Annotated in this window: 80 protein-coding genes, 1 tRNA gene and 1 riboswitch; of the genes, 23 read left to right on the plus strand and 58 right to left on the minus strand. The window is 68.3% G+C overall.

The window, feature by feature from the left end; genetic code table 11:
* The first annotated feature begins 305 nt into the window (after positions 1 to 305).
* On the plus strand, positions 306 to 569 hold the full coding sequence (locus tag ACL03I_RS23470) for an SHOCT domain-containing protein (RefSeq protein ID WP_412806967.1): 264 nt from the start codon (positions 306 to 308) through the stop codon (positions 567 to 569).
* Positions 570 to 602: 33 nt separating this feature from the next.
* Positions 603 to 1,409 (plus strand): LLM class flavin-dependent oxidoreductase, encoded by an 807-nt coding sequence (locus ACL03I_RS23475; RefSeq protein ID WP_412806968.1) that lies wholly within the window; start codon positions 603 to 605, stop codon positions 1,407 to 1,409.
* Positions 1,410 to 1,481: 72 nt separating this feature from the next.
* Here ACL03I_RS23475 and ACL03I_RS23480 read toward each other — a convergent pair whose 3' ends face one another.
* The 19 genes from ACL03I_RS23480 to ftsH all read right to left on the minus strand — a co-directional run bounded on the left by ACL03I_RS23480 (position 1,482) and on the right by ftsH (position 20,267).
* The gene (locus ACL03I_RS23480; RefSeq protein ID WP_355079133.1) at positions 1,482 to 4,037 is read right to left on the minus strand and encodes an ATP-dependent Clp protease ATP-binding subunit; all 2,556 of its coding nucleotides are present in this window, start codon (positions 4,035 to 4,037) and stop codon (positions 1,482 to 1,484) included.
* Positions 4,038 to 4,327: 290 nt separating this feature from the next.
* A complete protein-coding gene (locus ACL03I_RS23485; RefSeq protein WP_412806969.1) occupies positions 4,328 to 5,269 on the minus strand; it encodes an esterase/lipase family protein in 942 nt (313 codons plus the stop codon).
* A gap of 87 nt (positions 5,270 to 5,356) precedes the next feature.
* Entirely contained in the window at positions 5,357 to 5,947 is a 591-nt protein-coding gene (locus ACL03I_RS23490) for an anthrone oxygenase family protein (protein WP_355079135.1), read from the minus strand.
* Between the two features lie 131 nt (positions 5,948 to 6,078).
* Complete coding sequence (locus tag ACL03I_RS23495) at positions 6,079 to 6,678, minus strand: FHA domain-containing protein (RefSeq protein ID WP_412806970.1); 600 nt, start codon at positions 6,676 to 6,678, stop codon at positions 6,079 to 6,081.
* Between the two features lie 229 nt (positions 6,679 to 6,907).
* Positions 6,908 to 7,267 (minus strand): histone-like nucleoid-structuring protein Lsr2, encoded by a 360-nt coding sequence (locus ACL03I_RS23500; RefSeq protein ID WP_039794672.1) that lies wholly within the window; start codon positions 7,265 to 7,267, stop codon positions 6,908 to 6,910.
* 115 nt (positions 7,268 to 7,382) lie between these two features.
* Positions 7,383 to 8,882 carry a lysine--tRNA ligase gene (lysS, locus tag ACL03I_RS23505; RefSeq protein ID WP_412806992.1) on the minus strand — a complete coding sequence of 500 codons (1,500 nt, stop codon included), beginning with the start codon at positions 8,880 to 8,882 and terminating at the stop codon, positions 7,383 to 7,385.
* A gap of 262 nt (positions 8,883 to 9,144) precedes the next feature.
* Positions 9,145 to 9,567 carry a rhodanese-like domain-containing protein gene (locus ACL03I_RS23510; protein WP_355079260.1) on the minus strand — a complete coding sequence of 141 codons (423 nt, stop codon included), beginning with the start codon at positions 9,565 to 9,567 and terminating at the stop codon, positions 9,145 to 9,147.
* Positions 9,568 to 9,575: 8 nt separating this feature from the next.
* Positions 9,576 to 10,184: a cysteine dioxygenase gene (locus ACL03I_RS23515; RefSeq protein WP_356963552.1), complete on the minus strand. Its 609-nt coding sequence runs from the start codon at positions 10,182 to 10,184 to the stop codon at positions 9,576 to 9,578.
* A gap of 181 nt (positions 10,185 to 10,365) precedes the next feature.
* The gene (locus ACL03I_RS23520; protein ID WP_355079142.1) at positions 10,366 to 11,163 is read right to left on the minus strand and encodes a type III pantothenate kinase; all 798 of its coding nucleotides are present in this window, start codon (positions 11,161 to 11,163) and stop codon (positions 10,366 to 10,368) included.
* A gap of 16 nt (positions 11,164 to 11,179) precedes the next feature.
* Positions 11,180 to 11,599, minus strand: a complete 420-nt coding sequence (gene panD, locus ACL03I_RS23525; RefSeq protein ID WP_355079144.1) for an aspartate 1-decarboxylase — start codon at positions 11,597 to 11,599, stop codon at positions 11,180 to 11,182.
* Positions 11,600 to 11,612: 13 nt separating this feature from the next.
* On the minus strand, positions 11,613 to 12,590 hold the full coding sequence (gene panC, locus ACL03I_RS23530) for a pantoate--beta-alanine ligase (protein ID WP_412806971.1): 978 nt from the start codon (positions 12,588 to 12,590) through the stop codon (positions 11,613 to 11,615).
* The gene (locus ACL03I_RS23535) at positions 12,590 to 13,519 is read right to left on the minus strand and encodes a Rossmann-like and DUF2520 domain-containing protein (protein ID WP_355079148.1); all 930 of its coding nucleotides are present in this window, start codon (positions 13,517 to 13,519) and stop codon (positions 12,590 to 12,592) included. Before ACL03I_RS23535 ends, panC begins: the two co-directional genes overlap by 1 nt.
* Before the next feature lie 155 nt (positions 13,520 to 13,674).
* The gene (locus tag ACL03I_RS23540; protein WP_364436043.1) at positions 13,675 to 14,622 is read right to left on the minus strand and encodes a DUF6779 domain-containing protein; all 948 of its coding nucleotides are present in this window, start codon (positions 14,620 to 14,622) and stop codon (positions 13,675 to 13,677) included.
* Between the two features lie 70 nt (positions 14,623 to 14,692).
* Complete coding sequence (locus ACL03I_RS23545) at positions 14,693 to 15,163, minus strand: DUF3180 domain-containing protein (RefSeq protein WP_355079262.1); 471 nt, start codon at positions 15,161 to 15,163, stop codon at positions 14,693 to 14,695.
* Positions 15,164 to 15,165: 2 nt separating this feature from the next.
* Positions 15,166 to 15,702, minus strand: coding sequence for a 2-amino-4-hydroxy-6-hydroxymethyldihydropteridine diphosphokinase (gene folK / locus ACL03I_RS23550; RefSeq protein WP_355079152.1), 537 nt, complete (start codon positions 15,700 to 15,702; stop codon positions 15,166 to 15,168).
* A gap of 58 nt (positions 15,703 to 15,760) precedes the next feature.
* On the minus strand, positions 15,761 to 16,198 hold the full coding sequence (gene folB / locus ACL03I_RS23555) for a dihydroneopterin aldolase (protein WP_355079154.1): 438 nt from the start codon (positions 16,196 to 16,198) through the stop codon (positions 15,761 to 15,763).
* Entirely contained in the window at positions 16,195 to 17,052 is an 858-nt protein-coding gene (gene folP / locus ACL03I_RS23560; protein WP_355079264.1) for a dihydropteroate synthase, read from the minus strand. Before folP ends, folB begins: the two co-directional genes overlap by 4 nt.
* A 71-nt stretch (positions 17,053 to 17,123) precedes the next feature.
* Positions 17,124 to 17,765 carry a GTP cyclohydrolase I FolE gene (gene folE / locus ACL03I_RS23565; RefSeq protein ID WP_379250824.1) on the minus strand — a complete coding sequence of 214 codons (642 nt, stop codon included), beginning with the start codon at positions 17,763 to 17,765 and terminating at the stop codon, positions 17,124 to 17,126.
* Positions 17,766 to 17,882: 117 nt separating this feature from the next.
* The gene (gene ftsH, locus ACL03I_RS23570; protein WP_355079156.1) at positions 17,883 to 20,267 is read right to left on the minus strand and encodes an ATP-dependent zinc metalloprotease FtsH; all 2,385 of its coding nucleotides are present in this window, start codon (positions 20,265 to 20,267) and stop codon (positions 17,883 to 17,885) included.
* 360 nt (positions 20,268 to 20,627) lie between these two features.
* Between ftsH and ACL03I_RS23575 the strand changes: the two genes are divergently transcribed.
* Positions 20,628 to 21,572 carry a hypothetical protein gene (locus ACL03I_RS23575; RefSeq protein WP_397275271.1) on the plus strand — a complete coding sequence of 315 codons (945 nt, stop codon included), beginning with the start codon at positions 20,628 to 20,630 and terminating at the stop codon, positions 21,570 to 21,572.
* On the opposite strand, the gene ACL03I_RS23580 is transcribed toward ACL03I_RS23575, so the two are convergent.
* Positions 21,552 to 22,385, minus strand: a complete 834-nt coding sequence (locus tag ACL03I_RS23580; protein WP_355079160.1) for a DUF1266 domain-containing protein — start codon at positions 22,383 to 22,385, stop codon at positions 21,552 to 21,554. The genes ACL03I_RS23575 and ACL03I_RS23580 overlap by 21 nt on opposite strands.
* Positions 22,386 to 22,550: 165 nt before the next feature.
* On the opposite strand from ACL03I_RS23580, the gene ACL03I_RS23585 reads away from it, so the two are divergent.
* Positions 22,551 to 22,817 carry a DUF2277 domain-containing protein gene (locus ACL03I_RS23585; protein WP_067794607.1) on the plus strand — a complete coding sequence of 89 codons (267 nt, stop codon included), beginning with the start codon at positions 22,551 to 22,553 and terminating at the stop codon, positions 22,815 to 22,817.
* Between the two features lie 13 nt (positions 22,818 to 22,830).
* Here ACL03I_RS23585 and ACL03I_RS23590 read toward each other — a convergent pair whose 3' ends face one another.
* Complete coding sequence (locus ACL03I_RS23590) at positions 22,831 to 24,144, minus strand: PucR family transcriptional regulator (protein WP_412806972.1); 1,314 nt, start codon at positions 24,142 to 24,144, stop codon at positions 22,831 to 22,833.
* Between the two features lie 185 nt (positions 24,145 to 24,329).
* Here ACL03I_RS23590 and ACL03I_RS23595 point away from each other — a divergent pair, with 185 nt between their 5' ends.
* The 3 genes from ACL03I_RS23595 (at position 24,330) to ACL03I_RS23605 (ending at position 28,079) form a co-directional block, all read left to right on the plus strand.
* Positions 24,330 to 25,934, plus strand: coding sequence for an aldehyde dehydrogenase family protein (locus tag ACL03I_RS23595; RefSeq protein ID WP_355079165.1), 1,605 nt, complete (start codon positions 24,330 to 24,332; stop codon positions 25,932 to 25,934).
* Positions 25,931 to 26,764 carry an SDR family oxidoreductase gene (locus ACL03I_RS23600; protein ID WP_355079167.1) on the plus strand — a complete coding sequence of 278 codons (834 nt, stop codon included), beginning with the start codon at positions 25,931 to 25,933 and terminating at the stop codon, positions 26,762 to 26,764. Before ACL03I_RS23595 ends, ACL03I_RS23600 begins: the two co-directional genes overlap by 4 nt.
* 427 nt (positions 26,765 to 27,191) lie before the next feature.
* Positions 27,192 to 28,079, plus strand: coding sequence for a LysR family transcriptional regulator (locus ACL03I_RS23605; RefSeq protein WP_355079169.1), 888 nt, complete (start codon positions 27,192 to 27,194; stop codon positions 28,077 to 28,079).
* Here ACL03I_RS23605 and ACL03I_RS23610 read toward each other — a convergent pair.
* Positions 28,069 to 29,562: an amidase gene (locus ACL03I_RS23610; RefSeq protein WP_412806973.1), complete on the minus strand. Its 1,494-nt coding sequence runs from the start codon at positions 29,560 to 29,562 to the stop codon at positions 28,069 to 28,071. The genes ACL03I_RS23605 and ACL03I_RS23610 overlap by 11 nt on opposite strands.
* Positions 29,563 to 29,740: 178 nt before the next feature.
* Between ACL03I_RS23610 and ACL03I_RS23615 the strand changes: the two genes are divergently transcribed.
* The 3 genes from ACL03I_RS23615 to ACL03I_RS23625 are packed head-to-tail and all read left to right on the plus strand — an operon-like array spanning position 29,741 to position 35,714.
* On the plus strand, positions 29,741 to 32,290 hold the full coding sequence (locus tag ACL03I_RS23615) for a serine/threonine-protein kinase (protein WP_397275280.1): 2,550 nt from the start codon (positions 29,741 to 29,743) through the stop codon (positions 32,288 to 32,290).
* On the plus strand, positions 32,287 to 35,001 hold the full coding sequence (locus ACL03I_RS23620) for a protein kinase domain-containing protein (protein ID WP_412806974.1): 2,715 nt from the start codon (positions 32,287 to 32,289) through the stop codon (positions 34,999 to 35,001). The genes ACL03I_RS23615 and ACL03I_RS23620 overlap by 4 nt, the downstream gene beginning before the upstream one ends.
* Entirely contained in the window at positions 34,998 to 35,714 is a 717-nt protein-coding gene (locus ACL03I_RS23625; RefSeq protein WP_355079177.1) for a cyclase family protein, read from the plus strand. Before ACL03I_RS23620 ends, ACL03I_RS23625 begins: the two co-directional genes overlap by 4 nt.
* A gap of 4 nt (positions 35,715 to 35,718) precedes the next feature.
* Here the strand turns inward: ACL03I_RS23625 and hpt are convergent, their stop codons facing one another.
* The 4 genes from hpt to ACL03I_RS23645 are packed head-to-tail and all read right to left on the minus strand — an operon-like array spanning position 35,719 to position 40,024.
* Positions 35,719 to 36,273 carry a hypoxanthine phosphoribosyltransferase gene (hpt, locus tag ACL03I_RS23630; RefSeq protein WP_039794624.1) on the minus strand — a complete coding sequence of 185 codons (555 nt, stop codon included), beginning with the start codon at positions 36,271 to 36,273 and terminating at the stop codon, positions 35,719 to 35,721.
* A 1-nt stretch (position 36,274) separates the two neighbouring features.
* On the minus strand, positions 36,275 to 37,402 hold the full coding sequence (tilS, locus tag ACL03I_RS23635; RefSeq protein WP_355079180.1) for a tRNA lysidine(34) synthetase TilS: 1,128 nt from the start codon (positions 37,400 to 37,402) through the stop codon (positions 36,275 to 36,277).
* A gap of 59 nt (positions 37,403 to 37,461) precedes the next feature.
* A complete protein-coding gene (locus ACL03I_RS23640; protein ID WP_412806975.1) occupies positions 37,462 to 38,571 on the minus strand; it encodes a zinc-dependent metalloprotease in 1,110 nt (369 codons plus the stop codon).
* 13 nt (positions 38,572 to 38,584) lie between these two features.
* Positions 38,585 to 40,024, minus strand: coding sequence for a D-alanyl-D-alanine carboxypeptidase/D-alanyl-D-alanine-endopeptidase (locus tag ACL03I_RS23645; RefSeq protein ID WP_355079268.1), 1,440 nt, complete (start codon positions 40,022 to 40,024; stop codon positions 38,585 to 38,587).
* Positions 40,025 to 40,241: 217 nt separating this feature from the next.
* Here ACL03I_RS23645 and ACL03I_RS23650 point away from each other — a divergent pair, with 217 nt between their 5' ends.
* The gene (locus tag ACL03I_RS23650; protein WP_355079184.1) at positions 40,242 to 40,733 is read left to right on the plus strand and encodes an inorganic diphosphatase; all 492 of its coding nucleotides are present in this window, start codon (positions 40,242 to 40,244) and stop codon (positions 40,731 to 40,733) included.
* Between the two features lie 125 nt (positions 40,734 to 40,858).
* Here the strand turns inward: ACL03I_RS23650 and ACL03I_RS23655 are convergent, their stop codons facing one another.
* Positions 40,859 to 41,101 carry a hypothetical protein gene (locus tag ACL03I_RS23655; RefSeq protein WP_412806976.1) on the minus strand — a complete coding sequence of 81 codons (243 nt, stop codon included), beginning with the start codon at positions 41,099 to 41,101 and terminating at the stop codon, positions 40,859 to 40,861.
* Between the two features lie 187 nt (positions 41,102 to 41,288).
* Entirely contained in the window at positions 41,289 to 42,110 is an 822-nt protein-coding gene (locus ACL03I_RS23660; protein ID WP_412806977.1) for a crotonase/enoyl-CoA hydratase family protein, read from the minus strand.
* 182 nt (positions 42,111 to 42,292) lie between these two features.
* On the opposite strand from ACL03I_RS23660, the gene ACL03I_RS23665 reads away from it, so the two are divergent.
* The 3 genes from ACL03I_RS23665 (at position 42,293) to ACL03I_RS23675 (ending at position 43,832) form a co-directional block, all read left to right on the plus strand.
* Complete coding sequence (locus tag ACL03I_RS23665; protein ID WP_355079187.1) at positions 42,293 to 42,613, plus strand: 2-oxo-4-hydroxy-4-carboxy-5-ureidoimidazoline decarboxylase; 321 nt, start codon at positions 42,293 to 42,295, stop codon at positions 42,611 to 42,613.
* Positions 42,614 to 42,667: 54 nt separating this feature from the next.
* The gene (locus ACL03I_RS23670; RefSeq protein WP_355079189.1) at positions 42,668 to 43,144 is read left to right on the plus strand and encodes a YbaK/EbsC family protein; all 477 of its coding nucleotides are present in this window, start codon (positions 42,668 to 42,670) and stop codon (positions 43,142 to 43,144) included.
* 136 nt (positions 43,145 to 43,280) lie between these two features.
* The gene (locus ACL03I_RS23675) at positions 43,281 to 43,832 is read left to right on the plus strand and encodes a flavin reductase family protein (RefSeq protein ID WP_412806978.1); all 552 of its coding nucleotides are present in this window, start codon (positions 43,281 to 43,283) and stop codon (positions 43,830 to 43,832) included.
* 10 nt (positions 43,833 to 43,842) lie between these two features.
* Here the strand turns inward: ACL03I_RS23675 and ACL03I_RS23680 are convergent, their stop codons facing one another.
* The 3 genes from ACL03I_RS23680 to ACL03I_RS23690 form a co-directional block, all read right to left on the minus strand.
* Positions 43,843 to 44,094: a helix-turn-helix domain-containing protein gene (locus ACL03I_RS23680; RefSeq protein WP_356963535.1), complete on the minus strand. Its 252-nt coding sequence runs from the start codon at positions 44,092 to 44,094 to the stop codon at positions 43,843 to 43,845.
* Positions 44,095 to 44,128: 34 nt separating this feature from the next.
* Positions 44,129 to 44,485, minus strand: a complete 357-nt coding sequence (locus tag ACL03I_RS23685; RefSeq protein ID WP_355079195.1) for a type II toxin-antitoxin system RelE/ParE family toxin — start codon at positions 44,483 to 44,485, stop codon at positions 44,129 to 44,131.
* 68 nt (positions 44,486 to 44,553) lie between these two features.
* The gene (locus ACL03I_RS23690; RefSeq protein ID WP_356963534.1) at positions 44,554 to 45,873 is read right to left on the minus strand and encodes an aminotransferase class V-fold PLP-dependent enzyme; all 1,320 of its coding nucleotides are present in this window, start codon (positions 45,871 to 45,873) and stop codon (positions 44,554 to 44,556) included.
* Positions 45,874 to 45,920: 47 nt separating this feature from the next.
* Positions 45,921 to 46,034, minus strand: a riboswitch (SAM riboswitch).
* A gap of 534 nt (positions 46,035 to 46,568) precedes the next feature.
* Between ACL03I_RS23690 and ACL03I_RS23695 the strand changes: the two genes are divergently transcribed.
* Positions 46,569 to 50,480 carry a Pls/PosA family non-ribosomal peptide synthetase gene (locus tag ACL03I_RS23695; RefSeq protein WP_412806993.1) on the plus strand — a complete coding sequence of 1,304 codons (3,912 nt, stop codon included), beginning with the start codon at positions 46,569 to 46,571 and terminating at the stop codon, positions 50,478 to 50,480.
* On the plus strand, positions 50,480 to 51,823 hold the full coding sequence (locus tag ACL03I_RS23700; protein WP_397275291.1) for a M1 family metallopeptidase: 1,344 nt from the start codon (positions 50,480 to 50,482) through the stop codon (positions 51,821 to 51,823). The genes ACL03I_RS23695 and ACL03I_RS23700 overlap by 1 nt, the downstream gene beginning before the upstream one ends.
* Here ACL03I_RS23700 and ACL03I_RS23705 read toward each other — a convergent pair whose 3' ends face one another.
* Positions 51,824 to 52,009 (minus strand): hypothetical protein, encoded by a 186-nt coding sequence (locus tag ACL03I_RS23705; protein WP_355079203.1) that lies wholly within the window; start codon positions 52,007 to 52,009, stop codon positions 51,824 to 51,826.
* A gap of 28 nt (positions 52,010 to 52,037) precedes the next feature.
* Entirely contained in the window at positions 52,038 to 52,496 is a 459-nt protein-coding gene (locus ACL03I_RS23710) for a DUF2752 domain-containing protein (protein ID WP_397275293.1), read from the minus strand.
* A 235-nt stretch (positions 52,497 to 52,731) separates the two neighbouring features.
* Between ACL03I_RS23710 and ACL03I_RS23715 the strand changes: the two genes are divergently transcribed.
* Both ACL03I_RS23715 and ACL03I_RS23720 read left to right on the plus strand, forming a co-directional pair.
* Positions 52,732 to 53,784: an alpha/beta fold hydrolase gene (locus ACL03I_RS23715; protein ID WP_355079209.1), complete on the plus strand. Its 1,053-nt coding sequence runs from the start codon at positions 52,732 to 52,734 to the stop codon at positions 53,782 to 53,784.
* 290 nt (positions 53,785 to 54,074) lie between these two features.
* Entirely contained in the window at positions 54,075 to 54,530 is a 456-nt protein-coding gene (locus ACL03I_RS23720) for a hypothetical protein (RefSeq protein WP_355079211.1), read from the plus strand.
* 8 nt (positions 54,531 to 54,538) lie between these two features.
* Here ACL03I_RS23720 and ACL03I_RS23725 read toward each other — a convergent pair whose 3' ends face one another.
* From ACL03I_RS23725 to ACL03I_RS23745, 5 genes are all read right to left on the minus strand, one after another.
* A complete protein-coding gene (locus tag ACL03I_RS23725; protein WP_412806979.1) occupies positions 54,539 to 55,147 on the minus strand; it encodes a hypothetical protein in 609 nt (202 codons plus the stop codon).
* A 199-nt stretch (positions 55,148 to 55,346) separates the two neighbouring features.
* Positions 55,347 to 56,927 carry an MFS transporter gene (locus ACL03I_RS23730; protein ID WP_355079215.1) on the minus strand — a complete coding sequence of 527 codons (1,581 nt, stop codon included), beginning with the start codon at positions 56,925 to 56,927 and terminating at the stop codon, positions 55,347 to 55,349.
* A 378-nt stretch (positions 56,928 to 57,305) separates the two neighbouring features.
* Positions 57,306 to 58,298, minus strand: a complete 993-nt coding sequence (locus ACL03I_RS23735) for a small ribosomal subunit Rsm22 family protein (RefSeq protein WP_412806980.1) — start codon at positions 58,296 to 58,298, stop codon at positions 57,306 to 57,308.
* Between the two features lie 98 nt (positions 58,299 to 58,396).
* Positions 58,397 to 59,650 carry a SpoIIE family protein phosphatase gene (locus tag ACL03I_RS23740; protein ID WP_412806981.1) on the minus strand — a complete coding sequence of 418 codons (1,254 nt, stop codon included), beginning with the start codon at positions 59,648 to 59,650 and terminating at the stop codon, positions 58,397 to 58,399.
* A complete protein-coding gene (locus tag ACL03I_RS23745) occupies positions 59,647 to 60,456 on the minus strand; it encodes an alpha/beta fold hydrolase (protein ID WP_355079221.1) in 810 nt (269 codons plus the stop codon). Before ACL03I_RS23745 ends, ACL03I_RS23740 begins: the two co-directional genes overlap by 4 nt.
* Before the next feature lie 207 nt (positions 60,457 to 60,663).
* On the opposite strand from ACL03I_RS23745, the gene ACL03I_RS23750 reads away from it, so the two are divergent.
* The gene (locus ACL03I_RS23750) at positions 60,664 to 60,999 is read left to right on the plus strand and encodes a DUF4333 domain-containing protein (RefSeq protein ID WP_355079223.1); all 336 of its coding nucleotides are present in this window, start codon (positions 60,664 to 60,666) and stop codon (positions 60,997 to 60,999) included.
* A 35-nt stretch (positions 61,000 to 61,034) separates the two neighbouring features.
* Here ACL03I_RS23750 and ACL03I_RS23755 read toward each other — a convergent pair whose 3' ends face one another.
* Both ACL03I_RS23755 and ACL03I_RS23760 read right to left on the minus strand, forming a co-directional pair.
* On the minus strand, positions 61,035 to 61,904 hold the full coding sequence (locus ACL03I_RS23755) for an SDR family NAD(P)-dependent oxidoreductase (protein ID WP_355079225.1): 870 nt from the start codon (positions 61,902 to 61,904) through the stop codon (positions 61,035 to 61,037).
* An 85-nt stretch (positions 61,905 to 61,989) separates the two neighbouring features.
* Positions 61,990 to 63,624, minus strand: coding sequence for a GMC oxidoreductase (locus tag ACL03I_RS23760; RefSeq protein ID WP_412806982.1), 1,635 nt, complete (start codon positions 63,622 to 63,624; stop codon positions 61,990 to 61,992).
* A 188-nt stretch (positions 63,625 to 63,812) separates the two neighbouring features.
* On the opposite strand from ACL03I_RS23760, the gene ACL03I_RS23765 reads away from it, so the two are divergent.
* Positions 63,813 to 65,096, plus strand: a complete 1,284-nt coding sequence (locus ACL03I_RS23765; protein ID WP_412806983.1) for a cytochrome P450 — start codon at positions 63,813 to 63,815, stop codon at positions 65,094 to 65,096.
* Between the two features lie 106 nt (positions 65,097 to 65,202).
* Here ACL03I_RS23765 and ACL03I_RS23770 read toward each other — a convergent pair whose 3' ends face one another.
* The 6 genes from ACL03I_RS23770 to ACL03I_RS23795 form a co-directional block, all read right to left on the minus strand.
* Positions 65,203 to 67,008: a serine/threonine-protein kinase PknD gene (locus ACL03I_RS23770; RefSeq protein WP_412806984.1), complete on the minus strand. Its 1,806-nt coding sequence runs from the start codon at positions 67,006 to 67,008 to the stop codon at positions 65,203 to 65,205.
* A 339-nt stretch (positions 67,009 to 67,347) separates the two neighbouring features.
* Positions 67,348 to 67,423, minus strand: a tRNA-Thr gene (locus tag ACL03I_RS23775).
* 63 nt (positions 67,424 to 67,486) lie between these two features.
* The gene (locus ACL03I_RS23780; protein WP_364438381.1) at positions 67,487 to 68,692 is read right to left on the minus strand and encodes a DNA polymerase III subunit delta'; all 1,206 of its coding nucleotides are present in this window, start codon (positions 68,690 to 68,692) and stop codon (positions 67,487 to 67,489) included.
* Between the two features lie 273 nt (positions 68,693 to 68,965).
* A complete protein-coding gene (locus tag ACL03I_RS23785; RefSeq protein ID WP_355079233.1) occupies positions 68,966 to 69,472 on the minus strand; it encodes a mycothiol transferase in 507 nt (168 codons plus the stop codon).
* Between the two features lie 37 nt (positions 69,473 to 69,509).
* Positions 69,510 to 72,410 carry a type I DNA topoisomerase gene (topA, locus tag ACL03I_RS23790; protein ID WP_459561387.1) on the minus strand — a complete coding sequence of 967 codons (2,901 nt, stop codon included), beginning with the start codon at positions 72,408 to 72,410 and terminating at the stop codon, positions 69,510 to 69,512.
* Between the two features lie 321 nt (positions 72,411 to 72,731).
* Positions 72,732 to 72,938, minus strand: a complete 207-nt coding sequence (locus ACL03I_RS23795; protein ID WP_011206895.1) for a cold-shock protein — start codon at positions 72,936 to 72,938, stop codon at positions 72,732 to 72,734.
* 499 nt (positions 72,939 to 73,437) lie between these two features.
* On the opposite strand from ACL03I_RS23795, the gene ACL03I_RS23800 reads away from it, so the two are divergent.
* Complete coding sequence (locus ACL03I_RS23800) at positions 73,438 to 75,759, plus strand: DEAD/DEAH box helicase (RefSeq protein ID WP_412806994.1); 2,322 nt, start codon at positions 73,438 to 73,440, stop codon at positions 75,757 to 75,759.
* A gap of 291 nt (positions 75,760 to 76,050) precedes the next feature.
* On the opposite strand, the gene ACL03I_RS23805 is transcribed toward ACL03I_RS23800, so the two are convergent.
* The 7 genes from ACL03I_RS23805 to ssd form a co-directional block, all read right to left on the minus strand.
* Positions 76,051 to 76,398: an Rv3654c family TadE-like protein gene (locus ACL03I_RS23805; RefSeq protein WP_364438321.1), complete on the minus strand. Its 348-nt coding sequence runs from the start codon at positions 76,396 to 76,398 to the stop codon at positions 76,051 to 76,053.
* 163 nt (positions 76,399 to 76,561) lie between these two features.
* A complete protein-coding gene (locus ACL03I_RS23810) occupies positions 76,562 to 76,876 on the minus strand; it encodes a TadE family type IV pilus minor pilin (RefSeq protein ID WP_355079237.1) in 315 nt (104 codons plus the stop codon).
* A 38-nt stretch (positions 76,877 to 76,914) separates the two neighbouring features.
* Positions 76,915 to 77,100, minus strand: a complete 186-nt coding sequence (locus tag ACL03I_RS23815; RefSeq protein ID WP_355079276.1) for a DUF4244 domain-containing protein — start codon at positions 77,098 to 77,100, stop codon at positions 76,915 to 76,917.
* A gap of 549 nt (positions 77,101 to 77,649) precedes the next feature.
* Positions 77,650 to 78,273, minus strand: a complete 624-nt coding sequence (locus ACL03I_RS23820) for a type II secretion system F family protein (protein ID WP_412806985.1) — start codon at positions 78,271 to 78,273, stop codon at positions 77,650 to 77,652.
* 396 nt (positions 78,274 to 78,669) lie between these two features.
* Positions 78,670 to 79,464 (minus strand): type II secretion system F family protein, encoded by a 795-nt coding sequence (locus ACL03I_RS23825; RefSeq protein WP_412806986.1) that lies wholly within the window; start codon positions 79,462 to 79,464, stop codon positions 78,670 to 78,672.
* Entirely contained in the window at positions 79,461 to 80,645 is a 1,185-nt protein-coding gene (locus ACL03I_RS23830) for a TadA family conjugal transfer-associated ATPase (protein ID WP_355079243.1), read from the minus strand. Before ACL03I_RS23830 ends, ACL03I_RS23825 begins: the two co-directional genes overlap by 4 nt.
* A gap of 10 nt (positions 80,646 to 80,655) precedes the next feature.
* Complete coding sequence (gene ssd, locus ACL03I_RS23835; RefSeq protein ID WP_412806987.1) at positions 80,656 to 81,765, minus strand: septum site-determining protein Ssd; 1,110 nt, start codon at positions 81,763 to 81,765, stop codon at positions 80,656 to 80,658.
* A 543-nt stretch (positions 81,766 to 82,308) separates the two neighbouring features.
* Here ssd and ACL03I_RS23840 point away from each other — a divergent pair.
* Positions 82,309 to 83,118 carry an HAD family hydrolase gene (locus ACL03I_RS23840; RefSeq protein WP_412806988.1) on the plus strand — a complete coding sequence of 270 codons (810 nt, stop codon included), beginning with the start codon at positions 82,309 to 82,311 and terminating at the stop codon, positions 83,116 to 83,118.
* Positions 83,119 to 83,607: 489 nt separating this feature from the next.
* Here ACL03I_RS23840 and ACL03I_RS23845 read toward each other — a convergent pair whose 3' ends face one another.
* From ACL03I_RS23845 to ACL03I_RS23865, 5 genes are read right to left on the minus strand one after another with little or no spacing between them, the layout of a single operon-like run.
* The gene (locus ACL03I_RS23845) at positions 83,608 to 84,354 is read right to left on the minus strand and encodes a Fic family protein (protein ID WP_364438310.1); all 747 of its coding nucleotides are present in this window, start codon (positions 84,352 to 84,354) and stop codon (positions 83,608 to 83,610) included.
* A 51-nt stretch (positions 84,355 to 84,405) separates the two neighbouring features.
* The gene (locus tag ACL03I_RS23850) at positions 84,406 to 86,082 is read right to left on the minus strand and encodes an ABC transporter ATP-binding protein (RefSeq protein WP_355079249.1); all 1,677 of its coding nucleotides are present in this window, start codon (positions 86,080 to 86,082) and stop codon (positions 84,406 to 84,408) included.
* The gene (locus ACL03I_RS23855) at positions 86,079 to 87,035 is read right to left on the minus strand and encodes an ABC transporter permease (RefSeq protein WP_355079251.1); all 957 of its coding nucleotides are present in this window, start codon (positions 87,033 to 87,035) and stop codon (positions 86,079 to 86,081) included. Before ACL03I_RS23855 ends, ACL03I_RS23850 begins: the two co-directional genes overlap by 4 nt.
* Positions 87,028 to 87,954 (minus strand): ABC transporter permease, encoded by a 927-nt coding sequence (locus ACL03I_RS23860; protein ID WP_355079253.1) that lies wholly within the window; start codon positions 87,952 to 87,954, stop codon positions 87,028 to 87,030. The genes ACL03I_RS23855 and ACL03I_RS23860 overlap by 8 nt, the downstream gene beginning before the upstream one ends.
* A gap of 54 nt (positions 87,955 to 88,008) precedes the next feature.
* Positions 88,009 to 89,598 (minus strand): peptide ABC transporter substrate-binding protein, encoded by a 1,590-nt coding sequence (locus tag ACL03I_RS23865; protein ID WP_356963877.1) that lies wholly within the window; start codon positions 89,596 to 89,598, stop codon positions 88,009 to 88,011.
* A 379-nt stretch (positions 89,599 to 89,977) separates the two neighbouring features.
* On the opposite strand from ACL03I_RS23865, the gene ACL03I_RS23870 reads away from it, so the two are divergent.
* Positions 89,978 to 90,190: acetyl-coenzyme A synthetase N-terminal domain-containing protein (locus tag ACL03I_RS23870; protein ID WP_412806989.1), on the plus strand; the 213-nt coding region annotated here is incomplete at its 3' end.

Consider the following 90,190-nt stretch of genomic DNA (forward strand, 5'->3'; position numbering starts at 1 on the left):
GCCCCTTCATGCGCGTTCTTCGGCGCGCGACTATGGCCAGGACCAGGCACAGCCGCAGACCCGCCCGAGATTCTTCCTCCTCGCGCGGCGCGCCAGCGCAGTGCGACACGGTCCGACTTCTCCCGATATCAGCCAATAGCAATTTCTCAGCGAACACTAATTGTCCGGCCTGCTGCCGATTAGCAAATAACTGGTAAATCACCGCGGGCAGAGCCTTCGGGCTCTGGGCGTACGTATCCAGGCGTATTCCGAGTGCCGACGCGCGACCGATGCCCCCGGCATGCCCTTCGGCGCAGTCTTTCGTCATGAATATTTTCACTCGACCCGAGGCCGTAAGTTTTCTGGCCGACCACTACGACGGCGGATGGCACCCCTGGCCGTTCTTCTGGATTTTCCCGCTGTTGTTCTGGCTGACCGTCGTCACAGTGCTGGTCTTCGTCCGGAGGCGGTTCATCGGACGTGTGAGCGGTATCGGCGCGCTGCGCACCGCGTTCGCCCGGGGCGAGATCACCGAGGAGCAGTACCGCAGCAGGCTCGCCGTCCTGAGCGAACCGCGACACAAGCCCTGACCGGCCCCGCCTGCACGATCGGGAGATCCCACCATGAGCATGACCTTCGGCATCGTTCTCACTCCGCGTTCGGGAGCGGACTGGGCGCGCGAGGCAGCCGCCGTCGAACAGCAGGGCTACCGGACCATCCTGTTGCCGGACACCCGGTTCACCCCCTCGCCGTTTCCGGCCCTCGCCGCGGCGGCCGCCGTCACAACCACCATTCGGCTGCGCCCGAACGTACTCGCCGCACCGCTGCGCACACCGGCCGCCACGGTCAGGGAGACCGCGGCATTGCAGCTGCTGTCGGACGGACGTTTCGAACTCGGAATCGGCTCGGGACGCCCGGACGCCGCCGCCGAAGCACAGTGGCTCGGCACGTCCTGGGGTTCGCCCGCGCAACGGCGCGCGCAGCTGGTCGCCACCATCGCCGCCGTGCGGGCTGGAGTGAACCCCACCCCACCGGTCGTGGTCGCCGCCAACGGACCCAGAATGCTGGCGACGGCGGCGGAATTCGCCGACCGCATCCTGCTGGCCGCGGCACCCGGGGCCACCGAGTCGGAGCTGGCCGAGCTGGTCCGCACCGCACGGGACGGTACCGACCGCACCCTGCGCTTCACCCATCAGGTGGTCGGCATCGGGCAGCGGCTACCGATCTGGACCGCGACGAAGCTCGGCCTGACCGCCGCCGCCCTCGCGGACGCGGGCGCAGCGGGCATGATTCCCGCGGAACCGTCCGCCGCCGCCGAAATCCTCGAGCGACGCCGGGAAAAGTACGGCATCGACGAGGTGATCGTGCCCGCTGAACTCGCCGCTGACTTCGCACCGGTCCTCGCCTACTTCGCCGACCACGATTCCTGACCGGCGCAGCGGGCGACGCCGAATACGAAAAAGCCCGTGCCCACAGGTGGGCACGGGCTTTTCGGTTGCGGCTTACTCGCCCGAGGCGGCCTCGGTGGAGCCTTCCGTCGCGCCCGTCAGCACGACTTCGGGCTTCTCCTCGCTCGCGGCCTTGGTCAGCTTCGCCTTACCGGTGAAGGTGAACTTCGCGTCTTCGCCGGAGCCCTCGCCGTCCCAGCCCTCGACGTCGACCTCGATGGTCTGGCCCGGACCGATCTCGCCGAAGAGGATCTTCTCCGACAGCTGGTCCTCGATCTCGCGCTGGATGGTGCGGCGCAGCGGCCGGGCACCGAGCACGGGATCGAAGCCACGCTTGGCCAGCAGGTTCTTGGCGTTCGGGGTGAGCTCGATCGCCATGTCCTTGTTCTTCAGCTGCGTGGCGACGCGGCCGATCATCAGGTCCACCATCTCGACGATCTGCTCGTTGGTGAGCTGGTGGAAGACGATCACGTCGTCGATGCGGTTGAGGAACTCCGGCCGGAAGTGCTTCTTCAGCTCGTCGTTGACCTTGAGCTTCATCCGCTCGTAGTTCGAGCCCTCGTTGTTCGACTGGGTGAAGCCGAGACCGACGGCCTTCGAGATGTCCGAGGTGCCGAGGTTCGAGGTGAAGATCAGCACCGTGTTCTTGAAGTCCACGGTACGGCCCTGGCCATCGGTCAGGCGGCCGTCCTCCAGGACCTGCAACAGGGTGTTGTAGATCTCCTGGTGGGCCTTCTCGATCTCGTCGAACAGCACGACCGAGAACGGCTTGCGGCGCACCTTCTCGGTGAGCTGGCCGCCCTCTTCGTAGCCGACGTAGCCCGGAGGGGCACCGAACAGCCGCGAAGCGGTGAAGCGGTCGTGGAACTCGCCCATGTCAATCTGGATGAGCGCGTCGTCGTCGCCGAACAGGAAGTTCGCCAGCGCCTTGGACAGCTCGGTCTTACCGACGCCGGACGGGCCGGCGAAGATGAACGAGCCGGACGGACGCTTCGGATCCTTCAGGCCGGCACGAGTGCGGCGGATGGCCTTGGAGACGGCCTTGACCGCGTCCTCCTGGCCGATGATCCGCTTGTGCAGCTCGTCCTCCATACGGAGCAGACGGGTGGTCTCCTCCTCGGTGAGCTTGAACACCGGAATACCGGTCCAGTTCGCCAACACCTCGGCGATCTGCTCGTCGTCGACCTCGGCCACGACGTCCAGATCACCCGAACGCCACTGCTTCTCCCGCTCTGCCCGCTTGGCGACGAGCTGCTTCTCCTTGTCGCGCAGCCGCGCGGCCTTCTCGAAGTCCTGCGCGTCGATCGCGGACTCCTTCTCCCGGCGCGCCTCGGCGATCTTGTCGTCGAACTCGCGCAGGTCCGGCGGAGCGGTCATGCGACGGATGCGCATCCGCGCGCCCGCCTCGTCGATCAGGTCGATCGCCTTGTCCGGCAGGAACCGGTCGTTGATGTAGCGGTCGGCCAGGGTGGCGGCGGCCACCAACGCGCCGTCGGTGATGGAGACCCGGTGGTGCGCCTCGTAGCGGTCACGCAGACCCTTGAGGATGTTGATGGTGTGCTCGACGGTCGGCTCGCCCACCTGCACCGGCTGGAACCGGCGCTCCAGGGCGGCGTCCTTCTCGATGTACTTGCGGTACTCGTCGAGGGTGGTCGCGCCGATGGTCTGCAGCTCGCCGCGGGCCAGCTTCGGCTTCAGGATCGAGGCCGCGTCGATGGCGCCCTCGGCGGCGCCCGCACCGACCAGCGTGTGCAGCTCGTCGATGAACAGGATGATGTCGCCGCGGGTGTTGATCTCCTTGAGCACCTTCTTCAGGCGCTCTTCGAAGTCACCGCGGTAGCGGCTGCCCGCGACCAGGGAGCCCAGGTCGAGGGTGTAGAGCTGCTTGTCCTTCAGCGTCTCGGGGACCTCGCCGTTGACGATGGCCTGCGCGAGCCCTTCGACGACGGCGGTCTTGCCGACGCCGGGCTCGCCGATCAGCACCGGGTTGTTCTTGGTACGGCGGCTGAGCACCTGCATGACCCGCTCGATCTCTTTCGAGCGGCCGATGACCGGATCGAGCTTGCCCTCGAGCGCGGCCTGGGTCAGGTTGCGACCGAACTGGTCGAGCACGAGCGAGGTCGACGGTGTGCCCGCCTCGCCGCGCGAACCGGACTCGACCGGCTCCTTGCCCTGATATCCCGACAGCAACTGGATGACCTGCTGGCGCACACGGTTGAGATCGGCGCCCAGCTTCACCAGCACCTGCGCCGCCACGCCCTCGCCCTCACGGATGAGGCCGAGCAGGATGTGCTCGGTGCCGATGTAGTTGTGGCCGAGCTGCAGCGCTTCGCGAAGGCTCAGCTCCAGCACCTTCTTGGCGCGCGGGGTGAACGGGATATGACCGGACGGGGCCTGCTGGCCCTGGCCGATGATCTCCTCCACCTGGCTACGCACGCCTTCCAGCGAAATGCCGAGCGACTCGAGCGACTTGGCCGCGACGCCCTCACCCTCGTGAATCAGCCCCAGCAGGATGTGCTCGGTGCCGATGTAGTTGTGGTTGAGCATCCGGGCCTCTTCCTGGGCCAGGACAACGACACGCCTCGCGCGGTCGGTGAACCTCTCGAACATCGCTCCCTCACTCTCCTGCTCCGACATTCTGGCAACAGACGCCGCAGTGTGCTGTGTACAACAACCGTGGGCGTCAGCCTGCCATGAAGCCCGGGGGTTGCGGCCCCCGCCTCCACTCTAGTTGGCGGGGGATGCCACCGCCGCCGGTCCACCCTATTGCCGACCGGCGACAGCACGGTCATTCACTCATAACGTGGGCGTCGCGGGATTCGTTTCCGGTCGGGTTTTGCCCTCAGCGAACAAACCGTCCGCCGACCGGATCTGCGCCGCACACGTACGACCTCGGCCGCCTACCCCGTGTACGGGTCGACGAAACCGCAGGGCACCGGGCGTTGATGAGCGGGATCGAGCGCGTTGAGCACGTAGGTCGCGGCCCTCTTGCTGCCCGCTATGCCCGTATGCCCAGAGTAGTCCGTCGCGCAGCCGTCCTGAACCACGATGTTGGTCACATGGGGGCCCGTGACCAGGCCGGAGGTATACGGCACCACCAGTTCGTCCAGCTGGGTCGCGATATTGGTGTAGGTCACGTCGGGGTGGTAGACGCCGTCCGCGTTGAGTTCGCGCACGAACTCCGACCCTTGCAACACCTGCCTGCAGGCATTGCACGGCGATCCGGCCACGGCGTCGAACAGCGGACCGAGGCCGAGGCGTGTGCCGAACGCGTTCAGGTCCGCCATGCCGTACGCGTTCGAGCCTTGCCACGGCGGGGCCAGACCGACCATCTTGTCCACCTTGCCCGCGCCCGCGAGCCGTTTGACGAAGTAGTTGCCGATGAAGTTGCCCTGGGAATGGCCGATGAGGTCGACCTTGTGCGCACCGGTCGCGGAGCGCACCCGGTCTACGAAGGCGGCGAGCTGGGCCGCGCTCTGCTCGATCGGGAGCATGCCTCCGATGGCCGACGCGGGCCACGGCAGGTCGTAGGCGCCGAACGTGGCCGAGTACACGCAGTAGCCCTCGTTGGCCAGCAGCGGCGCGTACACGCCCCAATTCGTCTGTGCGCCACCGCCCGTGCCGTGCACGAGGACCACGGGGTTCGGATGCTCGGAGTTCGGCCGGCACGACCAGTCGTTGGTGCCGGGCAGCGAACCACCCGGATTGGACAGTTCGGCGGGAATGCCCGCGAAGAAGTTGAACTCGACCGGATATCGCTCCTGCGCGTGCGCAGCGCCCGCGGTGGCGCACACCGCGGCGAGCAGAACGATGAACAACGAAAAGCCTGGGACACGCCGCACGATAGCCTCCCGGTCCGGATCGTCTCCGGGGAAGCTACCGCACGGAGTGGCCCAGACGGCGCAGATTCCGGCGGGTCGTTGCGGAAACTAGCTCTGACCGAAGGCCGACGCGCCGGACCGGTACGGCGCCGCGTACTCGCCTGCGGCGATCCGGCCCGGCGCCGCCGCGGCGGATGCCTTCCCCTGCTGGATTCCCGCGACGAACAGCGCACCGCAGAGCACCAGGAAGGCCAGCGTGTGGAAGACGCCACGCACGATGTTCCAACGCACCCAGGCGGATTCGAAATCGGCGCGCACCGCCGCCGGGTCGGCGATCGACGCCGGGTCGCCCGCGGCGGCCAGTTGGTCGTTGAGCGGAACATTCAGCCCGGAGGTCACCGCGAAGGCGATCACGTTGAGCACCAGAGCCAGACCGATCCAGATCAGCGTGCTCCGGTGCTCACGTCCCAGATGCAGCGCCGCGGCCAGGATGGTGAACCCCACCGTGCCGAGGAAGCCGATCATGAACCAGGGATTGATGATCACCACGTTGATCTTCTGCATCGCGTCGATCATCGCGCGATCGTCGGTGCGGGCCAGCGCGGGCATCACCGAATTGGCGTACGCGTAGAAAAGGCCCGCGACCAGGCCCGTAGCCAGTGTGGCGAGCACCAGTGCGGCGAGACGTGTGGCGGTCATGACTTCCTCCTGCTTCGGAAACCGGCCGGAGCCATCGCCCCGGTCGCTCGTCTCCGAGTCAAGCCGTCGCCGCCGTGACTCTCCATGGTCGAGAAGCTCGATCGGATGAGCGAGCGTCTACGGTGGACGTCTCACAGGTCCCGATCGGAAATGAGCCCACTCTGCATGGCCAGTCCAGCCAGCCGCACCCGCTTCTGGTTTTGCGGCAGATCCTCCACCCCGAACTTGGCGAACAACGCGCGTAGATGGGTCTTGATCGCGTCGACGCTGAGGAACAACTCCTCGGCGATCTGCTGATTCGAGGCGGGAGTGGCGAAACCCGCGCCGTGCTTATACGGGCGGCACAGCGCGACCAGGACCGAGCGCTGCGTTTCGGTGAGCGACCGCGCGGTGGGTATCGAGCCGGTGGAGGTGCGGGTGATGTCGTCGGACACGCCGCCGAAGTCGTGAAAGGACACCCGAGACGTACCGACCCGGATGACGTCGCCCGCCATCAGTCTGCGGCGGCCGACCAGCCGGTCCCCGTTGACGAAAGTGCCGTTGCGGGAAAGGCCGTCGTCCACGATGGTCCAGTGCGCACCCAGGTATTCGACCGCCGCGTGCAGCCGGGACACCTCCGCGTCCCAGCTCAGGGCGAGATCGGCATGCGGGGAGCGACCGATGGTGACGCGGCTGCGGTCGGGCGTGAGCGTGAGCTCCTGCTGCCGACCGGCGTCATCGGTGAACCGCAAGAATGATCCGACGAATCCTGTCACTGCGCCGATACCTCACCTCTCCATACCGCCAGTGACCTTCGCACGCTTCCATGGTGCCGCTTCCCGGTACCACGAGCAAGATCGATTCATCCGCAGTGACGGGCCACCGTGCGAACCGGTCTCGCTGCTATATCGAAGCCCTATCACAAACAAGACCGCCGTCCCGACGTCGCACGATTCGCCGGGACGGCGGCCGGAAAAAGAACTATCCCTTCGCGGCCTTGTTGTACGCGTCGGTGATGTCGGCGGAGATGCGGCCCCGCGCGGACACCTTGTGTCCATTACGGCGTGCCCACTCACGAATTGCGGCGCTTTGTTCCCGATCGATCGAGACCCGGCTCTTCGGAGTGCCCGTTGCGGCCGCGGCGGCCTTGACCCGGCGCCGGCCGCTGACCCGGCGCGCATTCGAAACCCACTCCTCCAAACCGTCGCGCAGCTTCGCCGCATTTGCCGACGACAGGTCGATCTCGTACGACACACCGTCGATCGCAAACTCGATGGTCTCGTCTGCGATGGACTCACCGTCGACATCGTCGATCAGGCTAACGGTGACCTTCTTTGCCATGAGATGAACGTCCTCTCGAAATCGTGCGACCCGCATACTAGGCCGATTACCCGAGGCAAGAATACCTCGAATTCCGGAAATTCCAAGACGGAGCCGCTGCTTTGCAATCCAGTGGTCACCTGGTGACCGGACGCACAATTGGGAACAGTATCGTTTCTCGGATTCCCAAACCCGTCAACGCCATCAACAACCGATCGATTCCCATACCCGTTCCGGTCGTCGGCGGCATGCCGTGCTCCATCGCGGCGAGGAAGTCCTCGTCCAGCACCATCGCCTCGTCGTCGCCCTGCGCGGCCAACCTGGCCTGGTCGACGAACCGCTCCCGCTGGATCACCGGGTCGACCAACTCCGAATAGCCCGTGGCCAACTCGAAGCCGCGCACATAGAGGTCCCACTTCTCCGTGACGCCGGCGGTGCTGCGATGCTGCCTGGTCAACGGGGATGTCTCCACCGGGAAGTCGCGCACGAAAGTCGGTGCGTACAGCTTGTCACCATACTGGTGTTCCCAAAGTTCCTCGACGAGTTTCCCGTGACCGTAGCCCTTGCCCTCCGGAATTTCCAGACCGACCCGATCCGCGAGTGCGCGCAATTCGGCGACCGATGTTTCCGGAGTGACCTGCACACCCAGCGCATCGGACAGCGACGGGTACATCTCGACGGTGGCCCACTCGCCACGGAGATCGTATTCGGTGCCGTCGGCCAGGGTCACCACCTGCGTGCCGAACGCCTCCTGCGCCACTTCCTGCACCAATTCCCGGGTCATCACCGCCGAGTCGTCATAGGTGCCGTAAGCCTGGTACGTCTCCAGCATCGCGAACTCGGGGGAATGCGTGGAGTCCGCCCCCTCGTTGCGGAAGTTCCGGTTGATCTCGAAGACCCGCTCCAAGCCGCCGACCACGCAGCGCTTCAGGAACAACTCGGGCGCGATGCGCAGGAAGAGGTCCATGTCGAGGGCATTGGAATGGGTGACGAACGGCCGGGCCGCGGCGCCGCCGTGCAGCGTCTGCAGCATCGGCGTCTCCACCTCGAGAAAGCCCCTGCGCTCGAGCGCGTTGCGCAGCGCGCGCACCACGGCGATGCGGGTACGGGCCATCTCCCTGGCCTCAGGGCGCACGATCAAGTCGACATAACGCTGCCGGACCCGCGACTCCTCGTTCATCTCCTTGTGCGCCACCGGCAGCGGCCGCAGGGCCTTCGCCGCCATGAACCAGGAATCGGCCATGACGCTCAGTTCCCCGGTTCGCGAAGAGATGACCTCACCGTGCACGAAAACGAAGTCACCGAGGTCGACGTCCGCCTTCCAGGCGGCAAGCGCGTCCGCGCCGACCCCGTTCAGACTGATCATCGCCTGCAGCTTGGTGCCGTCGCCTTCCTGCAGTGTCGCGAAACACAACTTGCCGGTATTACGCAGGAATATGACGCGCCCGGCGACGCCCACCTCTTGTCCGGTGGAGGTGTCGGCGGCCACGTCCGGATATGCGGCCCGAATTTCCGCCAGGGTATGCGTACGCGGCACGACGACGGGATACGCCTCGCCACCGGCCGCGAGCAGCCGCTCCCGCTTCTCCCGGCGAATCCGTATCTGCTCCGGGGCATCGTCGGCGGCGGGCGCCACAGCGGGCCGCGAATCCGATGTCGATGCGGTCGAAGAGGCAGAGTTCGGGGTGCTCACATCGAACAACCCTAGCGTGCACCGGAAATCGTTTTGCGCGCCGCCCGGACTCCGACCCGGAGTAACGAAACGGTATCGCTGCGGCGCACCGCCCGGGACGTCCCGGTCCACGTCCCGGAGACGCGAAATAGCCGGTGCGCATCATAGTGTGTGCGAAAACACCTGCGCGCCCGGCTATTTCGAGATGGAAGTGTTGGCGGAGAAATTACAGCGAGGCGAGCGCCTCGGCCTCACGCACGAAGTGCGACGCCCCGACGGCGACGTTCAACAGCCCGGCCGCCTTCAACGCCTGGTAACCGCCCACCAGATCGGTCGCCCGGTGCAGCCCGAGTTGCTGCAGGGCGGCGGCGGCCAAGCTGGAGGTATAGCCCTCGGAGCAGACCACGATCCATTCCACGTCGTGATCAGCGGCCAGCGCCAAGCGGGCCGAACTGGTGGGGTCCAGCCGCCATTCCAGGACATTGCGCTCGATCACCAAGGCGCCGGGCAAGGTGCCCTCGCGTCCGCGTTGCGCCTGCGGCCGGATATCCACCAGAATGGCGCCCCGCTCGATGGCTTCCGGCAATTCGAAGGCATAGATCCGGTCGAGTTGCGCCCGTGCGTTCTCGAGCATCTGATCGATGGTCAAACGGGTCATCACATGTCACCTTCGGGCTGGTCGGTGAGGACGGTTCGGGTGCGCCGCAGGGTGCCGTGGCCGGTCACCTCGTAATACGACATGGCGGTGAGCGGCGGGGAGTAGGCGTGCACGCTGAGCGTCGGATCGAGCGGGCCCGCGGATTCGACGGCGCCGGGCACGTCGGCGGGCGCCCGCATGACGTCGTGCACCCAGCCGATCGGGAACGAGGCCTGGTCACCCGCCGCGAGCGTGCGGCAACGCAATTCCGTCCCGTTCCAACGGTATTCGGATAACGCGCCGCTGAGCACGGTGAGCGCGCCGAGCGACCCGGCATGGTCGTGCAGCTCGGTCGACTTGCCCGGCGTCCAGCTGATCAACCAGACGTCGACCTCGTCGTCGGAGAGCAGCCTGGTCGCCCAGCGCTCGTCGTGCGGCCATGTCCCGTCAGCTGGAAGCAGGTGGTCATAGCGACCGGCGAGCACGTCCTCGGCGCCCTCGTCGGTCAGCCGCAGCAGATCGGCCGGGCGCAGCCGAGTGGGCAGAGCGGGTGCCACCGAGCGTTCCACCGGCGGAGTAGCCGACAGCGCCGTACGCGCGGAAGAAAGGGAAAGAACAGAAGAACGCATGAGCGAATCTCCAGGAGGAAGGTAACGGTCGAGGGCAGGAACTCAGCCTCGATCGGTCGAGGCACGTCAGCCTCGACAACACTCCTGGGTGCTCACGAAGAAAGTCACGAGAGGGAGTTTAACAGCATGCGACGCGGTGTCGACAAGTCCCTGGCCTGCGACGAATCCAACACCGCGCATATCAGACATTTCCCTTGCGCCGCTGGTTGCGTTCGTATACGAGCCGCAGGCCGGTCAACGTGAGATGCGGATCGTGGTCGTCGATCGTTTCCGATTCCGGGACGATCAGCGGCGCGGTCGCGCCGGTCGCCACCACCGCCACATCGTCGCCGGCAAAGGCGTCGAACTCGTCGCGAATCCGATCGATCAGGCCGTCGACCAGTCCGGCGAAACCGAACACCGCGCCGGACTGCATGCATTCCATGCTGTTCTTCCCCAGCACCGACCGCGGCCTGGTCAACTCCGCCCGCCGCAGCGCACTGCGTTCTACCAGGGCTTCCGTGGCGATCTCCACACCGGGTGCGATGATCCCGCCGAGAAACTCGCCCTTCTTCGACACCAGATCGACGCAGATCGCCGTTCCGAAATCGACGACGATCGCGGGCCCGGAATACCGCTGGTAGGCGGCCAGGCAATTGACGATGCGGTCGGCGCCGACTTCTTTCGGATTGTCCACCAGCAGCGGAATCCCGGTGCGCACACCGGGTTCCACCAACACGTGCGGAACATGAGCCCAGTATTGGCCGAGCATGCCGCGCAGTTCGCGCAGCACGGGCGGCACCGTCGAAAGCGCCGAGACGCCGATCACCTCGTCCAGTTGCGCACCGACCAACCCGCGCACCTGCATGGCGAATTCGTCGGCGGTCAGCAACGGATTGGTGTGGATACGCCAGTGGCGCACCAGTTTCGAATGCTCTCCGGAACCGGAGAACAAGCCGAGTTCGATACTCGTATTGCGGACATCGATGGTCAGCAACATGTCCGGTCGCCGCTGTTCAGACGAACGACAGCGAGCGCGGCGAGGTCAGGCCCGAGCCCTCCGGTGCGTGCGCCGGGTCCGAACCGAGCTCGACCGGGCGGTTGCGCTCGTCGACGAATACGACCTTGGGGTCGTATTCCTTCAGCTCCTGCTCGTTCAGCTGGCCGTAGGCGATCAGGATGACGAGGTCGCCGGGATGCACCAGGTGGGCCGCGGCGCCGTTGATCCCGATCACCCCCGAACCCCGCTCACCGGCGATCACGTAGGTCTCCAGGCGGGCGCCGTTGTCGATGTCGACGATGCAGACCTGCTCGCCTTCCAGCAGATCGGCGGCGTCGAGCAGGTCCTGGTCCACGGTGACCGAACCGACGTAGTGCAGGTCGGCGTGCGTCACGGTGGCACGGTGGATCTTCGACTTCATCATGGTGCGCAGCATTGCGTCGACCTTTCTAGTTCGCGGGACGAAGCGGGGCGGGATTCGACACCGCCGGAACGGACCGGGGGTCCACGGCGGGCCGCGAACCGGAGACGTTGGGATGGCCGTCGATCGGAGCGCCGAGCGTGACGGCGATGTTGTCGATGAGCCGGGTAGTGCCCACCCTGGCCGCGATCAGCAACCTGGCGTTGCCCGCGGCCGGGGCGGGACCCAGGGTGGCCGAGCGCAATTCCAGGTAGTCGACGTCCACGCCGGGCACGGCGTCGAGCACCTGACGGGCGGCCGCGAGCACCGCGTCGCCGCCGAGCCCGCCCGCGTGCTTGCCCGCCGACAGGGCGGCCGACAAGGCGAGCGCCGATTCGCGCTGCACGGGGTCGAGATAACGGTTCCGTGAGGACATGGCCAGGCCGTCGGCCTCACGGATGGTGACCACCGGCGTGATCTTCACGTCGAAGTTCAGATCGCGGACCATCTGCCGGATCAACGTGAGCTGCTGGTAGTCCTTCTCGCCGAAGAACGCCTCGGTCGGCCGCGCGATCTGCAGGAGCTTGGCGACCACGGTGAGCATGCCCGCGAAATGGGTCGGGCGGCTCGCCCCTTCCAGCTCCAAGCCGAGCGGGCCTGGCTGCACCGTGGTCCGCGGGCCGTCCGGATACATGTCGGACGCGCTGGGCGCGAACACCAGCTCGACACCCTCCGCGCGCAACAATTCGACGTCGGCGTCCAGCGTGCGTGGGTACTTGTCCAGGTCTTCGTTCGCCCCGAACTGCAACGGGTTGACGAAGATCGAGACGATGACCACCTGGTTGGTCCGCTTGGCCAGCCGCACGATCTCCAGGTGGCCCTCGTGCAGCGCACCCATGGTCGGCACCAGCGCGACGGTACGGCCGACGCCGCGCAGCGCGGCGGACACCGCGCCGAGCACGGCGGGATCGTGGTGGACGGTCAGCGCACCGGGCCGGTAGGCGCCGCGCAGTTTCGGGTCCAACATCAGCGTCCTTCCAGCAGTTCGATGACGGCGGGGGCGGTGCCCGCGCGTTCCGCCGTGCGCAGCGACAGCGCGCGATACGCCTCGGCCAGCCTGGCGTCGACCGACGCCAGCGCGGTCAGATGCGCGGCCACCGCGTCCGCGTCACCACGGGCGACCGGGCCGGTCAGCGCGGACTGGCCGCGCCGCAAGGCGTTGTCCAGCGCCGCCGATGCCAGGGGCGCGAGCAGACGCTCGGCCAGGCCGTTGGGCTGCTCGTCCACCAGCTGCTGGCCCATCAGGCCGGGGCCGGCCAGGGCGGCGCGCAACGCGGCCACCGCGTCGACGATCACCGTGACCAGGTGATTGCTGCCGTGCGCGAGCGCGGCGTGGTACAGCGGCCGGTTCTCCTCCGGCACCCGCACCGGCTCGCCGCCCATCTCGATCACCAGCGACTGCGCGATGGCGTAGCCGACCTCATCGGCGGCGGTGATGCCGAAGCACGCGTTGCCGAGGCGGTTCACGTCCTCGTCGTGTCCGGTGAAGGTCATGGCCGGGTGGATGGCCAGCGGAAGCGCGCCGATCTCGGCCAGGGGCGCGAGTACGCCGACGCCGTTCGCGCCGGACGTGTGCGCGACGATGGTGCCGGGACGGACGACTTCCGCACCGGCCAGACCGCGAACCAGGCCGGGAAGCTCGGCGTCGGGCACGGCCAGCAACAGCAGCTCGCTGCGGGCGGCCACCTGTTCGATCGGCAGGATCTCCGAATCGGGCAGCCGGGTCCTGGCACGCCGCACCGACGCGTCGGAGATCGCGCAGACGCCGAACACGACGTGTCCGGCGCGCTCGAGTGCGACGCCCAATGCCGAGCCCACGCGTCCCGCCGAGACGATTCCCACCGTCAGGCGTGCGGGCGCGGGGTCGTAGCCCGAATCAGCGTTGTCGGAATTCACGCTTCTCGAGGTCAACGTTGTCCTCTCGATGTCGTTCCAGTCCCGCCATGCGGGTACCGGACGGTACGCCAAGAGGATATCTACAGGTGCTTCGCCGCCGCCACGGGGTGCCCGCGTGATCTAGGCCGCAGTGCCGGGCCGGGCCCCGGCTCCACTCACCGGCGGTCCCGCTCCTCCGATTGCAGGTTGGCCATGATCTCCGCGACCGAGAGACGACGCGACGGCGTCTCGTCGTCGCTTTCCGCCCGGCGGCGCCTGCGCGCGCTCGGCGTGCCCATGGCGGGTGCTGAGGCCGACCGAGAGGCCGGTTCCGGCGTCGGCTGGGGTCGTGCGGCGGGCTGGGTGGGTGGCTCGTCCAGCGGCTCCTCGTCCACCGTCTCGGTGAAGGCGTCGGCCCAGCCGCGCGGCTCGGCGTAGCGCGCCCGCTCCGCGTCGGCCTGGTCGGTGTCGTCGAGGGAGACGACGGCGGTCTCCGCGGTGACCGGATCATCGAAGGGGCTGGCGAAGACCGGTGGCTCGGGATGGTCGGGCTCGAAGATCGGCGTCATACTGCTACGCGGTTGCTGGTCGGCGAACATCGACCACATCCCGGCATTCGCGGAGCTATTGTTCCCCGATTCCGTGCCGGAGCTGGTCAGCTCCTGGATCCTGGTCGCGTCGGCGCGCAACGCGGGACGATCCATCGGCAGATCGCCGTCGAACAGCCGCTGCAGGCTCTGCCGCAGCACGGTGAGCTCCGCGCGCAAGGCCGCGAGTTCGGTCGCGTCGGCGCCCACCTCCTCGCGGACCCGCGCCTCCACACCGAGCTCGTACTCGCGGCGCGCGGTGACCTCACGCTCCAGCTGCAACGCGTAGACGGTTTGCAGATCGCGGACCTTCGCCTTGTCGATCGTCGCCTCTTTGCGGTACTTCGTCGCAGCAAGAGCCCCGATCGCCGCGGCCCACAGGGCCGCGACCAGACCTACCCGTACGAACTCGACACTGTTGCTGAAGATCAGGAAAACACTGGCAACCAGACCGAGCACGATCAGGACGCCGACGAATAATTTTCCCGCCTCGTCCCGCCGTCCACGGGAAGTGCTGCTACGGGAGGGTGAAACCATGCCAGCCAGGGTAGCCAATTGCTTCGGCCACGCCCAGATTCCGGTTTTGTGATTAAGTTCGTGAAACTAGCTATGTAGTTGCCGCATCGTCGGTGGGATCCTCCGGCGCCCGGCAGCAGTACTCCAGCCAGAGGGCCGCAGCAACCAAAGCGAAGCCCGCCAGCATCCCGACGATCGCGCCGGGGCTGTCGGCCGCGGCCGCGCGCAAGGTGCCGCGCTGCGGGAGGACCCAGCACAGGAATCCGAGCCAGATACCCGCGGCGATCGAACCGACCTGCGCCGACGCCTTGGCCAACGCGACGGCGCGGGCCGCCGTGATCGGATGCAACTGGTGACGTCCATCGCCGATCTGGTGGTCGTTGACCCGCGCCCGGATGACGAAAGCAAGCACCGCTTCGATCGCGGCCACCGGATACAGCGAGGCGCCCGCGAAGATCGAGATCGGCGGGAAGCTGTCATAGGCCACCCGGGTGGCGATCCACGCGACGATCGCGGCGATCAGCACGTTCGCCACGAGGTCGAGTATGCGAGTCGGCTTCAGTTTCACGACGGCGCGCCCGTCAGCGAGAACTCGGTGCGACGCACCCCGGCGCGTTCGTCCGGATCGAGCCCGGCCAGCAGATCCGCGACAGCGTGCGGCACGCCGTCGACCTCGAGCACCGCGTCCGGCATCACGTCCAGCCACGGCGCCAGCACGAAGGCGCGCCGATGCGCCTGCGGGTGCGGCAGGATGAGATCCGGGTCGGCGCTACGGCACGCGACCGGCTCGCCGCCGCGCAGTTCGGCGCACCACACCACGTCCACGTCGAGTGTGCGTGCGCCCCAGCGCACTTCACGCACCCGTCCCGAGGCCTGCTCCAGCTCCTGCCCGCGACGCAGCCAGTCGGCGCAGCCGAAGGCCGGATCCTCTACCAGCACAGCGGCATTGAGATAGTCGCCCTGCGGGACACCACCCCAGGGCGCGGTCGAATACACGGCGGAGACCGCCAGCACGCGATGGCCGAACCCGTCCAGGACGCTGCGCAGATGCGCGAGCCGATCACCCAGATTCGAACCGATGGACAGCACGGCACGGGTCATCGGCGCACCTCCGCGGCGCCCGGCACGGTGAAAAACACCGCGCCGCAGTTCCGCTCGCTCATCCGACGGGCTCCCCCCGGTGACGCGAGGTGATCACCCGCACATCGGCGAACGTGTGCGGGATCGGCGCGGACGGCTTGTGCAACACCACCTCGACCGACCGTATCCGCGGATCGGTCATGACATCGTCGGCGATCTCCGCGACCACCGTCTCGATGAGATTGCGCGGCGGACCCTGGACGATGCGCACCGCGCGTTCGGCCAACGCGCCGTAGTCCACGGTGGCTGCCAGGTCGTCGGACGCCGCGGCCACGTCGAAGTCCACCCATACCGTCAGGTCGACCAGGAACTCCTGGCCGTCGCGGCGCTCGTGCTCGAACACGCCGTGGTGCCCGTAGGCGCGCAGGCCGCGCAACTCGATGCGGTCGGCGCCGCGCCGGATCGCCGAATCACCCGGCGGTGCTTCGTCTTCGGCGTGGATCGGGGACCGGCTCATCGTCGAGCTCCTTGCGCACTGGATCGGGCGGTGTCGTGCTGTTCGGCGCGCTGCCGTGCGGCATTCTGCCACGCGTCGGTGACCGTGATGGCGTCCAGCGAGGCGCGCACGTCGTGCACCCGCACACCCCACGCGCCGTGCACCGCGGCCAGTGCCGAGATGGTCGCGGTGGCCGTCTCCCTGCCGTCCGGTGGACGCGGCCCCGCCTCGTCGGCGAGCAGGGAGCCGAGAAAACGCTTGCGAGACGCCCCGATCAGGACCGGGAGCCCCTGCGCGACCAATTCCGGCAGCGCGCCGAGCAGAGCCCAGTTGTGTTCGGCGTTCTTCGCGAAGCCCAAGCCGGGGTCGAGAATCAGCCGGGACGACTCCACGCCCGCGGCGACGGCCGAGTCCACCTGCGCGGTCAACTCGGCGAGCACCTCCGCGACCACGTCGTCGTAGTGGTCCGCCGGTCCGGTGTGCCGGTAGTCGGCGCCCGCCCGCCAGTGCATGAGAATCCACGGGACCCGCGCGGAGGCGACCACGCGCACCATGTCGGCATCGGCGCGGCCGCCGGAGACGTCGTTCACCACCGACACCCCGGCTTCGATCGCGGCTTCGGCGACGGCGGCGCGCATGGTGTCCACGCTGGTCGGCACACCCGCCGCGACCAGTCCGCGGATGACCGGTGTCACCCGTGCGGTCTCGGTCGCCGCGTCGACGCGGACCGCGCCCGGCCTGGTCGACTCGCCGCCGACGTCGATGACGTCCGCGCCCGCGGCGTGCAGCCGAACGCCGTGCGCGATGGCCAGCTCGGGATCGAGGTATCGCCCGCCGTCGGAGAACGAATCGCTGGTGACGTTCACCACACCCATCACCACACAGGAGCGCCCGTCGCGGGCGGCGAGGCTCTCGAAGCGCCTCGGTTCGGACACCGCGGGCCCGCTCACTTCCGCAGGATCAGATCGAGCGCCTCGGCGCGCGAGGCGGCGTTGGACTGCAGCAGTCCACGCACCGCGGAGGTGGTCGTGCTCGCGCCCGGCTTGCGGATGCCGCGCATCGCCATGCAGAGGTGCTCGGCCTCGACCACGACGATCGCTCCCCTCGGGTCCAGCTTGCGCATCACCGCGTCGGCGATCTGGCTGGTCAGCCGCTCCTGCACCTGCGGGCGCTTGGCGTACAGGTCGACCAGGCGGGCGAGTTTGGACAGGCCGGTGACCCGGCCGTGCGGACCGGGGATGTACCCGACATGGGCGACACCGTGGAAGGACACCAAGTGGTGCTCACAGGTGGAGTACATCGGAATGTCCCTGACCAGTACGAGTTCCTGATGGCCCTCGTCGAACGTGGTGTTGAGCACCGAATCCGGTTCCACATAGAGCCCGGCGAACGTCTCCCGGTAGGCCCGCGCGACCCGGGCGGGCGTGTCGAGCAGGCCGGGCCGGTCCGGGTCCTCACCGACGGCGATCAGCAACTCCCGTACCGCCGCTTCGGCTCGCGCCTGATCGAACGACCTGCCCGTTTCCAGTGCCACGAGGCCCGGCTCCGACAGGCCGATGTCGATGCCGTTGTGCTCCGCACTGTCCAGTTCGGCGACGGTGTGACCACCGCCATACTCGTTGGCCGACAATCGAGGACACCTCCAAACTCCCCGGGCGCCGGCAATCTCTCGGCACCCCAGATGGTCGAGCCTAATCGTCACAGGTCAGTGACGACCGTTCGGTCCATCCCAATCACCGTCGCCCTCGCCGTTCGGATTCGTCCGGCGCGGCTCGTCGTAACCGCCGTGGTCGCCGTACCCGTCCCTGTCATAGCCGCCTTCGGGCGAACCCTGCGGACCCCACGGCTGATAGCCGTGCCGAGGCTGCTGCGGGTCGCCCCAGCCGGGCTGACCCTGCTGCGGCTCGTCGCGCGGCGGCCAGCCGGGAGCGGACCAGCCCGCCGGAGCGCCGTAGTCCGGCCGCGAACCGTGCGTGCCCTGGCGCGGATAGGCCGGAGCGGGCGCCTGCGGCAGCGGGTAGCCGGGCGCGGACGGGCGGGGGTACTGCGGCGGAGCGCCGTAACCGCTCTCATGCGGCGGATACCCGTTGGCGGGCTGCGGCTCGCGCTGCGCGGACGCGGCCACCGGCTTCACCACCGGCTCCGGCGGCCACGACTCGCCGCGCTCGGCGGCCAGCTCGCCCGGGGTCTTCACCGGCGGCTTGTCCGAGGGGACGCGCTCGCCGAAATCGTTGAACGCGGTGATCCGCGGGCGCTTCTGCACGGAGGCGAGGATCTGCTCGAGATCCTTGCGGTGCAGCGTCTCCCGCTCCAACAGCGCGGTGGCCAGGTCGTCGAGCACGTCGCGGTACTCGTTCAGGATCGCCCACGCCTCGGTGTGCGCGGCCTCGATCAGGTTGCGCACCTCCACGTCGATCGCGCCCGCCACCTCGTGCGAATACTCCGAACCCATGCCCATCGAGCGGCCGAGGAACGGGTCGCCCTGCTCCTGGCCGTAGCGGACCGCGCCGAGCCGGGCGCTCATGCCGTACTCGGTGACCATCGCCCGGGCGATCTTGGTTGCCTGGTCGATATCGGAGGACGCGCCGGTGGTCGGCTCGTGGAACACCAGTTCCTCGGCCGCGCGGCCGCCCATCGCCATGACCAGGCGGGCGATCATCTCCGAGCGGGTCATCAGGCCCTTGTCGTCCTCGGGCACCGTCATGGCGTGGCCGCCGGTGCGACCGCGCGCCAGGATGGTGACCTTGTAGACCGGCTCGATGTCCGGCATCGCCCAGGCGGCCAAGGTGTGGCCGCCCTCGTGATAGGCGGTGATCTTCTTCTCGTGCTCGCTGATGATCCGGCTCTTGCGGCGCGGGCCGCCGATCACGCGGTCGACCGACTCCTCCAGCGATTCGCCGGTGATCACCGCGCCGTGCTCGCGGGCGGTGAGCAGCGCGGCCTCGTTGATGACGTTGGCGAGGTCCGCGCCGGACATGCCGACGGTGCGCTTGGCCAGGCCGTCCAGATCGGCATCCGGGGAGATCGGCTTGCCCTGCGAGTGCACCCGCAGGATGGCGCGGCGACCGGCGAGGTCCGGATTGCCGACCGGGATCTGCCGGTCGAAGCGGCCGGGACGCAGCAGCGCCGGGTCGAGGATGTCGGGGCGGTTGGTGGCGGCGATCAGGATGATGCCGGTGCGGTCGCCGAAGCCGTCCATCTCCACCAGCAGCTGGTTGAGGGTCTGCTCGCGCTCGTCGTGACCGCCGCCGAGGCCAGCGCCGCGCTGGCGGCCGACCGCGTCGATCTCGTCGACGAAGATGATGCAGGGGCTGTTCTGCTTGGCCTGCTCGAACAGGTCGCGCACGCGGGAGGCGCCGACGCCGACGAACATCTCCACGAAGTCCGAACCGGAGATGGTGAAGAACGGCACGCCTGCCTCGCCCGCGACGGCACGGGCCAGCAGGGTCTTACCGGTGCCGGGCGGACCGTAGAGCAGGACGCCCTTGGGGATCTTGGCGCCGAGGGCCTGGTAGCGGACCGGGTTCTGCAGGAAGTCCTTGATCTCGTAGAGTTCCTCGACCGCCTCGTCGGCTCCGGCCACGTCGGCGAACGTGGTCTTGGGCATGTCCTTGGACAGCTGCTTGGCCTTCGACTTGCCGAAGCCCATCATGCCGCCGCGGCCGCCGCCCTGCATGCGGGCCATCACGAAGATGAACAGGCCGAGCAGGATGACCATCGGCAGCACGAACAGCAGGATCTGGGTGAACCAGCTCTCCTGCTTGACCACGGTGTTGTACGGGGCGCCGGAGTTCTTCACGGCCGAGAAGATCTGGGCGGAGGTCTCGCTACCGCCCGGATACTTCGCGATGATCTTGTTCTGTCCGCCGGTGGCGTCGTTGCCGTCCTTCAGCTCGATGCGCAGCTGCTGCTCGCGATCATCGATCTGGACGTTCTGGACGTTGCTCTTGTTCTCGAGCTGGCTCAGGGCAACCGATGTATCGACGCTCTTCCAGCCCCGCGTGTCGTTGCCGAAGTAGCTGAACGCATAGATCACGAGCAAGATGCCCGAGACTATGGCCAGGGTGCGAAACACTGTCTTGCGGTTCATAGAGCGTCGGCCGGGGCGGCCAGTCCTTTCCGGTGTCTCCGGTTCTTGCCTAGCGATGCGTCTGGCGCGTCCGGTTCCGCAGGGGTTCGGATGCGGACAAGCCACGTTACCGCGTACGGTCTACTCGATACATCGCGTAGTTCGGCTGCAGGTGCAGTTAAAGAGGTAAACGGCCGGGGATCGACGGTGGTTCCCGATGTCTCCGGTTCGGCTTCCTCCAAGTGGCAACAATCATGGCATGTTCGGCCTATCGTGAGCGACGACACAACATCGCGGCGCGAGCGACGGGCACGTAGGCGGTAGCTCGCACACCACGAAAGGCCCCGGGAGCGCCGCAGACCAGACACGAGCGCAGGGGGTATGGACATAGTCGAGTTACGAACACCCACAGCGATACTGCGTCACGGCCGCGGCAGGTTGATCGTCTTGCGGCCCGGGTCCGACGGCGAGCGCGTGCTCGATGTCCCGGTCTCCGACCTGCTGAAGGTCCGGCTGAACCGGCGCGCGGACGACGCGGTGGTGATCGAGATCTATCTGCGCTACCCGACGCCCGTGCTCACCGGCGTCCCCGCGGACCGCACGCCACTTCCGGTGATCATCGCCGAGCACGACGTTCCCGCGGCCACCGAAATCGTCGACCGCATCAACGCGCACATCCTCGCCACCCAGCGCATCGACGTGGCGGCGCCGGACCTGCGCCCGCCTCCCCCCACCTGGGGACGTGGCGGCCCCACCCGCGCGGACGTGGAACGGGCGACGCGCAGGATGTCGCCGCGCCGTGAGGCGAAGCATGCGATAGCGGCTCTGCATCGTTACGTGACGCCGGACGAGTACGTCCTGGAGACCGCCGTCGCGGTCGCGCACCCTCCGGCGGGCAGCGGCTCCGGCCTGCTCGCCGCCACGACGACGCGGCTGCTGTTCATCGCGATCGGCGACAGCCGGTACGCGTACGAACTCCCGATTCCCGTGGTCGTATGGGCTCGCGTGACCGATACCCCCACCGCGGGGCGCGGCGAGATCGGCCCCGGACGCGGCGCGACCGGCGCCGAGGTACACGACGGCAGCCGCACGCTGCAATTCGCGGGCGTCGACCGCGCCGACACCGATCGGGTCATCTGCGCGGTGAACTTCGCGGTACGCCGGGAGTCCGCCGACGGCGCCGCTGGCCCCGCGGATCCCGGTGTGGCGCAGTTGTATTCGGAGTGGGAACTGCTGGTCGAGCGACACTCCCTCGGCATGGTCGACGACGCGCAGTTCCAACGTTACGGCCGCGGAATCCTGCGTTCACTCCCCGACGGGAGCTGAGTTCAGCGCGATCCGCCGCCACGGGCTGGTCGGACGCAGCCACAGCCGCAGCAGCTCCTTGCGGCGGTCGACGCCGCCGTTCTTCAGCTCGGCCAAGTCCTCGCAGGCCTGCCAATAGGTCCAGCCGGTGAGGTAGGCGTCGCCGAACTGGCGCCAGTTGCGGTACTTGCTCTGGGCCAGCGGCAGGGCGCGCGCCAGATAACTCCAGGCCACGTCGGCGTCGAGGTACCCGGCCGTGTAGGCCATCCTGGCCACCGCGACGACCCTGGCCAGATCCCAGGCGTGGATGTCACCCGGCAGCGGCCGCGCCAGATGGTCGGTGAATCCGATCTTGATCGCCTGCGACCAGATGTCGTAGTCGCGGACCAGCGCCTCGGGATTGTCCATCCCCCGGAACGCTCCGACCTGCCGCAGGAACGCCCGGTGCCGGTCGGCGCGCTCACCGAAGCGATCGCGCTCACTGGCGTTGATCGAGGCCGTCACCAGCGGGTGCACCAGCGCGTAGAGCGGGGCGTGCATGCCGTCGAGCAACTGCTCCATCGACGCCTGCGCCTCGGTGCCATCGGTGATGCCCCACGCGCCGGTGAGTGTGTCGATGGCCAGTTCACGCCGGTCACCGAGCGGATGCGCGCGTTCCGGGCCGAGCAGCAGCGCGTCATGGAAGGCGTCCCAGCGCGCGGAATAGAAGGCGCCGAGGGCCAGCGCCCGCAATTCGTCGTCGGATACCGCGGCGCCGGACCAGTGGTCTTCCTCCCGCTCGTCCAGCTCCGCGTACGGAAAGGTCGTCAAGGTGGGTACGCCGCGCGAAGACATGCCCCGATTGTTCCCTATCCCGCGCGGGGTACGCGCGGGATTCGCGGACGGCCACCTCTGTCGGTCGCGACGCCGGACCGCGGGCGCGTCCGCAGGGCGAATCGATTTCGGACTCCGTTGGTTCTTGCGCTGACGCATGTCGTGATCTGGGGCTAGTGTGCTCGCATGTGTAGAAACATCACCGTCCTGCGTGGTCTGGAGCCTGCCGCAACCGAGCAGGAAATCTATGCCGCCGCACTGCAGTACGTGCGCAAGGTCGGTGGCGTGTCCGGCCTGAGCTCGACCACCAAACCGGCCGTCGACAAGGCCGTCGCGGCCATCGCAAACGCGACCACCACCTTGCTCGCCGAGTTACCCGACCGCAGGGTGGCCCCGACCACCGAACCGCCGCTGCGCCGGATCGCCGCACGGGAGGCCGCGGCGGGAGAGTAGACAGGCGGCCGGTTCAGGGCAGTGCGTCGGCGCCGTAGACGGCGACGCACACCAGCGCGATCTCCAGCGGCAGACCGCGTTCTTCGATCGGATATCCCAATAGCTGTTCGATCCGCTGCACGCGGTAGCGGACCGTGTTCTTGTGTACGCCGAGCACCTTCGCGGTGGCCTCCGGGCTGCGTTGGCTGCGCAGATAGGCGTGCAGCGTCTCGCGCAGCCGTGCGGCGTTCCCGTCGCGCGCCGCCAGCGCGCCCAGTTCCCGCTCGACCAGTCCTCGCATGGCCGCTTCGTCCGCACCGGCCAGATAGGCGATCTCCACCGTTCGATACCCGGTGACGCGCCGCCCGCCCGCGGGTGCGCGCTCCGCGACCTGCCGCGCGGCGACCGCTTCCCGATGACTGCGACGGAAACCGGCGATCCCCGCGGCGGGCACACCGAACGCCACCCGTACCGGCGCATCGACCTGCGCCGCGGTCAGCCGCTCCGCTTCGCCCGGCACCGCGAGTTCGGCGCCGTGTTCCCCGTCGTCCGATCCGGCCCACGCCCACATCGCGCTGGCGCCGGAGGGAACGGTGAGCAGCCGCGCGCTGCCCAGCGCCGCGGCCAGCCGCGCCGCGACCCGATCCAGCAGTCCGGTCGCCTCCGCCTCCGCGCCTGCGGGTTCTCCGGTCGGCTCGTCGGTCCACAGCACGAAGGCCAGGTGCCGCTGGGAGAGCCGGTAGCCGAGCCGCACCGATGCCTGATCGACGTCCACGTGCTCGCCGTCCAGCAGCGCTCGGACGGTCTCGGCGCGACGGTTGAAGGCGGCGCGCAGCACCTGCTCGCGCTCCTCCATGTAGGTGTCGGTGAGCAACTCGACCGACGTGCTGATCCACTTGGTGGCCCGCTCGAACAGCCGCAGCAGCACCATGCGTTCGAGTTCCGGCGTCGCCCGCCGCTGCTCGACGACCTCGGTCATGTAGTCCAGCACCGCCTCCATGCCCACGTGATAGACCCGCAGCAGCAACCGCAGCTCGAAACCACGCCTGGCCACGCTGCGCGCGAACGCGTGCGCCTCCTCCGGGAGCGAGAACTCGAAGGTATCGCTGGCCAGGCGGCTGAGCACGATCCTGGCGTGCGCCCTGGTGCTGGCCGCGAGGTCGCGGCGCATATCGCGATCGGCGAGTTCGGGGATGCGCGCGATGATCACGTCGTCGAGCCGGGTGACGATGCGTTCGAGCACTTCGGCGCGCGCCGTCTCGTAGACGTACTCCGCGAGCCAGTCGCGCACTTCGTCGGGTGCGGGGCTCGGCCTGGCCGCGGCGCCCGGCGAAGGCCCAACGGTCATCGCCCTCTCCTCCGGCTCGGCGGATACCGAACCACCGCTTGTCTCACGGACACAAAATCACCCGTTTTCCTTGATGATCTGGGCCAAGAAAGTCTGTTCGGATTGTGTCACGATCATAGTTCAGTGGCCTGCCTCACAGCAGTCAGCAGACCGCGGTTCAACACGACGTCAGTGGGAGAACAGCAGTGACCAACACCGAACCAGCGCCCGCGACCGAGAAGGCGCGGGCACGCGAAACGACCGCGAAGAAGGACGGTCCCGCCGTCATCGAAGTGCGCAATCCCGGCACGGGCGAGGTCGTCGGCACGGTGCCGGACGAGACCGCGGACGCGGTCGCGGCCAAGGTCCGCGAACTGCGGCTGTACCAGCCGGAGTGGGAGGCGATCGGCCCCGAAGGGCGCAAGGTCTGGCTGCTGAAGTTCCAGGACTGGTTGATCGACAACACCGACCGCCTTGCCGCCGTGCTGCAGTCGGAGACCGCCAAGCCCCGGGTGGACGCCCTGATCGATCCGGGTTTCGCGACCGATCTGATCGGCTACTACGCCCGCCGCGCGGCGAAGTTCCTCGCCGACGACCACCCGTCACCGCACAGCCCGCTGGCCCGCGTCAAACGCTTGACCACGGTCTACCGGCCCTATCCGGTGGTCGGCGTCATCACGCCGTGGAACTTCCCGCTGGCCATGCCGGTGATGGACGTGATCCCGGCGCTCGCGGCCGGGGCGGCCGTCATCCTCAAGCCCTCCGAGGTGACCCCGCTGTCCGCGATCGAACTGGCCAAAGGCTGGGCGGAGATCGGCGCGCCGCCGATCTTCGCGGTGGTCACCGGCGCGGGCGCGACCGGAGCGGCCGTGGTGGGCAACGCCGACTACATCCAGTTCACCGGTTCCACCGCGACCGGCCGCAAGATCGCCGCCGCGTGCGTGGAACGGATGGTGCCCTACAGCCTGGAACTCGGCGGCAAGGATCCGGCGATCGTCCTGGCCGACGCCGACCTGGATCGCGCCGCGCACGGCATCGCCTTCGGTGGCATGTTCAACTCCGGCCAGGTCTGCATCTCCGTGGAGCGGGTGTACGTCGAAGCGCCGGTGTACGACGAGTTCGTCGCCAAACTCACCGCCAATGTGCAGGCGCTACGCCAAGGCCTGGACGGGCGCGAGTCGAAATACGACGTGGGAGCGCTGGCCAACGAGAATCAGGCGGCCATCGTGCAGCGCCACGTCGACGAGGCCGTCGCGGCAGGCGCCAAGGTGCTCACCGGGGGCAAGCGGGCCGGATTCGGCACCGCCTTCGAGCCGACCGTGCTGGTCGATGTCGACCACACCATGTCCTGCGTCACCGAGGAGACCTTCGGCCCGACGCTGCCGGTGATGAAGGTGGCCGACGAGTCCGAGGCGATCCGGCTGGCCAACGACTCGGTGTACGGCCTGTCGGCCTCGGTGTGGACCGGCGACAAAGAGCGGGGCGAACGGATCGCACGGCAGCTGAACGCGGGCGCGGTCAACATCAACGACGTCTTCGCCAACCTGTTCAGTTACGCCCTGCCCATGGGCGGCTGGGGGCTGTCCGGCGTCGGCGCCCGCTGGGGCGGCGCGAACGGCGTGCGCAAGTACTGCCGCCAGCAGGCGATCACCACGCCGATCCTGCCGACGCAGCAGAAGGAACTGTTCTGGTACCCGTACTCGATGCCGAAGCTGCTGTTCGCGCTCGGCGCCATGCGCGCGGCAGGCGCCCGCGGGCTGCGCCGCCTCGACCTTCCGGCCCTGCTGAAGCTCAAAGGGGGCGACAAGTGACCGAAGCGAAGCAGATCCGCGGCAAGGTCGTGGTGATCACCGGTGGGGCACGCGGCATCGGACTCGCCACCGCGACCGCGCTACAGGCTCTCGGCGCGCAGATCGCGATCGGCGATATCGACGAGACCACGGTGAAGGAGTCGGGCACGGCACGAGGTTTCGAGCTCTACGGCAAGCTCGACGTTACCGATCAGGAGTCGTTCGACGGCTTCCTCGACGAGGTGGAGCGCACCCTCGGCCCGATCGACGTGCTGATCAACAACGCGGGCATCATGCCGACCGGCAAGCTGGTGGACGAGCCGGACCCGCTGACCCGCCGGATCCTGGACATCAACGTCTACGGCGTGATCCTGGGCTGCAAGCTGGCGCTGCGCCGGATGCTGCCGCGCGGCGGCGGGCACATCATCAACATCGCCTCACTGGCCGGCGAGACCCATATCCCCGGCCTGGCCACCTACAACGCCAGCAAGCACGCGGTGCTCGGCTTCACCGACACGCTGCGGGAGGAGTACCGCGGCACCGGCGTGCGCTTCTCCTCGGTACTGCCCACGCTGACCAACACCGAGCTCGGATCCGGCGTCACCGCGCCCAAGCTGCTGCGCGCCGCGGAGCCGGAGGAGATCGCCGACGCCGTCGCGAAGCTGATCGTCGCGCCGAAGTCGAAGGTCAGGGTGACCGCGGTGGCCGGGTTCATCGCCCAGTTCGTCGGCCTGCTGCCGGAATCGCTCGGTGACGGCATCGGCCGCGCGCTCGGATCCGGCCGCGCCTTCCTCGACGACGTCGACGCCGAGAAGCGCAAGGCCTACGAGGAGCGCGCGCGCGGCGCGTGAGCGCGGCGGGAAAGCAGGGGCGCCGCGGCTGGGATTCGTCTCGGCCGCGGCGCCCGTCGTGTTCGGGGGCACATCGGGAGCCCCACACACCGACGGCATTGTGAGGAAAATCACGCTCGCACTCGCTGACATCGCGAAGCCGGTCAGCGGCAAATTCTCAGCCGATCCTCGGCGGCCACAAACGCGTCCACAATCCGCCACAAAGACTCCCGGTTCGCTCTCGTTCATGCTGGTCAACTGCCCAAATCGAAGAACCCGACGGTAAACGGCCACGGCATGCCGAAAATTCGCTATCCGCCTGGTGCGCAGCACCATCGCAGGCAATATGCTGTCCCTAACAAACCTGCCGACTGTTTCGGCGCCAGTATCCGAACTTTTCGGCCTGATAAGGCTGGAAATTCCGGACCGATTCTGATAGCAAGGGGCTATGGACCCGCATTTGCGCGACCTGCGGTATTTCGTCGCCGTCGCTGAGGAACTGCATTTCACCAACGCCGCCCAGCGGCTGCACATCGCTCAACCCACCCTGTCGCGTCAGATCCGGCAGCTGGAACGTCAGCTCGACGTGGTCCTGTTCGACCGCAACCAGCGCAGTGTCGCGTTGACCGTCGCGGGCAAGGAACTGCTCGAAGGCGCACGCAAGATCCTGGAGTTGTGGGAGGTCACCAACGTCTCGCTGCAGGAGGCGGGCGAGGTGTTGCGCGTCGGCATCCAATCGACACTCGGGCGCGGTCTGCTCAGCGATCTGGAGAGCGCGAGCGGACATCGTCTCGCACTGCACGCGGCTTCCTGGACCGATCCCTCCAGCGGCCTGGCGGGTCGGCAGGCCGATCTCGCTCTGGTCTGGCTGCCGTTGCCGGACCAGAGCCGCTACCGGTGGCAGGTGCTGCGCACCGAACCGCGCTGGGTGCTGCTTCCGGAAAACCACCCGCTGGCGATCTCGGAGACCATCGAATTCGCCGATCTGCTCGACGAACCGTTCGTCGCACTGCCCACCGAAGCCGGTGCGGTGCGCGATTTCTGGCTCGGCAACGACGGACGCGGCGGCCGTCCGCCGAAGATCGGCGCCGAAGCCGCGACCGCGGAGGACAAGCTGGAAGCCGTGAGCCTCGGCCTCGGCGTGTGCCTGCTCGCCGAGAACAACGTGCCGATGTACCGCTGGCCCGGGCTGACCGCGCGTCCCGTGTCGGGGTTGGCGCCGTGCGAGCTCGCCGTGGCCTGGCGGGCCGACGACAACCGGCCGACAATCCTGGAGTTCGCCGGACGAGCCGTCGATGGCGGGTTCGCGGCGCAGCAGTCGCCGGTCAGCGTCTGAACCGGCCCGGCGGGGTCTCGGGGGCGGTGCGCTGCCACGGACGGCGCGTCTCCAATTGCGCGGCCAGCCGTAGCAGGGTGGATTCGCTACCGGGTGGTCCCGCGAGCTGAGCGGCCACCGGCGTACCCGACCAGGAGTGCATGCCCATGGGAACGGAGGCGGCGGGCCAGCCGACCAGATTCCACAGCGGAGTGAAGGGTGCGAACCGCGCGCCGGCGAGCAGAGTGGCCGGACGATTGCGGAAGTGCCAGGCCCGCGCCGTCGGCGGCGGGGCGGCGAGCGTGGGAGTGATCACCACGTCGTAACGCTCGAAGAACTCCAGTAGTCGCGCCTCCACCCGGTCGATCTGGGCGGGACGCGCGAGCCTCAACCGATGCACCGTCCGGCCCAGAGCCACGCGGTGCCGGGCTCTCCGCGGTAGTCGGCCGGGTTGGAGTAGCGCGGGGGCCTCGCGGGCGCCGAGGGCCAGCCAGCGTAGCGAGGCCGCGAGCAGGGCGTTTCCGTACGGTAGCGCGGTCGGTTCCACCGAGTGGCCTGCCGCCGCGGCCACCGAGGCCGCCCTGCGCGCCGCGGCGGTCCAGCGGCGGTCGACGCGCAACAGGCGAGAAGGTGGATCCACCGCCAGCCCGATACGTAGTCGGCCGGGTGGATCCACCTCGGCTAGGTCCGGTCGCGCCGCCAGGACCGACAACGCCAGCGCGGCGTCGTCCACGCTTGTCGCGAGGACACCGTGCTCGACCAGGCTCGACCACGGGCCCGCAGCGGGGACCGTGTACTGCCCCGGCTTGATCCCGAAGATTCCACAGCACGCGGCCGCGACCCGCACCTCCCCGAGGCCGTCGCAGCCGTGCGCCACCGGAACCAGTCCGGCCGCGATCGCGGCTCCGGCCGCGCTACCCGCGTAGCGCGTGGGGTTCCACGGATTGCGGATGACACGCTCGGTGCCCGCGCTGGTCACCCACCGACTCGGCTCGGGAGCCGCGACGAGGCCCATGACCACCGCTCCCGCGGCGCGCAGCCTGGCCACCACGTGGTGATCCGCGGCGGCCACCGGCCCCCACGGCATCGGCTCGCCCGCGAGGGGAACACCGTGCTCGACCACGACCGGTACACCGGCCAGGGGCAGCACGTCGAGGTCGTCGCGTTCCATCAGGCCGACCGACTCGGCCGTCGCCTGTTCGGCACGCAGGACGCTGAAGGCATGTCGTTTCCGGTCCGCCGCCGCGATCCGCGTCCCGGCATCCGCGGCCACTTGCCCGGGGTGCAGCAGGCCGTCTCGCACGCACGCCGCGATCGTCGCGGCCGGGCCGCGTTCGAGTGCGGTCTCGGCTTCCGGAGCGCCGTCGGGCCGCGCGTCTGCGACGGCTCCCAGCAGTCGGGCGGGCATCGGCTCGCCGGTCTTCGCGTTCGGAATGGCGGTGTGCGGAGCGGCGTTTCCCGCTGAGATCGAGCCGTCCGCCATGATTGCGGCCTCGTCGGACATGTGCTGGTCATCCCCCGTCGCGTCGTTGTCGAAATCGGGTGATCCACTGTCGAGCCGCAAGTTATCATTTCGAATACGGCACGGGGGATGATGGTGTCGGGTGTGGCGGAAATTTTCGGCACATCGGACAACAACCGGTGCGGATTCCGCGGCGTCCGCCGAGCCACTAGGTCCGAGCATGAGTGCGAACTCTGAGAGAAGGTCCGACCCCGACACGGGTATTTCCACCCGGCCGAGGAGTGGCGACCTGTCGCGTGCCGAATCCGACGCGGTGGCCGCGTTCACAGCGGAGTGGGAATCCACCCGGCGCCCACCGGCGATCGCCGAATATCTACCGGACGCCAGTACCTTGCGACGTGAGGCATTGCTGGAGCTGATCCGCGTCGACCTGCGCCATCGCTGGCTGCTTCGCCGCGGTAAAGGCGCGGGCACCGCGCCGGAACCGGCCGCGCGCATGCGCCTGACCGATTACTGCGCCGAATTCCCCGAACTCGCTTCCGACGATATTCCGGCCGGCTTGGTGTACGAGGAGTTCGTCATCCGCCGCCAGAGCGGCGAGCGGGTCGATCCGCGCGAATGCCTGCGCGAATATCCGCGGCAGGCGGAGCAACTGCGCGAGTTGCTGAACGCCGACGAAATCGACCAGAGCACCCGTCGCGCGACTCCGGAGGATTCCGTCTTGACCGCGGTCGCGCACAGCGACTCCGTTCTCGCCGACACCGTATTGAACCGAACCGCGGGGTCTGCTCGTGATTCCGAGGTGACCAGAACGACCGCCGCCGATCTGACGGGTACGGCCACCGCCGTGCCCACGACGATCGGGACCGGGCCGGGCCGCTCCGACCCGCTCGACCGGATCGAGATCGGTCAGCGGATCGACGACTTCGATCTGCTGACCGGTCTGGGCAGCGGTGCGTTCGCCCGGGTCTTCCTCGCGCGGCAGCGCTCGCTGCAACGGCTGGTCGCGGTGAAGATCTCCAGCGATCACGGCACCGAGCCGCAGACGCTGGCCCAGCTCGACCACGACTACATCGTGCGGGTCTTCGACCAGCGGCTGCTGGACGACGCCGAGGGCGCCGCGCGCCGGCTGCGGCTGCTCTACATGCAGTTCCTGCCCGGAGGCACGCTGCTCGGCGTACTGCGCTGGGTGCGCGCGACCCCACCCGAGGAGCGCAGCGGCAGGCTTCTGCTGGACGCCGTGGACGCGGCCATGGAGGAGAAGGGCGAGATCCGGCCGACCGACTCCAGCGTGCGCGCCGAGATCGCGGCGCTGAGCTGGCCGGAGACGGTGGCGTGGCTGGGCCGCAGGCTGGCCGAGGCGCTGGACTACGCCTCCTCGCACGGCGTGCTGCACCGCGACGTCAAACCGGCCAATGTCCTGCTCACCGCCGAGGGCGTGCCGAAACTCGCCGACTTCAACATCAGCTTCAGCCGCAACGTGGAGGGCACCAGCCCGGTGGCCTACTTCGGCGGATCACTGGCCTACATGTCACCGGAACAACTGGAGGCCTGCCATCCCAGTTTCGGCCGCAGTGCCGCCGACCTGGATACCCGCGCCGACATCTATTCGCTCGGCGTGGTGTTGTGGGAGCTGCTCACCGGTGCGAAGCCGTTCGACGACCGCACGGCGGGGGCGGGTGACCAAGGCGACGACACCACGCTGGAGGCCATGCTGGAGCGGCGCAGCAGCGGCGTGGACGAGACCGCGCTGCAGCGGGTTCCGGCCGACTGTCCCGCCGCGTTGCGGCGCATCCTTCTGACCTGCCTCGCCCCCGAGCGGGCCGACCGGTGGTCCAGCGGCGCGATCCTGGCCAGGCAGCTGGAGATGTGCCTGGACGAACGCGCGCGAGAATTGGTCGACCCCGCGCCGAACAGCTGGCGGCTGCGGCTGCGCCCCTACATCGTTCCGGTGGCGCTGGTGGCGATGGCGCTGCCGAATGTGCTCGCCTCGCTGTACAACATCCAGCACAACCAGCACCTGATCATCAGCCGGATGACCGAGGAGGCCCAGCAGACCTTCCTCATCATCACCGGCGTGGTGAACGCGATCTTCTTCCCGACCGGCATCGCGCTCGTGCTGTATATGGCGAGATACGTGCTGACGGTGCCGCGCGGCCTACGCAAAGGACGAAGATACGATCCGGGAACCCTGCGGCGTGCCAGACGCGATGCGTTGCTGATGGGCGATCGGGCCGTGGCCGTGGCCTTCTCGCTGTGGGTGCTGGCCGGACTGATCTTCCCGATCGCGCTACAGGTGTCGACGGGAGATATATCGGCACAGGCCGTGGTGCACTTCTTCTCCTCGTTGGTGGTGTGCGGCGCGATCGCGGTCGCCTATCCCTTCTTCCTGCTGACGTTCTACCTGGTGCGGTGCGTCTATCCCTTGTTCCTCCGGCACGGCGACATCAGCCCCGAGGACGCGGTCTGGCTGCGCGGCCTTGACCGGCGCTGCAACGGCTACCTCGCGGTGGCCGCCTCGGTGCCGCTGCTCGCGGTCACCGGGGTGACCTTCCTGCCCCCGTCCGACATCCCCTCGGTCATCGTCGCGGTTCGGCTGCTGTGTGTGGGCGGCATAATCGCGTTCGTGGGCACCTATCTGCTGTTCCGTGCGCTGGAAGCGGACCTACGGGCGCTGGAGCGGGTGGTCGATCCGGAATCCGCCGAATCGGGGGCCGCCGAGGGCCGACCCGCCCGATCGACCGCGACCGCCGTGGAGACCGACACGTGAGTTTGCCCCGCACCGATGCCGTCGCCCGCTTCTCCGCCGACTGGCAGCGCAGTCTCCATGGTGATCGCTTGCCGCCGCAGATTCGCGACTACGTACCCGACGGCACGCAAGTTCGCCTGGGGGTACTCGTCGATCTGATCCGGGTGGATCTGCGGCGACGCTGGGAGCGCGAAGGGCTCGGCAAACGGATCGCCGACTATCGCGAGGAATTCCCCGATGTGGAGACCAGCTCCGAGTTGGTCGACCTGCTGTGCGAGGAATTTCTGGCGCGTCGCGGACGCGGACCGCTGCCGCTGGAGGACTTCCTCGCCGAATACCCGGACCTCGCCGGCGCGGTCCGCGAGCACCTCGCCGATCTCGCCGCCGACGATGCCCACCCGGACGCCGACTCGAGCGAAGCCCTCGCCGCGCTCGCCGATCTCGCGCCGGGCCTGCGGATCGATGACTTCGACCTGCTCACCGACCTGGGCGCGGGACTGCTCGGCCGGGTCTTCCTAGCCAGGCAGCGTTCCATGCAACGGCTGGTCGCCGTCCGGTTCTCGGCGGGCCGGGCGGGCGCGGCGCACACGATGGCCCAGCTCGACCACGCCCACATCGTGCGGGTCTTCGACCAGCGAGTACTCAGCGCCGACGCCGCACAGGCCCTGACCATCGCGGGTCCTCCCGCGAACGGCCGCCACACCGCGGCGAACGCCGCCATCGCCGCGCCGCGCCTCGACCTCGACGCCGCGGCCGTCCCGTCCAGCCGGACGAGCCGCCCCGGCGACGACGACACCATCGTGGCGCCGACAACCCGAACGACGAGCCACCCCAGCGACGACGAAACGGTCCCCGGCCCGCGCACGCACGGCGCCGAGAGGCGCGCCCCGACCGTCACGGGTGACGCGACAGCCACCGCGCCAGAAGGTATCGATGACGAGACCGTGGTCAGCGCGCCCGATACGACCGCTGCGGTCCGCCCACGCAGTGCTCTGATTCCCGATTCCGGACGATCGGCCGAACCTCGTGACGCCGCCGCGGTTGCGGCTCATCCGGACGCGGTGACCGAGCGATCGAGCGATCCGGACGCGGCCATCGCGGTCCCTCCGGACGACATCGCATCCGCGCCCCCGCGACCGCCCCTCGCACCGGAGTCCAGGACGACCGCCCTCCCGCGTCTGGTCTACATGCAATACCTCCCCGGCGGCACGGCGGTCGACCTGCTCGAGCAACGCCGTCGCGGCCCCGTGACCGACGGCGGCGCCCTGCTGCTGCGCGCGGTGGACACCGCCATGGAGGCCAAGGGCGAGATCCGGCCGTCGGATTCGAGCGTGCGCGCCGAGATCGCGCGGCTGAACTGGCCGGAGACCGTGGCGTGGGTGGGCAGGCGGCTGGCCGACGCGCTGGATTACGCCGCACACCATGGCGTGCTGCACCACGACATCAAACCGGCGAACGTGCTGTTCACCGCGGAGGGCATTCCCAAGCTGGCCGATTTCGCCCTCGGTGAGGTACCTGGGCGCACCGCGCCGCACGGTCCCGGCGGGACCGACGCACTGGTCTACCGCTCTCCGGAGCAGCTGAGCCGCTACCTCGACCCTGACGCGCCCGCCCCCGGCGACGCCAGCGACGTCTACTCCCTCGGTGTGCTGCTCTGGGAAATGCTCACGGGCGCAACCCCCTTCGACGATCCGCCACTGGAGCAGAGCGGCCCTGGCACCGAGACGTACACGCGGATGCTCGCGGAGCGCCGCGGCGGCGTCTCGGCCGCGGCGCTCGCGCGCCTGCCGGAAGACACGCCGGCCACGCTGCGTCGCGTACTGCTGGACTGTCTGCACGAAGACCCGCAGCGGCGCTGGCGCGGCGGCGCCGAACTCGCGGGACAACTCGACCTCTGCCTGGACACCCGCGCGCGCGACCTGGTCGATCCCCCGCCCGGCAGTCTCGCCCATCGCGCCCGCGGGTGGCTGCTTCCGGTCGCGGCGCTGTGCGTCGGCGTGCCGAACGTGCTGGCCAGCTTCTACAACATCCAGCTGAACCAGACCCTGATCATCGACCGGATGTCGACCGCGGACCAGGAGAAGTTCACGGCGGTCGGATTGATCAACAACCTCATCGCGTTCCCGGTCGCCGCGCTGCTGCTGTTGTTCATGACCCGGCGGCCGCTCGCCATCTCCTACCGCCTCGGCCGTGGCGACGGCTACTCCGCGCGCACGCTCGCGAAAGCACGCCGCGACACCTTGCTGATGGGTGACTGGGCGGTGTGGATACCCTTCGGCTTCTGGCTGGTCGCGGGCATCGTCTGGCCGCTCGGGCTGGCCTTCTCCGGAGTCGACCTGCCGCGTGGCACCTTCTTGCACTTCTTCGCCGCGCAGATCGTGTGCGCGGCGATCGCGCTCGCCTATCCGTTCTTTCCGATCATGGTCTACTCGGTGCGCGCGATCTATCCACAGCTGCTGGTGCGCGGCGGTATCGGTCCCGACGACGAACGCCAGCTCCGCGCGCTGGCCAGGCGCGGCAGCTTCTACCTCGGTGTGGCGGCATCGGTTCCGCTGCTCGGCGTGGCGAGCGCGACCTTCGTCGAGGCCGACGACCTGGAGCTGGTGATCGTTCCGGTGCGTGTGCTGAGCGTGGGTGGCATCCTGGCATTCGTGTTGACCTATCGACTGTTCCGGCTCCTGGAAGCGGATCTGCTCGCTCTGGCCAGGGCGATTCCCCAGCGGACGCGATGACCACACCCCGCCCGCTGGGACGGCTGGTGAACCTGTCGCACGTCCACGATCCGGTCACCACACCGCTGTACCCGGAGGATCCGGAATTCCGCACCGACATCGTGGCCACGATCGCGAACGACGGCTACCTCCTGCGCTATATCCAGCAGGGCGAACACACCGGAACACATTGGGGTGCGCCGATTCATTTCCGTGCGGACGGACTGGCCGCCGACGAACTCGACCTCGACGATCTGCTGCTGCCCGCGGTGAAGATCGATCTCCGGCAGCGCTGCGCGAACGATCGCGACTACGCGATCACGGTCGACGATCTGAAGCGGTGGGAGGCCGAGCACGGCCGGATCCCGGACAGCGCCGCGATCGTCGCCTGGACCGGGTGGGACGCCAAGTGGGGCACGCCGGAGTTCGTCGGCACGGGCGAATCAGCCGGTCGGCAACCCGGTTTCGCGGTGCAGACGGTGGAATGGCTGCTGCGCGGCGGCAGGCTCGGCCGCCGCGGCGCGCTTGGCATCGACACATTCGGCCCCGACGTGGGCACCGACGAGACGTACGCGGTGTCGAAGCTGCTCTACGGCGAGCACCGGATCAGCTTGGAATGCTTGGCGAACCTGGCGGCACTGCCCGCAACCGGGGCGTGGGTGCTGGTGGGCGGACCGCTCTATCGCGGCGGTTCCGGTTCGCCGGCAACGATTTTCGGCATCCTGCCCGGATGAGGTCTCAGCCGCCGTAGACCTTGGGGTTGAGGGTGCCGATGTAGGGCAGGTCGCGGTAGCGCTCCGCGTAGTCGAGGCCGTAGCCGACGACGAATTCGTTCGGGATGTCGAATCCGACGTGCGCGACCTCCACCGGCGTGCGTAGCGCGTCGGGCTTGCGTAGCAAGGTGACCACCTCGAGCGAAGCCGGGTTACGGGTGGACAGGTTGCGCTTGAGCCACGACAGCGTGAGCCCGGAGTCGATGATGTCCTCGACGATCAGGACGTTGCGGCCCGCGATGTCCTTGTCCAAGTCCTTCATGATGCGCACCACACCCGAGGACGAGGTCGACGACCCGTAGGACGAGACGGCCATGAACTCCATCTGGGTCGGGATCGGCAGAGCCTTGGCCAGGTCGGTCATGAAGAAGATCGCGCCCTTGAGCACGCCCACCAACAGCAGATCGCCCTCCGGAGCGTCGGGTGGATACCGCTTGGCGATGAGTTCGGCCAGCTCCTGGGTCTTGGCGGCGATCTGTTCCGCGGTGATCAGCACCGACGCGATGTCATCCCCGTACACGTCAGCTGGATTCCCTTCCGTGGTGGTGAGCCCGTTCGGCCGGTTCGGTCTGCGTCATCGGTCCGATGCCAGCCTCACCCAGCCGCAGTGTCAGCCTGCCATGTTCGCGCCCCGCGACCAACCTGCTACCCGGCATGCCGCCGCCGACCGCGACGCCGCCCTGTCCGCGCCAAGCCGTAACCAGTTCGTCGACTGCCTGTAAATGCTTGGTGGTCAGGGCTTTCGCACCGTGCTCGAGCAGCCATGCCCGAATCGCCCGTTTCCGCAGAGCCGCGGGTGCAGTGGCGAGGGTCTCGATCACCAGCGCCCGCCCATCACCGGCGGTGTGCCGCAGCTCGGCGGCGAGCGCGTCGAGAACCGCCCCGTCCTCCCGCAGTTGTTCGGCCGTACGCGCCAGCGCCGGGGCCACCCCGCCGCCGAGGATCTGCTCCAACAGCGGCAACGCCTCGGTGCGTAGCCGGACCCTGGTGAACTCCGGCGCCACGTTGTGCGGGTCGTCGTGCGGCGTCACGCCCAGATCGGCGCACACGCGCCGGGTGGTCTCCCGGCGCACGCCGAGCAACGGCCGCCCCCACGGCTCGGCGTACGCGGACATCCCTTGGATCGAGCGGCCACCGGAGCCGCGTGCGAGCCCGAGCAGCACCGTTTCGGCCTGGTCGTCGAGGGTGTGCCCGAGCAGCACCGGAAGACCGTGGCGCGCGGAGTCCAGCGCGGCATACCGCGCCCGGCGCGCGGCGGCTTCCACACCGCCCTCGGTGCCGACCTGGACCGCGAGCACGCGCGCGGACCGGCAGCCGAGGGCGAGTGCCTGTGCCGCGGCCTCGGCGGCGACGGCGCCGGAACCGGGTTGTAGGCGATGATCCACCACCAAGGCGTCGACCGCGCCCGTCTCGACCACTGCCGCCGCGGTGAGAGCCAGCGAATCCGCGCCGCCGGACAGCGCCACCGCGACCGCCTGCTCCTCGGTCTCACGCGGCCCGAACCTGCTCAGCCAATCCCGGACCGCTCGACGAACGGCCAGCACAGCGGCGGTCTCGGGCAATCGCCGGGCGGCGGACGGCCGCCCGGATCCGGATGTCCCGCTCTCCGGCCCGAAGCGCCCGGGTGTCGTTCCTGGCGCACGCCCCATGGGCGCAGCCTACCGGCCGACCGCGCACGGCGAGTCGCCGCCGAGCCGGGAACCCTCGTTCAGTCCAGTACTCGTTCGATCCAGCGCTGCGGCTGCTCGATCTCGTCGGTGCGCGGCAGCGTGTCGGCTTCGGTCCACACCGTGTTGAACCGCGTCATCCCGACGGTGGCGACCACCTCATCGACGAATTTCTTGCCACGCACGTACTGGGCGACCTTCGCGTCCACGCCGAGCAGCGCGCGCAGGAGTCGCTGCACCGGGTTGGTCGGACGCCTGCGGCGCTGGTCGAACGCGGTGCGGATCTGCTCGACCGACGGGACGACCGCAGGACCGACCGCGTCCATGACGTGATCGGCGTGCCCCTCCAACAGGGTGCCGAGCATGAGCAGGCGGTCCAGCGCCGCACGCTGCGGCGGCGCCTGGGTGGCACGCAGCAGCCCGACCACACCGCGCGCGGCCGGATCGTCGGGGGCGGTTCCGCGACGGCGATCGCGCACCTCTTCGACCAGCCGGGACAGCATGTCGCTCACCGGCTCGTCCCCGGCCTCGCCGAGTACCTCGACGTTCGCGCGCATGTATTCGCCGAGCCAGGGCGCGGAGGAGAACTGCACCCGGTGGGTCACCTCGTGCAGGCACACCCACAGCCGGAAATCGCTCGCCGACACCCCGAGCGCCCGCTCCACCGCGACGATGTTCGGCGCGACCAGCAACAGAGTGCCGTCCGGCCCCGTGAAAGGGTCGTATTGACCGAGGATCGCGGTGGAGAGGAAGGCGAGCATGGCGCCCGCCTGCACCCCGGCGGGTTTACCCGCGAGGAGCTTGCGGTCGGTCTGCGCCTCATCCGCCCCGGTGAGCTGGGCCATCGAGTCGGCGGCGGCCGTGATCCACCCCGGCCGGTCGACGATTCTGGCCGCCGGGACCGGCCGGTCGTCCAGCAACCCGCTGACCTCGCGCACCGGCGCCTCGGCCCGCACGGAGGCATCGGCGAGCTCGGCGACCACCTGCTCGGCCGAATAGCGCGACGTGCGCGGACCCGCGGGCACCAGAACGGAGCCGGTCCGCGCGGCCAAACGCCAATCGACCACGCCGGACAAGCCCGAGCGCGGTTTTCGCCGCTCGACCGTGCCGGCGGAGCCGAAATCGGCTGTCTCGGAACCTTGCTGGGTCATGATCAACCACCCGTCACGAGCATCCACAGTTTCGCAGCGTGCCTGCGATCGCGTCCAACGCGGGCCTGCTCACCTCCGGTGGTCGATCGTTCGACATCAGTGCGAAGGTCAGCACCCGCCCATCGGCGTCCAGCACATATCCGACCAACGCGCTGGAGACCGACAGAGTTCCGGTCTTGGCTCGCACCCAGCCCGCCGCCTGACGATCCCGGGTGACGTAGCGGCTGGTCAGCGAGCCCGTGGCGCCGGCGACCGGCAGGTTGTCGAGCATCGGCGTCAAGGTCGCCGCGACCCGGCCGTTCTCGGGCCGGGCCTTGGTGCCTGCCGGTCGCACCGCCGTGGCGCCGGTGGGCTCGGCCGCGGTCGCCACGACCCGGTCGAGCAATCGCGCGGGAATCCGGTCGTCTACCGAAAGCCCGCTGCTGTCGTGCATATCCAGGCCGGACAGATCGAAACCGGCCTTGCTCAGCGCCGTGCGCACCGCGGTGACCCCGCCGGTGAACGAGGCCTCGCCGCCGGTGGCGGTCGCGATCTCCCGTCCGATCGCCTCGGCGAGCACGTTGTCGGAGTAGACCATCATGTCGCGCAGCCGGTCGCGCAGCGGCGCCGAACGCACCGAGGCGACCTCGGCCGCGCCCGCGGGTGCGGCGCCCGCCCGGACCCGCGCCGGGTCGAGCCCCAGTTCGGTGGCCAGCCGCCGTCCCGCGTCCAGAGCGGGCGTCGCGGTGCGCGGCGAGTACTCGACTAGCGGTTGCAACCGGCCGCCGTCGATCATCACCGGCTCGATCGGGGCGATGGACCCCTCGGGGATGTCGACCGGGTCCCAGCCCTGCGCCATGGTCGGGCCGGTGTAGGCGGAGAGGTCGACGACGATCGTGTCCACCGCGCGGCCCGCGGACTTGATCTGGGTGACCAGATCGGACAGACGCGGTCCGTTCGGGTAGTACCCCTTGCCGTCCGGCTGCGCGGTGAGCGTCGGATCGCCGCCGCCGACCAACACCAGTTCGTTCGGCGCCGCACCGGCGACCACCTTCGTGGTCACCCGTTGCTCGGCGGGCAGCGTGAGCAGAGCGGCCGCGGTGGTGAGGATCTTCGCGGTGGACGACGGGATCATCGGCCGGTTCGCGTCGCCGCTCCACAGCACCGTCCCGCTGTCGGCGTCGGTCACCTGGCCCGCGAACGCGCCGAGGTCCGGATTGGCGATCACCGGGGCCAGCGCGGCGGCGATCCCGGCGGAACTCGGCGCGGAACCGGTGGGCCGGGCCGGGACGACCTGCCCGGACGGCTCGGTCGGCGCGGGCGGGGCGGCGATGGTCAGACCACCGTGCCGGAACTCCTCGGTCCACGGCCGCACCGCGAGCAGTGCCACCGCGGCGGCCACGGCCAGCACGACCAGCACGGTCGAGATCAACAGCCATCTGTTGCGGCGCCGCCGAGCGGCCAGCCCACCGATGTTCTCGTTGCCACCAAACACGTCGCCGCCGCTCTCCTGACCGATTCCCGCAGCAGCCGCCTGCCGCACCCATGTCCCCGACGACCACACTATCCTCGTTGCGCAACCGTTCCCCTGAACAACCTGGCGAGTCGGCGCACTCCGCAGCGGCCGAGTCGGCAGTCGCCGAATAGCAGCCGAGTCGCAGAACTCGGCACCGATGCACGAAGGAGATGGCGTGGAGTTCGACGTCACGATCGAGATCCCCAAGGGTTCCCGGAACAAGTACGAGGTCGATCACGAGACCGGCCGGGTCCGGCTCGACCGGTTCCTGTACACGTCCATGGTCTATCCCGCCGACTACGGCTACATCGAGAACACCCTCGGCGAGGACGGCGACCCGCTGGACGCGCTGGTCCTGCTGCCCGATTCGGTGTTCCCCGGCGTGATCGTGGAGGCCAGGCCGGTCGCCATGTACAAGATGACCGACGAGGCGGGCGGCGACGACAAGATCCTGTGCGTGCCCGCGGGCGACCCGCGCTGGGACCACATCCAGGATCTGAAGGATGTCCCGGAGTTCGAGCTGGCCGCGATCAAGCACTTCTTCGAGCGCTACAAGGATCTCGAGCCCGGCAAGTTCGTCAAGGGCTCGGAGTGGGTCGGGCGGGCCGAGGCCGAGGCCGAGGTGCAGGCGTCCATCCAGCGGTTGAAGGACCAGGGCGGACACTGAAGCCCTTCGGGCACAACGAAAGCGGGGAGTCCGGCAGACACCGGACTCCCCGCTTCGCGGTCGGGGTCACGAAAGGCGAAAAGGGACACCCGGAATCCGGATGCCCCTTCTCTGTGACAGGTGGCTCAGTAGTAGATGTACAGGTCGTAGCCGTCCCAGGTCTCGATGCACTCCCAGTAGTAGCCGCCGGTGCTCGGCGACTCGCCGTCGGCCCGGCACGCGCTCAGCGTGGCGTAGGTGCCGACGTAGGTGCCGCCGTAGGCGACCTCCTGGTAAACCGGTGCGGCGGAGGCCGAAGCGGCCGTCGACACCCCGGCGACGGCAGCGGTGGCCAGCAGACCAGTGGCGAAGAAGGACTTGATACGCATCGCTCTTGCTCCTGAATGCGAGATGAAATTTTTGACACCTCAAACGATATGGGCGATCGGCATCTCGCACAGCCACCCCTAGGGTGAGGGCAACGCAACCCTGAGGCGAATCACCTTGCCCACCCTCGATACCCACCCTTGGGGTCGGTGGCGGCGCACTCGCCCGGATGCGAGCGCGCCGCCGGTGTCAGTGGCCGCGGAATTCGGGCGCGCGCTTCTCGAAGACGGCCTTGACCGCCTCGGCGAGGTCCTCCGACGGCAGGAACGCGGCGTTCCACGCGGAGACGTAGCGCAGGCCCGCGGCGATCTCGTCCTTGCGCCGCTGCTCCAGCACGTCCTTGACGCCCTGCACCACCAGCGGCGGGTTCGCTGCGATCTCCCGCGCGGTGGCGTGCGCCGCGTCCAGCACCGCCTCTTGGTCGGGGAAGACGTCGTTGACCAGGCCGATCTTCTCCGCGCGCACGGCGTCGATGTCTTTGGCGGTGTAGGCGAGTTCGCGCAGGTGCCCCTCACCGATGATGCCGGGCAGCCGTTGCAGCGAGCCGACGTCGGCGACGATCGCGACCTTCGCCTCGCGCAGACTGAACTTCGCCTCCGCGCTGGCGTAGCGGATGTCGGCCGCCGCGATGAGATCCAGCCCGCCTCCGATGCACCAGCCGGACACCGCCGCGATCACCGGCTTGCGGCAGTCCGCCACGGCCGTGATCGCGGCCTGCATCTTGCGCACGTCGACGAGGAAGTCGGTGCGAGGGGCGGCCAGCGCGCGATCGGCCAGCAACGGGCCGAACGTGCCGCTCATCGCGGGCAGATCCAGACCGTAGGAGAAGTGTTTGCCGGAGCCGGTCAGCACGATCGCGCGCACCTCCGGATCGGCGTCCAGCGCCTGGAACACTTCCGGCAGCTCGCGCCAGAAGTCGGGACCCATCGCGTTGCCCTTGCCGGGGCCGATCAACGTCACCTGCGCGACGTGATCCTTCGTTTCGACGGTGAAAGCCTGCCAATCTGTCATTTGTACAGCGTATCGAGACAAATCGGAGCCCGTGTCCCGACCCGGTGATGCGCGACTCGGAAAGAAAACCTCGCCGCGTGTAAACCCTGCGCAAATTCGCAATGGTGTACTGGTCCGCGGTGGACAGAACAGCGGATCATGAGCAAGTCAGCAAACCTCATTCACCGGCTTCGGAGGACGTCATGCTGATGCATCGCGGGATCGGTCTCGACCGCTTCAACGAAATGCCACGCGGCCGCGCGGTGCACGCGCTGTACGAGTGCTGCTGCAACGTCACGTGGGCCGCGACACTGGCCGACGCTCGCCCCTATTCCGATCGGGACGCGCTGCTGAGCAAGGCCGATGTCGAACTGCTCGCGCTGTCCCAGCGGGACGTCGACCGCGCCTTCGAAGGGATTGCGCACGAACCGGTCTCGGCGCGAGACGTGACCGAACTCGCGCGGATAACCCGTGGGCGGATCGCCGGGATGCTCGGCCCGGCCGAGGGCTATCCGGAATACTGAGCCGACCGCGTGACTTCCCCGGCGTCCCGACCGCAATCGCTCTACCCTGGTGGGATGCGCAGGTCGTCATTGCCACCGGTCGCCTGCCGGGTCGCGGACACCCTCATCTCCCGGGGCCATCACGGTCTCATCGTGGCCCAGCCGGAGCCCACCCACACCGCCGACGACGCCGCGCGGGCGCTCGGCGTCGACGTGGGCGCGATCACGAAGTCACTGGTGTTCCTGCTCGACGACGACCCGGTGTTGCTGCTGGTCTCGGGGGCGCACCAGGTCGACCTGGCGAAGACCGGCGCGCGTCTGGAAGGGACGCTGACCCGCGCCCCCGCCGATATGGTGCGCCAGGTGACCGGTCAGCCCATCGGCGGCGTCGCGCCGGTCGGCCACCCGACCAACCTGCCCACTTGGGTCGACAACGCGCTGGCGCACCATCGGGAGGTATGGGCGGCGGGCGGGCATCCGAACACCATTTTCCGCACGTCGTTCCCGGAATTGCTGCGGATCACCGCGGGCTTGCCGATCGACGTCGACTAACTGGCGCCGGCGTCGCGAGATCGCGCCGGAGGCCGCGAAACTTCGATACTCGATGTCCGCCCGGTCCAGCGACGACCGGGGTCGCGTTCGACATGTGCCACCGCCGCGGGCCGTGAGACCCGCGTAGTTTCGTGTTGTGACCGAAGCACCACGGCCCGAGACGGAACTACAGGTTCCGGACGATCTGAGCGGCATCACCGCGGAGCAATATCGCGCATCGATGCGCCACTATCCGGCCGGCGTCACCGTCGTCACGCTGCGTTCGCCGCAAGGGCCGGTCGGCTTCACCGCGACTTCCTTCGCCTCGCTGTCGCTGGACCCGCCGCTTGTGTCGTTCAACATCGCGCACACCTCCTCCAGCCTGTCCGGCATGCTGGACGCCGAGTCCGTCGTCATCCATTTCCTCGGCGAACACCAGCAGCACCTGGCCCACCGGTTCTCCCGAACCGCGGAGGAGCGTTTCACCGACCGATCGCTGTGGACCACCCTCGACACCGGCGAACCGGTCCTGCACGGCACCCCGATCTGGCTGCGCGCCACCGTGCACCAACTGATCCCCATCGGCGACCACACCTTCGTCGTGGGGTTGGTCACCCGGGTACATGACAACACCGATGAGAAGCCCTCCGCCGCTCCGCTGCTGTACTACAACGGGCGCTACTACCGGCCGACCGCCCTCGGCGACTGATCCGAGTTCGCTACGCCACCCTCGGCCGCACCTGCACCACCAATTCGGCGTCGAGCGCACGGGCCAGCCGCTCCAGCACAGGAAGGCTGGGCACCGTCCCACCCGCCTCGAACCTGGCGACCGCGGACTGGGTCATACCTGCGGCATCGGCCAGCCCGGTCTGACTCCAGCCCCGCTCCTCGCGCATCCGCCGAATCGTCCGCCCCAGTTCATAAGCCAACCGAGCCGCTTCGTAAGCCTCCGCAGCGCCGGGTTCCTTCATCCGGCGGTTCCTGATTTCCGCCCAATCACCACGCTCAGCCATTGATCTCATCCTCCTCGGCCGTATGCCGCTCCGCGATGCAGCGGTCGAGCGCTCGTCGCGCTCGCTCGACCTCGGCATGCTCCCGCATCCTCGTCTTGACGAATACGGTCAGCATCACGATCCGACGACCAGGTGCAATCCAGTAGGTGAGCCGGACCGCGAAACTGTCCAAATAGAACCGCAGTTCCCGCAGCTTACCGTCCAACTGCCGGGTATACGGCTCGCCGAGCAGCGGTCCCTTGTCCCCGAGCAAATCGATGTAGAACGCCACCCGGGCGAATGCGACCGAGGGGAGCCTTTCCACCCAATCGCGCACCTCCGGTTCCAACTCCACAATACCCCAACCCATAGCATCAATGCTATATCGCCTGGGAGTCTTAGTACCCTTTTCGACGAGATCGAGGAACAAGCGTCGTTTCAGCCGACTAGGCAGGGAGCCGCGCCGGTGGGGGCTGTGGAGGTGAAGGGGCGCGTTTCGGGAGTCGGGTTCCATACGCCGTTCTCGGCGGCGTAGTTCCAGGTGGGGCCCGTCGCCACGAGGGTGGCTATCGCATCGATCAGACGGTCGACGTCGGCGGAGGTGGTGCCGAGGCCGATGCTCGCGCGCAGTGCGCCGTCCAAGCCGAGGCGGGTGAGCAGCGGGTGGGCGCAGAAGCGTCCGTCGCGGACGCCGATACCGTGTTCGGCGGAAAGAAAGGCGGCGACCTGGCCGGGGGCGAAATCGTCCAGGGTGAACGCGACGATGCCGACGGAGTCGGGGCTGTCGGTCCAAATGCGCAACAGCCGAACGCCAGGAATCTCGGCCAAGCCGTCGCGGAGACGGTCGGCGAGTCGATGTTCGTGCGCGGCAAGGGTTTCGGCGTCGATGGCACAGAGCGCGTCACAGGCGGCGGCCAGCGCGGCGGCGCCGAGCACGTTCGGCGACCCGGCTTCGTGCCGCTGCGGAGCGGGCGCCCACTCGGCCGCGTCGGTACTCACCTCACGCACCGCGCCCCCGCCCGCGAGGTAGGGCCGCGCCGCGTCGAGCCAATCCCGTCTGCCCACCAGCACACCCGAGCCGAACGGCGCGTACAGCTTGTGGCCGGAGAACGCCAGATAGTCGATTCCGCTGGCGCGCAGGCTGATTCGACGATGCGGAGCCAGCTGGGCCGCGTCGACCAGGATTCGGGCGCCGCACTGGTGCGCGACGGTGGCCAGCCGCTCCAGCGGAAGCACCTCGCCGGTCACATTCGACGCACCGGTCACCGCGAGCAGTGCGGCGGGCCTACTGCACAGTTCGGCGACCAGCCTGCCGATGGTCTCCTCCACCGTGTCGGCGGCCTGCACGACCCGCCTGCCCTGCCTGGTCCAGGGCAGGAAGTTGGCGTGGTGCTCGATGTCGAGCACCACGGTGTCGCCGGGCACGCAGGACGCGAGCAGGTTCAGCGAGTCGGTGGTGTTGCGGGTGAACACCACCACTTGGTCGTCGGCGGCGTCGAGGAACCGGGAGACCGACCCGCGGGCGGCCTCGTAGCACTCGGTGGAGATCCGGGAGGCGTAGCCCGCGCCGCGATGCACGCTCGCGTAGTACGGCAGCAACTGCTGCACCCGGTCGGTGACCTGCGTCAACGCCGGCGCGCTCGCCGCGTAGTCGAAGTTGGCGTAGGTGGCCGTTCCGCCTTGCACCAGCGGAACGAGCAATTCGTCGCCGGAGACCCGGGCGAGAGCGGCACAGGTGTTGTCGACAGTGGTAGTCATCACGTGAATCCCGTCGGCTCAGGGACCCGCAATCGCATGATTCGTCGAGTCCGCGCTTGCCGCGCCCGGTCGGGCGGCGGCCGGGTCGTCACCCGGAGCACCCCACCGCGGAGGAGGGTTGCCGGCCAGCAAGCCGGGGCTTCGCGCTGGCACTCATGACCTGACCCGAGGGTGGCAGAAGCGCCCCGGCGCTGTCAACCACGTTCGACCCCGAGTCCCCAGGAGCACCGCGTGGAGATAACCACCAGGCGTGAGCCTTTACAAGCATCCCGACGACAGCGCGCGAGCCGCTGCCTCGGGATCCCACGCGCCCCTCGGCAACTGACGCCTTCGACCGCGCTCCGAGGCGGCGGACCGGTCGCCGGCGCCACGAGCCTCGACGCCGCACGCGCCCATCCCGAGGTCCGCACCGCTTCGATGAGCGGAATCACACCCGCACACGAGCGATCTCCCGGCGAACCCGAGGGTCGACGGACCGACCAGCGATTGCCCTGTCGCGGCGGCGAATATCGATCCCACCTGCAACGACGCGCAGGGCGCCCGCCGATCCGGCGTCCACTCCGGTGAACAACGAACGACGACAACCCCGGGTACCGTGGACAACTGGCCATCGTGGCGTTTGCCCTTTGGTAACCCAGCTATGACACAACAACGGGAAAGTGTGAGGCGAGTCGATGGGAGGTGCGCAGAGCACCATGCTCGAGATAGACGTCGACGCGCCCGCGGGCCCGTTGTCGCGCGGTGACCGCGCGCCGGAGGCCAGGACACTGGTCGACATCCTGACCGCGACGGCGCTCGCCCACCCCGACGCCCCTGCCATCGATGACGGCCGAGTAGTGCTCTCCTACCTGGAGCTGGTCGTCGAGATCGAGAAGACCATGGCCCGTCTCGCCACCGCTGGTGTGCGACCGGGCGACCGGGTCGGCGTACGCATACCGTCGGGTACCCGTGAGCTCTACGTGACCATCCTCGCCGTCCTGTACTCCGGCGCGGCCTACGTGCCGGTCGACGCGGACGACCCGGACGAGCGCGCCCAACTGGTCTTCGGCGAGGCGCAGGTCACCGCGATCGTGACCGCGGCGGGCATCGAGACCACCGCCGCGGGCATCCGCGCGGCGGAAGATCAGCGCGAGGAAAGCTGGTCGACGCTGCCGACTCCCCGCGATGACGCTTGGATCATCTTCACCTCGGGTTCCACCGGCACCCCGAAAGGCGTTGCCGTCACCCACCGCAACGCGGCCGCCTTCGTCGACGCGGAAGCCGACCTGTTCCTTCAGGACGCCCCGATCGGCCCGAGTGACCGTGTACTCGCCGGATTGTCGGTCGCCTTCGACGCGTCCTGCGAGGAGATGTGGCTGGCCTGGCGCAACGGCGCCTGCTTGGTGCCCGCTCCGCGTGAGCTGGTGCGCACCGGCGCCGATCTCGGTCCATGGCTGGTGCGGCGGCGGATCACCGTGGTCTCGACCGTCCCGACCCTGGCGGCGACCTGGCCGGTCGAGGCGCTGGAGGCGGTGCGCCTGCTCATCTTCGGCGGCGAGGCCGTCCCGCCGGAACTCGCCGAGCGTCTCGCCGGAAACGGTGATGTGGCGCGCGAGGTGTGGAACACCTACGGCCCCACCGAAGCCACGGTCGTCGCCTGCGCCGCGCGGTTGGACGGTCAGTGGCCGATCCGAATCGGATTGCCGCTCAACGGCTGGGATCTGGTCGTCGTCGATGCGGCGGGTAACCCGGTGGCCGAGGGGGAATCCGGCGAACTGGTGATCGGCGGCGTCGGGCTGGCCCGCTACCTCGACCCGGCCAAGGACGCCGAGAAGTACGCGCCGCTGGCCTCCGTCGGCTGGGAGCGCGCGTATCGCAGCGGCGACCTGGTGCGCAACGACAGCGCAGGTCTGGTCTTCCTCGGCCGCGCCGACGATCAGATCAAGCTGGGCGGGCGGCGCATCGAACTCGGCGAGATCGATAACGCTCTGCAACGCCTGCCCGGAGTCACCGGCGCCGCGACGGCCATCCGCACCACAAAAGCGGGCAACAAGCTACTGGTCGGCTATCTGACCGGACCCGGACCGGATTTCGATGCCAAGGCCGCGCGCGCGGTCCTCGCCGGACAGTTGCCCGCGCCGCTGGTGCCCCGGCTCGCGGTGGTCGACGAACTGCCCACCCGCACCTCCGGCAAGGTCGACCGCGACGCGCTGCCCTGGCCGCTGCCCAACGCCGCCGAGGACGACGACGACAACGACCTGACCGGCACGGCCCTGTGGATCGCCGGACTCTGGGACGCCATCCTCGGCGCGGAGGTCGGCGATCTCGACGCGGACTTCTTCGACCTGGGCGGCGGTTCACTCGCGGCGGCCCAGCTGGTCACCGCCTTGCGCGAACGGTATCCGCAGATCGCCGTCGCGGACGTCTACGACCATCCCCGCCTGGGCGCGCTCGCCGAGCTGCTGGAGCAGACCACGCCCACCGTGGCCGTCGCCGACCGGACGGTGCGGCCGACGCCACCGCTCGCGCAAGCCGCGCAGGTACTCGCCACCATCCCGCTCACCACCCTCACCGGCCTGCAGTGGCTCACCTGGCTGGCGATCGTCGGCAACATCGCGGCCTGGTCCGGGTCGCTGCCATGGCTGCCACAGCTGTCCTGGTGGTGGACGCTGGTCGCGTTCCTGCTGTTCATCTCGCCGCTCGGCCGGATGACGATCTGCGTGGCGGGCGCGCGGCTGCTGCTGCGCGGCGTCCGGCCGGGGCGCTATCCGCGCGGGGGCTCGGTGCATCTGCGGTTATGGGCGGCCGTGCGCCTGTCCGAGGCCAGCGGCGCGGAGAATCTGTCCGGCGCCCCCTGGATGGTGCCGTTCGCCCGCGCGCTCGGCGCGAAGATCGGCAAGGGGGTCGACCTGCACAGCCTCCCGCCGGTGACGGGGATGCTCGAACTTGGCGATGGTTGCAGCGTGGAGCCGGAGGTCGACCTGTCCGGCTACTGGATCGACGGCGACGTGGTGCATCTCGGCCCGATCACCGTCGGCCCCGGCGCGGTGGTCGGCTCGCGCTCGATCTTGTTGCCCGGCACGAAGATCGGCAGGAACGCCGAGGTGGCGCCCGGCTCCGCGGTGGCGGGCAAGGTGAAGGCGGAACAGGAGTGGGCCGGTTCGCCCGCGGTGAAGGTGGGCAAGGCCCAGCACCGCTGGCCCGCGCACACGCCGGCTCGAGCCCGCCGCTGGGTCGGCGTCTTCGGTGTCACATCGATGGCGCTGGCCGCCATGCCGATTCTCGGCATCGGCGCCGGTGGCGCGTTCCTCGCCTGGTTCGTTCGCGACACCCGCACGCTCGCGGGCGGCGTCGCGCGCGCATTCGCCGTGCTTCCCTTCGCGACCCTGCTCAGCCTGGGCGTCTACGCCGCGGCGACCATCGTCGCGGTCCGGCTGCTGAGCATCGGCCTGACCGAGGGCTATCACCCGGTGCGCAGCCGGGTCGGCTGGCAGGCATGGGCCACCGAGCGCCTGCTGGATTCCGCACGCACTTTCCTGTTCCCGCTGTATGCCAGCCTGCTCACCCCGCTGTGGCTGCGCTTGCTCGGCGCGAAGGTGGGCAAGAGCGTCGAGGCCTCCACGGTGCTGCTGCTGCCGAAGTTCACCACCGTCGCCGACGGGGCGTTCCTGGCCGACGACACCATGATCGCCGGTTACGAACTCGGCGGCGGCTGGCTGCACATCGGTGCGGCCAAGGTCGGCAAGCGCGCCTTCCTCGGCAACTCCGGCATGACCGCCCCCGGGCGACGGGTCCCGAAGAACGGGCTGGTCGCGGTGCTGTCGGCGGCGCCGTCCAAAGCGAAACCCGGCTCGTCCTGGCTGGGCAGCCCACCGGTCCGGCTGCGCCGCGCCACGGAGAACGCCGAGACGGCGCGCACCTTCGATCCGCCCGCCCGCCTGCGCGTCGCCCGCGGCATCGTAGAGACGTGCCGCTTGATCCCGGTTCTGGTGACCTTCGCGATCGGTCTCGGCGTGCTGTGCACCCTCGCGTGGCTCGCGCAAACCTTCGGCCACCTGACGGCCGGGCTGCTCAGCGGACTGGTGCTGCTGGCGGCGGGTGGCGTCGCGGGGGCGACCTCGGTGGCCGCCAAGTGGTTGCTGGTGGGGCGGATCCGCGCCGAGGAGCATCCGCTGTGGAGTTCGTTCGTCTGGCGCAACGAGGTTTCCGACACGTTCGTGGAAACGGTTGCCGCACCATGGTTCGCGCGTGCGGCGACCGGGACGCCCGTCCTGAACCTCTGGCTTCGCGGTCTCGGCGCAGGCATCGGGCGCGGGGTATGGTGCGAGTCCTACTGGCTACCGGAGGCGGACCTGGTGACTCTCGGCGACGGCGCGACCGTGGAACGCGGATGTGTGGTGCAGACCCACCTGTTCCACGACCGGATCATGGCCATGGACACCGTCACCCTCGGCGCGGGCGCCACCCTCGGTCCGCACTGCGTGGCACTGCCCGCCTCGACGCTCGGCGACGGCGCGACCATCGGCCCGGCTTCCCTGGTCATGCGCGGCGACGCGGTGCCCGCCTCGACGCGCTGGTGGGGCAACCCGATCGCGCCCTGGTTCACGGGCGATCCCGGGGCACGCTGATGGCGGGCAAGTTCTACGAAGCCCCCATCGACGAGTACCTCCCGCAGAACGGCAACCGGGGGTATCGCGTTTCCCGGTACGAGCTGGAACTGGCCTATCGGGTGTCCGCCAACCGGCTCACCGGGCGCGCCGAGATCACCGCCGTGACCACCGAGGCGCGCACCCGGTTCGCACTCGATCTCGGCCAAGCGCTGAGCGTGTCGAAGGTGTCCGTCAACGGGATCAAGGCCGCGAAATTCGCCCATCAGCACGGCAAGTTGGTCGTGACGCCGCAACAGCGAATTCCGGCGGGCGGCGTGCTCGCGCTGGTGGTGCAGTACGGCGGCACCCCGAAACCGGTGCGCGGGCCGTGGGGCGAGGTCGGGTGGGAAGAACTCACCGAAGGCGCGATCGTGGCCAGTCAGCCCAATGGCGCGGCGTCCTGGTTCCCGTGTGACGACCACCCGAGTTCCAAGGCCAGCTACCGGATCTCGATCACCACCGATTCGCCCTACTACGCGGTGGCCAACGGCACCCTGCTGCGCAAGCAGACCAAGTCCAGTCAGACCACATGGGTGTACGAGCAGGCTGAGCCGATGTCGAGCTACCTGGCCACCATCCAGATCGGTCACTACCGCAAGCACCGCATCGGTTCTTCGCAGGCGGTGCCGATGCAGGCGATCCTGCCTGCGCGGCTGCGCGCCAACTTCGACCACGACTTCGCTCGTCAGCCGAGGATGCTCGAGGTCTTCAGCGAGAAATTCGGCCCCTACCCTTTCGCGGACTACACCGTCGTCGTCACCGACGACGAACTGGAGATCCCGATCGAGGCGCAGGGCATCTCCATCTTCGGCGCCAACCACTGCGACGGCCGCCGCGGCGCGGAACGACTGGTCGCGCACGAGCTGGCCCACCAGTGGTTCGGCAACAGCCTGACCATCCGGCAGTGGCGGGACATCTGGCTACACGAAGGCTTCGCCTGCTACGCGGAATGGATCTGGTCGGAGGCCGCGGGCGGGCCGACCGCCGATCAGCTGGCCCGCGCCGCACGGCACAACCTGGCCCGCGAGCCCCAGGACATCGTCATCGGCGATCCGGGACCGCAGCGGATGTTCGATGACCGCGTCTACAAGCGGGGTGCGCTCACCCTGCACGCTTTGCGCCTGGAACTCGGCGACTCGACCTTCTTCGACCTGCTCCGGGAATGGACCATTCGCTACCGCCACTCGTCGGTGACCACCGAGGAATTCACCGACCTGGCCGGGCACTACAGCCTGGTGTCGCTACGCCCACTGTGGGACAGCTGGCTGCTCGCCGAGCGACTACCGCAGCTGCCCCCCTACGGCGGCGCATCGACGGCCTGATCAGAACACCAGATAACGCGCGGCGAGTTCCTCGACCAGCGGATCGTCCTCCGGCACGTTGGCCAGCGCGTCCAGATCGGTCTCCACGGCGATCTGCCGGGGGTCGTCGTGCTCGGTGTCCCGGGGGTCCTCGATGAGCTGGCGCAGCAGTTTCTGCTGCACCCTGGTCTTCAGCGAATCTCTCATACCTTGGGGCTGCCCGTACATTCGCGTGTTACACCGGTGTGAACAGGGTTCCCCACGGCGTATTGCGTACCACCGTGTAGATCGCCAGCAATACGAAGAACGTCCACATGGTCGTCCGGCTGATCGACGGCAACCGCATCTTCCGGCCGCGCCACCCCTGAACCGTCCAGTCCAGCACCCACACCGCGAACGCGAGAACCAGCGGAAGCGCGAGCAAGTTGCTGTGCAGAGCATCGATGACATGCCCGTCGGTGAGGTTGTGCACGGCGCGCATCCCGCCGCAGCCGGGGCAGTAAAAGCCGGTCAGCGCGTACACCGGACAGGTGCCGTAGGAGCCCTCGACGTGCGGATCGCGCAGGTGCAGCAATACGCCGACGCCCACACCGACACCCGCCACCAGCAGCGGAAGCGCCGCCCCGCGCCACCCGGTCTTCGGCTCGGTTCCCGGGTCCGTCACGGGCCCGGAGGCAGGGTGCGCGATGTCCACGAGTCAACCGTAACCGGGCGATGAGGCGCGCCGCCACGGCAGCGCCCCGATCTTGGCAACGCGGTCCGACAGCCCAAACGAAGCGCGTCTGACTTTTTCTTTCGAAATGATCTTTTGCCGTACCGAATCCGGGGGTACTCCCCGATATAGACCAGGAATACCGTCGTACAGCGCTAACACTAGCAAGCACCGCTGCTTGCACTGTACGGTGACGGTGGACACAAAGGAGTGCCTGATGCTGGTGAAGTCGATGAGGACGCTGGCGGACGCGCATAACGGTGCGCTCACCGCCGATTACCGTGCCGGACTGCGGTCCCGCACCTTCCGTACCGCGTCGTTGAACGCGCCGACCGCTCGCCACGCGGTCATCCCGGTCACCACCCGAGACGGCGCTCGCTTGCGAGTACACGCGTACGGTCCGGCCAAGGGCGATGTCATCGTCCTGATCCACGGCTGGAGTTGCAGCATCGAGTACTGGAACCCGCAGATCAACGCGTTCGCCGACCGGTACCGCGTGGTCTGCTACGACCAGCGCGGGCACGGCGCGAGCGAACTCGGCAAGTCCGTCCCCAGCAAGGAGTCGCTGGCCGACGATTTGTCGGCCGTGCTGAACGCCACGCTGCGCCCAGGACAGCGGGCCGTGCTCGTCGGCCACAGCATGGGCGGTATCACCGTGCAGGCGTGGGCCGCTCGCTATCCGGAGCAGGTCCGCAAGCAGGCCGCGGCCGCCGTCCTGTTGAACAGTACGTCGGGCAACATCCGCTACGACACCGATCTGCTTCCGCTGCTGAACAAGCCGTTGACCTTGGCGGACCGCCCGATCACGGTGTTCGGCGCCACGGTACGGATGCCCATGATCGTGGCCGAGACGCTGCTCACCGCCCCCGTCCCGCTGCCGGGCGGCTGGCCGACGAGCGCGCTGCTCAAGGCGCGCGTGATGAACCCGCACGCAACCGCGGACCAGGTCGAGTTCGCGCTCGGCATCGTGCGCTCATGCCGACCGCTCACCCGAGGCAGGCACGCCGCCGCACTCGCCGACATGGATCTCGCCGAAGCGGCCGCCTCCCTCACCGTGCCCACCACGGTGATCGCGGGCGCACACGACCGTTTGCTGCCCGAGCGCATGTCGCGCCGCATCGCCGACGCGCTCGCGGAAGCCGGTCATTTGGCCGCATACCACGTCTGGCCCACCGGGCATCTGGGCAATATCGAAGCCGCCGACCGCTTCAACGCGGAATTGGCCGCCATCGCCGAGCGCGCCCACCTGCGCTCCGCAGCCGCCGGCTGACCCCGGAGAACGTTCTCCTGGACCGGTCAACGGCGCCCGGTCCAGGAGCGGCGTTTCCCGAAGTGCGGTCGGCGATCCTGTCCACTCCGCGGCGACGCCTCCATTCAGTTTGCTAATGCGTTACCAAATCGATCGCGCCCGCGAAAAACGCTGTCGCTCATCGTGAATTTCCGGCGCGCCGACGCCGAATCGCCGCCGCCCACCGCACCCTTCGTACGCTCCCGTTAACACTCAGCGAACTCATGTCGACACAGCAGGCAGACAGTTCGAGTCCGACGAAGGGAGCAGCGGTGGATGTCCGGCATGGTGTAGCGGTCATAGCTCTGACCATCGGCACACTCGGTGTGGCCGCCCCGGTGGCATCCGCGCTTCCTCTCGGCGTCCCCCCGGCGCGAACGCTCTGCGACGGTGGGGGCGCGGGCATCGGCATGATCGCCGCCTACTACGACCCCGACCGCAACTACTCCGGTCTGCCCACGCTGTGGATCCGCCCCGAGTTCGTCTTCGCGCCCGACCGGCCCGGCGGCTCCTGCGGCGTGGAAGTCACGGTTTCCTGGCGAAATTCCGACACCGGCGTGTACGGCACCCTGCCACCGATCCGGGTCGACGACAGCACACCGGCCGAGGAGAACGCGGCAGGCTCATGGATACCGGTGCCCATTCCCTCCGGTCTGGGCCGCGTGGAAGTCCTGATCGCGACGGACGCTCCCCACGTTCCCGGAAAGGGAGTCTTCGTCGTGACGTAGTCGGCGGCTCAGCCGGTGCCGCGGCGTGACTTCATCATCCGAACCCATTGGGCGATGGCCGCCACGGCCGAGAACATCGCCGTCGCACCGGCGAACAGCGCGGTACCGGTGAGTTTCGCGGTCTCGAACTCGACCTTTCGCAGCCCTGGCAGCGGATATTGCCCGTTGCCTGAAGCCCATCGGATCACGTAGCCGACCTGCGTGCCGAGGTCGGTGGGCGGGCCGGAGCCAATCATGGAGCGCAACTCCGGCCCCTTGCTGTTGAGATAGACCAGCGTGAAGGCGATGAAAAGCGCCACCGCCACCGCCGAACCGGTCGTCAAACGCGCGAGTGCCTCGGTGCGGGACCAGAGATTGGCCAACGCCGCGAGCACCGTGAGGAATATCGCGATGGTGGCGAAAATGGCCCATGTGCCGCTGAGATTGGAGTGCGCGGGCGGATTCTTCGACCAGAGCCCCACGAGCGTGGTGGTGATGTGGGTCTGGCCGAAGGCGTTGCTCCAGATCGTGCCATCCGGTCCGCCGGTGGCGAGCCACGGCTTGAACAGCAGGGTGAACGTGATGATGCTTCCGCCCGCGGCACACAGATAACCCGAGTTGTCCCGGAGCAAGACCACCAGCGGTTGCGCTGCCGCCCGGATTTGCGGCAACCGGGTCTGGAGTTTCGGCGGCCGCCCCCGAAGTTTCGGCAACCGCGACCGGAGTTTGGCGACGTCTACCCGGCGTTTCCGAGTACTGCCCGGCGAGCGGCTCGTCGCCCCCGCCTGTTGCTGCCGATCTCGATTCGCTCGCCAAGGAGTTGGCTGCACCATGTCGCTAATCGCCCTTCATCGATTCGACAACTGATGGGCCGCCAGATATCGGCTCGCTGATCAGCGGCTCTCGCCCGGCTGGCTCCTCGTGTCGACCGTCGACGGCCACCCCGGGGGCAGTTGCCGTTGGTTTCGCCACGGACAGCGGATCCGCGATGTCCTCCAAGGACTGCCCCTCCGCGTTCACTCCGAAGAACCAGGCGACCAGGCCACCGAAGATCATGAACCCGGCGCCGATGAGGTACCCCACCGTGAGCGGGAACCGGTCGGGGCTCGGGTTGTCCGCGCCGCCGACCAGATGCCCGAAGAGGAACGGCGCGACGACCCCGCCCGCGCCCTGCGCGATGGCGAAGAAGAACGAGATGGCCTGACCACGCAGTTCCAGCGGGAAGATCTCGCTGACCGTGAGATAAGCAGACGACGCCCCCGCCGAGGCGAAGAAGAAGATGACACACCAGAAGATGGTCTGGGTGGTGGCGTTGAGAATGCCCGCATTGAATGCCCACGCGGAAACGAAGAGCAACAAACCGGAGCCCACATAGGTGGCACAGATCATCTTCCGGCGGCCGATACTGTCGAAGAGCGGGCCGAGTACCAGTGGGCCGATCAGATTGCCGACCGCGAACGGGAAGAAATAATAGCCCGTGTGATCGGCCGGCACGTTGTAGAAATTGATCAGCACCAGGCCGACGGTGAAGAAGATCGCATTGTAGAGAAAAGCCTGCGTAGCCATCATCGTGAATCCGAGAAAGGAACGCGATGGATATCGTCCGAAGAAGATCCGGGCCATTTGCAGGTAGGACAGCCGATCCGCGTCCACGATGTCCAAGGCTTTGCTCTCGTCGACCGCGGGGAGCTCGATCCCCCTACTCCGCAACTGCCCTTCGATCTCGTCGACGGTCCGCTCCGCTTCCTCGGCCCGCCCGTGGGTGAGCAGCCAGCGCGGGCTCTCCGGAATGTGCCTGCGCAGGAAGATGATGATGAAGCCGAGGACGGGTCCGATGAAGAATCCGATACGCCATCCCCAGCCGGTCGGGATGAATCGCTCGTTGAACAGGATCAGGCTCGCGGCCGCTCCCAATGCCGCGCCACCCCAGTAGGTGCCGTTGATCGCGATGTCGACCCGGCCCCGATATCTGGACGGCATGATCTCGTCGATCGCCGAATTGATCGCCGTGTATTCGCCACCGATTCCGGTGCCCGCGATGAAGCGGAACAAGTACAGCGACCATGCGTTCCAGGAGAAACCGGCCAACCCACTACCGATCAGATAGATCGCCAGGGTCAGGATGAACAGCTTCTTGCGACCGAGCCGGTCGGTGAGCCTGCCGAACACGAGTGCGCCGACGACCTGACCGGCCAGGTACCACGAGGCCATCGCGCCGACCTGCCCGGAGGTCAGATGCAGCGTTTCGACGTCTTGCAGCGGTCCACCCATGCTGCTGACGATCTGGATCTCGATTCCGTCCAGGACCCAGGAGACCCCGAGCCCGACGACGATGAGCCAGTGGAACTTGGTCCACGGAAGCCGGTCCATCCGAGCGGGAACCAGACTTCGTACGACCTTGGTTTGCGTTTCCAGCACTTGACGGATCACCTCGATTTCAGAAGAAGGCCGGACCGTCGAGGGGCCTGCGCCGAGCCCCCGACCGAGCGCCACACAGGGATCACCTCGCCCCCTCACGAACTCGACCAGTGGGCGGGACCGACGCCCGGAACGCGGAAGCCCCAGCACAGCGCGGTCGTGAGCCGGGATCGCGCCTCGACATCTGCACGGGTGTCGCTCCTCAACGGCCTGAGCGGAACACGGTTACGCCCGATTTACGTAAATATTGGATCGTTGTGAATTGTGCCACTAGTTGGCGGCTCATTAAAGCCCGGCATCCTTCCCGCCCCCAGGCGACACTCGGCGCAGCTTGCCGAGCGGCGGGTCAGGCGGGGATCAATCTTCGGGCAGTGGCGATCAGTCCGCCGAGCGGCGGGATGGTGGCCAGGTGTCGCCCCATTCCGCGTCCCTTGCCTCGCGGTACGACTCGCCCTGTCGTTTCGAGACGAGGGTTTGCCGCACGCCGTCGTCGGCCGTGCAGACTTCCAGCGTGACCAGGCCCTTACGTTTGAGCGGATGTCGCAGGATTCGACCCGCGGCGGGGGCGTGCGCGGTCCGAGAGGCGATCACATAGGAGAACTTCTCGTCTTCATGGCCGAGTTCGCCCCCCTTCAACCGCCGGTGCAGGGACGTCCGGTTGATTCGCGTGCTGAAATGGCACCAGTCCGTCCCCGCGGCGAGCGGGCACATCTGTTGGTGCGGGCAGGGGGCCACGACCGTCAGACCGGCTTCGATCAAGACGTCGCGGGCGGAGAGGATTCTGCGATGGCCGTCCGGAGTTCCCGGCTCGATGACGGCCACCACTTCCGCCCCCTCGGCCGCCCTGGCCACCAGATCGGCTTGGTCTGCCTCGGAGAGTTCGCTCAGCACATAGGAAATCGTGACGAGGTCCGCTCCGCCGAATGCTTCCTGAGCGGCGAACGAGGTCCGCCGCCACACGGCGGAGCGCACCGCCGCGGAGGTGGCGTCGGCCGCGAGCTTGCGCCCTAAAAGCAGTGCTTCGTCCACCTGATCCAGTACGGTCGCCTCGGCCAAGGAAGGGAACAGTTCGCTCGCTGCCCATAGCGCCGCGCCGGTGCCCCCGCCGACGTCGAGCAGTGTCTCCGGCCGAAAGCCGGGCGCCTGCTCGGCGAACCGCTCGAGCGCACTGTGCACAGCGGCCCACGTCGCGGGCATGCGATAAGCGGCGTAGGCGGTGACGTCGGCGGTCGAAGCGAGAATCGGCGCCGCCGCCGGGCGCGGATCCCGGTAGCGCGAGATCAGCCGGTCGACCGAGGTGGCAAGCTGCCGCTGGGGAACGCCCGCGCATGCCCGGTCGAGGGCCTCGACAAGTTCGACGGGCAGTTCCACCCGGGATAACTCCTCTGGTCTGTAATGGCCGGCCCGTCATTCTGTCATTGCGGTGCCGACCCTACTTTCCTGGCGCTGTGCGGCAGCGTTCCAGTGCGTCACACCTGGGGCGGAGGTAGCGCGTGGATGGCGAGGAGGGCGGTGTCGTCCTCCACCCCTGGTCCGAAGGAGTCGAGCAATTCCCGGATGGCTTCGATACCGCCGGATGCCGTCACGGGCGCCAGCGCGCGAGCGAATTCGAGGAGGGCTCGATCGCCGTAACGACCGCCGTTCTCCGTGACGCGAGCTTCGGTGAGGCCATCCGTATAGAGCAGCAGCGTGTCCCCGGCCTCCAGCCGGAAGCTTCTGGTGACGATCCGGGCGTGCGGGATCGCCCCGATCAGCTGGCCACCCTGGGTGTGCATCTCTTCCACGGCGCCGTCGGAACGCAGGAGCAGCGCCGGCGGGTGCCCGCCGCCTGCCAATGTGATGTCGCAACCGCCGCGATCGGCAGTGGGACGGATGAGCCCGAAGATGATCGTGCAGAACCGGGGCCTGTGACCGTGGTATCGCTCGGTGAGCGTGGTGTTGAGCGTGTCCAGCACTGCGGCTGGGTCGTGGGTGTAGGCGGTGGCCGTGCGCAGTGTGTAACGGGCCAGTGAAGTGAGTGCCGCGGCAGGAGCTCCTTTGCCACAGACGTCGCCCAGGAACATTCCCCAGGTGTCGGCAGTGATGGGGAACAGATCGTAGAAATCGCCGCCGACCTCGTCGGCAGAGGCGATGTGGTAGTACGCGGCGACTTGGACGCCGGGGACCTGAGGCAGTTCGGGTGGTAGCAGGGTGGTCTGCAAAGTGGCGTTCAGACGCTGGAGGCGTTCGCGCTCCTCCTCGGCTTCGCGCCGTGCCCGCAGCAACTCCGTCTCGTAGGCCCGGCGCTCGCGGGCGTCGAAGACGGTGGTGCGAATCAGTAGCGGTTGCCCCTCCCTGCCGGTTTTGACGTGCGAACTCACCAGGACGGGTAGTCGCCGACCGTCGGCGGTCTTCATTTCCAGGGCAATGCCACGGATGTCGCCCTGCATCCGCAGCAGAGGTGCGAAGTGGGTTTCGTGATAGAGGCGACCGCCCACTGTGAGCAGGTCGGAGAAGTGTTTGCGTCCCACCAGTTCGTCGCGCCGCCAGCCCAGCCAGTCCAGCAGTGTGGCGTTCACTTTGGCGATGCGGCCGTCCAGCGAGGTGGAGAGGTATCCGCAGGGGGCGTTCTCGTACAGGTCCTCGGCGCTGTCCTCCAGTAGCGCGGCGAACACCGCGTCGTCGTCATCCGCCCCCGCTCCGAGAGCGCTGGCGCCGTCTCGGTCGCCCGCCGCGCTCGTCATCCGGTTTCCGCGGCGAAGGCGGCGATGGCGGCGGCGGTCTCGTCGGGAGAACTGAGCTGCGGGCAGTGTCCGGTCGCGGCGAGCGTGACCAGCCGACTGCCCCTGATCCGTTCATGGACGAACGCCCCGACCTCGGGTGGGGCGATGGCGTCGGCCGAGCACTGCAGAATCAGCGTGGGTACACCCACCGCGTCCAGATCGTCCCGGTTGTCGGAGAGGAACGTGACGCGTGCGAAGACGCGCGCGATCTCGGGGTCGGTGCGGCAGAAACTGTTGGTGAGTTCCTCGGCCAGCTCCGGCCGGTCCGGGTTGCCCATGATGACCGGCGCCATCGCGCCCGACCAGCCCAGATAGTTCGCATCGAGCGCCTCCAGCAGTTCCTCGATGTCGGCGGCGCTGAAACCGCCTCGGTACCCGGTGGCCGGATCATCGATGAAACACGGCGAGGGAGTCACCAGTACCAGTCCGGCGAATGCCGCGGGCTCGCGTGCGGCGGCCAGCACTCCCATCGTCGCACTGACCGAATGTCCTACGAAGACCACCGGCCCCAGTTCCAGCTCGCGAAGTAGCGCCAGCACATCCTCCACGTAGCCGTCCATGCTGGAGTAACGCGACGGGGTCCACGCCGAGAGATCCGAGCGGCCCGCACCCACGTGGTCGAACAGGACGACGGTGAAGTCACGCTCCAGAACCGGTGTGACCAGGCGCCACATGTGCTGGTCACACCCGAATCCGTGGGCGAGCACGACCACCGGTGCGCCGATCTTGCCGCGCACGATCACATGGTTCCTGCTCAACACCGCCACACAGACACCTTCGCAGAAGATCTACGCTGACGCCCACCACCGATATTTTGCCAGGTTGCCCCCTCGGGTGAGGCTCCCGGGCAGCAGCGGAGTGGATGACATCCGGCACGGCGGACCGCCGCCTCGCGCACTGGCGCGATCGGCCGCTTTCTGACTGATCAATCGATGGTCTTGCCAAGTCCTTCAGGGGTGGATAGGACTATCGGCGTGGTTGATCAACAGAATGTAGCCCGCACTGTCATGGCGGTTTCCTCGGCCGTGGTCGCCGTCTGCGCGGTGGCGGTGACGGTGAAGCTGATGGGCGCCGATCTCGACCCGGTCCAACAGCCGCGGGTGTTCGATCAGACTGCGTTGGAGCAGCAGGTGGCGAACAGGCTGCAGGGCGTGGGGGATCAACCTGCCGGTCGAGTGACCTGCCCCGGTTCTGTTGTGGTCCAGGTAGGCAACCAGTTCAAATGTCAGGCCTGGACGTACCTTCACTCGAAGGATGTGCTGGTCGAAGTGATCAGCGACCAGGGCGAGATCTCGGTGACCCGTTCGTAGCACCCGAGGCCCGGCCCGCACCTGCGGTCCGGTGTTCAGCGGCGGAACCTACGTTCCAGAATGCGCTGGGCTTGGTTGCGGTGGACGGCAGACCAGGCTTGGACCCGGATCGCCCACCAGGGGGCGATGTCGCGGGGTTTGGTCGTGACGGCGTGCGAGACGAGGTCGGAGGCTTCGTCGACGGTCAGACCGGGGGTGCGGCTGAAGTCGGTGGGGGCGCTCATCCTGGTGTGGACCAGGGGCATGTAGATCGATGTAGTGGTGACATCGTCGCAGGCGATTTCGGCGGCCACGCTGCGCAGCCAGACGTCGAAGGCCGCTTTCGAGGCGATGTAGGCCGACCAGCGTGGACTCGGCGGCAGGAGCACGCCCCAGGTGGAGATATTCACGATATGCCCCTGCTTGCGTGCACGCATATGGGGCAACAGAGTAAGCAGCAGCCGCACCGGGCCGAGATAGTTGATGTCGATGGTGCGGGTGAAATCGTGGAAGCGATCGTAGGACTCGGCGATGGGCCGCCGAATCGACTTTCCCGCATTGCTGATCACGGCATCTATGTGTCCGTACTCGGCCAGCAGTGTCCGGCCGAGCAGGTCGACGGCATCCAGGTCGGTCAGGTCGGTCGTGTACGCGTGGGCCGTGCCACCGTCGGCCGCGATGTCGGCGGCCAGCTGTTCCAGTTCCGGGCGGGACCGGGCCACCAGCGGCACCACCGCGCCCGCCGCGGCCAGCTTCCGCGCACTGGCCTTGCCGATACCGTGCGAGGCCCCGGTCACCAGCACCACCTTGCCTGCGACAGCCGCTCGTAGCGCTTCCTCGGTGGGCCGGGCTGTCGGATACAGCAACCGGATCGCCAGCCGTTCGGCGAGTGACCGTCCACTGTTCGTGGCCGGAGTCTCGTTCACAGCTCGACTGTATAAGGGCTGATCCGAGAACTCACGTGTCATGGCGAACTGGACCCGAGTCGGCGTCGATAGGCGCGCTCGCCCTTTACCCCCCGGAACGAATGATCTGTTCGATATTGCGCTCAGCCAGCGCGCTGATAGTCAATGAAGGATTCACTGTTCCGGTGCTACCCGGCACAGCTGCTCCGTCCATCACGTACAGGTTCCGATAGCCACGCACCCGGCCGTATCCGTCCGTTGCGCGCCCGATCACCGCTCCGCCCAACGGATGGGAGGTGAACGAGGCGTCCGCGTCGAAGGCGGGTCGAGAGATGGGCTGACAGTTGCAGGCCGCCTTGTTGTTGACTTCCCTCGCTCGCGCGAGATAGCCGGCAGCGCCGTCGGCCGGCCACCGCAGTTCCACGCGCCCGTCGGCCGGGTCGCAGACGAACCGGCCGCGGGTGTCGTCGAGCACGATGCCCAACGATGCGAGAAGGGTGGTGTCGAAGGGCGTCGTGCCGGGGATGTACCAGTTCTCCAGCGACACGGGTGTGCCCGCCTCGTCCAGAATCCGGCTCGCCGACGGTGTGCCCTGCGTGCCCACCTCGAGCGTGCTGAGCGGCCGTGCCAAGGCGACATCGCCGTTGCTGCCCCAGCCTTCCCCGACGTGCTCGTTCAGGTTCGGCAGCGCGCCGGTTTCCCGGGCACGCACCAGCAGTTCGGAGGTGCCGATGGAGCCCGCGGCCAGGAACAGCATGTCGCAGGTCAGCGTCCGGGTGCGGAGCACTTCACCGGTCGGGTCCAGTTTGGTCACGGCGACGCTATATCGACCCGACGCTCCCGGTTCCTCGGCGATGGCATCCACGCGATGGCCGGGGTAGATCCGGGCACGGCCGGTGCCCTCGGCGTAGCGCAGGTAATTCTGGTTCAGATCGAATTTCGCGCCGTTGGAGTTGCCCAGGTTCGAGCAGCCGACCGTCGCCGACGGCCTCGATCGCCCGGCCAGTTCGGCGCGGATGACATCCCAATTCCAGGTGCCGTCGATACGTTGCGGCGTATAACCGGCCACGCGGACCTGTTCGTCCCAGGCCCGCGAGTGCACGAACGCGAAAGAGTTGTAGATATCGTCGGGTATCACGCTGGGGCGCAATACTTCTCGGACCTTGGGGTAATAGACGTCGTGCATCTCGCGATAGTCGACCACGCCGCGGAACACATAGTCGAAGAATCGCTGCTCCGGCTCGATCATCACCCCGGTGAACACCACCGAGCCACCGCCCACGCACGCACCGCGCCACACGTCGATGCCCGGGTAATTCGTGACATCGAGGACCCCGCCGAACGGATCGATCTGCAGTGGGATCCGGTTCACCCCGGTAAAGGTCGTGCGATGCCAGAAGCCGCGGCCATCGGGAATCGTGTCGGTGGCGAAGATGTCACGCCACGGATCATTCGGCCAGCGCGACCCGCGCTCGAGCACCGCGACCTCGATCCCCGACTGCGCCAGACGCAGCGCGGTGACCGACGCCCCGAAGCCCGATCCGATGACGATCGCGGGCACATGGTCGGCGGGATCCGGCAGCGGCGCGAAGATCTCCGGCACCAACATGCGGTACATCGATGTTCTCGGGCTCGGGCTGAAATCGTCGGCCCACGCCGCAGACGCGGCCGTGCTCGCACCGGCGACACCGAGCATCGTCGCGGCCAAGCCGGCACTCTTGACGAAACCACGCCGGTCCATCGTGCCCCTCGTTCGATCCGAACGTCGCTCCACAACACTTCAGCACCCGCATGGACGACCATGCGTAGTACCTTCCTGGCCCAGCTCATCGGCACCGCCTAGTCGGCGACATCCGTTAACGCTAATAGTTCAGCAATGTAATAGCTACTCATTATCATGAGGAGTGGGTCGGGAGTGAGGAGGCGGCGATGTTGACTCGCGCCTGGATTCGGTGGCTACTCACTCATGGCCTGTTACGGACCTATCTCCGATGGGCGGCACGCCGGGGTGACCCGCTCGGGCAAATCGCAGTCGGCCAGGATCGCTTGCTCGGCTCATCACCATATATCGAGGAGATCCGGCGGCGCGGCCGTATTCCCAGCATGTCGGGCGTACACGTGACGGCAGACTACGAACTGTGCCGACTCATCTTGCGCGATCGACGCTTCGGTGTGGTCACCCCATTCCATCCAGCCCTGCCGAAGCCGATCCGCCGGGCGCTGGACAAAACGGATCTGGGGCTTCCCAACCTCGGGGAGCCGCCTTCGATGCTCGTGACCGATCCGCCGGATCACACCCGGTACCGACGCCTGGTCCGGCACGCATTCGGCCCGAAGGCGATCGCGGCGCTGGAGGGACGAGTCACCGAAGCGACCAACGACTTACTCGATCGCCTGGAATCGAAGCCTCGCCCTGATCTGATCGAGGACTTTTCCGCACAGCTGCCCGTCACGGTCATCGCCGAGATCCTCGGATTGCCCGCCGACATGCATCCGACCCTGCTGAAATGGGGAGACACAGGTGCGCCACTGCTCGAACGTGGCCTGAGCTGGACCACCTACCGCCACGCCATCGAAGACTTGGTCGAGGTCAAACAGTACTTCGACCACTACCTCGACGAACTCGCCGCCGAACCGAACAACGACGTACTCAGCATGCTGGCGACCGACGGCGAAACCACCCGTCGCGAGCAGGTGGCCAACGCGGCCCTGCTGCTGGACGCCGGCTTCTTGACGACAGTGAACATGCTCGGCAACGGAATCGTCCTACTGACAGGCCATCCAGACCAGCTGGAATCGCTCATCGCGCAGCCGGACTTGTGGCCTAACGCAGTCGAGGAAATCCTGCGCTACGACGGTCCCGTGCGGATGACCGGCCGGGTCGCGAACTGCGACGTCGACATCGCCGGTGAGCGCATCGAATCGGGTTCCCTGGTCCTGCTGTCGTTGGCCGGCGCCAACAACGACCCAGCAGTCTTCCCAGATCCCCACCAATTCGACGTGACCAGGGACAACGCCACGGAACATCTCGCGTTCAGCAGCGGGATACACGGCTGCCTGGGAGCCAGGCTGGCCCGGCTGGAAGGCGCCGTCGCGCTGCGAACCCTCTTCGAGAGGTACCCGAATTTGAGCCTGGACGGTCCGCCGGTCCCCCATCCCTTGCGGAATCTGCACGCCTACCGCTCCATGCCCGCCAAGCTCCTTGCCGGCTAGATACCGGGTTGTGCGACGGCGTCGGTCCGGTCCGGCGGGGTCGTCGAAGGAGTGAGGTGCTTCGGCTTCTGGCTGGTGGAATATCGGCGTTGGCCGGTCTGGGGGGTCAGCCGGCCTGAAGTTTCACCACCGGATCGAGGCCCAGATCGGTGATGTATACATTGCCCGCCGAGTCGACCGCCACGCCCTGGGGATTCTTCAAGCCGGTGAACGGCAGTGGGGTGGGCGTCGACGCGCCGGCCGCCAACCTCACCACCCATTTGTTACCCCAGTCCACGACGTACACATCTCCCGCCGTGTCGACCGCCAAGCCCTGGGGATCTTTGAGCCCGGTGAATGGCAACATGGTCGGCGCCGACGCGCCCGCGGCCAACATCCTCACCTGCTCGGTACCCAATTCGGTGACGTATAGGTTGCCCGCCGCGTCGACCGCCACACCATCGGGACCTTGGAGCCCCGTCAACGGCAGCGTCGTCGGCGCCGCCGCGCCCGCCGCCAATTTCAGCACCCGATCATTCCCCCGGTCGGCGACGTATACGTCGCCAGCATTGTCGACCGCCACACCATGGGGATCCTTCAGCCCGGTGAACGGCAGCGGGGCAGGTGTCGACGCGCCCACCGCCAATTTCAGCACCCGATCGTTACTCGTGTCGCTGACGTATACATTGCCCGCCGGGTCGACCGCCACATCCTGGGGATTCTTCAGGCCGGTGATAGGGAGCGGGGTCGGCGTCGACGCTCCCGCCGCCAATTTCAGCACCCGATCGCTACCCATGTCGGTGACGTATACGTTGCCCGCCGGGTCGACCGCCACACCGGTGGGCAGGCTGACGCCGGTGAACGGCAGCGCAGTCTGTGCTGAATAGCCCGGGGCGATAAGTGTGGGCGAGTTGCCACCGCCGCCTGATCCCCGTTGGACACCGACGACGACAGCTACGGCGGCCACCACCACGGCGACCGCGACCGCGAGCAGTCCGGCGGTCTGGCGCGAGAACCTGATTCGCCGCCCATGGCGCGTAGCCACGCCCACGGTGGGACTGACGGGCGAATCGCCCAGCGCGGCGCGGGCGGCCGCGGCCAGTTCACGCACAGTCTGGTAACGATCGCGGGGGTTCTTGGCCATCCCCTTCGCGATGACCGCATCGAACGCAGTCGGTACTTCGGGTGTGGTGGCGCTGGGACGCGGCGGCGGGCTGTGCAGGTGATGGGCGATCACACCCTGCATCCCGAATTCGCTCGCGAACGGCGGCCTGCCGGTCAGGCATTCGAACAACACGCACGTCAACGCGTACACGTCCACTCGGGCGTCGGCCTTGACCTCGGCGTCGATCTCCTCCGGCGCCATGTAGGCGAGGGTGCCGATGGTCTCGCCGGTCGCGGTCAGCGTACGGTCATCGGCGGCGTGGGCGATCCCGAAGTCGATCAGGGAGGCGAACTCATCGGTCCCCAGCAGGATATTGGTGGGTTTGACATCGCGGTGAACCAGCCCGGCGTCGTGAGCCGCCTGCAGCGCACCGGCCACCTGGACGATGATCGCCACTGCCCGCCGCGGCGACAAGGCACCTTCCCGCGCGATCAACGTGCGCAGGTCGGTGCCCTCGATCAGGCGCATATTCAGATAGAGCCGACCGTCGATATCGCCGAAGTCGTGGATGGGGATCACATGCGGCTCGGTCAACTGCGCCACCGCCCGGCACTCCCGGCGGAACCGCTCGCGCAGCTGCTCGTCATCGGCGAAGCGCTCGGGCAACACCTTCAGCGCCACCACCCGATTGGTCAGCGAATCATGCGCCCGCCACACCTGGCCCATGCCGCCCTGACCCAGCAGCGATAACAGCCGATAGCGCCCGAACGCCTCGGCTGGCCCCGACCCCCGGGCGGTGTCCCCGCCATTCACTGACGTGTCATCCATGATGCCGTCCCGTGACCACTTGTCTGGCTAACGGCGTACTCGCTTGCAGTTGCACCCGCGAGCAGGTAGCTCCACACTAGTCGATTCAGCCAGGACCGAGGCTCGATAGTCAGGCGGTATCGTCGGTGTACCCGAGGTTATTCGGCGGCCGCTCGGTACCCGCAGCAGGTGGCTGCTTCCTCACCCCGCACTGCGCAGAAGCTCGATGTACGGCGACGACCGAACCAGGACCACAACGGTTCTCGGGCAACAAGGCCATGTTAACTGCGGCACGGCCATTCGGGTCGAGGCAGTCAGGGTTGATCCCGCAAGCGAAGAAACGTCTTGTACCAGGAATGATGGAGCCGCCTGGGGGAATCGAACCCCCGACCTTTTCATTACGAGTGAAGCGCTCTACCGACTGAGCTAAGGCGGCGTGCCTTTCGGCCAGGGAAGTCTATCGTCTCGCAGGCCCGATCGCGAAAACGGGTGGTCACGGTCACTGGGCGCGGGCCGCGATGAGGGCGGCGGCCATGGCCGCGAGAGCGAAACGGGGTTTGACGTTCTGGTCGAGCGCGGTGCGGCAGGCCAGAACGGCCTCGATGGACTTCAGCAGACCCTCCGGGCGCACGCGGTCGGCCAGATCGTGAATCTCGTCGGACAGGTCGGGGTGGGTGAGCGCGACGCCGGAGCCGAGCCGGGTGGCCCCGAACCGCACGGCCAGTGCGTCCCGATAGACGCCCGCGACATCGATCAGGGCACGATCGAGGGCGTCGCGGCCGGTGCGGGTCGCGCGGGACTTCTGCCGCCGCTCGAGGTCCTTGAGCACGCCCGCGGAACCGCGGGTGGCGCTCGCCGCGCCCTTGCCGGTACCGCCCGCGCCCAGCGCGGTCGCGAGTTCCTCGCGCTCGCGTTCGTCGCGGGCCGCGCTCATCTGCTTGGCCTCGTCGTCGGCCGCGCGCACCAGTTCGTCGGCGGCGGCATAGGCCGCACCGGGCTTCCCGGCCGCGGTGACCAAGGCCAGGGCACGCTGACGGCGGGCGCGTGCCTCCTCGTCGGTGGCGAGCCTGCGGGCACGGCCGACATGTCCGCCGCTGATGGACGCGGCCCAGGTAGCGGTCTTCTCGTCGAGGTTGTCGCGCTCGCGGAGCACTCGCGCGATGGCGGGCACCGATGGCGTCACCAGATGCACGTGGCGGCAGCGGGAACGCAACGTGATCGAGATGTCCTCCGGGTCCACCGAGGGTGCACAGAGCAGGAACACCGTCCGGTCCGGCGGCTCCTCGACGACCTTGAGCAGCACGTTGCCCGCCGCCTCGGTCAAGCGGTCGGCATCCTCGATGACCACCACCTGCCAGCGCCCCGTGCTGGGCCTGCGCGAGGCCACCTGCACGATCTCGCGCATCTCCTTGGTGCTGATGCTCAGCCCCTCCGGCACCACCCGGCGAACGTCGCCGTGCGTGCCCGCCATGGTCGTGGTGCAGGCGTGACACCTACCGCACCCGGGCGTCGCCGGATCCGTGCACTGCAGCGCCGCCGCGAAACACAGCGCGGCAACGGATCTGCCCGATCCGGGCGGGCCGGTGAACAACCAGGAGTGCGTCATCGCGCCCTCGACCACGCCCCCGCGCGCAGCGACCGCGGCAGCCGTCAACTCGGACTCGACCGCCTCCTGGCCGACCAACCGATCGAAGACTCCCGCCACGTCGTACACCCTAGCCGCCCCTCCCGACAGATCCCGGACGGTCTCGGACACCACGCTCGCCACCGTCGACGGCCCGCATACACCAGGCCCGGACGCACCGTCCGGCTCGCCCGCGCACGGCCCGGCCAGCCCACACCACCCGACTCCGCCACGCACCGCTCGGCCGGTCACACGCTGTCCGACTGAGCCGTGCACACGCAGCTCGGCGGGAGCGGCTGAGTCGGACCGCTATGGATCTTGTCAGCCCATGCGGCCGCAAGCCCTGTTCCGGAACTAGGAGACGCGCTGCTGCGTGCTGTTCGCCCCGTCCAGCTCCTCACGGATGATGTCGGCGTGCCCGGAGTGATGCGCGATCTCCCGCAAGATGTGCAGCACCGTGTAACGCACCGACTGCCAGATCCGCTCCGGAGTCCACGGCGTCGTAGGAGTGGGGATCGAGGTGTCGAGACTGTCCACCGAACGGATCAGCTCGGCCGTCTCCGCCGCCACCTCGTCCCAGTCGGCCAGCAGGCCGGTCAGGGTCTCCTGCTCCGCCATGACGTACTCGCCGCCGAACTTCGAGACATCCAGCTCCGCGTTCTCGTCCCGTCGCACGATCACCGAGGTCCAGTGCCGTTCGCAGCTGACCAAGTGGTGCAGCAGCCCGCCGAGGGTCAGCTCGCTGACCGTGGTCCGCCGCCGCGCCTGCTCGTCATCGACGCCGCGCAGCGTGATCCGGAAAAGCTCGCGCTGGTCGGCGAGCATCGCGATCAGATCCTCGCGCTCCTGTTCGGTACTCATGGCGCTCAGGCTACGGCTGTGGCCACGAGCCGGGAACTCACGACTTCCCGACGCCGGTCTTCTTCGCCGCCGCCTTCTGCGCCGTGGTCTTCTTGGCCACCGTCTTGGTGGTGGTCGCCTTCTTGGCGGCGGTCTTCTTCGCCGCGGTCTTCTTGGCGGGCGCCTTCTTCGCCGCGGCCTTCTTGGCGGTCTTCTTCACCGGTCCGCGCGCACGCCGGTCGGCGAGCAGTTCCATCGCCCGCTCCGGGGTGATCGATTCGATCTCATCACCCTTGCGCAGTGTCGCGTTGGTCTCGCCGTCGGTGACGTACGGGCCGAAGCGGCCGTCCTTGATCACCATCGGCTTGCCGGTGGCGGAGTCGTTTCCGAGTTCCCGCAGCGGAGCGGCGCTCGATGCCTGCCGTCCACGGCGCTTCGGCTCGGCGTAGATCTTCAGCGCCTCGTCCAGCGTGACAGTGAAGATCTGATCCTCGGTGTTCAGCGAACGCGAGTCGGTGCCCTTCTTCAGGTACGGCCCGTAACGTCCGTTCTGCGCGGTGATTTCCTCGCCGCTGGCCGGGTCGGTGCCGACCACGCGCGGCAACGACAGCAACTTCAGCGCGTCGTCGAGTGTGATGGTGGCCAGATCCATGGACTTGAACAGCGAACCGGTGCGCGGCTTGGGCGCCGCGGCCTTCTTCGCGGTCTTCTTGGCGGGCTCTTGTCCCTCCTCGGCCTGCGGTTCGGGCAGGACCTCGGTGACGTACGGACCGAAACGTCCTTCCTTGGCGACGATTTCGTGCCCCGACTCGGGATCGACGCCGAGCGAACGGCCCTCCTGCGGAGTGGCGAACAGCTTCTCGGCGACCTCAGGGGTCAGCTCGTCCGGCGGGAGATCGTCGGGGAGATTGGCCCGCTGAGACACCGCGTTGCCTTCGGGGTCATCGGGATCGGTGACCATCCGCTCCAAATAGGGACCGTACTTGCCGACCCGGACGACGACGTCTCGATCGGCGGCATCGCTGAACAGCTTGATGGAGTTGATCTCGCGGGCGTCGATGTCATCGAGCCGCTCCCCCACCATCTTCTTCAGACCGCCGGACCGCGCGACCGAGCCCTCCACGCCGTGATCGCCGCCGAAGTAAAAGCTGGACAACCAGTTTCCGCGCTGCTCGCGGCCACCGGCGATGGCGTCGAGGTCGTCCTCCATGGCGGCGGTGAAGTCGAAATCGACCAGTCGGCCGAAATGCTCTTCGAGCAGGCCGATCACCGCGAACGCCACCCACGACGGCACCAGTGCGCTGCCGCGCTTGTAGACGTAGCCGCGGTCGAGGATCGTCTTGATGATCGACGAATACGTCGACGGGCGGCCGATGCCGAGCTCTTCGAGCGTCTTGATCAGCGACGCCTCGGTGTAGCGCGCGGGCGGATTCGTGCTGTGCCCATCGGGATTCAGCTCGACCGCGGTGACCGCCTGGCCTTCCTCGAGTGCGGGCAGCCTGGACTCGGCGTCGTCGGACTGGCCGCCCGCCTCCTCGTCGACGCTCTCCACATAGGCCTTCAGGAAGCCGGGGAACGTGATGGTGCGGCCGGAAGCAGAGAAAACGCACTCTTCGCCGGTGCCAGCGACGCCGGTTATGCGCAACGTCAGCGTGGTGCCCCTGGCGTCGGCCATCTGGGAGGCGACCGTGCGCTGCCAGATGAGTTCGTAGAGGCGGAACTCGTCGTTGTCCAACCGCGCGTGCAGTTGGCCGGGCGTGGCGAAGGTGTCGCCCGCTGGACGGATGGCCTCGTGCGCCTCCTGCGCGTTCTTCACCTTGCGGTTGTATTGCCGCGCGGTCGGGTGCACGTACTCCGAGCCGTAGAGCTGGGTCGCCTGCGCGCGCGCCGCCGCGATGGCCGACTCCGACAGCGTCGTCGAGTCGGTGCGCATATAAGTGATATAGCCGTTCTCGTACAGTCGCTGCGCCACCCGCATGGTCCGCTCGGAGGTGAAACGGAGTTTGCGCCCCGCCTCCTGCTGCAACGTCGAGGTCATGAACGGCGGATAGGGCTTGCGGGTGTACGGCTTGGCCTCCGCCGAGGAGACCACCAGGTCGGCGCCGTCCAGCGCCTCGGCCAGCCGCCGCGCATAGCCCTCGTCCAGCACGACGACGCCGTTGGTGGACTTGAGCCGTCCGTCCGATCCGAAATCGCGTCCGGTGGCGACCCGTGCGCCGTCGACGGTGACCAGTCGCGCGCCGAAGGTTCTCGGGTTGGTGGCGTCGCTCGCCTGGCCGTTGCCCGCGTCGAGCTTGGCGGCGATGTCCCAGTACTCGGCCGAACGGAACGACATCCGCTCGCGTTCACGCTGCACGATCACCCGGGTGGCCACCGACTGCACGCGACCGGCCGACAGCCGCGGCATGACCTTCTTCCACAGCACGGGACTGACCTCGTAGCCGTAGAGCCGGTCCAGGATGCGGCGGGTCTCCTGGGCGTCGACCAGATCGTTGTCGAGGTCACGGGTGTCCGCGGCGGCGGCCTGGATGGCCGGCTCGGTGATCTCGTGGAACACCATCCGCCGGACCGGCACCTTGGGTTTGAGCGTCTCCAGCAGGTGCCAGGCGATCGCCTCGCCCTCGCGGTCGGGGTCGGTGGCCAGGTAGAGCTCGTCGGCGTCCTTCAGCAGACTCTTGAGCTCGGTGACCTTGGCCTTCTTGTCCGGGCTCACGACGTAGATGGGTTCGAAGTCGTTGTCGACGTCCACGCCGAGACGCGCCCAGGACTGGCCCTTGTACTTGGCCGGGACATCGGCCGCACCACGCGGCAGATCCCGGATATGGCCGACCGACGCCTCGACCGTGTAGTTACGACCGAGGTACGGCGCGATCTTGCGGGCCTTGGTCGGGGACTCGACGATCACGAGACGACGCAGGGGACGGCCCTGGTCGGCTGCACCGAGGTCTCGTGTTGCCACCGGCGAATACACCTTTCCTGATCGACCCGCGCTGCGTCTTTTCCCGCTGCGCGCGGCTGGGGTGAGCGGCTGCGACGGCTGAACATCGCACCAGACACGTTTATACCGTGACGCCGCGTGTGGTCGAGTGCTTGCGACTCGAACCACCGAGCGTACGCCCGCGAGTTCGAATCAGTATGCCTTGCCGTTTCGCCACACCTGCGCCGCGGCATGCTCGGCGGACCGTTCCGCCGGCGCACGCGGGCCGTGACTACCCCAGATATAGCTCGTCCCTCACCCCGTTGCCGGTGGTGAGGGACGAGCTGTGGATCCTTGCGCCGCTCAGCTGAGCGCACGCACTCCGGTGGCCTGCGGGCCCTTGGTGCCCTGGCCGACCTCGAACTCGACCTTCTGGTTCTCCTCGAGGGTGCGGAAACCCGAACCCTGGATCTCGGAGTAGTGGACGAAGACGTCAGCGGAGCCGTCCTCCGGCGCGATGAAGCCGAACCCCTTCTCCGCGTTGAACCACTTCACAGTTCCCTGTGCCATTCTGTTCCTTCTCTTTTCTTACCGGAACGGCGGACAACTGGGTTCGTCCACCGGGTCCGTTGTGACCGCTGTACTGTTGGTTCCCCCTGCAGGAAAGCACCAAGCACACCGTTCGCAACATCGATCCTGCTGACGGTTTGGACTTTGGATCCGTCCCTCGAACACAGAAGCTTGCGACCAGGAACCAGTGAACCATGTCTTCGGGCAATTCAACAGTCGAGTTACCGACAATTTGCAAAAAAGTTGATCTTGCGAATGCGCAGGTGAGGGACACAATGGCGGAATCCAGACTTGGGGTTCGTTTGCCTGGTGATAACCGAGTCGACGTTCAGCAAAGAAGCTGTGACCCAGGTCGCTATTTGGTATCGAAAAGGCAGGTGGAGGTTCCCGGACACACACGTTTCACACTCCCCGAGCGTGTTGCGGGGTTCCGATCGTGAATCCGCCCGACTTCGCGCTGCGCGGGCGGCCGGGAACCGAGCTCGGCTACGGGACATCGTTGCTGAATCGTGTCCTAGCCGGAGGCCTCGATGGCGACCCCCGGCTCACGCACGTGGCCGAGTTGCCCGCACGAGCCGCCGAACACTCCGAATGGCCCGTCTGGGCATCGCCGGAAGTGATTGCGGCATTGCGTGAGACAGGCGTGGCGGCGCCATGGCGGCATCAGGTGGACACCGCGGAGCAGGCGTTCCGCGGACGGCACGTCGTCGTGAGCACCGGGACCGCCTCGGGCAAATCGCTCGGCTATCAGCTTCCGGTGCTCACGACGCTGCAAGCCGATCCGAAGGCCACCGCGTTGTATCTGTCGCCGACCAAGGCGCTCGGCGCCGATCAGCTGCGCGCGGTCGGCGAACTCACCCACGAAGGTCCGTTGCGCGATATACATCCGGCCACTTACGACGGCGATACGCCTGCCGAGATCCGGCAGTGGGTACGCGCCAACGCGCGCTGGATCTTCACCAATCCGGACATGCTCCACCTCGGCATACTTCGATCGCACCAGCGCTGGGCGCGGGTGCTGCGCAGGCTGCGTTACGTGGTGGTCGACGAATGCCACGCCTATCGCGGTGTTTTCGGCTCGCACGTCGCGCTGGTGTTGCGCAGGCTGCGGCGGATCGCCGCACGATACGGCGCCGATCCCGTGTTCGTGCTCTGCTCGGCGACCTCCGCCGAACCGGCGGAGGCCGCGTCGCGCCTGATCGGCGCGCCGTGCACCGCGGTCACTCGGGACGGATCGCCGCAGGGACCGCGGACGATCGCGCTCTGGGAGCCACCGTTGCTCACCGCCGTGACCGGCGAGAACGGTGCGCCGGTGCGCAGGTCCGCCACCGCGGAGGCGGCGCGGATCATGGCGGATCTGGTGGCCGAAGGCGCGCGGACCTTGACCTTCGTGCGCTCCCGCCGAGCCGCGGAGCTGACCGCGATGGATGCCAAAAGGCTCTTGGGCGAGGTCGATCCGGACCTCGCCGCACGCGTGGCGTCCTACCGGGCGGGTTATCTCGCGGAGGATCGGCGTGAGCTGGAAGCCGCTTTGTCGGACGGATCGCTGCTCGGCGCCGCGACGACCAGCGCACTGGAACTCGGCGTCGACATCGCGGGACTGGATGCCGTGGTCATCTCGGGTTTTCCCGGAACGGTCGCGTCGTTCTGGCAGCAGGCCGGGCGGGCGGGACGGCGCACCCAAGGGTCACTGGTGCTGCTCGTGGCGCGGGACGATCCATTGGACACCTACCTGGTCCATCACCCCGAAGCGCTGCTCGGAAAGCCGATCGAGGCCACCATCACCGACCCGCGCAACCCCTATGTGCTGGGTCCGCAACTACTGTGCGCCGCGCTGGAGTTGCCGCTCACCGACGCCGAGGTGGACGAACTGGGCGCCCGTGAAGTACTGGCCGAGCTGACCGTGAAAGGACTGATCAGGCGGCGTGGAACGGGAGATCGCGCGCGCTGGTACGTGACCGCGGAGACGCAACCGCACGACGCGGTGGACGTCCGGGGCGGAATCGGCGCACCGGTGGCCATCGTGGACGGCGAGACCGGCAGGCTGCTCGGCACCGCCGATGCGGGGCGGGCCAGGGCGACGCTGCACCCGGGCGCCGTGCACCTGCACCAGGGCGAGACCTATGTCGTCGACGAGCTGGATCTCGTTGACGGCGTGGCCTTCGTGCACACCGCCGAGCCCGGGTGGACCACCAGTGCGCGCCAGGTGACCTCGATCGTGATCGACGCGGTGACCGAGCACCGTGCCCACGGTCACGTGACGGCCGGCCTGGCCCGGGTGCGGGTCACCAGCCAGGTGATCGGCTATCTGCGCACGCTGCTCACCGGCGAAGTGCTCGACCTGGTGGAACTCGACCTGCCGCCGCAGACACTGCCGACCAGGGCGGTCATGTACACGGTGACACCGGAATTGCTGGCGCTGGCGGGGATCGCGCCCCAGGACGTCCCCGGGGCGCTGCACGCGGCCGAGCACGCGGCGATCGGGCTGTTGCCCCTGGTGGCGACCTGCGACCGGTGGGACATCGGCGGTGTCTCCACCGCCGAGCACCCGGATACCGGACTGCCCACCGTCTTCGTCTACGACGGCCAAGCCGGCGGGGCGGGATTCGCCGAGCGCGGGTTCGCCCAACTGCGCCAGTGGCTTACGGCGACCTTGTCGGCCATCGAGTCGTGCGGCTGCGCGGCGGGCTGCCCCTCCTGCGTCCAATCACCCAAGTGCGGCAACGGGAACCACCCACTGGACAAGGCGGCAGCGGCGCGCCTGCTCACCGCCGTACTCGCCGAACTGTCCGCTGGTGCGGACGCGCCGCTCGATTCGTGACGGCGCAGAGCCGGACACGTGACCAATTGTCGACCTTGCCAGCGCACACGCTGGGAGGGCTGGGAGACCTCCCAGTGGAATGCCGCCGCTTCACCCCGGTCGAATAAAGAGGATTAGATTCATGTTAACTAGACTATTGCCACTTCATCGTTTGTGGACATGCGCATTCCTCCCTTTTAGATATCCCGGGTCCGCGCGGGCATTTCCCTGAGTCCGCTTTTAAACCCGCCAGTTAAGTTTCCGATTTCCGCCACTGGAAGCGACGCGGGGCCGACTGTGTATCGAACTCCATCACTCTTCAACCGGTCCGGCCCGTGCGCTCGCCCGAACGATCCGATCGCCGTACAGACCTATTGGTACATTCCTTTCCACAGCCACCGTGGCGTCCCACTCCACCGCCTCGCAAACACGGATTCGCGCACCCATCCGCCGTGCCACCTGGTCCGCCTCAGCACATGCGACATCGACGCCATCGACCAAGGCTCCCGCCGCGGTCAGTGCCGCCGAATCGGCGGCCGCCTGCGCCCGATGCCGCGCCACCACCACGGCCCCCACCTGCGCGATCAATAGCGTCACCGCGATGAGGGCCGCGAGCGCCAAGCAAGCGAACACGGTGGCCAACCCCTGTTCGTCGCTCACCCGAACCCGCAGCATGCGAGGGACACGCCTCGGGCTGCGCTCGCTGATCGGAACCCGCTCACCGTTCCCTGTCACGTCTCGCTCCGGGCAGCGTCGCGAACCGGAATCCGACCGTGACGGGCACCGCCGCCCACGAGAAGCCAGGCCACCATCGGCACCGCCTTCATTCGGTGGCTCCGGGCTCGAGGGTCGCGACCGCCTCCGCGCGGAGGGTGAGCAGCGGCAGAAGCGGGGTCCGCGCGGAAACCACGGCGATCACACGAGTGCCCTCGGTGCGGAGTGCGATGTCGGCCGACGGCGGGGCGATGCGCTCCGCCGCCGGGCGGGCGTTCGCGTGATCGCCCCGCGCGGCGAGGCGGGCGGCCTCGCCGGCGGCATCGACACAGCGGACCTGGGTCGATGCCGCCAGCAGGGCCCCGAGACAGAGCACGACGGTAGCGACGACCGAGGTCAGGGCGAGCGCGGCCTCGATCGTCACCCCTCCCCGATCGTCGCCGAGCCACGGTGTGGCGACAGCTACACCGATGTGTTCAGTGCCCGGTCGATGATCTTCGTCAGCGCGTTCACGATGCTGTCGCCCGTCACCACCCCGTACAGCACGGCGCCGAAGGCCGCCGCCGCGATCGTGCCGATCGCGTACTCCGCTGTGCTCATGCCGTCCTCCGCGACCATCGCCCGCAGCGCCCGCGCACGCAGGCTTATATATACAGCCCGCACCCTGCGGCCCACGGACCTCACAACCCCCTGGATACGCACCCGATTCCTCCTTCCCGGCCCGTGCGGCCGGTCCGCACGAGCACGCTTCCTCCGATGCAGTGCGCGACGCTGCCGCCCGAGCACGGTCGCTTTCGCTTCGGTCCACGACGAACCGCCGACGGGTGCCGATCAGCGGCAGCGACGGGTTCCATGAGCGACCGAACGCTGGATACGGCTCAGCACGCCAAGCAGCCACCGAAGCGCCGAGTGCGTGGCACACCGCCGAGCTGCCGGGCCATAGGCGGACCGACCAGCCCCGCGACGGCCTTCCTCCCGACCGGTGGCGGCAGCGACGGTGCGGGGGCTCCGAGCGACCCACCTGACGCGCTCTCGTGAACGACGTGGGCCCGGCCGTCCGCTGTTCTCCCGATGCGATTCCAGGCGGGTCCGCGAGCGCGGGCCGCCCGGTCACGGTCCGCCGAACCTGCGCGAAAACCCGGCGTGAACGCTTCCGTGCGGACACCATGGGCGGCGTGGCCACTGCCTGGTGCGGAGTTACAGCAGCCCACCGCCTAGGACTCGGCTCGCCAAGCCTATGACCACCGGCACTATGCCGAGGCAGACGAAGGCCGGGAGGAAGCACAGCCCCAAGGGGCCGCCGATCAGGACGCCCGCGCGTTCCGCCTTCGCGGCCGCGATGTCTTCCACCGCGGCCCTGCGCTGCTCGGCCAGTTCCATCACCGCTGCCGCCAGCGACGATCCGGACCGCGCCGAACGGCGCGCCATCCGGGCCAGCGACTCGATCTCGTCGGCTCCTGGGCGCCCCTTCGCATCCCGCGCCACTTGGTGCCAGGCCGTGGCCGCGTCGGCACCGAGCGCGAGCAGGTCCGCCGCCCGTCGCAGTGCTTCGCCGAGTGGTTCCGGCGCCTCCTGCGCCACGGCGCGCGCCGCCCCTGCCATGGGAAGCCCAGCACGCAGGCAGGCGGCCAGCAGGTCGAGCACCGAGGCGACAGCCAGCGGATCGGTCTCCCGGTTCACCCGGCGCGGCGTCTCGGCCGGTGCGTTGCGCGTCCGGCCGAGGGCATGCAACCGCCTGCTCACGGCCACTCGTCCCGGCAGCGATGCGAGTGCGGCCGCCATCAGCAGCAACGGCAGTGCCGCACCAGAAGTGAACGCCATCAGCAGCCTTCCTCAGCGATCCTGTTGTGCGATGACCTCGTGCACGGCCCACAGTCGGGCCATACGACGGCACACCACGCCTCACCTGCGTGCCGTCGCCGAAGAGCGGACCGATGAGGCTGACCCGTCGTCGCTCAGCAGCGCGACCGTAGATTCGGCCGGTCTGCGGGTAGTCAGGGTTGAACGCGCCGTCGAGGTGGTGTGCATCCGCCGTGCGCTGCAGTCCGATTGGATCGCCGACCGGGCGGCGGCTTCGCAGGGCCGCACCGCCTGCGACTACGGCACACACGACCCTTGGAACCGGCGTGCGCGCAAACCGCCTCTCCCCGCCGATCGCAACCGGCTTCGAGTTCGACAACTGCTTTGGCCGGCCGCGACCAGCCATCGAGGAAGACTTCATATCAGCACCTTTCGGGTGATGGCATCGGTCCACAGCAGGCCCGCGCAGGCCAGGCCCGCGCCTACCGGCAACAGCACCGCCCCCGCGGACGAGGCGAACAGGACGTGCAGCGGCGCGGCGCCCATCATTTGGCCGAGGGCGATGCCGAGGAGCGGCAAACACGCCAGGACACCGGCGGTGGCCCGTGCGCCGGCCAGCGCGGCGGTGGTGCGGCCGTGGAATCGGATGCGTCCCGCGAGATCCGTTCGGGCCGCGGACAGCAACTCCGCCAGTGCCAAGCCGTGCTGCTCGGCCACCTGCCACGCCCCGGCGACCCGGGCGAGTTCCGCGGCGATCGGGGAATCCGGCCGGCGCAGACCCTCGGCCGCAGAGCCACCGAGTCGGCTGCGGGCGGCGCCAACGGTGAACGCGCGGGACGACTCGCCCCACACCTCACGTGCGGCGGCCTCGGCGGCGGCGCTCGGATGCGCCCCCACGCGCAATTCCGCGATCACAGCCTCCAAGGCATCGAGTAGGTACCCTTGCTCGGCTTTCCCGCGCCGGTCCCGTACCGCCCGGCGAGCCCGTAGCCCGACCGTTCCGGCGACCAGGCCGGCCGCGAGGAAAGCACCCGTACCGAAGACGGCGAGCACGATCACCACGCCTACGCAGGCACAGACGCGGAACAGCCTGCCGCGCTCCGGTATTCGGTACTCGACGCGCGCGGTGAACAGCTGTCCGAACCGGCGCTGCGACCGGGGCGCCGGAACCAGGACCAACGCCAGCGCGAGACACAACAGCGCGCCGCTCAACGGTCGAGCCGTTCGGCGAGCAGGCTGGACAGGTCCGCGGCGGCGGGGGCCACACCCGTGGTATGCCAGGCGGGCGTGATCCGCACGGCCCCATCGCCGTTGCGGTGCACGAGGCCGACCTCGCGCAGCCCCCGCGAGCCGTCGGATCGGCGGTGCATGTGCAGGACGACCTGCACCGCGGCGGCGAGTTGACTGTGCAAGGCTGCTCGATCCATGCCGCCCAGAGCGGCGAGGGCTTCCAGCCGGGCGGGGACTTCTTGCGGCGAGTTGGCGTGCACGGTGCCCGCCCCGCCGTCGTGTCCGGTGTTCAACGCGGTCAGCAGGTCGACCACCTCGGCGCCCCTGACCTCGCCGACCACGATCCGGTCCGGCCGCATGCGCAGCGCTTGACGGACCAGGTCACGGACGGTGACCTCGCCGACGCCTTCCACATTCGCGGTCCTGGCCACCAGCCGGACCACGTGGGGATGCGGTGGCGCGAGCTCCGCCGCGTCCTCGACGCAGACGATCCGCTCGGACGGGCCCACCGTGGCGAGCAGGGCCGACAGCAGCGTCGTCTTCCCGGCTCCGGTGCCGCCGACGACCAGGAACGCCAGCCTCGCCCGGATGATTCGTTCCAGCAGGAGCTTCGCGTCGGCGGGCACCGAGCCCGCCACGGCGAGCGCGGACAGCCCCTGGGTGGCCGGACGGAGTACCCGCAACGACAGACAAGTGCCGCCGTGCGCGACCGGCGCGAGGACCGCGTGCAAACGGACCCCGAACGAATCCCCTGATGCCGCAGCGATTCCGGACAGCCGACCGTCCACCCATGGTTGTGCGTCGTCGAGTCGGCGGCCCGCCGACAGTGCCAGGCGCTGCGCCAGCCGCCGGACCGCGGCCTCGTCGGAGAAGGTGATCGAGGTCTTCTCCAGACCGTGCCCGCGATCGATCCACACCGCGTCCGGACCGGTCACCAGGACGTCGGCCACTCGCGGATCGTGCAAAAGCGGTTCGAGTACGCCCGCGCCGGTGAGTTCGGTCTGCAGCAGTCGCAGAGCCCGCAGCAGGTCGGTGTCGCCGAGCACCCCGCCCGCTTCGGCCCGGATCGCGGCGGCGACCTGCGCCGGATCCGGGTCGCCGGTCTCGCCCGCCAGGCGCTCCCGCACCCGGTCCAGCAGCTCGCTGGTCAGTATCGCGCTCATCGCCCCCTCCTCACCGCCGTTGTCCCGGTGGTGCACTCAGTACGCCGAGGACGGCGTCGGCCGCATCACGCAGCGGCCCGCGGCGGCCTACCGACATCCCGCCGCGCTCCAGCCGGTGCGCGAGACCGGACTGGGCGCGAACGGCGGCGAGCAGCGGGAGATCGAGCACCTCGGCGACCTCGGCTCCGCGCAGGCCGCCGGGCGCCGGACCGCGAACGATCAGGCCCTGGTTCGGGTTTCGCCGCGCGATATGGGCGGACACCGCTTCGGCGGCGGCGACCGCACGCAGCCGCGCCGGAACGACCAGAACCACGAGGTCCGCGGAGTCGAGCATCTGGTCGGCATGCGGCCCGCGCTCACCGGAAATATCGCAAACTATGAAATCGCCTGCGACACGGCCCGCTTCGATGACAGCGCGGACCGCGGGCGCGCCGAGCTCACGTGGCAATCGTCCCGCACCGCAGCGCCCACAGGACAGCACCGCGAGCCCGGGCGCCGCGACGGGTAGGGCGCCGTGCAGCGCGGTCGCTGAGACGCGCCCGTCCTCCACCACCAGGTCGGGCCAGCGCAGGCCCGCCGCGTTCTCGACACCGAGCAGCAGGTCGAGACCCCCCGCGAAGGGTGCGCCATCGACCAGCAAGGTCTCGCGCCGGAACCCCTCCGCGGCGGCGCGCAGCGCGACCGCGACGGCGAGGGTGGACGCACCGGCCCCGCCGCCCGCGCCGACGACGGCGAGCACCACGCCGTCACCCGCACGCTGCTCGCCGTATTCAGCAAACATATCGATGAGCCCCACCGCCGCGCCGGGCAAGGCGATAGCCCGCTCCGCGCCGACCGCGGCGGCGGCCTGCCAGTCGAGCAAACCTGGCTCACCATCGGTTACCACCACGACGCCGGCGCGGCGCAGGTAGCCCGCGGCGGCCGCTTCGCGTGCCGTATCGGTGTCCAGGATGACCAGTGGAGCGCCGGTCCAGGCATGTCGGCCGACGAGTCGCGTCCGCTCATCGAGTGGCCGTTCGGCGGCCGCCGCGATACGCCGGACTTCGTCGCGCAGACGGTCGTCATCGATGAGCACAAGGGCGGGCGTCGGCCCGATCGGCTCCGATGCATCGAGGTTCATGCAGGTCAGCGTCGCGGAACTGGAGCAGGGATAGAAGGGGCGATATGCCGAATGTGGACAACTCCGGGCTTGTGGACAGCTATCCGAACCCGATGTCGTAGCGCACTGTCCCTGAAATAGAGGACGGCCCCAGCCGGGGGGGGAGGAGGCTGGGGCCGTCGGGGTTCAGCCCCGGGGGGTCGGGCTGAACGCGCCTGGACCATGTCCAGGTGCCAGCAATACTACACCTAAGCCCCGGCCACCACGCAAGTCTGCCGACGGACATCTTTGTGGCCCTCGTGGCTTCGGCGTCTGCGGGGCAAACTTCATCGCCGCACCGGCCGCAGCCGCGCCACGGCGGGGAACACGCGTGCCGACCAGCGGCAGCCGTGGTGCAGCCGCCGCCCATCTGCGGCCGATCGAAGGCAGGACGGCCACACAACAGGCGCGGTGGCCGGAGAGCGCTGCCACAACCCGCGGTCGGACCGACCACGGGGACACAGCAGCCGCACCACACCTGACGCCTGGCCGAGCGGAGACCATACCGCCGCCTATCCTGGTCGGGTGGACAAGTCAGCCACTGCAGGTGGACGCGTCGCGGCCTTCTTCGATCTGGACAAGACCGTGATCGCGAAGTCGAGCACGTTCGTATTCAGCAAGCCCTTCTACGCGCAGGGGCTTTTGAACCGCCGCGCCGTACTGGAAAGCAGTTACGCCCACTTCCTGTTCCTGCTGTCGGGAGCCGATCACGATCAGATGGAACGGATGCGCGCCCACCTGACCAGCATGTGCGCGGGCTGGGACGTCGAGCAGGTGAAATCCATTGTGGCAGAGACATTGCACGAGTTGGTCGATCCGCTGATCTACGCGGAGGCGGCCGACTTGATCGCCGACCACAAGATCCGGGGGCACGATGTGGTGATCGTCTCGGCCTCCGGCGAGGAGATCGTCGGCCCGATCGCCGAAGCGCTCGGCGCCTCACATACCGCCGCCACCCGGATGGTCGTGGCGGACGGAAAGTACACCGGCGAGGTCGAGTTCTACTGCTACGGCGAGGGCAAGGTCGCCGCCATCGAGAAACTCGCCGCAGACGAGGGGTACGACCTGTCCCGCTGCTACGCCTACTCCGACTCGATCACCGACCTGCCGCTGCTCGGCGCGGTGGGCCACCCCACTGCGGTCAATCCGGATCGCAATCTGCGCCGTGAGGCCACCACGCGGGGCTGGCCGATCCTGACCTTCTCCAACCCGGTGTCGCTGTGGGCGCGCTTCCAAGCGCCGTCCTCGACGACGCTCGCGGCCACCGCGGCGGTCGGCTTGAGCGCGGTCGTGGCCGGCGCGATCAGCTACCGGATGCTGCGCCGCCGACGCTGAGATCGGACGCTCGAGCAGCCCGTCCAATCCGGGTCGCCAGCGGCTTGCCGTTAACTCAGCCAACTTGACCGATGGCGCTGCGGACCAGGCATTTAACCACGAAACGCCGAGAAAAACGCCGATTGTTCAATGTTCTCGCATCCCTTGATGTGAGTGCAGTCACAGGTGTAGAAAGGTAACTACGGAAGGACGGAAGGCCAAGGCAGCACCGGAAGAGAAGGCACTGTCTCCCGACCCTTCTTCCCAGCACGGGCACCAGGCACCCACGCGGAGCGCGCCGCGACAAGGGCAGAAGCGTTGTGGGCCTGCGAAATTCGGATAGTCGACGGCGAAGGCCTCGCACAGGTTGCGGGGATGAACCGGCCGATGTCCGGATTGTCGCCGAGGCCGCAGAACACAACCCACCTAGCACGCTTGGTAACCGGGTAGTCCGTGCTAGCGGGCGGTGAGGTCGAGAGACAACGCCGCCCGCTTTGACGTGTACGGGGGTTATCCCGCCGCCGAGTCCGCGATCGACGTGGCCTCGCGCGCGCCGTCCTCGAACGCCCCGCAACAGAGGATCACCCAGCCGCCGACCGCCTCCGCCTCCCCGGTTCCGAATCCCGCGGCCGCGTCCAGATACGCCTGACGCCTGCGCAACCAGAACACCTCCGGTACGCCGAGGCTGTGCGGATCCAGCCCACTCGACACCGCGACCAGCCGGGAGGCCGCCCGCGCGACTACGCCATCGGCCGTGCCGAACGGCCGCAGCGCCAGTAGCTCACCGTGTACTACGGCGGCGAGCACCGGCGCGGGCGCTCGCGAACCGAGCACCGTCTGCGCCAGCAGATCCAGCCGCTGCGCGACGCCCGAGTCGCCGCGCGGCCTGCCGAGCGCCTCTTGCTCCGGAATCAGATCGGCCGCGGCGAGCAGATGCAGCCGCGCCAGCGCCTGCAGCGGGGCACGCTGCCAGGTGCCCACCAGATTCCGCAGCGCGTCCCCGTCCAACGCTTGCCCGACGCGCAGCGAGCCGGCCAGGATCGGGTCCGCAACCCGGCCGTCGGCGGGAATGTCCGTGCTGCCGCCGTCGATGGCCGCCGAGGACCGGGCCGCACGCACCGCGGCCTCGGCCGCCGTGGTGGGCCACCCACGCCGGTTCGCCTTGTGCCGGTGCACCTCGGCGAGCGCGTCGCGGGCACGGTCGGCCGCGTCCCGGACACCGGGAAGATCGACGAGGGGCTGTAGCGGATCGGTCACGGCATACGAGGCTACTTGCGCTCGCGCGGACCGATCCGCGCGCCCGGCTCGCTATCCGGCCAGCAGATCGCGTCCCGGTATCGCGTCGAGCAGTTTGCGCGTGTACTCCTGCCGGGGATCGTCGAACACCTCGTCGGTCGTCGCCGCCTCGACCACCTTGCCGCGCTGCATGACGAGCACGTCGTCGGCGATCTGCCGCACCACGGCCAGATCGTGGGTGATGAACAGATACGCCAGCCCGAGCTCGGCTTGCAGCTCGTTGAGCAGGCGGAGGATCTGGGCCTGCACCAGCACGTCGAGCGCGGACACCGCCTCGTCGCACACCACCACTTCGGGCCGTAGGGCGAGTGCCCGCGCGACCGCCACGCGCTGACGCTGCCCACCGGACAGTTCGTTGGGGTAGCGCCGCAGCACACCGGCAGGCAGCGCGACCTTGTCGAGCAGTTCCCGCACGGTCGCCTCCCTTTCCTCGGCGGTACCGATCCGGTGGGTGCGCAACGGCTCCTCGATGGTGCGGTAGATCGTGTACATCGGATCGAGCGAGCCGTAGGGATCCTGGAAGATCGGCTGCACCCGGCGGCGGAAGGCGAAGGATTCCTTACGGTCCAGGGTGGTCACGTCCTTGCCGTCGAACGTGACGGCGCCGGAGGTGGGCGCGAGCAGTCCGAGGACCATCTGCGCCACCGTGGTCTTGCCCGAGCCGGATTCGCCGACGATCGCCGTGGTCGACCCGCGCCGCAGCCGGAACGACACATCGTCCACCGCGACGAACTCGGTCGACTTCCACGGCGTGCGATCGCGAATGTGAAACGTCTTCGTCAGACGCTCGGCTACCAGCACGTCGTCCGGCACCACCGTGTCGGCTGCCGCCACCTGCACGGCTTGCGCGTGGATCTCGGCCCGGCGCCGCACCGCCGACCGCCGCTGCGCGGCCAGCGACGGCGCCGAACTCACCAGCCGTTTGGTGTACAGGTGCTGCGGATCACGCAGAATCCGCAAAGCGGGCCCGGACTCCACGACACGGCCGCGATACATCACCACCAGGTGTTCGGCACGCTCCGCCGCCAGACCCAAGTCATGGGTGATCAGCAGCACCGCGGTGCCGAGTTCGGCGGTGAGCCGCTCGAGATGGTCGAGGATCTGCCGCTGTACGGTCACGTCGAGCGCCGAGGTCGGCTCGTCGGCGATGAGCAGTTGCGGCCGGCAGGACAGGCCGATCGCGATCAACGCACGCTGGCGCATGCCGCCGGAGAACTCGTGCGGATACTGGTTCACCCGGCGTTCGGCGTCGGGCATGCCCGCTTCCTCGAGCAGTTCCACCGCTCGCTTCTCGGCGGCCTTGCCCTTCGCGATGCCGTTGGCTTCGAGCGTCTCGCGGATCTGGAAACCGATCTTCCACACCGGATTCAGATTCGACATCGGATCCTGCGGGACCAGGCCGATGCCGCTGCCGCGGACCGCGACGATCTCTCGTTTCGAGGCCGCCGTGAGTTCCTTGCCGTCGAACCTGATCGAACCGGAGGTGACCCGGCCCGTGCCGGGCAGCAAGTCGATGATCGCGTGCGCGGTGGTCGACTTTCCCGAGCCCGATTCCCCGACGATGGCCACGGTCTGCCCCGGATACACCGACAGGCTCACGTCCCGGACCGCGGGCACCGGCTTGCCGTCGGCGGTGAAGCTCACGTTCAGATCGGTGATCTCCAGCAGCGGCCGGTCGGCCTCGCTCATCGCTTCCTCGCCTTCGGATCGAGGGCGTCGCGCACGGCGTCGCCCAGCATGATGAAGCTCAGCACGGTCAGCGCCAGCGCCGTCGCCGGATAGAACAGGATGGCGGAGGTGCGGATCTCCTTCTGACCCGTGGCGATGTCCGCGCCCCAGGACACCACGGTGCGCGGGAGACCGACGCCGAGATAGGACAGCGTCGCCTCGGTGACGATGAAGACGCCCAGCCACAGCGTGGTCACCACGATCAGCGGTCCCGCCGCGTTGGGCAACACGTGGCGCACAAGCGTCTGCGGTCGAGAGACGCCCAAAGCTTTCGCGGCCGTGACGTAATCACTGTTCTTCGCTTGGATCACCGCGCTACGGGCGATCCGCGCCGCCTGCGGCCAGGTGAACGAGGCGAGGATGACGATCACGGTCCAGATCGTCCTTGCGTCCAGCAGCTGCATGATCACGATGGCGGCCAGCATCAACGGAATCGCGTAGAAGACCTCCGCGACCCGCGAGACGATCGAGTCCAGCGGCCCGCCGTAGAAGCCCGCCAGCGCGCCGAGCGTTCCCCCGATCAGCACGAACAGCAGCGTCGCGCCGACTCCGGCGAGCACGGAAGCCCGCGCTCCGTAGACGGTGCGGGCGTAGATGTCGCACCCCTGCTTGTCGAAACCGAACGGGTGCCCTGCGCCGCGCGGGTCCATGCTGAAGTCGCCGTTGCAGTACCGCGGGTCCTGATCGGTGAACAGCCCCGGCCAGATCACCACGATCAGCACGAACACGATCAGCACCGCCGCGACGATGAAGATCGGGTTGCGCCGCAGCTGCCGCCACGCGTCGCGCCAGATGCTGGTCGGCGCGCCCGCATCCAGCACGGCGTCGGTGGCGAGCACCTCGACCTCGTCGGGCGGCGCGACGAAATGCTCCTGGCCGCGGCGCGGACTCGCGGCCTCGGTGCGGTCAGGCATAGCGGATCCTCGGGTCGAGTGCGGCGTAGAGCAGGTCCACGAGCAGATTGGTGAGCAGGAAGATGACGATCAGCACCGTGACGAAGGAGACGACGGTCGGCGGCTCCCCCCTGGTGATGGCCTGGTAGAGCGTGCCGCCCACGCCGGGAATGTTGAAGATGCCCTCGGTGACGATGGCGCCGCCCATCAGGGCGCCCAGATCCGCGCCGACGAACGTGACCACCGGAATCATCGAGTTGCGCAGGATGTGCACGGTCACCACGCGTGGCCTGCGCAGGCCTTTGGCGGTCGCGGTGCGCACGTAGTCGGCGGACATGTTCTCCGCCACCGAATTCCGGGTCAAGCGCAGGACGTAGGCGAACGACAGCGAGCCGAGCACGATCGCGGGCACCAGCAGTTCGCCGACGGTCGCCTTCCCGGAGACCGTCACGGGCGCGATGCCCCACTTCACGCCGAGCAGGAATTGGGCGAGGAAGCCCACCACGAAGACCGGGACCGCGATCACGACCAGGCTGATCACGAGCATCGCGGAGTCGAACAGCTTGCCTTTGCGCAGTCCGGCGATCAGGCCGAACAGCACGCCGAAGACCGACTCGATCAGCACCGCCATGAAGGCCAACTTGATCGTGATCGGGAACGCACGCGCGAGTTCGTCCCGCACCGGCCTGCCGGAGAAGGCCGTGCCGAAGTCCAGCGTGACGATGCCCTTCAGATACAACAGGTACTGCACGAGGAACGGCTCGTCGAGGTGGTAGCGCGCCCGCAGTTGCGCCTCCACCGCGGGCGTCATGGGTTTGTCACCCGCCAGCGCGTGGATCGGGTCGCCAGGGACGAGGAACACCAGTGCGTAGACGAGCAGGGTCGCACCGAGGAACACGGGGATCATCTGAAGCAGACGCCGCCCGACATACCAGGCCATTTCGCCTCCTGAACAGGACCGCCGAGCGTCACCCGGACGCCCGGCGGCCGGCGGCTACTTCTCGATGTTCTCGAAGTCGAACAGTCCGTTCCAGGCGAGTTCGGCCTTGCGCACCCGGTCGGAGCGGCCCGCGGCGGCCACGTAGTCGAACACCGGGACGTCGGCCAGGTCCTTGATCAGCAGGGACTGGGCCTGCGCGATGATCTTGTAGGACTCGTCCTGGCTCGGCGCGGCCAAGGCGGCATCGAGCAGGCGGTCGAATTCCGGGTTCTTGTAGTCGACGTTGTTGGTGTCGGAGTAGCTGTAGTACTGCGAAGTGAGGAACTGCAGCATGGTCGGGTAGTCACCCTGCCAGCCGTAGCGGAAGGCCTTGTTGATGGTGCGCGCGTTCACTTCGTCGCGGATGTTCTTGAACGTCGGGTACGGCACGCCGATGGCGTCGACGCCGAGGGTGTTCTTCACGCTGTTGGCCACCGCCTCCACCCAGGCCTGGTGGCCGCCGTCGGAGTTGTAGGCGATCTCGTAGCGGCCCGACCACGGCGAGATCGCGTCGGCCTGTGCCCAGACCTTCTTGGCCTCGTCGGGGTTGTACTTCAACACCTCCGAGCCGGGGAGGTTCGGGTCGAAGCCGGGCAGCGTGCTCGCGGTGAAGTCGCGCGCCGGGATCCGGGTGCCGTGGAAGATGTTCTGCGCGATCTGTTCCCGGTTGATCGCCATCGAGATCGCCCGGCGCCGCAACAGCCCTTCCTGGCCGGCGAAGTGCGCGACGTTGGACTGGATGCCGATGTGCTGGTTCTGGGCGGTCGGCTTGGTGATCGCGCGGTCACCGAGATCCCGTTCGTAGGAGGTGAGCGCGCTGTCGGGCACGGTGTCGAGCGCGTCCAGATTGCCCGCTTGCAGATCCGCGTAGGCGGTGTCGAAGGACTGATACATCACGAACCGCAGCCCTTTGTTCTTGGCCGGGCGGCCGCCGGGGTAGTCCGGGTTGGGCGCCAGATCGATCTTGACGTTGTGCTCCCACGCCCCGGACCGGGCGAACTTGTAGGGGCCGTTGCCGATCGGGTTCTCTCCGAACGCTTTCATGTCCTTGAACGCGGCCTCCGGCAGCGGATAGAACGGCGCGTACCCGAGTTCGGTCTCGAAATCGATCGAGGGTGCCTTCAGCTCGATGGTGAAGGTGCGGTCGTCGATCACCTTCAAGCCCGACATCGTCTGTGCCGTAGGCTTTTCCGCGGACACCTCGTCGAAACCGACGATGGGACTGAACACATAGCTCTGTAACTGGGCGTTGGTGCCGAGCGCGCCGTAGTTCCACGCGTCGACGAACGACTTCGCCGTCACCGGGGTGCCGTCGGTGAACTTCCAGCCGGGTTTGATGGTCACCCGGTAGCTCTTCCGATCCGTGGTCTGGATCGACTCCGCCATCTCGTCGTGCGCCTTGCCGCTCCCGTCGTAGTACTTCAGGCCCGCGAACAGCCGGTCGACCACGCGGCCGCCCATATTCTCGTTGGTGTTGGTAGGCACCAGCGGATTCTGCGGCTCGCCACCGTTGACCGTGACGATGTCGGCATCGGCGCCGTCGCCCGAGGAACATGCGGACAGCCCGAGGCTCGTGGCCAGTACGACCGCCGCGGTCAGCGCCATCGCTCTGTGGAATTTCAACGCGTCCTCCCGGTGCGAGAAGGGGGTAGCCGATCGGCACCCGCAGGAGGCCCGTCAGCGCATGCCGACGCGATCCCCCTGTGTGGTTGGCAGAGTAACCACCGGCGCGGGCACTGTCACCTGATTGATCCGAGTTCGTTGTACTTGTTACCGATCCGGCAACATCGCCGAAACACCCCGAGTTTCGTGCGGAAACGGCGCGCGGCCGGAGCATCGCCTTCGCCGCGGGAGGACAGGCGCGGCGGCGTGACGCGGGCGAAACCCGATCGACACACCGCACGCGGCATGGGTCACAGTTGATTACTGTCGAACTCGGCTGCGTCGAATCGTGCGCTCAGGCTACGTGGAAAGAAGAGACGAGATGACCGAAACCAGCGCCGAACACAGGGACTCGTATCCGCCGAACGCGGAGTTCGCCGCCCAGGCGAACGCCGACGCCGGACTCTACGAGCGGGCGGCGGCCGATCGCGACGCGTTCTGGGCCGAACAGGCCGGGCGGCTGCACTGGCACGAACCGTTCACCCAGGTGCTGGACTGGAGCGGGGCTCCGGTGGCGAAATGGTTCGTCGGCGGA

Source organism: Nocardia sichangensis, assembly GCF_047200615.1.
Taxonomy (GTDB): Bacteria; Actinomycetota; Actinomycetes; order Mycobacteriales; family Mycobacteriaceae; genus Nocardia; species Nocardia sichangensis.

Excerpts from the sequence above, each read along its gene's own strand:
- ACL03I_RS23785 (WP_355079233.1), bottom strand. The coding sequence starts at position 69,472 with ATGAGTACCGAACAGGAGCGCGAGGATCTGATCGCGATGCTCGCCGAC.
- ACL03I_RS23655 (WP_412806976.1), bottom strand. The coding sequence starts at position 41,101 with ATGCGTATCAAGTCCTTCTTCGCCACTGGTCTGCTGGCCACCGCTGCC.
- ACL03I_RS23610 (WP_412806973.1), bottom strand. The coding sequence starts at position 29,562 with ATGTCCGACGAGGCCGCAATCATGGCGGACGGCTCGATCTCAGCGGGA.
- ACL03I_RS23480 (WP_355079133.1), bottom strand. The coding sequence starts at position 4,037 with ATGTTCGAGAGGTTCACCGACCGCGCGAGGCGTGTCGTTGTCCTGGCC.
- ACL03I_RS23475 (WP_412806968.1), top strand. The coding sequence starts at position 603 with ATGAGCATGACCTTCGGCATCGTTCTCACTCCGCGTTCGGGAGCGGAC.
- ACL03I_RS23470 (WP_412806967.1), top strand. The coding sequence starts at position 306 with ATGAATATTTTCACTCGACCCGAGGCCGTAAGTTTTCTGGCCGACCAC.
- ACL03I_RS23715 (WP_355079209.1), top strand. The coding sequence starts at position 52,732 with ATGCTGGTGAAGTCGATGAGGACGCTGGCGGACGCGCATAACGGTGCG.
- ACL03I_RS23760 (WP_412806982.1), bottom strand. The coding sequence starts at position 63,624 with ATGGACCGGCGTGGTTTCGTCAAGAGTGCCGGCTTGGCCGCGACGATG.
- ACL03I_RS23685 (WP_355079195.1), bottom strand. The coding sequence starts at position 44,485 with ATGGGTTGGGGTATTGTGGAGTTGGAACCGGAGGTGCGCGATTGGGTG.
- ACL03I_RS23500 (WP_039794672.1), bottom strand. The coding sequence starts at position 7,267 with ATGGCAAAGAAGGTCACCGTTAGCCTGATCGACGATGTCGACGGTGAG.
- ACL03I_RS23660 (WP_412806977.1), bottom strand. The coding sequence starts at position 42,110 with ATGACAGATTGGCAGGCTTTCACCGTCGAAACGAAGGATCACGTCGCG.
- folB (WP_355079154.1), bottom strand. The coding sequence starts at position 16,198 with ATGAGCCGGTCCCCGATCCACGCCGAAGACGAAGCACCGCCGGGTGAT.
- ACL03I_RS23740 (WP_412806981.1), bottom strand. The coding sequence starts at position 59,650 with ATGACGAGCGCGGCGGGCGACCGAGACGGCGCCAGCGCTCTCGGAGCG.
- ACL03I_RS23590 (WP_412806972.1), bottom strand. The coding sequence starts at position 24,144 with ATGACCGTTGGGCCTTCGCCGGGCGCCGCGGCCAGGCCGAGCCCCGCA.
- ACL03I_RS23765 (WP_412806983.1), top strand. The coding sequence starts at position 63,813 with ATGTTGACTCGCGCCTGGATTCGGTGGCTACTCACTCATGGCCTGTTA.
- ACL03I_RS23615 (WP_397275280.1), top strand. The coding sequence starts at position 29,741 with ATGAGTGCGAACTCTGAGAGAAGGTCCGACCCCGACACGGGTATTTCC.
- ACL03I_RS23640 (WP_412806975.1), bottom strand. The coding sequence starts at position 38,571 with ATGACCCAGCAAGGTTCCGAGACAGCCGATTTCGGCTCCGCCGGCACG.
- ACL03I_RS23795 (WP_011206895.1), bottom strand. The coding sequence starts at position 72,938 with ATGGCACAGGGAACTGTGAAGTGGTTCAACGCGGAGAAGGGGTTCGGC.
- ACL03I_RS23700 (WP_397275291.1), top strand. The coding sequence starts at position 50,480 with ATGGCGGGCAAGTTCTACGAAGCCCCCATCGACGAGTACCTCCCGCAG.
- ACL03I_RS23540 (WP_364436043.1), bottom strand. The coding sequence starts at position 14,622 with ATGGTTTCACCCTCCCGTAGCAGCACTTCCCGTGGACGGCGGGACGAG.
- ACL03I_RS23865 (WP_356963877.1), bottom strand. The coding sequence starts at position 89,598 with ATGGCGCTGACCGCGGCGGTCGTACTGGCCACGAGCCTCGGGCTGTCC.
- ACL03I_RS23585 (WP_067794607.1), top strand. The coding sequence starts at position 22,551 with ATGTGTAGAAACATCACCGTCCTGCGTGGTCTGGAGCCTGCCGCAACC.
- ACL03I_RS23850 (WP_355079249.1), bottom strand. The coding sequence starts at position 86,082 with ATGAGCGAGGCCGACCGGCCGCTGCTGGAGATCACCGATCTGAACGTG.
- tilS (WP_355079180.1), bottom strand. The coding sequence starts at position 37,402 with ATGGGGCGTGCGCCAGGAACGACACCCGGGCGCTTCGGGCCGGAGAGC.
- folP (WP_355079264.1), bottom strand. The coding sequence starts at position 17,052 with ATGGGTGTGGTGAACGTCACCAGCGATTCGTTCTCCGACGGCGGGCGA.
- ACL03I_RS23520 (WP_355079142.1), bottom strand. The coding sequence starts at position 11,163 with ATGTTGCTGACCATCGATGTCCGCAATACGAGTATCGAACTCGGCTTG.
- ftsH (WP_355079156.1), bottom strand. The coding sequence starts at position 20,267 with ATGAACCGCAAGACAGTGTTTCGCACCCTGGCCATAGTCTCGGGCATC.
- ACL03I_RS23830 (WP_355079243.1), bottom strand. The coding sequence starts at position 80,645 with ATGAGCGCGATACTGACCAGCGAGCTGCTGGACCGGGTGCGGGAGCGC.
- ACL03I_RS23670 (WP_355079189.1), top strand. The coding sequence starts at position 42,668 with ATGCGCAGGTCGTCATTGCCACCGGTCGCCTGCCGGGTCGCGGACACC.
- ACL03I_RS23695 (WP_412806993.1), top strand. The coding sequence starts at position 46,569 with ATGCTCGAGATAGACGTCGACGCGCCCGCGGGCCCGTTGTCGCGCGGT.
- ACL03I_RS23625 (WP_355079177.1), top strand. The coding sequence starts at position 34,998 with ATGACCACACCCCGCCCGCTGGGACGGCTGGTGAACCTGTCGCACGTC.
- ACL03I_RS23855 (WP_355079251.1), bottom strand. The coding sequence starts at position 87,035 with ATGCCTGACCGCACCGAGGCCGCGAGTCCGCGCCGCGGCCAGGAGCAT.
- ACL03I_RS23605 (WP_355079169.1), top strand. The coding sequence starts at position 27,192 with ATGGACCCGCATTTGCGCGACCTGCGGTATTTCGTCGCCGTCGCTGAG.
- folK (WP_355079152.1), bottom strand. The coding sequence starts at position 15,702 with ATGACCCGTGCCGTGCTGTCCATCGGTTCGAATCTGGGTGATCGGCTC.
- ACL03I_RS23490 (WP_355079135.1), bottom strand. The coding sequence starts at position 5,947 with ATGACCGCCACACGTCTCGCCGCACTGGTGCTCGCCACACTGGCTACG.
- ACL03I_RS23580 (WP_355079160.1), bottom strand. The coding sequence starts at position 22,385 with ATGTCTTCGCGCGGCGTACCCACCTTGACGACCTTTCCGTACGCGGAG.
- ACL03I_RS23820 (WP_412806985.1), bottom strand. The coding sequence starts at position 78,273 with ATGGCGTTCACTTCTGGTGCGGCACTGCCGTTGCTGCTGATGGCGGCC.
- panC (WP_412806971.1), bottom strand. The coding sequence starts at position 12,590 with ATGTTGGACCCGAAACTGCGCGGCGCCTACCGGCCCGGTGCGCTGACC.
- panD (WP_355079144.1), bottom strand. The coding sequence starts at position 11,599 with ATGCTGCGCACCATGATGAAGTCGAAGATCCACCGTGCCACCGTGACG.
- ACL03I_RS23770 (WP_412806984.1), bottom strand. The coding sequence starts at position 67,008 with ATGGATGACACGTCAGTGAATGGCGGGGACACCGCCCGGGGGTCGGGG.
- ACL03I_RS23575 (WP_397275271.1), top strand. The coding sequence starts at position 20,628 with ATGGACATAGTCGAGTTACGAACACCCACAGCGATACTGCGTCACGGC.
- ACL03I_RS23665 (WP_355079187.1), top strand. The coding sequence starts at position 42,293 with ATGCTGATGCATCGCGGGATCGGTCTCGACCGCTTCAACGAAATGCCA.
- ACL03I_RS23690 (WP_356963534.1), bottom strand. The coding sequence starts at position 45,873 with ATGACTACCACTGTCGACAACACCTGTGCCGCTCTCGCCCGGGTCTCC.
- ACL03I_RS23705 (WP_355079203.1), bottom strand. The coding sequence starts at position 52,009 with ATGAGAGATTCGCTGAAGACCAGGGTGCAGCAGAAACTGCTGCGCCAG.
- ACL03I_RS23860 (WP_355079253.1), bottom strand. The coding sequence starts at position 87,954 with ATGGCCTGGTATGTCGGGCGGCGTCTGCTTCAGATGATCCCCGTGTTC.
- ssd (WP_412806987.1), bottom strand. The coding sequence starts at position 81,765 with ATGAACCTCGATGCATCGGAGCCGATCGGGCCGACGCCCGCCCTTGTG.
- ACL03I_RS23680 (WP_356963535.1), bottom strand. The coding sequence starts at position 44,094 with ATGAAGGAACCCGGCGCTGCGGAGGCTTACGAAGCGGCTCGGTTGGCT.
- ACL03I_RS23515 (WP_356963552.1), bottom strand. The coding sequence starts at position 10,184 with ATGCGTTCTTCTGTTCTTTCCCTTTCTTCCGCGCGTACGGCGCTGTCG.